Origin of the sequence: Vibrio sp. T20, from assembly GCF_007858795.1 — a bacterium.
GTDB classification, from domain to species: Bacteria; Pseudomonadota; Gammaproteobacteria; order Enterobacterales; family Vibrionaceae; genus Vibrio; species Vibrio satsumensis.
Genome location: NZ_VFEB01000087.1, coordinates 115344 through 230686 on the forward strand (window position 1 = coordinate 115344; position 115343 = coordinate 230686).

General features: G+C 44.2%; 91 protein-coding genes, 2 tRNA genes, 3 pseudogenes and 1 riboswitch (1 of these 97 only partly in view). Of the genes and pseudogenes, 38 read left to right on the forward strand and 58 right to left on the reverse strand.

Features of this window, described 5'->3' with window-relative positions; all coding sequences use genetic code 11:
- Positions 1–940, reverse strand: the 5' portion of a protein-coding gene (locus tag FTW16_RS08930) for a RidA family protein (RefSeq protein WP_146490757.1). It extends 308 nt beyond the left edge of the window; only the first 940 of its 1248 coding nucleotides appear in the window; its start codon is at positions 938–940; its stop codon lies off the left edge, out of view.
- 783 nt (positions 941–1723) lie between these two features.
- Here FTW16_RS08930 and FTW16_RS08935 point away from each other — a divergent pair.
- Positions 1724–2158, forward strand: coding sequence for a glycine zipper family protein (locus tag FTW16_RS08935; protein ID WP_060981192.1), 435 nt, complete (start codon positions 1724–1726; stop codon positions 2156–2158).
- Between the two features lie 12 nt (positions 2159–2170).
- Positions 2171–2695: a porin family protein gene (locus FTW16_RS08940; RefSeq protein ID WP_146490758.1), complete on the forward strand. Its 525-nt coding sequence runs from the start codon at positions 2171–2173 to the stop codon at positions 2693–2695.
- Positions 2696–2843: 148 nt separating this feature from the next.
- Here the strand turns inward: FTW16_RS08940 and FTW16_RS08945 are convergent, their stop codons facing one another.
- Complete coding sequence (locus FTW16_RS08945) at positions 2844–3728, reverse strand: AraC family transcriptional regulator (protein WP_146490759.1); 885 nt, start codon at positions 3726–3728, stop codon at positions 2844–2846.
- Positions 3729–3921: 193 nt separating this feature from the next.
- On the opposite strand from FTW16_RS08945, the gene FTW16_RS08950 reads away from it, so the two are divergent.
- The 6 genes from FTW16_RS08950 (at position 3922) to FTW16_RS08975 (ending at position 9897) form a co-directional block, all read left to right on the forward strand.
- Complete coding sequence (locus tag FTW16_RS08950) at positions 3922–5070, forward strand: iron-containing alcohol dehydrogenase (protein ID WP_146490760.1); 1149 nt, start codon at positions 3922–3924, stop codon at positions 5068–5070.
- Between the two features lie 235 nt (positions 5071–5305).
- Complete coding sequence (locus FTW16_RS08955; protein WP_146490761.1) at positions 5306–6052, forward strand: amino acid ABC transporter ATP-binding protein; 747 nt, start codon at positions 5306–5308, stop codon at positions 6050–6052.
- A complete protein-coding gene (locus FTW16_RS08960) occupies positions 6052–6849 on the forward strand; it encodes an amino acid ABC transporter permease (RefSeq protein WP_146490762.1) in 798 nt (265 codons plus the stop codon). The genes FTW16_RS08955 and FTW16_RS08960 overlap by 1 nt, the downstream gene beginning before the upstream one ends.
- 12 nt (positions 6850–6861) lie before the next feature.
- On the forward strand, positions 6862–7671 hold the full coding sequence (locus FTW16_RS08965; RefSeq protein WP_012600468.1) for a transporter substrate-binding domain-containing protein: 810 nt from the start codon (positions 6862–6864) through the stop codon (positions 7669–7671).
- A 150-nt stretch (positions 7672–7821) separates the two neighbouring features.
- Entirely contained in the window at positions 7822–8748 is a 927-nt protein-coding gene (locus tag FTW16_RS08970) for an amino acid ABC transporter permease (RefSeq protein WP_146490763.1), read from the forward strand.
- Between the two features lie 204 nt (positions 8749–8952).
- Positions 8953–9897 (forward strand): ADP-ribosylglycohydrolase family protein, encoded by a 945-nt coding sequence (locus FTW16_RS08975; protein ID WP_146490764.1) that lies wholly within the window; start codon positions 8953–8955, stop codon positions 9895–9897.
- Positions 9898–9960: 63 nt separating this feature from the next.
- On the opposite strand, the gene FTW16_RS08980 is transcribed toward FTW16_RS08975, so the two are convergent.
- Positions 9961–10845, reverse strand: a complete 885-nt coding sequence (locus tag FTW16_RS08980) for a LysR family transcriptional regulator (RefSeq protein WP_146490765.1) — start codon at positions 10843–10845, stop codon at positions 9961–9963.
- A 102-nt stretch (positions 10846–10947) separates the two neighbouring features.
- On the opposite strand from FTW16_RS08980, the gene FTW16_RS08985 reads away from it, so the two are divergent.
- Positions 10948–11556, forward strand: a complete 609-nt coding sequence (locus FTW16_RS08985; RefSeq protein ID WP_146490766.1) for a LysE family translocator — start codon at positions 10948–10950, stop codon at positions 11554–11556.
- Positions 11557–11609: 53 nt separating this feature from the next.
- Here FTW16_RS08985 and FTW16_RS08990 read toward each other — a convergent pair whose 3' ends face one another.
- Positions 11610–12167 (reverse strand): hypothetical protein, encoded by a 558-nt coding sequence (locus FTW16_RS08990; RefSeq protein WP_146490767.1) that lies wholly within the window; start codon positions 12165–12167, stop codon positions 11610–11612.
- A 299-nt stretch (positions 12168–12466) separates the two neighbouring features.
- Between FTW16_RS08990 and FTW16_RS08995 the strand changes: the two genes are divergently transcribed.
- Positions 12467–13396, forward strand: coding sequence for a VirK/YbjX family protein (locus tag FTW16_RS08995; protein ID WP_146490768.1), 930 nt, complete (start codon positions 12467–12469; stop codon positions 13394–13396).
- 20 nt (positions 13397–13416) lie between these two features.
- On the opposite strand, the pseudogene FTW16_RS09000 reads toward FTW16_RS08995, so the two are convergent.
- From FTW16_RS09000 to FTW16_RS09025, 6 genes and pseudogenes are all read right to left on the reverse strand, one after another.
- Positions 13417–13665: pseudogene (locus tag FTW16_RS09000) on the reverse strand (Tat pathway signal protein); the annotation flags it as partial.
- A gap of 84 nt (positions 13666–13749) precedes the next feature.
- A complete protein-coding gene (locus tag FTW16_RS09005; RefSeq protein ID WP_146490769.1) occupies positions 13750–14181 on the reverse strand; it encodes a GNAT family N-acetyltransferase in 432 nt (143 codons plus the stop codon).
- 93 nt (positions 14182–14274) lie between these two features.
- Positions 14275–14769: a GNAT family N-acetyltransferase gene (locus tag FTW16_RS09010; protein WP_146490770.1), complete on the reverse strand. Its 495-nt coding sequence runs from the start codon at positions 14767–14769 to the stop codon at positions 14275–14277.
- A gap of 47 nt (positions 14770–14816) precedes the next feature.
- Complete coding sequence (locus FTW16_RS09015) at positions 14817–15239, reverse strand: N-acetyltransferase (protein ID WP_146490771.1); 423 nt, start codon at positions 15237–15239, stop codon at positions 14817–14819.
- Between the two features lie 100 nt (positions 15240–15339).
- Positions 15340–15678 carry a zinc ribbon domain-containing protein YjdM gene (locus tag FTW16_RS09020; RefSeq protein ID WP_146490772.1) on the reverse strand — a complete coding sequence of 113 codons (339 nt, stop codon included), beginning with the start codon at positions 15676–15678 and terminating at the stop codon, positions 15340–15342.
- A gap of 169 nt (positions 15679–15847) precedes the next feature.
- Entirely contained in the window at positions 15848–17011 is a 1164-nt protein-coding gene (locus FTW16_RS09025; protein WP_004731486.1) for a threonine/serine exporter family protein, read from the reverse strand.
- A 523-nt stretch (positions 17012–17534) separates the two neighbouring features.
- Here FTW16_RS09025 and FTW16_RS09030 point away from each other — a divergent pair.
- From FTW16_RS09030 to FTW16_RS09040, 3 genes are all read left to right on the forward strand, one after another.
- A tRNA-Gly gene (locus FTW16_RS09030) sits at positions 17535–17609 on the forward strand.
- Positions 17610–17646: 37 nt separating this feature from the next.
- Positions 17647–17721, forward strand: a tRNA-Gly gene (locus FTW16_RS09035).
- A 244-nt stretch (positions 17722–17965) separates the two neighbouring features.
- Positions 17966–18223: a hypothetical protein gene (locus tag FTW16_RS09040; protein ID WP_146490773.1), complete on the forward strand. Its 258-nt coding sequence runs from the start codon at positions 17966–17968 to the stop codon at positions 18221–18223.
- Between the two features lie 161 nt (positions 18224–18384).
- Here the strand turns inward: FTW16_RS09040 and FTW16_RS09045 are convergent, their stop codons facing one another.
- From FTW16_RS09045 to FTW16_RS09070, 6 genes are all read right to left on the reverse strand, one after another.
- On the reverse strand, positions 18385–18870 hold the full coding sequence (locus tag FTW16_RS09045) for a hypothetical protein (RefSeq protein ID WP_146490774.1): 486 nt from the start codon (positions 18868–18870) through the stop codon (positions 18385–18387).
- 133 nt (positions 18871–19003) lie between these two features.
- Positions 19004–19558: a cupredoxin family protein gene (locus FTW16_RS09050; RefSeq protein ID WP_146490775.1), complete on the reverse strand. Its 555-nt coding sequence runs from the start codon at positions 19556–19558 to the stop codon at positions 19004–19006.
- Positions 19559–19664: 106 nt separating this feature from the next.
- Positions 19665–22808 (reverse strand): efflux RND transporter permease subunit, encoded by a 3144-nt coding sequence (locus tag FTW16_RS09055; protein ID WP_146490776.1) that lies wholly within the window; start codon positions 22806–22808, stop codon positions 19665–19667.
- Positions 22805–24544 (reverse strand): efflux RND transporter periplasmic adaptor subunit, encoded by a 1740-nt coding sequence (locus FTW16_RS09060; RefSeq protein ID WP_146490777.1) that lies wholly within the window; start codon positions 24542–24544, stop codon positions 22805–22807. Before FTW16_RS09060 ends, FTW16_RS09055 begins: the two co-directional genes overlap by 4 nt.
- An 11-nt stretch (positions 24545–24555) precedes the next feature.
- On the reverse strand, positions 24556–25998 hold the full coding sequence (locus tag FTW16_RS09065) for a TolC family protein (RefSeq protein ID WP_146490880.1): 1443 nt from the start codon (positions 25996–25998) through the stop codon (positions 24556–24558).
- A gap of 99 nt (positions 25999–26097) precedes the next feature.
- Positions 26098–26649: a hypothetical protein gene (locus FTW16_RS09070; protein WP_146490778.1), complete on the reverse strand. Its 552-nt coding sequence runs from the start codon at positions 26647–26649 to the stop codon at positions 26098–26100.
- Positions 26650–26883: 234 nt separating this feature from the next.
- Between FTW16_RS09070 and FTW16_RS09075 the strand changes: the two genes are divergently transcribed.
- Positions 26884–37173 (forward strand): VCBS domain-containing protein, encoded by a 10290-nt coding sequence (locus FTW16_RS09075; protein WP_146490779.1) that lies wholly within the window; start codon positions 26884–26886, stop codon positions 37171–37173.
- A 96-nt stretch (positions 37174–37269) separates the two neighbouring features.
- Here the strand turns inward: FTW16_RS09075 and FTW16_RS09080 are convergent, their stop codons facing one another.
- From FTW16_RS09080 to FTW16_RS09115, 8 genes are all read right to left on the reverse strand, one after another.
- Positions 37270–38583: an HlyD family type I secretion periplasmic adaptor subunit gene (locus tag FTW16_RS09080; RefSeq protein ID WP_146490780.1), complete on the reverse strand. Its 1314-nt coding sequence runs from the start codon at positions 38581–38583 to the stop codon at positions 37270–37272.
- Positions 38576–40762 (reverse strand): ABC transporter transmembrane domain-containing protein, encoded by a 2187-nt coding sequence (locus FTW16_RS09085; protein WP_146490781.1) that lies wholly within the window; start codon positions 40760–40762, stop codon positions 38576–38578. Before FTW16_RS09085 ends, FTW16_RS09080 begins: the two co-directional genes overlap by 8 nt.
- Positions 40759–42405 carry an ABC transporter transmembrane domain-containing protein gene (locus FTW16_RS09090; protein WP_146490782.1) on the reverse strand — a complete coding sequence of 549 codons (1647 nt, stop codon included), beginning with the start codon at positions 42403–42405 and terminating at the stop codon, positions 40759–40761. Before FTW16_RS09090 ends, FTW16_RS09085 begins: the two co-directional genes overlap by 4 nt.
- A 152-nt stretch (positions 42406–42557) precedes the next feature.
- Complete coding sequence (locus FTW16_RS09095; protein WP_146490783.1) at positions 42558–43193, reverse strand: CatB-related O-acetyltransferase; 636 nt, start codon at positions 43191–43193, stop codon at positions 42558–42560.
- 421 nt (positions 43194–43614) lie between these two features.
- Entirely contained in the window at positions 43615–44727 is a 1113-nt protein-coding gene (locus tag FTW16_RS09100; RefSeq protein WP_146490784.1) for an NADH:flavin oxidoreductase, read from the reverse strand.
- 239 nt (positions 44728–44966) lie between these two features.
- The gene (locus FTW16_RS09105) at positions 44967–45656 is read right to left on the reverse strand and encodes a hypothetical protein (RefSeq protein ID WP_146490785.1); all 690 of its coding nucleotides are present in this window, start codon (positions 45654–45656) and stop codon (positions 44967–44969) included.
- Entirely contained in the window at positions 45656–46825 is a 1170-nt protein-coding gene (locus tag FTW16_RS09110; protein ID WP_146490786.1) for an OmpP1/FadL family transporter, read from the reverse strand. The genes FTW16_RS09105 and FTW16_RS09110 overlap by 1 nt, the downstream gene beginning before the upstream one ends.
- A gap of 93 nt (positions 46826–46918) precedes the next feature.
- Entirely contained in the window at positions 46919–47731 is an 813-nt protein-coding gene (locus FTW16_RS09115; RefSeq protein WP_146490787.1) for a crotonase/enoyl-CoA hydratase family protein, read from the reverse strand.
- Between the two features lie 115 nt (positions 47732–47846).
- Between FTW16_RS09115 and FTW16_RS09120 the strand changes: the two are divergent.
- From FTW16_RS09120 to FTW16_RS09145, 5 genes and pseudogenes are all read left to right on the forward strand, one after another.
- A pseudogene (locus tag FTW16_RS09120) lies at positions 47847–48089 on the forward strand (ABC transporter ATP-binding protein); the annotation flags it as partial.
- A 144-nt stretch (positions 48090–48233) separates the two neighbouring features.
- Positions 48234–49319: a PQQ-dependent sugar dehydrogenase gene (locus tag FTW16_RS09125; protein WP_146490788.1), complete on the forward strand. Its 1086-nt coding sequence runs from the start codon at positions 48234–48236 to the stop codon at positions 49317–49319.
- 448 nt (positions 49320–49767) lie between these two features.
- Complete coding sequence (locus FTW16_RS09135; protein ID WP_004737278.1) at positions 49768–49977, forward strand: cold-shock protein; 210 nt, start codon at positions 49768–49770, stop codon at positions 49975–49977.
- A gap of 117 nt (positions 49978–50094) precedes the next feature.
- Positions 50095–50634 carry a YaeQ family protein gene (locus FTW16_RS09140; RefSeq protein ID WP_017631131.1) on the forward strand — a complete coding sequence of 180 codons (540 nt, stop codon included), beginning with the start codon at positions 50095–50097 and terminating at the stop codon, positions 50632–50634.
- Positions 50627–51280 (forward strand): hypothetical protein, encoded by a 654-nt coding sequence (locus FTW16_RS09145; RefSeq protein WP_261383427.1) that lies wholly within the window; start codon positions 50627–50629, stop codon positions 51278–51280. The genes FTW16_RS09140 and FTW16_RS09145 overlap by 8 nt, the downstream gene beginning before the upstream one ends.
- Positions 51281–51736: 456 nt before the next feature.
- On the opposite strand, the gene folE is transcribed toward FTW16_RS09145, so the two are convergent.
- Positions 51737–52390: a GTP cyclohydrolase I FolE gene (gene folE, locus FTW16_RS09150; RefSeq protein ID WP_017061725.1), complete on the reverse strand. Its 654-nt coding sequence runs from the start codon at positions 52388–52390 to the stop codon at positions 51737–51739.
- Positions 52391–52606: 216 nt separating this feature from the next.
- Here folE and moeA point away from each other — a divergent pair, with 216 nt between their 5' ends.
- The 7 genes from moeA (at position 52607) to FTW16_RS09185 (ending at position 61791) form a co-directional block, all read left to right on the forward strand.
- Positions 52607–53842: a molybdopterin molybdotransferase MoeA gene (moeA, locus tag FTW16_RS09155; RefSeq protein WP_146490789.1), complete on the forward strand. Its 1236-nt coding sequence runs from the start codon at positions 52607–52609 to the stop codon at positions 53840–53842.
- Between the two features lie 12 nt (positions 53843–53854).
- Positions 53855–54604 carry a molybdopterin-synthase adenylyltransferase MoeB gene (moeB, locus tag FTW16_RS09160; protein WP_146490882.1) on the forward strand — a complete coding sequence of 250 codons (750 nt, stop codon included), beginning with the start codon at positions 53855–53857 and terminating at the stop codon, positions 54602–54604.
- Positions 54605–54859: 255 nt separating this feature from the next.
- The gene (locus tag FTW16_RS09165; RefSeq protein ID WP_061016709.1) at positions 54860–56995 is read left to right on the forward strand and encodes an LruC domain-containing protein; all 2136 of its coding nucleotides are present in this window, start codon (positions 54860–54862) and stop codon (positions 56993–56995) included.
- A gap of 11 nt (positions 56996–57006) precedes the next feature.
- On the forward strand, positions 57007–57600 hold the full coding sequence (locus FTW16_RS09170; protein WP_060980403.1) for a hypothetical protein: 594 nt from the start codon (positions 57007–57009) through the stop codon (positions 57598–57600).
- A 231-nt stretch (positions 57601–57831) separates the two neighbouring features.
- Positions 57832–58146: a hypothetical protein gene (locus FTW16_RS09175; RefSeq protein ID WP_146490790.1), complete on the forward strand. Its 315-nt coding sequence runs from the start codon at positions 57832–57834 to the stop codon at positions 58144–58146.
- Between the two features lie 106 nt (positions 58147–58252).
- Positions 58253–59101, forward strand: a complete 849-nt coding sequence (locus FTW16_RS09180; protein WP_146490791.1) for a sulfurtransferase — start codon at positions 58253–58255, stop codon at positions 59099–59101.
- A 386-nt stretch (positions 59102–59487) separates the two neighbouring features.
- Positions 59488–61791 (forward strand): putative bifunctional diguanylate cyclase/phosphodiesterase, encoded by a 2304-nt coding sequence (locus tag FTW16_RS09185; protein ID WP_146490792.1) that lies wholly within the window; start codon positions 59488–59490, stop codon positions 61789–61791.
- Positions 61792–61885: 94 nt separating this feature from the next.
- Here FTW16_RS09185 and FTW16_RS09190 read toward each other — a convergent pair whose 3' ends face one another.
- Entirely contained in the window at positions 61886–62890 is a 1005-nt protein-coding gene (locus FTW16_RS09190; protein ID WP_132969104.1) for a sugar-binding transcriptional regulator, read from the reverse strand.
- A gap of 459 nt (positions 62891–63349) precedes the next feature.
- Between FTW16_RS09190 and tal the strand changes: the two genes are divergently transcribed.
- Complete coding sequence (gene tal / locus FTW16_RS09195; RefSeq protein WP_146490793.1) at positions 63350–64300, forward strand: transaldolase; 951 nt, start codon at positions 63350–63352, stop codon at positions 64298–64300.
- 86 nt (positions 64301–64386) lie between these two features.
- Positions 64387–66378 carry a transketolase gene (tkt, locus tag FTW16_RS09200; RefSeq protein ID WP_050644259.1) on the forward strand — a complete coding sequence of 664 codons (1992 nt, stop codon included), beginning with the start codon at positions 64387–64389 and terminating at the stop codon, positions 66376–66378.
- Positions 66379–66474: 96 nt separating this feature from the next.
- Here the strand turns inward: tkt and FTW16_RS09205 are convergent, their stop codons facing one another.
- The 3 genes and pseudogenes from FTW16_RS09205 to FTW16_RS09215 form a co-directional block, all read right to left on the reverse strand.
- A complete protein-coding gene (locus FTW16_RS09205; RefSeq protein WP_261383428.1) occupies positions 66475–67023 on the reverse strand; it encodes a hypothetical protein in 549 nt (182 codons plus the stop codon).
- A 279-nt stretch (positions 67024–67302) separates the two neighbouring features.
- Complete coding sequence (locus FTW16_RS09210) at positions 67303–68865, reverse strand: methyl-accepting chemotaxis protein (protein ID WP_146490795.1); 1563 nt, start codon at positions 68863–68865, stop codon at positions 67303–67305.
- 166 nt (positions 68866–69031) lie between these two features.
- Positions 69032–69436, reverse strand: a pseudogene (locus FTW16_RS09215) (Lrp/AsnC family transcriptional regulator); the annotation flags it as partial.
- Between the two features lie 409 nt (positions 69437–69845).
- Between FTW16_RS09215 and FTW16_RS09220 the strand changes: the two are divergent.
- Together FTW16_RS09220 and FTW16_RS09225 are read left to right on the forward strand one after the other, a co-directional pair.
- Positions 69846–70163 (forward strand): hypothetical protein, encoded by a 318-nt coding sequence (locus FTW16_RS09220; protein ID WP_146490796.1) that lies wholly within the window; start codon positions 69846–69848, stop codon positions 70161–70163.
- Positions 70164–70218: 55 nt separating this feature from the next.
- Positions 70219–72975 carry an immune inhibitor A domain-containing protein gene (locus tag FTW16_RS09225; RefSeq protein ID WP_146490797.1) on the forward strand — a complete coding sequence of 919 codons (2757 nt, stop codon included), beginning with the start codon at positions 70219–70221 and terminating at the stop codon, positions 72973–72975.
- Positions 72976–73213: 238 nt separating this feature from the next.
- Here FTW16_RS09225 and FTW16_RS09230 read toward each other — a convergent pair whose 3' ends face one another.
- Positions 73214–74389, reverse strand: coding sequence for an MFS transporter (locus tag FTW16_RS09230; RefSeq protein WP_146490798.1), 1176 nt, complete (start codon positions 74387–74389; stop codon positions 73214–73216).
- 282 nt (positions 74390–74671) lie between these two features.
- On the opposite strand from FTW16_RS09230, the gene FTW16_RS09235 reads away from it, so the two are divergent.
- Complete coding sequence (locus tag FTW16_RS09235) at positions 74672–75562, forward strand: LysR family transcriptional regulator (RefSeq protein ID WP_146490883.1); 891 nt, start codon at positions 74672–74674, stop codon at positions 75560–75562.
- Positions 75563–75656: 94 nt separating this feature from the next.
- Here FTW16_RS09235 and FTW16_RS09240 read toward each other — a convergent pair whose 3' ends face one another.
- The 6 genes from FTW16_RS09240 to FTW16_RS09265 form a co-directional block, all read right to left on the reverse strand.
- Positions 75657–80630, reverse strand: coding sequence for an ATP-binding protein (locus tag FTW16_RS09240; RefSeq protein WP_146490799.1), 4974 nt, complete (start codon positions 80628–80630; stop codon positions 75657–75659).
- Positions 80623–81648, reverse strand: coding sequence for an HD-GYP domain-containing protein (locus FTW16_RS09245; RefSeq protein WP_146490800.1), 1026 nt, complete (start codon positions 81646–81648; stop codon positions 80623–80625). Before FTW16_RS09245 ends, FTW16_RS09240 begins: the two co-directional genes overlap by 8 nt.
- A 267-nt stretch (positions 81649–81915) precedes the next feature.
- Entirely contained in the window at positions 81916–82680 is a 765-nt protein-coding gene (locus FTW16_RS09250; protein WP_102513311.1) for an ABC transporter ATP-binding protein, read from the reverse strand.
- Positions 82681–82692: 12 nt separating this feature from the next.
- Positions 82693–83643, reverse strand: coding sequence for an iron chelate uptake ABC transporter family permease subunit (locus FTW16_RS09255; RefSeq protein WP_146490801.1), 951 nt, complete (start codon positions 83641–83643; stop codon positions 82693–82695).
- Positions 83636–84589 (reverse strand): ABC transporter permease, encoded by a 954-nt coding sequence (locus FTW16_RS09260; RefSeq protein ID WP_146490802.1) that lies wholly within the window; start codon positions 84587–84589, stop codon positions 83636–83638. The genes FTW16_RS09255 and FTW16_RS09260 overlap by 8 nt, the downstream gene beginning before the upstream one ends.
- 99 nt (positions 84590–84688) lie before the next feature.
- Positions 84689–85621, reverse strand: coding sequence for a siderophore ABC transporter substrate-binding protein (locus tag FTW16_RS09265; protein ID WP_146490803.1), 933 nt, complete (start codon positions 85619–85621; stop codon positions 84689–84691).
- A gap of 965 nt (positions 85622–86586) precedes the next feature.
- Between FTW16_RS09265 and FTW16_RS09270 the strand changes: the two genes are divergently transcribed.
- Positions 86587–86796, forward strand: coding sequence for a hypothetical protein (locus FTW16_RS09270; protein WP_004731601.1), 210 nt, complete (start codon positions 86587–86589; stop codon positions 86794–86796).
- Positions 86797–87027: 231 nt separating this feature from the next.
- Here FTW16_RS09270 and FTW16_RS09275 read toward each other — a convergent pair whose 3' ends face one another.
- Positions 87028–87621, reverse strand: a complete 594-nt coding sequence (locus FTW16_RS09275; protein ID WP_146490804.1) for a hypothetical protein — start codon at positions 87619–87621, stop codon at positions 87028–87030.
- A gap of 266 nt (positions 87622–87887) precedes the next feature.
- Between FTW16_RS09275 and FTW16_RS24480 the strand changes: the two genes are divergently transcribed.
- Positions 87888–88049, forward strand: a complete 162-nt coding sequence (locus FTW16_RS24480; protein WP_186728045.1) for a hypothetical protein — start codon at positions 87888–87890, stop codon at positions 88047–88049.
- A gap of 259 nt (positions 88050–88308) precedes the next feature.
- A complete protein-coding gene (locus tag FTW16_RS09280) occupies positions 88309–88848 on the forward strand; it encodes a DUF3332 domain-containing protein (RefSeq protein ID WP_146490805.1) in 540 nt (179 codons plus the stop codon).
- A gap of 112 nt (positions 88849–88960) precedes the next feature.
- On the opposite strand, the gene FTW16_RS09285 is transcribed toward FTW16_RS09280, so the two are convergent.
- From FTW16_RS09285 to FTW16_RS09300, 4 genes are read right to left on the reverse strand one after another with little or no spacing between them, the layout of a single operon-like run.
- Positions 88961–89620: a potassium channel family protein gene (locus tag FTW16_RS09285; RefSeq protein ID WP_146490806.1), complete on the reverse strand. Its 660-nt coding sequence runs from the start codon at positions 89618–89620 to the stop codon at positions 88961–88963.
- Positions 89621–90721, reverse strand: a complete 1101-nt coding sequence (locus FTW16_RS09290) for an AI-2E family transporter (RefSeq protein ID WP_146490807.1) — start codon at positions 90719–90721, stop codon at positions 89621–89623.
- A 22-nt stretch (positions 90722–90743) separates the two neighbouring features.
- Positions 90744–91763, reverse strand: a complete 1020-nt coding sequence (locus FTW16_RS09295) for a DUF2955 domain-containing protein (protein WP_146490808.1) — start codon at positions 91761–91763, stop codon at positions 90744–90746.
- Positions 91753–92874, reverse strand: a complete 1122-nt coding sequence (locus FTW16_RS09300; protein ID WP_146490809.1) for an HlyD family secretion protein — start codon at positions 92872–92874, stop codon at positions 91753–91755. Before FTW16_RS09300 ends, FTW16_RS09295 begins: the two co-directional genes overlap by 11 nt.
- Positions 92875–93033: 159 nt before the next feature.
- Between FTW16_RS09300 and FTW16_RS09305 the strand changes: the two genes are divergently transcribed.
- A complete protein-coding gene (locus FTW16_RS09305) occupies positions 93034–94029 on the forward strand; it encodes a helix-turn-helix domain-containing protein (RefSeq protein ID WP_146490810.1) in 996 nt (331 codons plus the stop codon).
- A gap of 45 nt (positions 94030–94074) precedes the next feature.
- On the opposite strand, the gene FTW16_RS09310 is transcribed toward FTW16_RS09305, so the two are convergent.
- The 7 genes from FTW16_RS09310 to FTW16_RS09340 form a co-directional block, all read right to left on the reverse strand.
- The gene (locus FTW16_RS09310) at positions 94075–95094 is read right to left on the reverse strand and encodes a GGDEF domain-containing protein (RefSeq protein ID WP_146490811.1); all 1020 of its coding nucleotides are present in this window, start codon (positions 95092–95094) and stop codon (positions 94075–94077) included.
- Between the two features lie 118 nt (positions 95095–95212).
- Positions 95213–96217, reverse strand: a complete 1005-nt coding sequence (locus FTW16_RS09315) for a Solitary outer membrane autotransporter beta-barrel domain (protein ID WP_146490812.1) — start codon at positions 96215–96217, stop codon at positions 95213–95215.
- Between the two features lie 439 nt (positions 96218–96656).
- Positions 96657–97946: a carbohydrate porin gene (locus tag FTW16_RS09320; protein WP_261383429.1), complete on the reverse strand. Its 1290-nt coding sequence runs from the start codon at positions 97944–97946 to the stop codon at positions 96657–96659.
- A 122-nt stretch (positions 97947–98068) separates the two neighbouring features.
- Complete coding sequence (locus FTW16_RS09325; RefSeq protein ID WP_146490813.1) at positions 98069–98734, reverse strand: DUF3299 domain-containing protein; 666 nt, start codon at positions 98732–98734, stop codon at positions 98069–98071.
- Between the two features lie 86 nt (positions 98735–98820).
- Positions 98821–100197 (reverse strand): metal-dependent hydrolase family protein, encoded by a 1377-nt coding sequence (locus FTW16_RS09330; protein WP_146490814.1) that lies wholly within the window; start codon positions 100195–100197, stop codon positions 98821–98823.
- A 244-nt stretch (positions 100198–100441) separates the two neighbouring features.
- Positions 100442–101422 (reverse strand): helix-turn-helix transcriptional regulator, encoded by a 981-nt coding sequence (locus FTW16_RS09335; RefSeq protein ID WP_146490885.1) that lies wholly within the window; start codon positions 101420–101422, stop codon positions 100442–100444.
- 179 nt (positions 101423–101601) lie between these two features.
- Entirely contained in the window at positions 101602–102030 is a 429-nt protein-coding gene (locus FTW16_RS09340; RefSeq protein ID WP_060980437.1) for a PACE efflux transporter, read from the reverse strand.
- A 137-nt stretch (positions 102031–102167) separates the two neighbouring features.
- On the opposite strand from FTW16_RS09340, the gene FTW16_RS09345 reads away from it, so the two are divergent.
- Positions 102168–103070, forward strand: coding sequence for a LysR family transcriptional regulator (locus FTW16_RS09345; RefSeq protein WP_146490815.1), 903 nt, complete (start codon positions 102168–102170; stop codon positions 103068–103070).
- Between the two features lie 442 nt (positions 103071–103512).
- The gene (locus tag FTW16_RS09350; protein ID WP_146490886.1) at positions 103513–103857 is read left to right on the forward strand and encodes a thiamine-phosphate diphosphorylase; all 345 of its coding nucleotides are present in this window, start codon (positions 103513–103515) and stop codon (positions 103855–103857) included.
- Between the two features lie 122 nt (positions 103858–103979).
- On the opposite strand, the gene thiE is transcribed toward FTW16_RS09350, so the two are convergent.
- Positions 103980–104597, reverse strand: a complete 618-nt coding sequence (gene thiE / locus FTW16_RS09355; RefSeq protein WP_146490816.1) for a thiamine phosphate synthase — start codon at positions 104595–104597, stop codon at positions 103980–103982.
- Between the two features lie 262 nt (positions 104598–104859).
- Here thiE and FTW16_RS09360 point away from each other — a divergent pair, with 262 nt between their 5' ends.
- Entirely contained in the window at positions 104860–106803 is a 1944-nt protein-coding gene (locus tag FTW16_RS09360) for a methyl-accepting chemotaxis protein (protein WP_146490817.1), read from the forward strand.
- Between the two features lie 123 nt (positions 106804–106926).
- Here the strand turns inward: FTW16_RS09360 and thiM are convergent, their stop codons facing one another.
- The 9 genes from thiM to FTW16_RS09405 form a co-directional block, all read right to left on the reverse strand.
- Complete coding sequence (gene thiM / locus FTW16_RS09365; RefSeq protein WP_065678825.1) at positions 106927–107712, reverse strand: hydroxyethylthiazole kinase; 786 nt, start codon at positions 107710–107712, stop codon at positions 106927–106929.
- Positions 107713–107741: 29 nt separating this feature from the next.
- Positions 107742–108422: a thiaminase II gene (gene tenA, locus FTW16_RS09370; RefSeq protein WP_146490818.1), complete on the reverse strand. Its 681-nt coding sequence runs from the start codon at positions 108420–108422 to the stop codon at positions 107742–107744.
- Between the two features lie 8 nt (positions 108423–108430).
- Positions 108431–109387: an ABC transporter substrate-binding protein gene (locus FTW16_RS09375; protein ID WP_146490819.1), complete on the reverse strand. Its 957-nt coding sequence runs from the start codon at positions 109385–109387 to the stop codon at positions 108431–108433.
- A 120-nt stretch (positions 109388–109507) separates the two neighbouring features.
- On the reverse strand, positions 109508–110323 hold the full coding sequence (locus FTW16_RS09380; RefSeq protein ID WP_146490820.1) for an ABC transporter permease: 816 nt from the start codon (positions 110321–110323) through the stop codon (positions 109508–109510).
- Positions 110316–111095 carry an ABC transporter ATP-binding protein gene (locus FTW16_RS09385; protein WP_146490821.1) on the reverse strand — a complete coding sequence of 260 codons (780 nt, stop codon included), beginning with the start codon at positions 111093–111095 and terminating at the stop codon, positions 110316–110318. Before FTW16_RS09385 ends, FTW16_RS09380 begins: the two co-directional genes overlap by 8 nt.
- On the reverse strand, positions 111085–111969 hold the full coding sequence (thiD, locus tag FTW16_RS09390) for a bifunctional hydroxymethylpyrimidine kinase/phosphomethylpyrimidine kinase (protein ID WP_146490822.1): 885 nt from the start codon (positions 111967–111969) through the stop codon (positions 111085–111087). Before thiD ends, FTW16_RS09385 begins: the two co-directional genes overlap by 11 nt.
- A 98-nt stretch (positions 111970–112067) precedes the next feature.
- Positions 112068–112179, reverse strand: a riboswitch (TPP riboswitch).
- Positions 112180–112277: 98 nt separating this feature from the next.
- A complete protein-coding gene (locus FTW16_RS09395) occupies positions 112278–113195 on the reverse strand; it encodes a DMT family transporter (RefSeq protein WP_146490823.1) in 918 nt (305 codons plus the stop codon).
- Positions 113196–113284: 89 nt separating this feature from the next.
- Positions 113285–114013, reverse strand: coding sequence for a helix-turn-helix domain-containing protein (locus FTW16_RS09400; RefSeq protein WP_146490824.1), 729 nt, complete (start codon positions 114011–114013; stop codon positions 113285–113287).
- Between the two features lie 173 nt (positions 114014–114186).
- A complete protein-coding gene (locus FTW16_RS09405; protein ID WP_146490825.1) occupies positions 114187–115209 on the reverse strand; it encodes a DUF4382 domain-containing protein in 1023 nt (340 codons plus the stop codon).
- Positions 115210–115343: the final 134 nt, after the last annotated feature.

The window sequence follows — 115343 nt, forward strand, 5'->3', positions numbered from 1 at the left end:
CAGGTAGTTGACCTGAAATATGGTTATAGTGAGAGAAAGCAACGGTGTGCGAATAAGGCATGAATGGTGCAGCAACAGTATTATTAGCTTCAATAACCAGTAGGCGCGTATCTTCTGGTAATTGCGGCGGTGTACCGTCGCCATGTGAAACGGACGTATCGATTTGAATTAAAGCGCCCATTGGCAGTTCAGCGGCATTAACAACCGTTCGCGCTGGTACGTAACTTGGGAAGAACTTAGCACAAACTTCATTTACCTTGCCTGCATCTTCAACATTTTTAAGGTAAATAGTGGTTTTAACCACATCATTCATTACATGACCGATGCTTTCTAGAATAGCTTTAATGTTTGATAGGCATTGTGCTGTTTGCGCCTCGATACCACCATCAACCAACTCACCTGTGGTTACATCTATCGGTAACTGAGCTGAAAGATTGTTGTAGTGAGAGAAAGCCGCTGTCTGAGTTGATACAGTACTTTGAGGCGCATTATCCGTATTTCTTGATACCTTTACTAGCGCGCAAGGTGCTTGTGGTTTAGTGCCTTCTCCGTTTGAAATCAGAGCATCCATTTGAACTAAAGCGTCACTATGCGGTAGCGCAGTTACGCCCACGACTGTACGCGTAGGAAGAGTGTTGTGGAAGAAGCTTTTGTAGACTTCATCAATAGCATCGATATCAGAAATATTCTTAACGAAAACATTAATCTTCACGACATCATCCATAACATGGTCGATGCTTTCAACAATGGCTTTAATATTATTTAAGCATTGTGCTGCTTGGTCTTTAATATCGCCAATCACGACTTCACCTGTTTTAGGTTCAACAGGTAATTGAGCTGAAAAATTATTATAATGAGAAAAAGCGACCGTTTGTGTAGATACAGAGTTTATTGGTGCATTTTCAGTATTTCTTGAAATTTTAATGATATCGCTACTCATCGGAATTATCCTTTTAATAATAAATATATACGTATTTATATTTAACAATTGTATTGGGAAGAATGATTAAAGTAGCGCCATGTTAAGTGAATTGTTTTAGGGTAAACGTGATATCCATCAGAGTATTACCTGACTATAAATCAGTGATTTATAGAATAATTAGTCATCAAACGCCTAATTATCCGCAAATAAGATGGTGAACCGAGTAATAAGTCCCCTTTATCTTTTGATATATTCAACAATCATGAATACCCACTCAGATAAAGATATAGATAACTTTTAAAATTTAGAAAACATTTGATAGGTTGTTCACATTAAAGCCCTGAAAAATCACTTACTAGATGAATTGTGAAGAACACACTCTTAGATTTGTGCATAAACTATTAGCCCAGATAAGTAATTATTTTAGAGCCATTTAATTATATAAATACGTTAATAATATATTCCACAATCGAATACCAGAACACTAACATTGCCCACCATTAGATACATTTACTCACCTTACTTAACAAGGAGGTTGTGATCGTTCAAACTCTCTCTTTTTAAATTCAACCTCTCTCATAACCACTCACAACGGCCAATCCATAAATGAACCATGATATGCGTAAGACAAATAACTCTTATGTTTCAAGGTCATTATCCAACATGTGCCTGCCAAGATAGTATGCCCCCAACATGAAGACCACCTATAGCTTCATTAAGTCTAAATCTATTTGTCGACCTAGAAGAAATTTCAATATCAATGATTTAACTAATTAGTTTAATCAACTTGAGGATTAGAAAGTGAACAAAAGAACGAAACTGTTAGGGCTGAGCTTAGCTATAACCTCCCTCTCAGCCCTTGCTGGTGGTGGCTACATCACAGACCCAACAACTCACATTTCATTCAATTACGACAACGTGACCCTTGAGGTTGCTCAGAAAGAGCTCGCAACGTGTCAAGGTGTTGCTGAATCAACACTGACAGCCCCCACTGAAACCAAGAAAGGAAGCGGCGTAAAAGGCGCAGCTAAAGGGGCGGCCGCTGGCGCTGCTGTTGGCGCTATCTCTGGTGGCTCAGGCTCTGACGCTGCCAAGACTGGCGCGGCGATTGGTGTAGTCTCCGGTAGAGTTAGCGGCCGACGAGCAGGGGCTCAGGCTGAAGAAGATAACAAAGCCATGTATGCGACAGTGTTGAGAAACTGCATGATTGATAAGAAATACAACGCCCTGAACTAAGGAGATTCGGCAATGACAAAGTTCATTAAAAAAAGAATGTTAGCTGCTCTATTAGCAGGATTTTCTGCTCCCTCTATGGCTGATATTGCGTTCGGCTTGGGGTATCAGGAGGGAGATAAACTCTCATCTCAATACATCGACCTGATGCTTCGTGGTGACATATTGGAGATTGGCGGTGAATACCAGCACAGAAAGCGTGATGATAAGCTAGAAGACTACGACCAAGACGCGATCAGTGACGGCATGGCATTTTTAAAGGTAGGCGCTGGTTACAGCTTCCCGCTTAAACGTATCACAGTTCGCCCTTATTATAATTTCGGCATCGGTGGCGCTCAGGTCAGCGACGAGGTTGATGACGCGGCCAACCCTGACGCAACCTATTTCAACGCCCTCGGTGTATCTACTAAATGGAAATTTGCAGAGCTAAAAATGGAGTGGAGAAACTACCAAGTGGACAGCGGCGAGTCAGAGGGTGAGGAGCTACCTTATGACATTGATGAGGACACGTTTAACGTATCTATTGGTGTGGCTTTCTAGAGATTGATTCTTATGGGGCTAAACTAAACAAACTCTTTGTAGCGGTGAGGTCTTTGGCTTCAATGTTTACTATCAGGAAATGATATTAACTCGTATCGAAGTGCAGTGAAGCCTTCTACTTCCTCTCGTCAGCCTACAATATAAAGAACTAAACCGCTCTTGGGGTTGTGTTGAAATGACGCTTAAATTCGCGACTGAATTGGGATGGACTAGAATAGCCAACTCGGCGTGCGGCATCACTAATACGCAGGCCTTCTAACTGGATCAGCTCCTTGGCTTTGTTGAGCCTTACCTTCTTCAAATATTGAAGTGGTGACTCAAACGTCACGTTGCGGAAAGCATTATGAAAAGCAGACACACTCATGTTTGCTTCGTCAGCAAGCGATTGAACAGTAATGGTTTGGTCGTACTCTTCATGCACTTTAGATAGTGCTTTCGCGACACGTGCGTAATGGCCATCATGATGCGCCAAATCAAACAGCACTCGCCCTTCTGAACCGGTTAAGGCGCGGTAGACAATTTCGCTGACCATGGCATCACCCAATATGTTGGCTTCGATGTCGCAATGCAGCATTTTCACCAATCGAGTAAAACTTTCTAGCATTTGCTCTTCCATCGGTGTCGATTCTAAGCCGCTAGAATTCTGTTTGTGCTTATTGCAATAGCTCTCAAGAAAACCTTGGTCTTCTAACTTTTTTACCAAGCTGTGCAAACGTTGAGAGTCAATGTTGATAGATAAACCAAGTAATGGTTCGCCATTAACAGGCAAGGCTTCACACTCCAATGGCATTGGCACGCCTACCACAAGATAATCACCTGCAGCGTAAGTAACGGGTCTGTCGCCAATGTAGATGTTCTTTTTGCCCTGCCCGAGCATGATAATACCCGACTGATAAGTGAATGGCTGACGCTGGTTGCCGCCACTGCTTCTATACAACCACACACCGCCAATTTCAGTTTCTCTGATCCCTTCAAGATCATCCCAACCTTTGTGTTCTACATAAGACTGTAATAACTGCGCGAGTGTTTGCATAAGTGGCGACTTTCCATTCTAAGTGCTAAGAGTAAGTAAGTTAAAGCAAAGGAAGAATATCAATTTTGTAGAAATAGGCAATTAATTTGGAGGAACTGGCCTTCACCACCCTAGATTCCTGTACTAATATGCAAATATAGAAATTAAGCAACACATCAGAATAAAAAATCTAGCTTTACACAAGGAACCTACAATGCAATTTACTTATGTTAACCCTACTGTAATCCACTTCGGCCAAGGCCAAATCAATGCTATCAGCCAAGCAGTTGATACTTCTAAGAAAGTGCTAGTCATCTACGGTGGCGGTTCAATCAAAAGCAACGGTGTTTACGACCAAGTTGTCGAATCTCTTAAAGATCACGCTTGGATTGAGTTTTCTGGTGTTGAAGCTAACCCAACGAAAGAGACGCTAGATAAAGCAGTCGCTCTTGTTAAAGAAGAAGACGTAGAATTCATTATCGCTGTTGGTGGTGGTTCGGTAATCGACGGTTCTAAATACGTTGCTGCAGCGGCTAAATACGACGGCGACGGTTGGGATATCCTAGCGGGCAAACACCAAGTAACTGAAGCTACTCCTATTGGTGCAGTACTGACACTTCCTGCAACAGGTTCTGAATCTAACATGGGTGCTGTAATCACTCGTAAAGAGACTCAAGAGAAACTGGCGTTCATGAACCCTGCTGTACAACCTAAGTTCGCGGTTATGGATCCAGACGTAATGAAGTCTCTTCCTGAGCGTCAATTGATCAACGGTCTAGTTGATGCATGGGTTCACGTGTGTGAGCAATACATCACAATGCCAATAGACGCGATGGTTCAAGACGGTTACGCAGAAACACTACTTAAAAACCTACTTGTACTGGGTAAGCAATACGACGAGCGTGACAACGACGCATGGCGTGCAAACCTAATGTGGACAGCAAACCAAGCGCTTAACGGCCTGATTGGTACTGGCGTTCCTCAAGATTGGGCAACACATATGATTGGCCACGAGTTCACAGCACTATGGCACGTAGACCACGCACGTTCTCTTGCGATTGTTCAACCTTCGCTACTTCGTAATCAAATCGAAGCGAAGCGTGGCAAGCTAGAGCAAATGGGTCGTAACGTATTTGGCCTAGAAGCGGGTGCTGACTTGGCAGAGCGCACTATTGCTGCAATCGCAGCTTTCTATCACAGCTTAGACGTTCCAACGATGTTCGACGGTTACGAAACAAACAAAGCAACTGCGATCGACAATGTTGTCGCTCAACTTGAATCACATGGCTACCTGCAACTAGGCGAAAACCAAGCAATCACACCTGAGAAAACACGCGAGATTCTAGAGTCTGCGATTCAATAGCGATCAAAATTAGAGCAAGGAAAACAGGGGTCTAAAGAAAATCACCATAATCTAAAAATTTATTCCGTGAAACTGAACCAAATTCTTTGCCCTTGCGTATATCCTCAAGCAGCGTCCAAATCAGGCGCTGCTTTTTAATTTGCCCTACAAGATGCCATTAAATTCTCATAAGTCCTTAATTTTATGTGCATTCAGATTTCTATATTGGTAAGGTAAACCTGTCTCTTTACTAGGTATGAACAACGATTTGAACAATCTCAAGGAAATGGTTAAGTTTAAGTCACTTAACAAGTGGTATGGTGCTTTTCATGCCCTAAAGGATATCGATTTAAATATTGAACAGGGAGAGATAGTGGTGATTTGCGGGCCATCAGGTTCGGGGAAATCAACCTTGATCCGTTGTATCAATCAGCTAGAACCTTTCGAGAGTGGCGAGCTTTCTGTGCTAGAGCAAGTACTTCCGAGCAAGTTCAACACCCCAGGCCAAGTTGGGATGGTGTTTCAGCACTTTCATTTATTCCCCCATCTTACGGTGCTTGAGAACTTAACTCTGTCCCCGATTCGTACGCTTAAAAAAAGTAAACAAGAAGCCGAGAAGCTTGCAATGCACTATCTCGAGCGCGTGCACATCGCAGAACAAGCCAACAAATACCCAGTGCAACTCTCTGGCGGTCAGCAACAACGCGTGGCTATCGCCCGCTCTCTGTGTATGAAACCCGAGTTACTCTTGTTCGACGAACCAACTTCAGCGCTTGATCCGGAGATGATCAACGAAGTGCTCGATGTGATGGTTGAACTGGCGAGCGAAGGCATCACCATGGTGTGTGTGACCCATGAAATGGGCTTTGCGAAACAAGTGGCCGACCGCGTTATCTTCATGGATGAAGGACAAATTGTGGAATCCAATACGCCTCAAGCGCTTTTTGAAAACCCGCAACATGAACGTACTCAAGCGTTCCTAAATCAGATCCTAACTTATTGATGTTGATTCGAATTATTAAACCCGCCCTATCCGCTTTGGTACAAATTATTGTGCTCGTGGCTGCGGTTGTCTGGATCCTCGATTCTGGCGCACAAACCATGGGATACAGCTGGCAATGGGAGCGCGTGCCAGACTATATTGCTTTCTATGAAGATGGTGAATGGTGGCCTGCAGAATTAGTTGAAGGGCTACTGGTTACCATCAATATTTCTCTGATTTCTTTGGTCGCGACGCTGATCATTGGTTTAACCACAGCGCTATTGAGAAACTCCAACTCAGTGGTTGGACGCACCCTAGCCACCAGCTATGTTGAGTTGATTCGTAATACGCCGTTATTGGTCCAAATTTATTTGCTCTATTTTGTATTTGGTCCCGTATTAGGGCTGGATCGTTTTAGCACTGCCGTTTTAGCCTTAGCACTTTTCCAAGGTGCTTACACTGCCGAGATATTTCGTGCTGGTTTAAACGGTATTGCGAGAGGACAATTTGAAGCGGCACAATCTTTGGGCTTATCAAAAACCTATACTTACTGGGATGTGATTCTTCCTCAGGTGGTACAACGTACCTTGCCGCCTTTAACTAATGAAGTGATCTCTCTTATCAAAAACTCTTCGATTGTGAGTGTCATGGCTATCTTTGACCTAACAACCGAAGCCAGAAACATCGTTTCTGAAACCGCGATGCCATTCGAGATTTGGTTCTCTGTGGCGATCATTTATCTTGCTCTTACACTTTCACTTTCTGCCGTTGCTGCTTGGCTTGAGCATAAGCTCGGATCTAACTGGCGAACACAATAAGGATTTATCAGCATGAAGCTATTTAAAACCGCAATTACAGCCCTACTTGCGCTTGCCGTGAGTTTGCCTGCACTTGCTTCTGAAACGCCTAACCTAGACAAGATTAACGAGCGTGGATCTCTACGTGTCGGTATGTCGACTTTTGTTCCTTGGGCGATGCGTAACAAACAAGGCGATCTTGTCGGCTTTGAAATCGATGTGGCGAAACGTCTTGCTGAGGATTCAGGCTGGAAAGTCGAATTCGTACCGACGGCATGGGATGGCATTATTCCTTCTCTATTATCGAAGAAGTTTGATGTGATCATCGGCGGTATGTCTATCACTGAAGCTCGTGCTAAAAGCGTATTGTTCACTGAACCTTACTCGCACTCTGGCGTTCAACTGGCGGCTAACAAAGAGCTAGCGGAAGGTTTTACTCAGATCTCTGATTTTGATTCTCGCCGCGTAAAAATTGCAGCACGTCGTGGAGCATTCACGGTTCAAGTGGCTCGTGAAACCTTCCCTAAAGCGAAAGTTCTGCAGTTCGATGACGATGCTCAAGCATTCCAAGAAGTATTGAACGGCAACGCACACGCGGTTATCGCGTCTAGCCCGAAACCAGAACACGAAACGATCAAAAACGCAGACACGCTATTTATTCCATTTGAAGAGCGTCTATCCAAAGGTAACGAAGCATTTGCAGTTCGCCTAGGTGAAACTGACAAGGCAGAATTTTTCAACGAATGGATCAAAGCACGTACTGAAGACGGTTGGTTGAAAGAGCGTTACGAGTACTGGTTCTCTACTTTAGATTGGCAAGACCAGATTGCTCAAGGTCAGTAATCTGAAGTTGAGCTCACTTTTTAATATGAGCTAATCTGTCGAATCTAAATCAAGGCAGTGCACTGTTTGCACTGCCTTCTCATCGACAGCTTAAATTGCTTTAGATCCATGTAACACCCCAATAATAATTAATGTTTAAACAGGAATGACGTGAGTAGTACTAGCGCATTGACAACACCTAAGCCCAACGTTCATATGAAGCCTTGGTATCAACGCCTCAACCTTTTGGATGGCGTGTTACTCGCTGTTATTTGTGTGTTTGCAGGTTGGCTCTATTATCGTTCTTCTGTCGGTATTAACTATCAGTGGCGCTGGGAAGACGCGTTCACGTTAATCTTTATTCCACCTTCTCAAGGCAGTATTCCTTATTTCTTTCAAGGTTTGGTTGCAACATTGCGTTTGAGCTTATGGAGCATGGTATTAGCGCTCTCTTTCGGCACACTGTTAGGGGTAGCAAGACACTCTAAGATCACTTTCTTCAAAACACCGGCACTGATTTTCATCCAATTGGTTCGAAACATTCCTCCACTGGTGTTCGTGTTTATCTTTTATTTCTTTGTTTCTAACCAGCTGATCCCTCTGCTTGGCTTAGAAAGTCTTTTACGTGAACATAATGGTGAGATTAATCAACTTCAAGCCTTCTTATTTGGCCCTGCTAACCTTTGGGAAAACTTAGCGTCTGGTGTTATTTGTATTGGTTTGCTCTCTTCGGCTTATATTGCGGAAGTGATTCGAGCGGGTTTAGAAGGTATTCCTAAAGGCCAATGGGAAGCGGCCGATTCGCTTGGCTTATCTGCATTGTCTAAGTATCGATTTGTGGTTGGCCCACAGGTATTAACAGCAATTACGCCACCTTTGGCTGGTCAGGCAATTTCGCTGGTCAAAGACACCTCGATTGTGTCGCTGATTTCGATTCAAGAAATGACGTTTGTTGGTACTGAAATGGCGAACTCTTCCGGTTTGATCTTCGAGATCTGGTTGATTGTAGGCTTCGTATATTTTGCTTTGTGCTTTGCACTTTCACGTCTGTTCAAAGTGATTGAACAACGTTCTAGTGCCTACCTTAATCATCAATAATAGAACGAGTAACACCACCAACTGAATACATTGACTCACCAGATTATTCATCACCCTTATCAATTCCACCTGATTGGTTTAAGCCATTGATCAATCAGGATTAATCCCCTCCAATTTCTTCTTCGAAACACAGCAAAATACTTATCCAATCGCTATACTTAAAGTATCGAACTACGTTGATTCATCTCAAGGACATCGCTCAACATGGACAATCATAAAGAAAGGGCTTTTTACGCCGTCGTTGGCGCATTGGTTGGAGACGCCGCTTCCATGGGGCTGCACTGGTTGTATGACCAAGAGAGGATCTTACACGTAGCTGGTTTTGAACCAGAATTTCGTTCACCAAACCAGTTCGATTATCAAGACAAAGGCTACTTTGCCCACCAAGGAAAAACCGCTGGCGACCAATCGCAATACGGTGCTCAGTTATTGGCGATGGTCGATAGCCTAGTCGACAATCAACACTACGATGAAGCGAGTTACATCAAACACTTCCGCTTCTGGTTTGATTTTGGTGGCAGTTGGCGAGGCTACATTGATAAAGCAACGCGTATGAGCTTGTTGAACATCCATCAATTAGAACTAGAGAACGCCTCGATTACTGCGTGTGGCGCAGATAATACACAACTTCCCGCAGTCTCAAAGATCATTCCATTAGTGGCATGTACTTATACCTCTCACACCTTACCCGCGATGGTAGAGAGTGCGGTGCGAGTCACCAACAACAACGACAAAGCCGTGGAATGGGCACAAGCCATCACCTTATTGGTTCAAGCGGCAATTCAAGGCAACTCGCCACTGCAGTCGGTAGAAATGGTGCGACAAACTTGTAGCAAATTTATACATGATCAAATCGACGAAGCACTGGCTGATCCGGAGCTTTCGATTACAGATGCCGCGAAGAAGTACGGACTACATTGTGAATTGAGTGCTGCGTTCCCACTACTGATTCGCATCATCGCGGGTGCTCAGAGTTATAAACAAGGCATTCGCGACAATATCTTATGTGGCGGTGATAGCTGCGGTCGTGCGATTGTGATTGGAGCAGTCTTAGCGGCGTGTTTCTACGAAGAAGATGGCGCGATTCCAACAGAATGGCTGAACCAAATCGAACTCAATGGTGGCGTGCTGTCTTTGCCTATTGAGTGATTCCCACAATAATGAACTAGAGTCTGACATAAGACAAGCAAACCTCTAGGTCGGATGTCGTTCCTATAAAGTTGGAACACACTGCGATAACTCATTCTTCAGCCAAACAACAAACGGGCTTTCTGGCTCATCATGGTTGCTATCTTGTGTGAGCAGTATGTACTGATGACCTGAAGGCACAAAGCCAAACGGCGCGATCAAGTTACCTCTTTCAATATCGTCGGCTACAAGTGGATAAGACCCTAGAGCGGCTCCTAGCCCATCAACGGCCGCTTGAAAGCAAAAATAGAAGTGTGCAAAGGTCTGGTTTGAACGAGCTTGCGACACCATTCGGCTATCAAATTCACTACCTTTGGTGATGGATACCCAATGGTTCCAAGCGTTTGGTCGTGTGCTGCTGTGCAGTAATTTCACATCGGCTAACTTGTCTTTAACTTGTTGCCAATAGCCAGGCGAGAATACAGGGCCAACCCATTCTTCGACTAGCGGAATCTGTTTGTAGTACTCGGTTACGTTAAAGTCGTCTCGGCGAATTGCCATATCTAATCCAGTTTCACCTAACGTCACAGGCCCACCCGCCGTAGACAAGCGAACATCAATTCCGGATTCGTTATAGAAATCACCGAGTCGAGGCATTAACCAACGCATGGTCAATGTGGGTTCACATGAAACTTCCAACGCTTGATGATTCAGCTGATTAAGTTTATGGACTCCTGTCTCCAAGGCTTGGAACGCTTGCAATGTGTAACCTTTGAGTAATTCCCCTTCTTTGGTGAGACACACATTCCTGCCCTGTTTGTAGAACAAAACTTGGGATAAGTGATTTTCCAATACCTTGATCTGCTTACTCACCGCACCATGGGTAATATTGAGTTTATTCGCCGCTTCACTGTAACTGCTCGAATGCGCTGCTACATGGAAAATATGAAATGCTTTCAAATGTCTCATGTGTGATTTTTTCTCACAGATAGGTGGAATTCATTTCGATTATAGACAGCAATAAAAAACCATACAATGCTAGCTCATCAAATATAAAGAGTTGGAGTCATTATGGAGTGGTTAAGCCTAGCAGTATTGGGACTATTAATTGTTATAAGCCCAGGCGCGGATTTTGTTTTAGTTTTGAAAAACAGTATCAATCAAGGACGACAAGCAGGAATTTGGACTGCAATAGGTGTGAGTTTAGCGATTTGTGTTCACATCAGTTATTCAATGCTTGGGATCAGTTACTTAATCTCACAGAATGAGCAGCTGTTTGACATGATCAGATACGCAGGTGCAGCCTACCTTATTTATCTAGGACTAAAAGGTATCTTGAGTGCGGACAACAAGCTTGCACCTTTGGAAGGAACAAGGCGAAGCACCAGTGTTTGGCGCTATTTAGCACAAGGATTTTTGTGTAACGTGCTGAATCCAAAAACCATGTTGTTCTTCTTAAGCATTTTCAGCCAAGTCATCTCACCCGAAGCTGAGAACCAGCATGTCGCTCTCGGTTATGGGTTGTACATGATAGTTCTTCATGGATTGTGGTTTGGAATTGTCGCAATGTTGTTTACTTCAACGACTTTGCAAAAACACTTGTTGAAAGCCAAGAAAAGGCTCAATCAAGCGTGTGGAGTTGGATTGGTATCTTTTGGCTTAGCGCTAGCATTAAAATAACCCGATGAGTCAAACTATGGCAGCAATAAAAGCTGCCATAGTGATGAACTTAATTAGCCTTCAAAGCCTCCCACTTCCCATTTATTACTCACTTCGTTCGTTAGTAGATTCTGGAAATGCACAACATCTTGCGATTGCCAAATACCAACGTTTAATGCAAAAGACCGATCTTCATCTTGAGTCGCGTGAATAAAATTTGAAGACATCGTTATTGTGTTCGCCTTGATGGTATGTTCAGTTTCTAGGTCAAGACTGAGGTACGACCTACCATCGTTAGCAACAAGGCCACGACGCATATTGCATCGAAACTGAGTTAATACATAGTTGCCCGGTTTGATACCATCAAACAGTGCGTACTTCGTGTCTTCATACACAAATACACGTAAGGTTTGTGGTTCAGAATCAACTAATTTACCATCGACTTTTTCTTGTATATCAAACGAAAACGTTACGCATGGGTAAGTTGAATCGTACTTAGAGATGTTGGTCGCGATAGCTAATGCGCCGTTACCTTTTGGTTCTGACAAGGTGTCGGTAGCCGAAGTAGGGATACTTTTGCAGCCCGAAATACTTACAGCTGCAGCGAATGCAACAATCAGAAACTTATTCATATAAAGCCTTTATTCTTATCAATATAATTATCCGGCGACCCTATCATTAAAAAATCAAACCGAAAACGTGAATTCATAAAATATTGATATGGTTGGCATTATTTTATAGGAATACTAACAATTCTCTTATTTAACGTTCCCTCCAAGCAAGCTCTCCCTAATCGCGTTTAACTTTCGTGGTTGATAGAAACCAACTTATTCAAGTTTCACGATTTTTTCACTAACACCTACTTATCATTTTATGGAGCATCGTTTTTTATTTTCAACGATGCTTTTTTGTTTTCTAAGTTGAGGTAAACGTGCAAAATTTTCGTCAAATCGTTGAGCTTTCCAATGCTGTGCACCCAAACACCAAAGGTTTAACCCGAATCAAGAAAAATCTGCGCTTTACACTATGGGGCGTTATGAATCCTAAGGTCATTCGCAAAGTGCATCAGCTTAAAGAGAAAAGCAATCTCTCAAACCTTCTTGAGCAGAATCCTAAAATCTTTGAAAAGCCACTCAAACCATTCATCTGTATTGGCATCAAACCTAAAACACGTGCTTCGTTACTGCATTCTCACTTCGAACTCTTAGAACGAACATTTGGTCCAAATACAGTGCATCTGCACCTTTCTAACTTTGAGCTTTTGACCTTTGCTGACCGAAATGGAAATGAGTTCAGGATTGAGACTTTCTCGGGGGAATCTCGTGAAGGTTCCTTGGGGATCCGACTCGTCGAGGCCAATACCGGGCTGACTATTTACTCGGTCACCTTCAATATATCTGATAATAATGGGCGTCGCACCATGCACATAGGCTGCCTACAGGGTACAAACAAGCGAATCACCAGCAGCCAAGACAAAATCAAAGAACTGACGCGTTCGTTACACGGGCTAAGACCAAAGTCACTTATGGTTGAACTCGCAACTATGTTTGCTAATTACATGAAAGTTAATGAGATTTTAACCGTTTCGAATAAAGGTCATATCTATCAAGCGATGCGCTATATCGGTTCTAAACGTAGTGCTATAACATTTGATTACGACACGTTGTGGACTGAAAATGGCGCCTCTTTGGTCGATAAACATTGGTTTTCCTTGCCCATTAAGCCTCTTCGTAAAGACACTGACACATTGAAAAAGACCAAACGTCGCTTGTACACAAAACGCTATGATTGGCTCAAGCAAACTGAAGAACAGCTCATTTCAAGGTTAAACGACATTAAATCTGCTCCCAAGTTACATTAATTGTTGATAGAAGCGCCCTACTAGATGATATCCAGTGGCTTTACCATTTCACTATCAGGGAAGATGGTGTCTAGCTGCTTCGTTTTTATAGATAGGTGTTGACCAAGGACACCTTTAATTACACCTCGCATATCAGTCGTTGGTTTGAGATCTCGCCCTTGATACAGATCCTTTGGGCTTAATCCTGCATCCAGAGTTTTAAGTTGGTTGCTCAACCTTCCATTTACACCACCCTGATTGGCGTGAGTGGCCCACCCACCTAGTTCCATAGGGAGCTTTACAAGGTTTTACGTTAGATGGGTGTCAGGTGCCTATCAAGTTACGGAGATGGTGTGATCTTTTTGGGGGAATGTCTATTTGCGCCACATATAAACAAACTGTTCGTTCTGCGAGGTAATTTCAAAGCCAAATCTCAAGTACAACTCCCCAACTCGATTACCTTGTAGGTAACAAAGTTCGACGGGTTTATTGAGGCTGTCAGCCTTAGTTAAACAATCTTTCAATACTTGGCTACCAATGCCCTTGCCATGATACTCAGGCAGTAAGAAGAAGCGGCAAAAATAGAAGTGTCCGCCTTTGTCTTGCAACAACACACTACCAATCGCTTTACCTTGATATTCGATGATTTCAGGCCGTTCTTCTGCCCACTCTTCGGCGTGTATATCTCGTTGAGTTTGCTCATCCCAGCCAAATACGGCCTTGATTGCCTCAAACTCAGCGGCCTTCTTAAGCTCAAACAGAAATTCATAATCTGATAACTGAGCAGGTCTTGTTGAATACTTCAAAATACCTCCAACAATAATTGGTTATGGCCTCATTTTCGTTTAAACCGGGACATAGTAACCCCGATAAAACCCCAAAATGCCACGCTTAAATGTTCATTTTCGTTCTAGTTGGTAACGTAAGACTTCGTGTTTATCTTGCTCCGAGTAAAAGGTATTCAGGAATTGTCCACCGCACTTCTCAATCACCTTTTGCGAAGCTATATTGCCCCTCTCACACGTAATAATAGCGTTTTCGGACAATACGTGCTGTTGAACCCAAGACAACATATGACTTGCGATACCCCGCCCTCTCGCTTGTGGCAAAGTCTCGTAGCCGATATGTCCTATGACATCGTGAATGTACGGACTGGTACCATGACGAACTCTTATCACTCCAAGAATACGTCCAGACTCGAAACAAAAATAAGTAGAAGCAGGCGTCCACCCTTCTGGCAATCCCTCACCTTTTGAATAAGCAATTCGTCTTTCCAAATAGGCATCACTGCCATCAGAAATACCCGTGTAAATATCTAACCCATCTTCAGTACAGGCATTCACATAGTGATGAAAGGCAGTTGAATGTGAAAGAGCAGCTTTAACCATGTCCATATAATGTTGATTCCTAGTTACTTTTCTTCCGGGGTTAGCTATCAAGCTTAAACTAAGTGCATGGTGTATTCTTGGTGTCCGGTATGCTCATCAGATTGTTCGCTCACAATAGAAAAACCTTGGGACAAATAGAACTGAATCGTCGCCTGGTTTTCTTTATATACATTTAAAGACAAGTTCGGACATTCAAGCTTTGCGTGTTGGATTAGTTGCTTACCAATACCACTGCCTTGATGTTCTGTACTGACAAAGATCGCCGCTAGTATCTCTTCGTAAAGTGAATAGAAGCCACGAACCTCACCATTGACTTGGTACACATAGGTTTGTGATGCAGGAATATATAGGTCGCGCATATTACCAACCTGGGACTCCCAGAACTCAGGAGCCACAAAATCATGCGCCTTGATCGAGGCGGTTAACCAAATGTCTAAAACGGATTCAATATCGGCTGGGCGGTATTCTCTGATCATTTTAATTCTCTGAAATTATTGCGGTTTAATATGCTAATCAGTATGGCCGAGAAGCCACTTAAACTTATTGAAGGTTTACGACAATTATTTGAAATAATGGTTATTGCTTCTTAACGTACTTCGCCGTAACGAGCATTTCACCACCACCATCAAGCTTGCAATCTAACTGGTGGTCCTTACCTTCATTGATGCGACGAATCACTGCTTTAGTACCGATTTTCAATACGCTAGAACTGCCTTTCACTTTTAGATCTTTAATGAAAGTAACTTTATCGCCGGTATCTAACACTGCACCGTTAACGTCCTTAACGCGCGCGGCTTCTCTTTCTAGACGCTCTTCTTCTGGGTTCCATTCGTAGGCACACTCAGGGCAGATTAAGTGATTTTGGTCTTGATAGACATATTCAGATTGGCATTGCGGGCAAGGAGGTAAAGACATACGTTAATACTTCATTTAAATAGAATTTGTTCCATTTTAATGACTCTTGTTAGGCTTAGCGAGCATAAATCTAACAAGTTTCCTTGAGAGTTCATTATCTTAAGCACCCAAAACGAACAAACACAGCCGCTAAGCTGTGTTTGTTTAAAGGTTTGAGAAGCAGAACAGCTTAGCGTTCAACTTTTGGGGAGTAAATGGAGTAAGCGGTGATTTGCCCTGCCACGATTGCCGAGAACATGAATAACGCAGACAAACCAATACTTGGAATAGGCAAAATCGATTGTTCAAACACTGACTGGCTAGCACTCACTAATACTCGGCTACCCGGAACCAAGATGATGATCCCTTGCACGATATAAATAGAGCCCGTGAGCTCCATCTTCTTGGCAATCCAAGTACCGTATAAAGTGATAAGAACTGTGGTTACCCAAGTGCCTACAACCCAACCACTATCAAAACCTAGATAGAACGGTCCCCACATACCGAGAACCGCAACTGGTAAGCCAAGCAAGATGTCTTTAGGGCGTGCGTTGAACATCACACCGATAGATACAGAGATCAGCACCAAGCCAGATATATGCATCCACATCGGTACCGCATTGGTATAGTCGATGGAGACCGCTTGTCCCCATATCGCTTCACCAATATTGAGCCCCATGATTATCCCAACAAACAGCTTAATCAGGGTTAAGGCGCTCTGCCCTAGCAAGCTGGTACCAGAGACGAGATCATTAAACGCCAAACATTCTAGTGCGTTGGCTATGGATAATCCGGGGACGAACAAGACTATCGAGGCGATACACAATGCCCACACCGGAATCGGCAACCCTGTGCTTGCCAAAAATGCCACAAAGATACCCGTTAGCAGTGCCGAAATGAATTCAACCGCGATAGCGCGACGTGAATGAAGAACTTGCTGACATACCCAAACCATCAAACCCAATAACGCAGAAAAGCCAACCGCTTCCAACGTACTGCCCACCAGCATTAAATACGCAGGCGGTATACCCATATTAGCAAGAGCAGTCACAAATTTAGAATAACCGACAGGCTCAGGGACAGGTTCACTGCTTGGCTGATTAATACGAATGATCGTATTGGCCAACAAACTCAGGTTAATTGACGCAGGCTTTAGACGCTTAAGAATAACGGCGTTGTTATCGTCTGGAAATTGATAGTTAATCGCCGTTGGCGTTGCTTGGATCATCACGTCCACACCATGCTTTTTCGCATAGAATTGGGTGTATTTCTCTAGCTTGTAAGGAGCACAGCCACTGCGGTGAAGAGTGTCACCAATTTCAACAATTTTGTTAATTCGGAACTGAGAAGGCATGGGTATTTTAGGGGAGACAAAATGTGCGGCAAATGTACCAAACGATAGACGGAATGACGAGACTTTTGCGTGAATTATCAACTAAACTCGTTACTTTTTTCTGCAAAGGCTTAGAAGTGCCTATAAGTCTACTCATTTGGGATTAGTTTACTGAATGTTTTGACCGGCTGATAAGTTAAATTTATGCATTCAGATTGTTATTAGTGAACGCCAAAACACGAATAAAAAGCAGTTTATGTTAACACTTCAAATTCCTTAATTTGCACGGATTTTATTACAGGCTAGTGACGCCAATCAGGTTTATAAATCAACCCAAATTTGTCTCAAAAATAGCGGAGCATGTTCTGCTATTTCTCGCCCTCTGTTTAACGAGAGTTTAGTCACACTTTATTCACTCTGAAAATGCCGAACATGATGGAAAAACTAGCGGAGTGGTGGTTATGCGAGCACTTAGAATAAAAATGAAAGAAAAAGGTTTCGTTTTCAGTTAGATGTGGCATTATCAAACTCGTTAAGACGATGTGCGTGCATCGTATAATGGCTATTACCTCAGCCTTCCAAGCTGATGATGCGGGTTCGATTCCCGCTGCACGCTCCAGTCTCTTAATGCCTCAGTCTTACTCATAAGACAGTGTGCGTGCATCGTATAATGGCTATTACCTCAGCCTTCCAAGCTGATGATGCGGGTTCGATTCCCGCTGCACGCTCCAATTCTATTTAAGCTTTATACAGCCAAAGCTCTATCTACCCCTCTTCAAAATTATCTATTGCCCTAAAATTAAGCCCGTTAACTTCCTATATCGCTCCACATTTGACCCCTGCTGTCAGTCATCTTTGCACTACTAATGCTTATATTAGATTTCAAAATTGTTCTAATTTAATAACCTTGGTCAATATCCGAAAAAATAGTTATGTTAATGTGCGCCAATTATAAACAACCAAAAAACAATAAAAATGTTTAAAAGCAATCAGTTGATCATAAACATCGAAACAATTAACACTGCTCTAGCAAAAGTTGAGAATGCCAATAAAATTCAGCTAGATACATTGAAAGGTTATGTGAACAGCGAACCTGAACAGGCTGTACTGGCTTTTCGATCGCTAAATGAAGCTGAATCAATCGACGACAAACTGAAAAAGATCATGTCAGAGTTACCGCACCTGAGCGGCGAAGCACACCACCTGCTTGAAACTTCTATCTTGCTACAGTGATTCTAGCTATAGATAAGCCTCAGCCGATACAAGTTAGTTCATGTATTCCTGGACAGGTTGAGACTTATCTTTAACTGAACATAGCATTTAATCAATGACTTAGCGGTCACACAAAGCTGTACTGATTGGTTGAAATGAATAGGTGATGTAAGGCCCTCGGATTACTCCCAAAAGTTCCACCACTTTTTGCTGTTTTCTTCACGCTGCTGTTGGCCTTTTTCTGACCCTTTTCCTTCTTCTTTACGCTCTTGTTCCGCTTTCTTGTCTTTCTGCTTTTCTAATCCCGACTTTTCTTCGTCGTTATCCATATCATCTTCAAGCTTTTCTTTCTTATCTTTGAGCTTCTCTTTACTCTCTTCGAGAGCTTCTTTCTCGTCTTCCAAATCGTCGAGTTCTTTATCTAGTTTCTGCTTATCTTTTTTGTTCTTACTTTTTTTCGCTTTCTTCTTTTTCTCTTCGATCATTGAATCAAGCTGCTTCTCACGATCATCAATTTCGCCTTCAACTTTTTTAGCCTCAGCGAGCGTTTTTACTTCTTCTAAATCGGGCTTACCTTTACCAGCCCACTCAGGTTTAGCAGCAATGCTGTAATTAGACCAAGCTAATAAAGCACTTGATACAGCAACGACTAGTACTGTTTTGTTCATCCTTAAACTCCTACTTACTTGTTCTAACTAAAATTTTTCTATTTACTTATTAAACTTAATCGTCTAATACGAGAAAAACAAGAAAACGCACCAAACTAATCAATATAAGTCTGGTGCGCTTTATTAATCGATACTACAGCTCAATTTTTTTCAGCATTCCCGCTTCAGCGTGACCAGGAATATTACACGCGAACTCTACGTTATTATCACCATGGAAATGCCACAGCAATTGCTTCGCTTTACCCGGCTTAACTGTGACTGTACTGCCCGAGTCATGAGCGTGGTTACCCATATTTTTCATCATTTCTCGATGCTCTAACTGCTCTGAAGCAGAACCAATCGAGAATTCATGATCAATCTTGCCCGTGTTCATCACAACGAACTGCACCACGTCGTTCGGCTCAATATCAACCTTGTTCTTAAATGTGATTTTCATATCGTCACTTAGCAGAACATGAACCACTTTATCCGGCTTTGCGCCTGTCGCAGGCATACCGACTTCAGACATGCCTTCCATATTCATCATTGAATGGTCCATCTTTCCATCCTTCATCATGCTGTGATCCATTTTTGAATGATCCATCTCTCCACTCTTCATCATCGAGTGATCCATATTTGAGTGGTCCATTTCAGCAAAAGCCGTTGCAGTAGTTAACGTCAGTGCAATCGCAATAAGTGTCTTTTTCATGATCGTTCCTTAGATTAATTCAGTTATTTATTTGTTAGTTTCACATGTTCATATGGTGCGCCCTTACCCACTCTGTTTTGGTCAGTAAGGGCTAATAATCAATACGTTATTTGTTTGTCTCGTTTTGGCTATGCGTAATCTCACGCTGTTTCCAGAGCTTAAAGATTGCAGGCAACACCAGTAGGGTAAGCAATAGTGCAGAAGCCATACCGCCTATCATTGGTGCAGCAATTCGTTGCATCACTTCTGAGCCCGTACCCTCGCCATACATGATTGGAATTAGGCCGATAATCACCGTAAGTACTGTCATCATCACAGGGCGCACACGCAGTCCTGCGCCTTCTCTAATGGCATCGGTTAGATCAGCTTGTTGAAGCGTTTGTTGGTTTTGTTCTGCATCGAGCTTTTTGTAGTGCCACGCTTGGTTGAGATAAACCAACATGATCACGCCTATCTCGACCGCAACGCCTGCAAGTGCAATAAAGCCAACACCCACCGCAATCGAGAAATTGTAATTTAGGTAATGCATCAACCACAGTCCGCCCACCATAGCCAAAGGAAGTGTTGCCATGATCATCATCACTTCACCGACGCGGCGGAAGCTTAGGTAGAGCAACAACATGATGATGGCGATGGTGATTGGCACAACGACACTCAAACGCTCCTTCGCACGCTCCATGTATTCGTATTGACCAGACCATGCCAATGAATATCCAGCAGGCAAGACGATTTGATCTGTAACGACTTTTTGCGCCTCTGCCACGTAAGAGCCAAGATCGCGACCTTCGATGTCAACGAACACCCAACCATTGGGACGCGCGTTCTCCGTCTTAATCATTGGGGGCCCATCTTCATAACGAATATCCGCGACATCAGACAAAGCAATTCGCGCTCCATTTGGTGTCACTAACGGCAGGTTCTGCAACTTAACGACAGAATCACGATAGCTTTGTGGGTAACGGACATTGATTGGGTAACGCTCTAGCCCCTCAACGGTTTCACCCACATTCATACCACCAACCGCCGTCGAGATAACCTGTTGCACTTCTTTAATGCTCAAGCCATATCGCGCAGCCGAGCGACGTTTAATGTCTATCGTCACGTAACGACCGCCCGCAACACGCTCTGCGTAGACAGAAGCCGTTCCACTCACGCTGTTGAGGATGGGTTCAAGTTGCGAACCAATATCTTCAATCACGCTCAGCTCTGGGCCAGCGATTTTGATACCGATTGGGGTTTTGATACCGGTCGCTAACATGTCGATACGGGTTTTGATTGGCATAACCCACGCATTGGTTAAACCTGGGAACTGAATCAGATCATCAAACTCTTTACGCAGAGACTCTGTAGTGACACCGTCACGCCACTCATCTCGCGGTTTAAGCTGAATCACGGTTTCAATCATGGTTAACGGTGCAGGATCGGTTGCTGTCTCTGCTCGACCAATTTTGCCCCATGTAGTTTCGACTTCTGGAATGGTTTTAATTAGCTTGTTGGTCTGTTGCAACAACTCACGCGCTTTACCAATTGAGATGCCCGGATACGTGGTTGGCATGTACATCAAATCCCCTTCGTCCAAAGGAGGGATGAATTCGCTACCAAGCTTACTGGTTGGGTAATAAGCAGACGCCATTAAGCCAAGTGCGATAACAATCATCACCTTTGGATACTTTAGGCTGAGGTTCAAAAGCGGCTTGTACATCGCCACTAGGCTTCGGTTTACTGGGTTTTTGTGTTCAGGTAGCACGTTGCCGCGAATGAAGTAACCCATTAACACAGGAACAAGCGTGATAGCCAAACCCGCCGCTGCCGCCATCGCATACGTCTTGGTAAACGCAAGTGGCGAGAACATCTTGCCCTCTTGCCCTTCTAGCGCGAATACAGGTACAAAGCTCAAGGTAATGATAATCAGAGAGAAGAACAGCGGTGCGCCAACTTCTTCTGCTGCTTTGCCAATCACTTGCCAACGGTTTTTGTCAGTGAGCGGAGTCCGTTCAATGTGTTTATGAACGTTCTCAATCATCACAATGGCACCATCTACCATGGCGCCAATCGCAATCGCTATTCCGCCAAGAGACATTATGTTGGCGTTAATACCCTGCCAATGCATCACAATGAATGCACCTAAGATACCAACAGGCAGACTTAGTGCGATAACCAACGACGAGCGGATATGGAACAAGAACAGCGCACACACGATCGCAACCACGATGAACTCTTCAGCCAGCTTCTTCCATAGGTTTTCAACAGCTGAATCAATCAAAGTCGAACGGTCATAAGTCGCGACAATCTCGACACCATCAGGTAAGCCCACTTGCAGTTCAGCGAGTTTGGATTTCACCGAGTCGATCACTTCACTGGCATTTTCACCAAAGCGCATCACAATAACGCCGCCAACGGCTTCACCTTCACCATTCAGCTCAGAGATACCACGGCGCATTTGCGGGCCAAGATTAATGTCAGCAATATCACCCAATAACAGCGGGGTTCCCTTATCGGTCACTTTTAGCGGCAGAGATTGAATGTCTTCGATGCTTGTGAGGTAACCCGTAGTACGAACCATATGTTCGGCTTCCGCAATCTCAACAACAGACGCACCTGTTTCTTGATTACCATCTTGGATCGCCTTGTTGACTTGCTGAAGCGTTAGGTCGTAAGCACGTAACTTGGCAGGATCAATCTGTACTTGGTACTGCTTCACCATGCCGCCAACGGTCGCCACTTCAGACACGCCTTCTACGGTTTGCAATTCATACTTTAAGAACCAATCTTGCAAACTACGAAGTTCGGCCAAGTCATGCTGACCAGTTTTGTCTTGCAACACGTAGCTGTAAACCCAGCCCACACCGGTTGCATCCGGCCCTAGTGTTGGCTTGGCACTCGATGGCAAGTTAGGTGCAACTTGGCTTAAGTACTCCAACACTCGTGAACGCGCCCAGTACATATCGGTATCGTCATTGAAGATGATATATACATAGGAATCACCAAAGAACGAGTAGCCACGAACCGTTTCAGCTCCTGGCACAGCTAACATGGCGGTGGTCAATGGGTAAGTCACCTGATCCTCGACCACTTGTGGCGCTTGGCCCGGATAACTGGTTTTGATGATCACCTGAACATCTGACAAATCAGGAATAGCATCGACCGGTGTGTTTTTAACGCTGTATAAGCCCCCAAATACGATGGCTACAGTGGCAACCAGCACCAAAAAGCGGTTACTGATGGACCAACGAATAATTGCATTGATCATAATGTGCCCTCACCCTTGCTATTCGTCGGTTCTAGAGATTTGAGCGTGTAATCAGAACCCTGCTTCGCCACTAGAAACCGAATGGTTTGACCCTCGGCAAACTCCGATAAATCAAGGTCATCACTGGCTTGGAAATTCATTTCACCCGCTTTCCAATTCCACTCAGGGACAGGCTGATGTTTTACAGTGATCATGCCAAAATCTGCCATCAACATGGTGATGTCACCCGTTACCCAAACTTCGCCGGCGATCTTGTGTTTGTTGACCTTGTAATCAATAACCTCGTACTGCCCTGACTCTGTCTTTCTCATCTCAAAATTAATCGCCTTACCACGTTGCACGTCACTCATGTCTAAGCCTTCCGCAAAGGTGAAGTTCATCACCATGCCCGGCCAATCCCATTCAGGAACAGGCTGATGGTTAATCGTCACCATGCGACTGCCTTGCATAACTTCAGAAATTTCACCGTTTGCCCACACGGTTTCAGCCTCATCCTCAACACCATTGATGCGTGACAGATCAGCAGATTGGCTCGATTCAGAATCCAACATGAAGTGCGCAGAAGTGACAATGTTTTCGCCTTGCTCTAGCCCTTGAAGCACCTCTATTTTTTCGCCAGCTTCACGACCAACTTCAATACGAGCAGAGCGATATTTGCCGGAACCTTCTGACATCACCACTCGAGTCATACCACCGGAGTGAATCACCGAAGATCTTGGAATAGTAAGAACAGATTCATCACTGATGGGTTTCAGTGCAATATTGGCGAACATGTTTGGCTTAAGCTCGCCATTGGGATTGGAGAACTTTAAACGAACACGCAAGGTCCGAGTTTTTGGGTCAAGGATTGGGTAAACGTAATCAACATTACCCACCCACTCTTTGCCGGGAATGGCATCTAGCGTCATCACCGCATTGCTGCCTGATGAGATCCAGTGTGCTTGACGCTCAAAGACTTCAGCATCAACCCACACTTCATTTAGAGGTCCAGCACTGATTACCGCTTGAGCTGGCGAAAGGTAACCACCCTCTCGAATATTCAAACTGGCTATAACACCATCGGCTGGCGCTTTAATTTCAATGGTTTGCGTGGCTTTACCTTGTCGCGTAATAGCGCGGATTTGCTTCTTATCAACACCCAAGGTAATTAAGCGTTCAGTCGAGCCCTTGATCAAACCTTTACGACCCGTTTTATAAGCACTGATCAACTCTTCTTGTGCTTTAACAAGCTCTGGAGAATAGAGTGTGAAGAGTACGTCGCCTTTATTTACCTTCTCGCCCACTGCGTTGATGTAGAGTTTTTCCACCCAACCAGAAACACGCACGTTGGTTTGCCATAGTGCACTTTCATCGAATGCCACGTAGCCAACAGTTTCAATGCGCGGTGATAGCGCTTCTCTTGTTACTTGTGCGGTTTTCACGCCAAGGTTATTTTCTACCGACGGATCGATAAATACGGTTCCTGCCTTGTCTGCTCCCGCACTTGAGTCATCTGCATACACAGGGATAAGATCCATCCCCATTGGCGATTGACCTGGCTTATCACGCTGATAATTTGGGTCCATCGGAGCTACCCAGTACAGAGGCTCATCCTTGGCCTGTTTACTTACATCTGCGTCTGTACTCCTTGCCATTGCTGACATGTTATGTGCTGACCCAACGACAAAGTGATTCACACTAAAACCTAATGCTCCACCGACCAATAAAGCGATAGTCGCTACTTTTACTGTATTCATTGTCTATTCCCTTATTGATTGGCTGTATGTTTAGTTGCGCTTGAGTTGAGTTGTGGTTGGTTTACTTGGTATTCAAAACCACTGACTAACGCAGCTAACTTGCTGTTAACGATGTTGAGGTCGGTGATCAAACGTTGTTGCTCTAACTTAAGTGCCAGCTCATCGGTCGTTGCTAAAATGACATCGTTAAACTGAGCGGTATTGTTTTGATAGCCCCTCTCAACCGCGCTGATTCGTGCTGCGGTTTGAGGAAGCAAGGACGTTTGATAGCGATCTAATCGCTGGATCAGGTTTGATCTGTCCACCAGCAATGCGTTCACTTGCGCATTCATTTGGGAGAGTAAAGTGTCTTTTTGAGACTTAGCCGCACCAACTTGATACTGAGCAGCCGATAAGTTTTTATCTTGTCGATTCCCCGTAAACAACGGGATGTCGACAGTCAGATAGGCACTCACAAGATCAGAAGCAGGTTCACCCGCCATGTTATTGGCTTGACGGTGTGCATACATCACTTCCACCCCAAACTGCGGGGTATAAGCTTGTTCGGCTAACTCAACCTGAGTTTGATTAGAGGAAATACTGACATCGGAGATCTTAACCAAAGGATGGTCAGTCAATAGCTGGTAGTGCTTGGTTGAATCGATATTGGTCGCTAGTTTGCTTTCCAACAACGACCAATCGATTTGGTTAGTTGCATTCAGTACGCCCTGAGAATCCAGAACCTGAGAGCCTAGCCAATCAGAACCCAACCATTCAGAAAGCTGAGAGATTAAGCGACGCTGAACCTGCTGGTTTGCCTGAAGTTTCTCATCAAGCTTGCTCACTTGAAGCTGAGCATTAAGCAGATCTTGCGCTTCACTTTTACCAATTGAGTAATTGGTTTGTACATAGTTTTCAAGCTCAACCAACAAACGACGATTTTGACGAATCACCGACTCAGCCTTTTGCTGATAACCTAACTCAAGCCAAAGCTGCGTCATGCTATTCGCAACCGTCAATTCTCTTGCTTGTACCTGCAAAGCTAGAGCATCTGCCTGTTGGCCTGCCTTTTTCTGTTGAAGGTTAAGCGTATCGCCACGCTCAAACTGCTGCATCAACCCTACCGATATATTAGTCATCGGGTCTTCGTCGAATTGAAAGCTATCGACAGGCAAACCGCCAAATCCAACTTTTAATTTCGGGTCCATTAAGGTCGAGCTGGCAATGCCAGTTTCTCGCATCGCTTGAGACTGAGCAAAGTACTGTTTGCGATTTCCATCTTCGCTTAAAGCAATCTCAATCAGTGTATTGAGCTGCTGCGTCGAGCTTGCTTGGTCATGTGCTGAAATGTGTTGAGCATTTGAAGCTGACGCCGTGGTAGCCGCGAGCGTAGCACTTGAAAACAAGGCCATAGGCAAGGCAGCAGCAACCACTAAGCTCGTGTTCATGACAAACACAGAGGTTGTTGGTTTCATATTCACAATGAATGTCCATATCTAGCGCTAATTAGCGCATAAAAAAGAATGGCTTATCAGATTTACCTAACTGATAGAGCTGTATTTTTAGATATAGATTTATACGGAAGGTGGGCGTAGCAAAGACTGTGCACGAGTCACTTTTTGACCGATAGTTACAGAATGATGAGGTGCGAATGAGGAGGAAATTTGGTAGTTGGCTTGGAGCGCCTGAATTGTATGTGATGCTGTAGAACAAACAGAATAGCAACAGATACGAGCAGAATCCGAACCACCACAACAGTTGTTGCCCATCACATGTTCACCGTGAGCATCCATTGACTCTTGATGCGAGGCCATCTTTTCATGAGCAGACAGCTCAACATAAATGGTGTGTTCATCATGAACAGGCTGGTCGCCATTCGGCGTGCTTGCATGAACATGATCGTTCATATCTGAATCGCTAACGGTCACATGGCAACCAGCAGCAAATTGATAGACGGCATCAAGATCGCTCGGCGAATCGCTTTGCTGGCAGATAGATTTATTCGACATCATCTGCGTTGCCATGATATTTGCCATCATGGCCGATGAGCTTGAGGCATAGCTAGACATCAACATCGCAATGATGCTGAAAACAGTAATCCAAGTTGTTCGGAGTGTGTTTGTCATAGCTAACCTTTAAATTTATAAGGCAAGTATAAAGGTTCCCCTTAGGGTAAGGTCAATGCCATTGTGATTGAAATTTGCCTAACCATTGAAAAAGCATTCATCCTTTTTTTCATCAAAATGAGATAATTCTTCGACTTTATAATTTTTCCTTTAAAAATTATCTAATTAGCTAGCGAAACCTCTATCTGTGTATTTTACTTAAAATAGTGCAACCAAGATTCACGGATGAGAAAAATGGCTAACAAAAAAAACGTCGAAACGAAGAAAAAAAATACCGAACTTAAAGATAAGAATAGTCATGAGCTAAAGCAAAAGAAACCAACACAAAAAAAGAAACTCAGACTACATTCACATCTAAAAGTGAATATCCCACTTTTTCAGTCACTCATGATGATTTTGCCATCATTGGCTAAACAAGCTGCTGCCGAAAGTATAGACAATTCCAGCGACTCTGCAGATCAAGTAACCGTAAATAACGTGAGCGAAAAAGATGTCACAGATGACCATAGCAAGGCGGGCTCATCAGCGGTTGTTCATCAAGAAGCTCAGACGAGTGACAGCGACGTAAACTCAACCTTAAGTGCAAGTCACGCCTCCCATGGTTCGAGCGCTCACTTGGTTCCTTCTCATCATTTATCGACGCTTTCTCACCCACAAGTCCATTACATTCCTTCGGTATCGATGCCAACTATCTCCTCAGGAAGTAACAGTCAGCCGACTCATTCGAATGCGCCTACGACGCCCGCTTTACCCGTCACCTTCATGCCAGAAATCATAAAAGGTACGTATGGAGAGCTTCATGTTGATGTAAATGGTCAATACACATTCGTATTGAATCCAAATTCTCCTCAATACATCCTGTTAAATCAGCACCAACCAGGTACTGACCATTTTGCGTTACACCTATCTAATGGCTCGAGCATCATTGTCCAGATACCGGTAACAGGTAAGCAAGACACGCCAAGTATTTCTGGAGACTTAACAGGTGTCGTAACAGAAGATCACAATATTGATTCACAAGGCTTGTTACATGCGAACGGTAAAATTGATGTCATAGACCCTGACCAAAATGAAAGTTCGGTTACGCCAGAAGTTATCTCAGGTAAATATGGTTCATTAACCATCAACGCAGATGGGCATTGGCAGTATCAAGTTGATAACTCTCTTTCGAATGTTCAAGCGTTAACCGCAGCCACTTCATTGCACGAAAGCTTCACTATTCACACCAAAGATGGCACGCCTCAAACCATCGATATGACAATTGGTGGCAACAATGACAATGCGGTTATTACTGGGGTAGACGCGGGCTCGGTCATAGAAGATCTAACGACACAAGTTCAAGGCCAACTTTCGGTAACAGACCCAGACCTTGGAGAAGACCATTTTCAAGCTTCACAAGTTGCTGGCAATTTCGGTACATTAATTATCACGAAAGATGGAGCGTGGACCTACGATCTAGACAACTATAGCCCCTACGTGCAAAGGCTTGCCCAAGGCTCGACTGCAACAGACATTATCACGGTTCATTCCGCCGACGGAACCGCACATCAAGTCACTATTACTATTAATGGTACCAATGATTCAGCTGTGATCACTAATAGCACAGGAGGTTCACCAAATTCATTTTTCGTTGTTGGAAAAAGTCCCCACTTAGATCAAGTTATTGAAGATCATAAGCTCACGGTTTCAGGAAAATTAAGCATAAGTGACATCGACGCAAAAGAAGAGCATTTCTCCAATACCGATGTTGCAGGTACTTTAGGCACGCTCCACCTTAAAGACAATGGGGCATGGGCTTACGATCTGGATAACACGAATCCAGCCGTGCAAGCCTTGGGCAAAGGCGCTATTACCACCGATACGATTACCGTTCATTCGGCTGATGGTACACGCCATCAAGTGACGATCATAGTAAACGGCACCAACGACAAAGCCGTGATTGGTGGTACCAACTCCGGTGTAGTAACGGAAGAATCTCAACTGCAAACATCCGGCAGATTGACGATTAGTGACGTTGATACTGGGGAAGCGCACTTCTCCAATACCGATGCTGTCGGTGCTTTAGGTACGCTCCACCTCAAAGGCAATGGAGCTTGGACTTACGACCTCGATAACACCAATCCAAAAGTGCAAGCCTTGGGCAAAGGTGCGACGGCCACCGATACGATTACCATTCATTCAGCAGATGGTACGCCACATCAAGTTACCGTCACGGTTAACGGTACCAATGACCGCCCTACTATCTCAGGTACCTCTAGTGGCGCGGTCATCGAACAGGGCTTAAACACTGCTGGAACGCCAGATGCGACAGGCTCTCTAACAGCAGCCGATTTAGATAAATCTGACACCGTTACATGGGCAATCAATCAACCTCAAGGCCAATGGGGAACGCTATCGATTGATCAGCATGGTCATTGGCACTATCAGCTAGACAATTCGACCGGCGGTGCCGCGGATAAGCTCTCGGCTGGTGAACATCAGTCTGAATCATTCTGGATCACCGCCACCGATTCAGCTGGAGCAACAGTCCCTCATAAAATTGTTATCGATGTGCAAGGTAGTAACGACAAACCAATTGTCAGTGCGTGGACTCAGCTTCCTGCTGGAAAAGAAGATCAACCTGTAACCATAAAAGCTTCTGATTTGCTAACGCATGCAAGCGATGTGGATAGTAGCGATGTATTGCACGTGGCAAATCTGCAAGCCACACACGGTAGCCTGACTGATAATAAAGACGGTACTTATACCTTCACACCAGACAAAGATTTCAATGGTGAGATTCGACTCACCTATGATGTGGTTGACGGCCATGGTGGTAGCGTCAGCACTCAAGCTAAGTTTGATCTTACCGCAACTCCAGATAACGCGATTATTACCGACGCACAAACCAATGCTGACTTAAGGGGAGTGACCGAAGATCGTGGGTATATAGATACCCACTACCAATTGCATTACGACGGCAAATTAAACATCCAAGACCCTGATAAGGGAGAGGCACAGTTTGATCCGAATATAGGCCCACAAACCTATCAAGGTATTGGCTACGACACAAAATTAGGTGGCCACATACTGCTCATGCGCGACGGTCACTACACCTATACGCTCGACAACCGCAACATACAGAACTTAGCGCAAGGTGAAGTTAAACACGACTCAGCTGTCATACGCTCAGCAGATGGTACAACGCATACGATAGAGCTAACGGTTCATGGTACCAACGATGCCCCAACCATCAATGCACAATCTCACTCAGTAACTGAAGGTGGAAGCGTTCTAAACGGTCAAATGGTTGGCCAAGATATAGATACCGGTGCGACCTTGACTTACAGCGCACCGCAAATTGATGGTTTGGTGGTTAATCCGGACGGCAGTTATAGCTTCAATCCTGCTCACTCTAGCTACCAATCGTTAGCATCAGGTATCACGAAGACGTTGACTGTCCCCGTAACAGTCACAGACGAACATAATGCGAGCAGCACTCAAAACCTCTCAATTACGATTACAGGGGTTAATAACTCTGCCGTTATTAGCGGTGTCGACACGGGTGATGTTCACGAAGGACATACCTATACCGCGCCAGACGGTACAATGTCTGGCGGTTACGTCGATGATCGTTCGCCAGATCATATGCATGGAAACATCGGTAAAATATGGAACGATGAAATACACACTGATGGTCACCTGAACATTATTGATCCAGACTCCGGTGAAAGCCACGCTCAAACAGGCACCTACCAAGGTACACACGGACATGTGATACTTCAGAGTAACGGAGATTGGAGCTACTACGCTTCCATCGGCCAAGACGCAACAGGTAGAAAAATTGATCACCTCGGTCAAGGTGAATCAATAACGGATACTGTTACCGTCAAATCGGCTGATGGCACCACTCACGATATTCATATCACCATTCATGGCGACAATGACCGCCCTTACTGCTCTTCAGAGGTTCAGCTCAACAGCGGAAAAGAGGACCTCGCACAAACCATCACGACAACCGAGTTGCTAGCAAATACTGTTGATGTGGATACTAATGACATAGGCAAACTGACGATTGCGAACCTTCATGCCGATCATGGTTCTATTCAAGATAACACAGACGGTACCTACACCTTCACGCCAACTAAAGACTATAACGGCCCAGTTCATTTCACTTACGACGTGAAAGACGCACATGGAGGTACCACCCACACTGGCGCAAATACCACTCTCGTAGCGACCCCAGACAAAGCCATTATCTCTGAAGTGACCACCGGAAGTGTTATTGAGGATGGACCACATGCAACGTACAACAACGGCACCACGACTGAATTAGCTAACGGCCAACTTCAAGTCATCGACCCAGACAGCGGCGAAGATAAGTTCCAATACAGCCAATTTGGTGAGACTCGCATTCACGATCCATTTGGTGGCATGCTTCGGATTGATAGTGCGGGTAATTGGGGATATAGCGTCGACAACGCGGCTCTTCAACACCTAGCTCAAGGGCAAGTTGAAACGGTTACCTATCGAGTACACAGCTTCGATGGTACTGCCTACGACTTAAATATTGATGTCGTCGGAACCAACGACGCACCGACAGTCACCAAGGTGGTTCTCAGCAACGGCACGGAAGATATAAATTATCAAATGCAGGCGAGTCAGTTCGGATTCACCGACGCCGATACAGGCGATACGCTACACTCCATAGCAATCACAGATCTACCCCCTGCGACACAAGGTAAGTTCGTGCTTGATGGACACGATGTTACAACGGGAAAACAGATCCCTGCAGCTAACATCAGTAGACTTCAGTTCGTTCCTGCGCAAGATTTTAATGGCGATGTTCAGTTTAAATATACTGTTAACGATGGGCATACCGACTCTGCAGAGGCTACCAACACACTTCATATTGATGCGGTTGGAGATAAAGCCGTTATAGCAGGTGTTGATACTGGCGATGTTTATGAAAACAGAAACCCTGATATGTCACCAGACTTTGCCCAGCCAGGTATGGCGCATTTAACTAATAGTATGATTCATGTTGAGGGACAACTAACAATCATCGATCCAGATACCGGCGAGAATAGTTTTGATTCTAAAGGTATTGGTTATACCTATCATGGAAAATATGGCCATTTGATTCTTAATACAGATGGTAAATGGTTTTATGGTATTGCGACCGGCACTGCTGATGTAAATGGTGGATTAACAACAAATGTAGGATCGACGATTGATCAACTTGGTGCAAATGAGACTCTCACTGATACAATAACGATACAAAGTAAAGACGGTACTACTCATGATATTGTTATCACCATTCATGGCGACAACGACCGTCCATACTGCTCTTCAGAAGTGCAGCTCAACAGCGGTAAAGAAGACCTCGCGCAAACCATCACGGCCACCGAACTCTTAGCAAACACTATAGACGTGGATAGCAACGACCTAGGCAAACTCACCGTTGCGAATCTGTTAGTCGATCACGGCTCTGTAGTCGATAACAAAGACGGCACCTACACTTTTACTCCAACCAAAGACTATAACGGCCAAGTTCATTTTAGCTATGACGTCACAGATGCGCATGGTGGTGTTACGCATACCGGAGCGAGTACGACACTTGCGGCAGTCGATGACAAAACCATCATTTCTGGTGTTGATCATGGTGTTGCAACTGAAGATATCGCCACTCATATGTCTACGAATGCCAATATTATGGATGCTGTAGATTGGCAAGCGCTACAAGTTACTGATGTAGACAGCCCTAATACTCAAGTCACTGTCGAATTTGCAGGCAAACAATACACATGGAATATAGGCAGTAACCTAGATGTAACGACTCCTTATGGCAAATTCCAGTTCCACACTATCGCAAGTGGATCTCACAAAGGTGAACATTCTTGGAGTTATATTGGCGACAATAATAATGTTCACGTTCAAGAATTAAAGCATGGTGAATCATTAACCGAATCTATAAAGCTAATAGCAACCGACGGTACTGAGTTTCCTATTACGGTTAAGGTAAACGGCACAGAGGATGGGATCATAATCGATTCCAAGTCAGAACTTGGCCATGTCGTAGAAAATGCCCAAACAGGTGCTTCAGTTTCCGGCAGCGTAATAGCCCACGATGTCGACCTTCACGATACGGTGAGTTGGACACAAACACCAACAGCAGGCCTTAATGGCCAGTACGGTACGTTCCACCTAAGTGCAGATGGACAATGGCATTATGACGTTGACCAGAACAAAGCAACAAAACTAGGAGACGGCGACGAGTATTGGGAACACTTTACGGTTGAGGCAGTATCTACTGATGGTAGCCATGTATCGAAAAGCGTATCGGTTGTTGTGCATGGCAATAATGATGCACCAACAGTCAGTGGAGAAGTCACTTTACCTTCAGGCAAGGAAGATACTTCAATACATATTACGCAAGCTGAATTAATCGCCAATGCTACCAATGTTGATACTAACGATAGAGGTTGGTTACACGTTCAAAACTTAACTGCAGACCACGGTAGCTTAGTATCAAATTCAGATGGTAGTTTTACCTTTAACCCCGACCCTAATTACAACGGAACGGTCCACTTTACTTACGATGTTGCCGATAGACACGGTGGCATAGCTCATACAGGAGCAAACACGTATCTTGCTGCTGTTAATGATGTCGCAACATTTACTGGTGATTCAGGCAGCGTAGATGAAGACACAAGCCTTCACCACAATCTACATATTGCTGGTGCCACAACTATTCAAGACGCTCTTACTTGCAACGGGCATCTGATTGTTTCTGACGCGGATGGTCAAGGTGAAGCCGCATTGGATTTGAATGGTCAACATCACTTAACCCAAAGTGGTACCTATGGCCAGTTTGTGATTAATAGCAGTGGCATATGGGTCTATGCCGCAGATAATAACAATGTTGCTATTCAAGACTTAGATAATGGGCAAACACTGACTGACCATATTGAAGTGCTCTCAAAAGATGGAACCAAACATTCAATAACAGTAACCATAAATGGCACGACCGACGACCCAGTCCTTCACAGCCTTAGTGATTCTGGTGTTCAACATAGTGGTCCAATCGAAGGGAATCTACTTACTGGCTATGGGACGGATCAAGGGTTGAGTGGTGCAGCAACAGACACCGATTCCAACGCGCATTTAGTATTACAAGATATTCAAATAAAAGACCCCGTGTCAGGTTATGTCGCGGTAAGGCCGGGGCAACCACATACTATGACCGGAATCGGTACACTCGCGATCGAAGCGAATGGTCATTATACCTTCACCCCGGAAGCTGGCTTTACAGGTAAAGTGCCAAGTATGGTTTATCGTGTCGGCGATGATGGTGGTAACCCAATAGGAGATTCTTCTCAAAACTCTCTATCTATTGAAGTCACCCCCCCCCTACAGCATACGCCAACGGTCACAGGACAAACCGTTTCTACAAATGAAGACATCACCAGAACCATTACGACCAGTGAATTTGGTTACAGTGATCAGGATGGCGACGTATTGCAGTTCGTGACCATTACTAGCATACCGAGTCATGGATTATTACTTCTAAACGGTAACGCCGTAACCGCCAACCAGCAAATCAGCAAGGCTGACTTAGACGCAGGTCATTTAACTTTCACGCCGATCAATAATGAAAACGGCGCCAACTATGCGCAATTTAGCTTCACTGCGAATGATGGCCATCAAAATTCGGCAAGTGCAACGATGATAGTGGACGTAAATGCAGTGAATGACGCACCTATCGTTGGATCGAGTTTCATTAGTTCACTAGAAGACAAACCGCATGCGTTCACTACCGCCGACTTTAAATATTCAGATATTGATGGGGATGCTTTAAACCATATCACGATTACCAATGTCGCCCATGGTGTGTTAACGCTGAATGGCACCACGGTGAATGTTGGCGATGACGTCAGTGCATCCGACGTTTCATCACTCATCTTCACCCCAACTCACAACTACTTTAGTTCTGGTGTCAGCGGGTTGGGTGCGGTGCAATTTACCGCAAACGATGGTCATCTTGATTCAAAAGAAGGGGCAATACTCATTAATATAGCGAGTGTCGCTGACCCTGCAACATTCAGTGGAGACTCCACAGGAGTGGCAAAAGAAGACATAACACTTCAAGCTTCAGGTACGTTGACGGCGAGTGACCCTGATGGAACAGCAGGGTTTACCGCGGTACAGGGTGGAGCTGGAATAGCCGGAAGCAAAGGCTATGGGCACGCTCATATCGATGTAAATGGTCACTGGACTTACGACCTTGACAACAACCATCCTATAGTTCAGCAGCTTGGCGAAGGTCAGACAGACACTGAAACCATCACGGTTCAATCTGCAGATGGTACGCACCATGATATCGTGGTTACCATTACCGGCACCAACGACGCACCGATTCTCGGTGTTAACCAAACATCATCAACGACTGGCACATTGACAGAGACAGATGTTGACCTTAAAGATACTCATACATTCTCTGTTGTTGGCTCAACGGGTCAATTCGGTTCACTGTCCGTCGACCCAAACACTGGTGACTACGTCTACACACCAAATACATCTATCACAGGAATGAGTTATAACTCTGCCACCAACTCCTATCATGGTGTCGATGTATTCGAAGTAAAAGTCAGTGACGGCCATACTGAGGATTCGAAATTCATCACCTTTGATGCCTCGGGACATGTCACCATGTCACCAACGGGTGGTCTAGTCATATCAACCACAGTGCCTCAACAACCTACGGTTACAACGACACTACCAACCTTGCTAATGGTCACCAACGTAGCGTCAACGAACTCGGTGACATTGGATTTAGCATCGACGAGTGACTCGGGTTCATCAAACACCGACAACCTTACCAACGACACTACCCCAACGATTACCGGGCACACTGATATCCCATTCTCGAAAGTCACGATTTACGATGGTTCCACACCCGTTGGACACTCGGTATCTGATGCCTCTGGCCAATATAGTGTTGCAGTAAGCAGCTTATCGGAGGGCGATCATAATCTATCCGCCAAAGCATTGGCTCCTTCGTCAGTGCTACCGGCTACCTCTTCGCTTCTTTCCGTCCATATAGATACACAAGTGCACGTCGGTATTCAAACAAACCCGATTACCGCCGACAATGTGATTAACGCTCAAGAATCTAACAGTTCTATTGACATCACCGGATCCGTTTCTGGCGATTATAATGCAGGCGACATTGTGACTTTAAATGTAAATGGGACACAGCATACTGGCGTGGTCGATGCAAAAGGACACTATTCAATTGCCGTACCTGGCAGTGAACTCATTGCCGATGCTGACCAAAAAATAGAAGCATCAGTAGCGGTAACAGATACCGCAGGTAATAGCGCTCATGCCACTGCAGATGTTACTTATCAAGTCGATACACAGGTTAGCGTTCCTACGATTACTTTTGAAAACGCAGGTGCAGACAACTTATACAGCAAAGCTGAAATTGCCCGAGGCCATGCAAATACGATCACAGCAACCGTGACGCCTCCTGGTGATGCCAAAATCGGTGAGCATCTTGTCGTCAACGGGCAAGACCATGTATTGGATGCTCACAGTCTTCACCATGGAATACAAATTGAAGTTCATCCCGGTTCTAATGTACAAGCAACAATGACTGACGAACACGGTAATACCGCAGGTAGCCAAGGTTTTGCTGCAAGCGCTATACCTGAACCTATCATTGTCAGACCACCATCGGGAAGCCACCAAGTATCTGGCACGCTTGGGGTTCCACCACTATTACCATCGTTAACTCCGGTAGCAACAGCACAAAGCGGTTGGCGAATCCATTTACCTAACGGACAGTACGTCACTAGTCATCATGGCCAATACGGGACATTAACTATTGACCCTCAGACTGGTCATTTACATTATCAAGAGCAAGCTCAGGTTCACACCGGCCCGCATGGTAGCGCTTCGGGAGTCGGCCAGCATGAAGACAAGTTTGAAGTGGCATTGCAAGGCACAAATCAAGATGAAGTTGTCGCCCATGTGAATATCCAGATACTCAGTCATGGACCTGGACATAGTGGAAAGCTGACAGTTGGAACTGAAGTGGTTGATATGACAATAACCCCTATCGCCCATTCCTCCCACCCAGCTCCACCGCCACCTCCTCCGGTGTTGCATGACGAGCCTGACATGGCTTCGCAAACAGACTTTACCGTTACGCAAAGCGATGACAGTTATCTAGATTTTACCCAGCACGCTCACCAAGAACCTGACCAGAAAACCAGCCACCATGGTGCAGCAGCTTATCTGGATGCATTAGGCATTAAACCCGATGCGACATCGACAACGGTTCACGATCAACCTGCTGACATGGATATCGTACTCGCACAAGTCGACCAACAAGATGCAGCAACACATGACCAAGCGCACTTGGATATGTCAGATGCACTTGAACACCATGATTCAAACGTCAACCATAGCCAAGATGATGAGCATCACCATCACAACGACTTAGATGGGCTGCCGGACATCGATCCTAATAATTAATCAGCAACGAGACTAAATAAAGGGAGCACATTATGTGCTCCCTTTATATTCTTTGCTGTTTTTTATTCGTTTAGTCTCAGCAACTGTTTATAGCGATTACCTTTCTCCAAATGCAACGCTGATGTTGGTGTAGATCGGCTTCCAAAGGTATTGGAATACAGACTTCTCGCCCGTAGTAATGTCAACTTCGCCCGTCATACCCGGCAAAATAGAAAAGCTCTCAGGATTATCACGGAAGTACGGCGTTTCAACAGACACCACCACTTCATAATAGATTTCACCTCGCTCACTTTGACTGGTGGTCGGTGAAATACTTTCCACCTCACCTTTCAGCGCCCCAAAGCGACTGTAATCAAACGCATCAATCTTGATACGAGTCGGCTGCCCAACACTCACAAAACCAATATCTCTCGGTGATAAGCGAGCTTTAAAATCCGCTTTACCGCCGACAGGAACAATCTCAACCACTGTCCCGCCCGGTTGAATAACGCCGCCGTTCTGCGTACTTGGCAGGCTTTGTACCAATCCTTGTAGCGGCGATACCAACATAGTGTTGGTCAGTTTTGCTTGGCTTGAACGAACTCTGGCATTCAATGCAGATAAATCTGACACGGCTTTGGAACGATCAGCACTCACTTTCGCCTTTGCCTCAGCAAGAAGCTGTTCAATTTTTTGTTCAGTGCTGTCTGCTTGTTTGATTAGCACAGCTTTCTTACCACGAGCTTCTTCGATTTTTTGTTCGATACTGGCCAGTTTTTGTCGCATTTCAAGCACACGTAAACGTGAAATATTGCCCGCTTCATATCCCTTCTCCAGTATGTTCAACTCTTGCTTGGTCGCATTGAGTTCTTTCTCGTAGCTAGGTAAAGACTTTTCTACACTGTGAAGCTGCTCTGCAATTTGTTCGCTCTCTTTCTCAAGCACCACACGCTTTTGGAAGTAGAGGGCTTTTTGTGCGTTCAACTGCGCTTTTTGTTGGCTAACAATTTCTGGGTAATCGACCTCGAACTCAGCAAGGTTAGGCTCACGTTGTTCTAGCAGTGCATTCATACGCTCCACACTGGCTAGAAGCGTCACTTGTTGGGACTTCAATTCTTCAAGAGCAGTACGTTGAAAGGTGGCATCAAACTCAACAAGCGGCTGACCTTTTTCGACCAGCTGACCTTCTTTAACGAGAATTTGCTTTAACTTACCGCCAATCGCGCTTTGTAATACTTGCTTCTCGCCTTCTGGAATTACTGCGCCTTTGGCTTTGGCAATTTCATCAACTTGGGTGACTACAGACCAAGTGGCAAAAGCGATAACACATAAAGCAACTGACCACGTCGCCAATGCCAATGTACGAGCCGTATTTTGTGATTCAACAAGTTCACCGTAGCGCTTGCCCTTCTCGATAGGTTGTTTAGCCATTAGCGACTCCTTGCTTAGACTCTGATTGTTCTTGTTGGGCTGCATCTTGCTGAGCAGACGGCTCTTGTTCTTGGGAAGCTTGAGGCTCTGAAGGCTGTTCCTGCTCCGAAGACTGTTCCGGCTCTAATGGGCCAGCATAAACAACAGCCCCCTCATTTAACACCACGACTTTATCGGCAAGCTTGATTAAATCCGGATCGTGGGAGGTGTAGATCACTGTTGCTTTTCCTTTTTTCAACTGCACAAACTCACCAAATATACGTTTAGCATTTGGGTGTGCATCAGGCACAGGGTTATCCATTAAAAACATGGGGTAATCATAAACCAGCGCTTTTGCATCAATGAGGATCTGCGCAACACTGCCAGACAACATGTCAAAAAGGCTATCCGGTTGAATACTGCTGATGGCGGTATCTAGTCCGTCTGATAATGTCTCGAACCAACGCTTTCCACCCACTATTTCAATTGCAGAGATCATTTTCTGATCTTCGACTTTATGACCGTCGTTTAGCCACTCTCGAATACTCAATGTAAGCAAATCAGGATAAGCGGCTCGAATGAAACACCAGTGACGATAGAGTTGCGGGTCGTATTGAACGAGGTTAACGCCTTCAAGCTCGACCATGCCGTTTTGGATAGGCTGCAAGCCAGACAGCACTTCAATTAATGTTGATTTACCGCTCCCAGAAGGGCCGGTAATCGCGACAATTTCACCCGCTTCAATATCAAAACTCACACCATTCAAGGCCGGGCGACTCTGTTTGGGATAGCGCAGTGTCACTTGGTCTAATTTAAAATTAGGCGCTACCACAGGTAACGGGTGATGCTGGTAACTGAATTCACGTTCAGATGGCTGAGACAAAATACGATTCACCTGCAACCTGGATTGATTAAAGCTATTAAAACGCATCGCGCTGTTTGCCAACACCTGAGCAGGCCCCGTCACTTTGGAAATCAACATCATTGATGCAATCAAACCACCGGGCGTCATCACTTGTTCGAAAATAAGTCCAATACCTAAGCCCATGACAGCCAGTGTTGAACCTACTCCGATAAAGTAATAAATCGAGGTGTATCGACTTTGCAGAACCGATTGATTAAACGTCACCGTAGAGGCAAGCAGATTGGCCTTTTGGAAACGTTGAATCCAGTGCTCTGAAAAACCAGCACTACGAATAAAAGCAAGCTTGGACGACAACTCATTAGTCATATTTTGACGATTAGTGCCTGCTACCGTCGATTGCATTGAGCGCTTACTACTCGAACGTATCGAACGCTTAGCTAATAGGTAATACAGAACCAAAGAGACGATGGGAACCAGTACTAACCAACCGCCTAAAACTCCTATCGCTAGTACAAAAATTAGAATGAATGGTAGATCAAACAGCGCATTTCCTAATGGCCCCGATAACACACCTGAAATACGCTCCGACAACATCACTTGGTTTTGTTGACTAGAAGAGGCTGTTTGCTGATTTTGAGCATAGCTATTTCGAAGCAGACGTTGCACGAGGGATTGAGATATCTCACGACTTACCCGGTTTGAAACTGAAGCAAACACTCGGCTGCGCAATGTTCTTAACCAACCCATCATCACAAACAACAACGCCGCGCCAATGGCGATACCTTGCAGCTCATGCCCTGCATCACCGCCAATCACATGGTCATAAATCGACATAGTGATGAAAGGAACGGCAAGCGCAAATAAGTTAGTGATAAAACTGACTAGCAGCAATTTAGGAATAATGGGGCGAAACGCATGTAACCGTTCGCCAACCCAATCAGGAGAAGCCTTCTCTAGTGGTGGACCTTCGATAACAATGCAAAACTGTGGTATATCGGCAATGTCTTCATTGGCACCAAAAGCGATAAACTGTTTCGATTCTATATGACCAGAGACCAGCTCATGTTCACCAAGTACCAGTAAAACCAATTTATGCTCGCCAACTTCATCTAGGTTGGCAACCAAGCGATAGGGCAATGCAAGCCTGTCGAACAGGGCAAACATATCGTCTATTGATTCAATCCCATTCTCATCGACCCATTGACGTGCGAACAACTGGATATTCGCATTCACTTCCAACTGCTTAAGGACAGAAAGGCTTTCATTTTCTAAATGATTCATCACCTCTTGTCGACCATTCGGATCTGCACGGTTGCTCGCATCTAAACGATTCATACGATAGCCTCCTGGTTGTTCTCACTGTCGACCGCAATAGCTCGACTTTCCACTGTAATGATTCGATTAGCTAATTCGCGAAGTTTAGAATGGTAGCTCACAATCAGTATCGTCCGTCCTGCCGCCACTTCTTCTTCCAGAACCTTAGCAAGGTTTCCAAGGGCATCTAAATCAAGCGAGGAATCTGGCCTTTCTAACATGATAATGGGCTTATCACTTGCCAGTTGAGTCGCGATATTGAGCATTTTCACGTTGCCCATACTCAGCAGAGACGCACTCGTATGACCAATTTGTGTCTCTAGTCCATCTGGTAATCGAGTGATTTCCTTGGTTAAACCCAAACGCTTAGCATAGTCACTGGCGCTATGTGTTCTCTCAGGATCAAACCCGCACAAGTTGTCGAGAATAGTACCTGACACTAACTGCCCTTTAACGCCACAGTAGGCGGCAGTATTGGTTACGGATGCGATTGAAACGGCAGCTCCGTTAATGAAACACTCACCCGCGGCCAAATCATCAATCCCTGCTATCGAAGACAGTAAGTGACTATTGGTATGGCGATCTTCACTTTCTAACAACACCAGTTCGCCTTTATTTAACATCACATCCGCACTAGCGAGTTCACCATATCTTTCGACGGTGGCTTGCTTGATTTCTAAAGTTTCAAAGTCAGATAACGGGATCTCAGGTTGCTCAGAATCTGAAGATTCCGATAGTGACAAGTCACTCAATTTTTCTATTGCCTGATTGGCACTGTGTATTGAATTAAGTTTGATCCGAATCCCAACCATAGCGCTCAAAGGCGCAACCGCTCTACCCGATAAGATAGAGCATGCTGCTAATCCACCAGTGGTTAACTGACCATCTAACACCCACAAGCTACCCGTAATCACGAGTAACACTGACGTCGCTAATGCGGCAAGCTGAATACATTCTTGGGCGAAGGCGTTCTGTTCTTCTTCTCTCGCTTTAGACTGAGAACGAACGTTATTGAGGGATTTAAACTGATTAAAGATTCGAGACTCAACGGCCTGACGTTTGATTCCCTGAATGGTTTGGCTCAGCAAAATCAAGAACGCTTTTCGCTCCTGCTCATCTTGAGAAGCTTCCTCACTTAGACTTTTAACGCGAATAGAAGATAACCAAACGATTCCGAGAGTAATCAGCCAAACTGCCAAAGGTATTGCCACCAGCTCACCACCGATGTAAGCCACCAAGCCCAAGAAGATCAATGCAAAAGGCAAATCAATAAAGCCTGCAATCACACCGCCGGAATACCAATCTTTAACTTTGGATACTGAGCCGAGCCCTTCTTCTACACCGCCAACACCTAAATGACGAAGATGACCTGATGAAGCGTTAGTCACCCTTTCAACCAAGGTTTGATAAGTCGCTTTCTCGGTATTACTGGCCGCGGCAGACAAAAGCCAAGTGCGCACAAAACGTATGAGTGCTTCCATGGCTACAGCTAGAGTCGCCCCCGCTAGAAGCAGTGTGGCTGTACCATAGCTTTGGTTGGGGAGAATACGATCGTAGATCTGGAGAACCGTTAATGGAACGGCCAATGACAAGAGGTTAATAAGTAAAGAAGGCAGTAAGACTTTCCTTACTACCCCTTTATTTTTTACTGACGTTACAGGCATACACAATCCTTATCCATGCTTATGAAATAAGATTGGTACACCATATTGGGTATTGCAAGGTAACGACCTGATTTAACGTGTTTTTCAATATAAATATGACACAAGTCTTTCTACACAAATCCGTGACTATACCTGTAACTTAGAAACGCCCCTTACAAACCATTGTCGTAATCCGTTATCGCCTGCTTTAACTTTGAAAAGTTTGAGTTACATAAATACGGTTTCAGTGCTTCAAACTTCTCTTCTGGCCACTCGTATATCTTCATTGAAATCAGCTCATCAATAACGGACTCATCAAAGCGGTATTTGACGACTTTAGCTGGGGAACCACCGACAATGCTGTAGGGCGCGACATCTTTTGTCACAACACTATTCGCAGCAACCACAGCGCCTTCGCCAATCGTAACGCCGGGCATCACCATCGCTCGCATGCCTAACCACACCCCATCTTCAATGTGAGTATCACCTTTGCCAATGTAGGCGTCGTCGATGACATCCATAAATGGATACAGCGAAAACCAATCAACTCTGTGTGTATGGTTGCCACCCATTAAAATCACAACCTCTGCGCCAATACAGACATAATCACCAATATAGAGCTCGTCGATTTCCCATCGAGGCTCCCACTGGCGGCTGACTTCGTCGCCGTGTAAATAGCGAACTACCGATTGTTCAAAGCCATTATCCCAGCAATCGCTGTAATAACTGTGTTGACCTTTTACGTGAATATTGGGGTTAGTTACGACTTCATGCAGCAACTCGAATTTGGACCAATGCTTCTTTTGCATTTTTACCTCTGAATGTTCTATTTAGTTTTACTCGTTTTAATATCAAAATGTTCGACGACGCAAATTCAAGGTGCACAAACTAATGCCCTATAAACACAGGGTTCATTGGGGTGAATAGTGATTATCACGCTTAAATCATAGCAAAGTCGCTAAAACTAAAGAGACGTCAGTGGATTCGAGGTTGCTTAAGACGAGGAAGTAATTTCAAAGTTTGCTCAGTTTGTTATCGATAACTTGGTTGGATAATTTACAGGCGTAGTGTATCTGTTTAATCGCGCCAATTTGACAGGAAGATGTGATTAATAAGGTTTCAAATTTCGTTTCGTGGAATACGGAATAAACAAGAGCCTGCGCGATTACACAGGCTCAAACTTAGACTCGGCTATAAACTTCGGCTCTCGCTTGAAGCTGGGTTCAGCGACTACATGCGAGCAAGCTGTACTTTTCTGTCTTTATTCACCACGCAGAAGTTGCCGCGCTTAGTGCGACACTTAGAGCATCGTTCGCATTCAACAGGGCTTCTATCCCCTTCTTTCCAACGCTTAACTAAATGCGGTTCAGAAAGCAGCGGTCTTGAAAGCGCGAAGTATTCAATGCCTGTGTTGTTTGCAATCGCTTCGATAGCATCAAAATCTGTCAGGCCGCCAACCGTGATCACAGGGATGTTAACGTCTTGGCTGATCGCGTGACCATATTCGTGGAAGTAGCCTTCAGCTTGAATAGTAAAACCATCGTGCGACTCGCCAATCATAGTGTCTGCTTTGCCATGAATATTGCCTGACACGACAATGCCATCCACGCCCACTTGCTCAAGCTTTTTGCACACAATACGCGTTTCGTCGAAGGTCACACCACCTTCAAAAAACTCCGAAGCTGTAAGCTTAACCAAGATAGGGAAATCATCACCCACCAGCTTACGTGTCGCGGTATAGATCTCTAACAAAAATCTCATGCGGTTTTCTAAGCTACCGCCGTACTCATCTTCACGTTGGTTGTAGTAAGGGCTTAAGAACTGATTAATCAGGTAAGTGTGAGCGGCATGAATTTCAACGCCATCAAAGCCTGACTTTTGTGCTCTCAAAGACGCTTGAGCAAAGGCATCAACAATGTAGTCGATCTCATCTTTGGTCATCGCTTTGCCTAGTGTTTGAGTTCCTTTTTCAGGAACCTCACTTGGTGCGTAGATCACTCGTTCGCCAAGATCATGCGTGGTTTTGGTGCCACCATAAGCCAATTGCATCACGATTTTAGAGTCGTTATCGTGCACCAGTTGAGTCAGCTTTTGATACTCTTCAATGAATGAGTCGTTATACATACCCATCATGCCCGCATTCGGCTTTTCTTCTTCAACGATGTTCGCGTAACCCGTCACGATCAGGCCGACTTCACCTTGAGCCAACTCTTCATAGATAGCGTACAGTTTATCTGTCATATGGCCATCTTCGGTGGCCATATTTTCCCACGTTGCACTTCTCATGAAGCGGTTCTTTAGTGTCATCTTGCCAAGGCGGGTTTCTGTAAACAAAGTACTCAAATCTAATCCTCATTCAATCGTGTTACGCCATTGCCCCATCGAGTGTGAGGCTGATTGCGCGGATACTACAGAGAATAAGACAGGCAAAACTTAATCTAGATTAAGAGAGAGGCACTCTCATATAAGAAACAGGCAACTATTACCAACAAAGAAAGGATTAGAATAGATTCTAAGAGTAGGCTCACCCAACCGGTAAGCCTACTCTCAGTTCTAATTATTTAAGACAATACGCAGAAAAGCTATTTAAACTCGTAGGTATAAGATGCGCCAACACTGTTATTTTCACCGAAATCATCCTCAGCAAAGATAGTGAAGAAGTTGAATGATTGAGCATCACTCAACTTGTAGCTAGCGCCGACGCCGGCCCAATATCCTGAGTAATCATCAGACCCCGTTGAACCACCACCGAAGCCCATGATAGACCATTCATCAGTAATCGTTTTTAAACCAAACGCACCAATGTAACCACCGTGGGTTGCACTCGGCATCAGCACATAGTCGGAACCAACATTATCATCATCGAACACTGCCACTTCGCCGTCATTATAGCTGTAACCAGCCATAGGGAAGATTTGCCAACCGAACGGCTCAATATCGAAATAACTCAGTGGTATAAATGTACCAATACTGTAGTTGTTCTTGTAAGCATCGTTATCATACTCAGAGCGGCTAAAGTTGAAGTTCACGATACCCATCGGCAACAGCCATGAACCACCTACTCGCCACTCTTCACCATCTGCATTGACACGAGCATTGATCATTCGTGCTTCATCTAGCCCAATAGACCCTGAGAACTGCAGATCTTCGTTATAAGCAACGCCAGCTTTAGTTACGATTTTAGTCGGATCGTCAGGGTGCTTCTCTTCAGCAAAAGCACCCGTTGAGCCCAGTATGACGGCAGTAACAATTAATAGATTACGTAAGGTCATTAGAAGGTCGCGCTAACGCCAATAAAGTGAATACGACCATCGAAGCTACCATCAACCATAAATCGGTCCATATCAACTGAGCCCAAATCTGCGTACTCATAGAACACATCAATTAAGATGTCATCCCAGTAGGTAGATGCACCTACTGAGTAGCGATACTGTTCGCCTACAGGCAGATCAACATACTGCAATGTCGGATCATCTTGTGGAGAAGTTTCGTAAGAGAAGCCCGCTTTCAAACGCCAGTCTGAGTTAAGTTGGTAATCTGCGCCAACCGCGAATTTCCACACATCATCCCAGTCGCGCTCTAGGGTTTGATTAATTGGGACACCACCATTTTGGTTTGTACCTAGATCTAAAACAGTACTATCCCATTGGCTCCATCGGTGAAATTGCACGCTAGCTAAAAGATCAAGCTGAGAGTTAAACGCATAGCTCAAACTCGCATCAACAATTTCAGGTACATCAATACCAGTACTCAATGAACGCTGGCCACCAGTAAACACGTTCACATCATTATTGAATTCATGTTCCAATTTAGAGCGGTAACTTGCTCCCAACTTAAGCTTGTCTGTTGGTGTGTACATTATACCGAGGTTATAACCATACGCCCAATCAGTATCTTGCTTGGCTGTAAAAAGAGAAGATGACTGTTGTAATGCAGCCCAACTTAATTGCACGCCAGCACCAATGGACCACTGTTCATTTAACTGGTAGCTCAGTGACGGATTCACTTGCATCGCAGTAAGCGTAATATCTTGAAGTAAAAGATGACCTGCCCACTCATTACCGTAATCTAGGCTAGAACCGCCAACAGCGCCAAGTGCAATACCAAGGTGTAATTTGTCTGTGACTTGATGAGCATGGAACGCACCAAATGAAGGCATGACTGAATGAGCTTTACCATCTGGGTTACCATCGTTGTCTTGGTATTTCATCTCAAGATCAAACGCCATGGTATTAATGGTCGTTTTGCTTTCGCCCATGTGGGACATAGTAGCAGGGTTGGTCCACATCGCCGCAGCCGAACGAGTATAAACACCGTCACCAGCTCCAGTAGTACCAGCGTTGGCAACGACAGCTTCTTGCAAAAACAGGCCACTTGCAAATGCATTTAAGCTAGTAAAAATTGCAGTGGCAGCTAGAGAGTAAGTAAAAGTTTTGTTCATCAGATTGCTCATTTAGCCTTAGACATTAAATTGCTCTAAGGTTACCGCAAAGCCCCATAAACAAATGGAATATCCGTTATTCCTGTACAAACGCTATTTGAACGTTCTCGCGACGTATGAACGTTGCTTGTCTCGATGAGTTTCACGTTGAGCAGCAATGGCTCTATTCTTTCCAAACCCTACCTTTATCTGATACCAGGTCTCATAAAATACTGCCATGCCAGGGCTTGACCACCAAGTCTTGTTGTAGAGTTTCTTATTAGCAGCGACAACATCTGGCGACCGATTCGCGCACTCAAGCGCCAATGCATAGGCTTCAGCGTAAGGGTCTTCAGCAATCTTGGTCACCAATCCATAGTCTTTCGCTGTTACGCAGTCGATCACTTTAGCGGTCATCGCCATTTCTAAGGTGTGATCTTTACGCATTAATTCACGAAATGCGATGGCGCCTCCCATATCAGGAATCAGACCCCACTTAGCCTCTAGTATTGAGAAGTTAGCGTCCGGACTAGCGATCCTAAAATCACCACCACTGACCAATTGCAGGCCACCTCCCCAACAGCGACCATGAATCGCAAAAATGACAGGGCATGGAATATCTCGCCAACCAAGTGAAAAGCGTTGTGCAGCGTTAGGCAATATCGGGAGCCATTTAAACAAGAGCTTCATCGCCCCAGACTTACTGGTTAAAAGCGACTTAACATCAAGCCCTGAACAAAAATCAGATCCCTCGCCCTTCACTATTACGGCACGAATCTCGGTGTTCTTTTTCAGCTGGGTCACCATGTTATTCACGCCTTGGAACATTGCCATATCAATAGCATTGAGCTTATCGGGGCGATTCAACACAACCGTCGCAATTTGGTTTTCATCGATGGAACAAGTAATACGATCGAGGTTTGGCATGGTGGCTACCTTATCAGTGGTCAGACCTTTAGATTATACATTTTATTAACATATGCCAAACTTGCACATTAAGAAGCGAGACCTGTGTTGCTTAACATCTCCCAGTTACACGGAGAAACTCAACAAAAAAGAAGATGTTGGGGTGATCGTTATTTTGCACGATTTGAACCTAACGCTTCGTTACGCCACGCATATTGTCGCCCTGAAAAAAGGTCAGATTGCGTTTGAAGGTAGCGCGGATAAGTTACTTGATGAACAAACGCTATCGGCTTTGTATGAGTCCCCTATCCGACTGATCGATCATCCTGTTCCAGCTAAGACAGCTGCAAGCAAGAAGGTTGCCGTTGTTTGCGAGTAACCCGAAGAATCAAAGTTAAGTGAATGAGTTACTCATTCTTTGGATAACTCACCAGCATAACGAGTGAAAACAGAGTAAATGTTTCCTTAAACTTAAATCAGCACAAGCTACACTAATACCACCTCATGAAATCAAGGGACTGCCATGAACACTCATCATCGTATTCTTTCCTGTGCTTTGGCGCTGCTTGCCTCTGGTCCTATAACCTCAGCCTTTGCGTGGCAGGTAGAGAAGGTCACTGACGGACTCTTAATCCCTTGGGGTTTAGCTTATATCAACGACAAGTCCATGCTAGTAACAGAAAAATCCGGCGTCATTAAACACGTTGATTTAAAAACAGGCGGCCAAAACACACTATTCAGGCTACCAAATGTCTGGGCTAAAGGCCAAGGCGGATTATTAGATATAGCATTATCTCCTTTTGAAAATGGGAGGTTCTACGTCACTTATAGTAAAGACGTCGATGGTGAAGGCGTAACGACACTGGCTTCTGCTAATTACAGCAATAATGAAGTCACCAATTGGACAGACGTGTTTGTGTCAAAATCTAGAACAGACACAGGGCGTCACTTTGGTAGCCGTATCACCTTTGATGAGAGCCACCTTTACTTTTCAATTGGTGATCGCGGTGACCGAGATAACGGCCAAGACACCATGACTCACGCCGGCTCAATATTGCGATTAAATGCCGATGGAAGCACACCAAGCGATAACCCCTTCACAGATAACGACAAAATTCTCGACGAGATTTGGAGTTATGGTCACCGCAACCCACAAGGGCTTTTCTATGATTTCCCAACTCAAAAACTTTGGTCTATTGAACACGGGCCACGTGGTGGTGATGAAATCAACCTAATAAAAGCAGGCACTAACTATGGCTGGCCAGTCACATCGCACGGTAAAGAGTATTGGGGACCTATCAGCGTGGGGGAATCTGAAACCAAAGACGGCATTGCAGCACCTAAAAAAGTCTACGTTCCTTCAATCGCACCGGGGAGCTTGATCGTCTACCAAGGTGACAAATACCCTGAATTGCAAGGCAAGCTACTGGCTGGCGCGCTTAAACTTACTCACATCAATATTGTGACAGTCAATAAACAAGGTGAGGTAATCGCAGAAGAACGCATTTTAGAAGATTTAGACGAGAGGATAAGAGACATCGAAACTTCACCAAATGGTGACATCTTCTTCAGCACTGATAATGGCAACCTTTACCGCTTGAAAAAGTAGTCGAGACATCGTTCAAGTAAAGACATTTTCCTTACAACGAAATCTATAGATATAAGCCGTAAAAAGTGGGCTCAAGACCCAATTAGCGGCTTTTAATTTGCAAAAATGAATGCGCCAAAACAGTGCAATTACTCCAAATTCGTCATCAATTTCGACCACCTTTTTCACAAAAACGACAACAAATCACCATACAACTGTAACTACATGATATTTAAGGAATGCAAAGTTTGACTACCCCCAAGTTTCTGAAACCTTTCACTATGGATTCGATTGACTATCCCCTGATTTAATTTAGACTTCATCTCGGCTAGAAAGAAAGTTCTTTGTATATAAACATTTCGTTGGATTACTAGTAACCCCGTTGTGTTGTACGCAATAGCAATAAACTTTTCCACGCTATCAGTGCCACAATTGGCTCAAAATAAAAATTTAATTTTAGGATATCATCATGTCTAACACAGTTACTGGTACAGTAAAATGGTTCAACGAAACTAAAGGCTTCGGCTTCATTCAACAAGAAAACGGTCCAGACGTATTCGCACACTTCTCAGCTATCACAGGCGAAGGCTTCAAAACTCTTGCTGAAGGCCAAAAAGTTGAGTTCGTAGTATCTCAAGGTCAAAAAGGCCCACAAGCTGACAGCATCAAAGTACTTTAATTTAGTATTTTAAAGCTTTCTAAAAATAGCCAGCCTCTGCTGGCTATTTTTTTACCCGCTATTCAGAGATTTAAGGTAATATTCCCCTTCACTATTTCTACCTAAGACACCCTCTCAATGGCTCTTAAACCCACAATCTACAAGTTTCGTATCTCTTTAACCGATATGAATCGCGACTATTACGACTCTTTTAATCTAACGGTTGCACAACACCCTTCTGAAACGGAACAGCGAATGATGGCTCGAATCATGGCTTTCTGTATCAATGCATCACCTGAACTTGAGTTCACTAAAGGGTTGTCTAGCATTGAAGAACCCGATTTATGGCAGAAGTCGTTAGATGATCAAATCCTAGAGTGGGTTGATGTGGGCGAACCCGATCCAGAACGCGTTAAGAAGGCAACTCGCCTATCTAAATCAGTGCGTGTATTCAGCTTCAACACTAAATCGAACGTTTGGTGGGAACAGAACAAAGGTAAATTCGGTTACCTAAAAGCTCAAATCGTTCGTCTAGACAACGATGGTATTGAACAGCTAGCAGCAATGACGCAACGTACGATGGATCTTTCAGTGATGCTGACAGGCAACTCTGCTTTCGTTAACAGCGACACGCAATCTGCAGAAGTAACGTGGGAAGAGCTACAGAGTAATGACTGAGCGTCCAACCCCGAATAGTTCGCAGACAGAAGCTAGCCAGCTAGAAGAAGCCAAGCAGCAAGCCGACGCGCAGCAAGACATCAAAGCGAAACAACAAGCTAGAACCAAACTTCACCAGTGTTTAAAAGAAGCAGGTTTAGATTCAGTAAAAGCGCTCTCGACAGGCTACGAGAAAGAGCTGTCGTCATTTATTGATGACAACCACGCTTTGTTTAAACACGCCTGCGAAAACAAGCCGGACAACTCTGCACGTCAGACGTTGCTTGGCTTGCTAACCAAGGTACATATCGATGCAAGCTATCGCTTTGAAAGCAATAAAGAAGCGAATGAAGCGATGCAAAATGTATTCGATAACACAGTAGGCACTGAGCACAGCGACAAGTTTCAAAACTCTAACGCTCAACAGTTAAAATTAGTGACTCATTTGTGGTTGTTCATTCAAGGACGACTCGGTATGGATTACAGCCTAGCCAATGATCATGCAGCTGTAGCCGCTACACTGCTGTCTCGCTTATCACGAAGCACAGACGATGAGATCCGAGTCGAGTTCATGGCGAGCTTCTATGATGGCTTGAACATCTATCAAGCCGAGAACAAACCGTCAGGTATTGTTCATCACTTAAAGCGTTTGTTTAACCTTTCTTAAGCATTCCCACTAGCGATCGATTCTAGTTACGCTCTATATTTTTATAGAGCGTACTTATTCTACTTAGCCGCCAGAGATTCCCTATTACGTTCATTCCTTGCTTTAAGGAATGACGGACTCGTGTTACTTAGATTCAACGTTTCGGTTTGCCTAGACAGAAACAGAAACAAAAAAACCGCTTTAGGTGAAATACTATTGATCCAATTCCTCCTTCTCGCCGTCATCCTCGAGAAGGAGGAACGACTGAATCGAGGATCTCATACCAAGTCAGAAACTACACAGATAAACAGACTCCCTACTCGCTCATTCTTCACTCCAGGGAATAACAGCATTCGCAGCCATTACAGTTAACTTCATTACAGGCGTAAAAAAGCCCCGCAGAAAGCGAGGCTTAGAATATTTTTAACGAACACAATTTACAGAGGCTAAACCGCGTTCATCAAATAACGCAACGTATTAACGTAGGCCGTGTAAGAATTCGTGGCGCGTTGCTGGGTTTGATCTGAAGATACCACCCAATGCGGTTGTCGTCGTTTCGCTAGTTGCGTCCATAACACCGCGAGATTTCACGCAGTAGTGAACCGCGTCCATGGTTACAGCAACGTCATCGGTTTCCAGTAGCGTTTGCAATGCAACAAGGATCTGCTGAGTCATGCGCTCTTGAACTTGTGGGCGCTGAGCAAAGAATCGAACAATACGGTTGATCTTTGAAAGACCAATAATCTTTCCACGCGGGATATAAGCTACAGCAGTCTTACCATCGATGGTTACAAGGTGATGTTCACAAGTGCTGGTCACGGTAATATCTTTTACACGTACCATCTCACGAACGCCCATCTTGTTTTCAATTACGGTGATTTTAGGGAAATTGGCGTAATCCAGACCAGAGAAAATCTCATCCACGTACATTTTAGCAATACGTTGCGGTGTTTCTTCCAGGCTATCGTCCGTAAGATCAAGTTCAAGGAGAGTGAGAATCTCACGCATATGGTGTTCGATTCGTTCCTTTTTCTCTTCTCGGCTAACCTGATTAGGACTCATTGGTGTCTCTAATCCGCGGCTTGCTAGCGCATCTTTAACCAACTTCGCTGATTCGCTAAGACCTGACATTGAACTTCCTCTTTTATTACCCCTTCTGGATGGCAAACAAGGATACTCGGAATTTTGAATAAATACACCCATATTTTAAGGGAGGTCATTATTTACGGGGCTTAAACTGTGCTAAAGTGGCTGCAATTTCGTTGGTGAACCATCATGATTTGATAATTATTGAATCCCTATTGCCAACCACCAAATCAAAATAATAACGATCAAAGGATTTCAATTATGGGCTGTTGCGACGCTCCGGGCTTGATGCCAATTGAAGAAGCACTAAATAAGCTGCTATCACCAATTCAACCTATTCAAACGACCTTATCACTGCCATTGGCAGAAGCATTGGGTTACGTACTTGCTGAAGATATTCTATCCCCTATTTTTGTACCTCCTTTTGATAACTCAGCAATGGACGGCTATGCACTGCGCTTAGCAGACCTAGAGAACGGTAAAGTGCTGCCTTTAGCGGGTAAGTCCTTTGCAGGCCAACCTTTTGAAGGTGAATGGCCAGCAAACACATGTATTCGTATCATGACAGGCGCAAAGATCCCGGAAGGGTGCGATGCGGTCATCATGCAAGAAAATACGGCTGAAACTGACGCTGGCATTGAGATTCAACAAGACGACATCAAGCTGAACAATAACATTCGCCCTACTGGTGACGACATCAAACAAGGCGATATCGTTCTTAGCCGCGGCGAACGTTTAACACCTCGTGACATTCCAATGATTGCTTCGCTCGGTGTGAGCCATGTAACTGTGACACACAAGCCTAAAGTCGCTTTCTTCTCTACTGGCGATGAGCTCAAGCCATTAGGCCAGCCTCTTGAAGACGGTCAGATCTACGACAGCAACCGCTACGGCATTAAACCGCTGATTGAAGCGTTTGGTTGTGAAGCGATTGACCTAGGCATCATCCCTGATTGCCCTGCGACGCTTAAAGAAACGTTCAAGAAAGCTCAAGAGTTAGCAGATGTTGTTGTGACTTCTGGCGGCGTGAGTGTTGGTGAAGCGGATTACACCAAAGATATTTTGGAAGAGCTCGGCCAAATCGACTTTTGGAAGCTAGCAATCAAGCCAGGTAAACCGTTCGCATTTGGTGAATTGGATAACGCGTGGTTCTGTGGCTTACCGGGTAACCCAGTGTCGGCGATGATGACCATGTACGTTTTAGTTCAGCCTATGCTGGCTAAATTGGCTGGTCACACCGCATGGACAGCACCAGAGTCGATTCCTGCTATCACTAAGTCTGCATTCAAAAAAGGCCCAGGTCGTACTGATTACCAACGTGGCATCTACTCGATCGAAAACGGTCAGTTTGTAGTAGAAACAACAGGTAATCAAAGCTCCGGCGCTTTCCGCTCAATGAGCTTAGCAAACTGCTTTGTGGTCCTAGAGCGTGAACGTGGCCGCGTTGAAGTCGGTGAAACGGTTCAGATTCAACTGTTTAACTCGACGCTTTACTAACGAGGCTTGATGATGGAAATACTGTCTGACGCAGAGATGCTTCGCTACAACCGCCAAATCATTCTTAAACAGTTTGATTTTGAAGGCCAAGAAGCGCTGAAACGGAGCTCAATCTTAGTACTGGGTGCCGGCGGCTTAGGCTGTGCCTCTGCTCAATACCTTGCGACGGCGGGCATTGGTAAGCTGACATTGATCGACGATGATATTGTCGATCTTTCAAACTTGCAGCGCCAAGTGCTTCACACCGATGCTGATATTGGTAAGAAGAAGGTCGTTTCTGCCGCTGAATCGTTACAGGTCCTGAACCCTCACCTGACGATTGAAACTGTCGATCACAGGCTTGATGACCAAACACTTGGCAAGTTGATTGAAGCACACTCTCTTGTTCTTGATGCCAGTGACAACGTTGAAACACGCAATCAATTGAACCGCTTATGTTACGCGTCAAAAACGCCACTCGTATCAGGTGCAGCGATTCGTATGGAAGGTCAGATCAGCGTATTCACTTATCAAGATGAAAACGCACCTTGCTACCAGTGCTTGAGCGCTCTATTCGGCAACGCTGCTCTAAGCTGTGTTGAAGCCGGTGTGATGGCACCTGTTGTTGGCATGGTGGGCGCGGCACAGGCTTTGGAAGCGATTAAAGTTATCGCTCAATTTGGACAACCAAAGCAAGGCAAACTTTTGATTCTCGATGCCATGTCGCATAGCTGGCGTGAAATGAATTTAATGAAGATGCCTAATTGTTCGGTGTGTGGATAGGCTGAATCCTATCCCCTCTTATCGAAAATCTAAGCCTTGACTAGATGTCAGGGCTTTTTTAGGTCTCGACAATAGCTTCTCAAATCGCTTTATCAATTTGAAATACTCTATGAGTAATTAGTTTCATTTGAATTCTCATTTTGAGAATACAATGAGAACCTCAGTAATTCAAAATATAAACATTAAAAATCAACAACTTAAAAATGGCACGTAACTTGTAAAAGTATCTAGACCTTCCATGACAAGGATGTAGATATGAGAATTACAACGTTAAGTTTGCTATTAAGTGCGCCCCTAGTCGCCAACGCAGCCCCATTTGATACCTGCCCGAGTAAGGCTTACTTGTTTCAGTCCAAACCCGTTGAGGTTTGGGGTGTCAATCTAGTAACTGGTTCAACTACCCTTCTCGAAGACGACACGGGTATGAATGCCAATATCAATGGTGTCGGTTTCGACTTTCAAGACAGATATATATACGGCTACGACACCACTAATAAACGCCTAGTTCGCCTTGGTCAAGATTTCCAAGCAGAAGTAATCAATACCAGTGGCTTACCAACCGATCACACCTTTTATGTTGGTGATGTCTACAACCATGTGTACTACTTATATCGTACAGGAAAAGGGTTATTCACCGTTGACCTATCGCCTTTAGATGCCGATCCAAATGCGACTGTTACCGTTAACAAAATTGTAGGCAGCCCAGCAACCGTAAAATTGACTGATTTCGCCTTCCATCCAAGTGATGGCTCTTTATATGGTATCGATAATAACTCTGGTGGCTTATACAGCTTCAACCCTACAACTGGTGCCGAAACCTACATCGGCGACACCGGCGAGTTAGGTACGTTCGGTGCTGGCTATTTTGATGTCAATGGCTACTACTACGTATCTCGAAACCAAGACGGTAAAATTTACCGTATCAACCTGTCTCCAGACAACGCTGCCAATATCGCGGCAGGTATTGTTCCAGCCGTTGAATTTGTTTCGAATGGCCCAGCTTCTGGTCAAAACGATGGTGCTCGTTGTGCTAATGCACCTGTTGTTGATGAAGACTCAAACATCGACTTCGGTGATGCTCCAGACAGCTACCTAACGTTACTGGCGAGCAATGGTCCTCGACATGAGCTTGATGGCATCACTTGGTTGGGTACAACACCACCAGATGCTGACTTGGATGGTTACGTTACACCGCAATCTGATGAAAGTGTTGGCATTGATGATGAGTGGGCAAACGGTGGTATCGGTTTTGTTACTGCGCTTGAAGCCGGGCTTGATTCAAAAGTGGTGATTGAAGCTTCAACAACCGGTTACCTTTCGGCTTGGATCGACTGGAACCAAGACGGTAGCTTCGATGGTGCGAACGAACAAGTATTTACAGATTACCTGTTAGATGCCGGTGAAAATGAGTTATTCCTAAATGTCGACATTAACGCACTTACTGGTAGCACATGGGCTCGATTCAGATTCAGTCAACAAACCAACTTAAGCTACTTCGGCGGTTCAACCTCAGGTGAGGTAGTGGATATTCAAGTTGATGTATTGAATGATGGTGCCACTGCACGCTATTTCCCAAGTGCTTCTGGTTACGCCACCCTCGCATACGAAGATAATTGGCCTTACAAAGCCGATTACGACATGAATGACGCCGTTCTTTTCTATCGTATAACCGAGATTATTAAAGAAGGTAAGGTCGTTAAATCTACTATCGACGGACGCTTAGCTGCTGTCGGGGCATCGTACAGAAACGGGTTTGCAGTTCGACTTCCTAACCTAGACCCGAGCTTAGTTAGCAGCGGAAACTCTTACATGAAGCACAATGGAGTGTTCACTGATTTAGACTTAGAAGAAGGGCGTAGCGAGGCAATATTTGTTATTGCTAACGACCTTACAGAGAAAGTCAGTACCGGTTGTACCTTCTACCGTACGAGTAACGGATGTAAGAATGACGAACAGTTCTCCTTCCAAATAGGTATTACTTTAGCTGGCGACGGAGTGAGTACTGTCAGTTGGACTGACATGCCTTATGACCCATTCATCTTTGCAACACCTGGACATTATCACGGTGAAAACCTACCTCTACATCCAGGACGCAGCTGGGAGGTTCATTTACCAGACCAAGCGCCAACCGAGGCCTTTGATACCACAAACCTCTTTGAGGCAGGATTAGGCGTCGATGACAGCAACCCAGCAACAGGAAAATATTTTAAAACGACAGAGAATCATCCATGGGCACTGATAATAACTTCAGACGATGAATGGGAATGGCCTCTAGAGTATGTGGATATTGTGACTGCTTACCCAGAGTTCAAACAATACGCGGAATCGGGTGGTGATACGAACCAAACATGGTACCAGTCACCTGCAGACAACCAACGCTATGAACCTTAAGGAGAGACGTTATGACTATTTACACTAAACAATATCGAGACAATCATTGCGTTGATTCAAGTCGCAATCTCTCTAAGGAAGAAAGTATGTCTGTACAAAGCACTTGGAACATGAAGAAATCACTAGCTGTTATTTTAGCTGCAACGCCACTGGTATTAGTCGGTTGTGGGGGCGGTGGTGGAGGTGGCGGCAGTGCATCGACACCATCACCAGCAACTCCAGTAGTAACGACACCAACTCCTTCGCCAGCACCAGCGACAAGTGCTGTAGCTACGCCATCCTATACAATGAATGACTTGGTGGTACCTGACGGGTTTGACTACAGCTCTGTTGAGCAGTTTGATCTCGACATCGACATCAGCAGCATTTCGACAGACCGTTCTTTTGTGACTATTTATAGCCGTTTTAGCACAAGAGCCGATTCAACCTTGAAGCCGGACTACTCCAGTAAAGTCATTGCGGGCCCATTAGACAATGGAGTATTCGCATCAAACTTTACTGCACCAGTGAATCACGACTCACTCTTGATAGAGATTTGGTTTTACGATGGTCAACCGCCACTGCAACAAGTGGTCTCCAGCGGGGAGTCTCAGATAGTTTGGTAGTTAGTGGCTAATCATCTGGTAGCAAGTTGTTTAATAGCAAGTAGCTTGTCGCTAGCGAGCTCTAAGACGAAACAGATTCAGAATTGATTCTTTGTAAGTAGAAAGTGAGCAGAAATGCTCACTTTTTTATTTTCATCGAATAGCGGTTAGTTCAGCTTTCTTAGCCAGCAGCATTCACTTTACCGCCAATCTCACTTATATTTTCAATATAACCTTCAAAGACTTACTCTCATGAAACAGTTTAAAATAGGTCTATTTATATTGATATGCGGTGTGGGTGTGTTATTGGCCCTCACCTATTTCCCGCTAACATCTGAGACAGGGCAACGCATTCAAGCCAAGGTGATTTCGAACACGCTTACTCAATCCTTAGATGGGCACAGGCGTTACCTTACGGTTCAGACAAAAGATAATGACGTATTTCGGGTCTCTATTGCTCCTACCACAGACTGCCCTATTGATTCTGTGGTCGCACTTGATACATTAATCAATCAAATAACCGGACAAAGCAGTTATCAGTTCATCCACTGTCGAGCCGCACAGTAGCTATCGATATAACAACGGTATTCGTAAAAGCAACTGTATTCGCAAAAGCAACAGTAATCGCTCTAACACTGTATTTGCTAAAACAACAAGAATGGATATAACAATAATGAATCAGCCACTCATCTCACCAGAACAACTTCAACAACGTTTGCTAGCAGAAGACAATATCATCCTCCTCGACGCCAGTATCGAGTTTCAAATTCCAAGCGAGTCAGAAAAGATCAAAGGACAAATGATTCCTGGTGCGATTCGTTTTGATTACGACAAAGATTTTTGTAACAAGCACACTCTACTTCCTCACATGTTCCCGACCGAAAAACATTTCAACACACGTGCACAAGAAATTGGCATCAATCAAGACAGTACGATTGTGGTTTACGATAACTCCGGAACCTTCGCTTCACCCCGTGCGTGGTGGATGTTTATGGCAATGGGACACAACAACGTACACATTTTAGACGGTGGCTTGCCAGCATGGATAGACGCAGGCTATGCAACAGAGACTGACTATCGAACCGAAGTGCAAACAGGCAATTTCGAAGGCAATATTCAAGAAAACTATTTTGTTAGTGCTCAGCAGATCGAAAGTTACTCAACTGACAAGAGCGCAAGCATTGTAGACGCTCGTTCTCAAGCTCGTTTTGACTCAGAAGTTCCGGAGCCACGCGAAGGCCTGCGCAGTGGTCACATCCCAAACTCAGTTTGCTTACCGTTCGCTCAAGTATTAAATGATGGCAAATTAAGAACTCAAGATGAATTAGTTGAGATATTTTCAACCTTAGATCTCCTCCCTTCTCAACCAATGTTCTTTAGCTGTGGTTCAGGTGTGACAGCTTGCATCATTTTATTAGCCGCTAGACTGGCTGGTTATTCAGGTGAAATGGGCGTTTACGATGGTTCATGGACGGAATGGGGTGCTAACGACAAACTGCCTATCGCCGTGACTAAAAAGTAATTCAACTTCGCTTACTGCCACTGTTAGAATATACTGCGCATGCATAAAGAGCTTACTGATAATGATGACCTCACATCTCATGAAGTAAGCCTTTGTGCCGCAGTTAACACTATGTGCGCTTGAGGCCAAGACTCGATTAACGCTGTTTGATTGGTAATCCACATCAACTTGCTAACCATAATTTGTGATTAATCATAAACTAATCGTTATCAAAATTATGAATACTAATATTTCACTCAAGAATCTCTGCTCATAGTCGTTACACTATTTAATCATTAATACTTTCATTGTGGATATTTGTATCCTTCGTTGCATGAATCACGCTGACGACCCAATAGTTTGTCACTTGCTCTCTGTTAATAGTAGTAACCAACAAAAGGCATCTCATGGCTCTATTTAAGAAAAATATCTGGTCGCTGTACGCTCTGATCGTGCTGCTTACCGTGATACTTTTCGCCGTGTTGGGCGTAACCAAATGGCAAGCAAACAGAGCAGACTTCATTGAGCAACAACTTATCCAGGTCGAGCTCTTTTCCAGTTCGGTAAGCTCTCTGTTAACCAGTCAAGAAGCATTGCTTGAAGTGGTTGGGCACCAATTGGCTCAACAGTCTGACTTTACCCGTACAGCTTCCATTCAGATTCGACCAATATTAGATAAGCTACTTGATACTCACCCAGCAATTGCTGCATTTGGATTACTTAATCCTCAAGGCGACTATCTTGCAATCAGTTCGAACCTGCAACTGTCTGATCAATATAACTTGCTGAATTACCCGCATACTAGAGACTCATTTCTTGAAGCTATGTCTAGTGAAAAAATGGTCTTGGGGCGAACTTATTTCCAAGAATCACTTAACAGCTTAGTGATCCCTTTAAGAAAGTCGATTTCAATCGATGGCAAGAACATCGACGCAGTTATGACTGCGGGGTTGCGTTTAGACAGTACGATCGTATTTGAAAGCAATGCACACGCAGGTAGCTACAACACGTTAACCCTGCTCAGAACAGACAACTATCGTCAGTTCTTTTCTAGCGATATCGAATCACTTGAGGCCTATTTGAACCCTGTTCCTAACGACCTGATGAAACGCATTAGCAAAAGCTTTTCAGAACAAGTGAACATCAGCGTCAAAGAGGCAAAAACGGGCAAAGGCACCTACTCTTTCAGTATTGATGACGACACATATCACTCACTCGTTAGCGCGAAATACATTCCAGACTACAAGCTTTGGGTTGTCGGCCGCACAGACCTATCGCACGTCGATGGCCTATTCATCAAAGAGTTCGGAATTCTTTTTGTTGCTTTTGTTTTTCTTCAGTTTGGTTTCTACTTTTTAGTAAAGTCGATTGCCAAAAACGAGCAACGTACTCGAAGCCAACTCATTTACCAAGCGAATCATGACCCATTAACCTCCCTACCCAATCGTTTATACATGCGCAAAAACATTGGTCAATGGATTGAAGATGAGTCTAAGCAATTCTCTCTATTGTTTATCGATATCGATAACTTTAAATGCGTCAATGATACCCACGGGCACGACTTTGGTGACAAAGTACTTAAACAGATCGCCTTGCGTTTGATGAGATTCCGCTCTCGAGTCAGCCTGCTGGTACGCGAATCCAGTGATGAGTTTTTATTCTTAACACCTTTATCGAATGAAGCTGAAATTAAACGGCTCGCCAAGCGAATTATTGAAGTGCTTTCCCAACCTTATGAAGTCGAAAGCGCTCAGTTTTTGTTGGGTTGCAGCATTGGCGTCGCGCGGTTCCCTGAACACGGACAAGATTTAGATAGCCTGTTACGCTCTGCCGACATTTCCATGTACAAAGCGAAGCAACAGCAAAACTCGTACAGTATTTTCACTACGCAAATGCAAGATGCCCACCTCTACAGAATGAAAGTAGAACAAAGGCTACGTATCGCTATCGAGAAACAAACACTGTTCATGGTTTTCCAACCACTGGTTCGTGCAAATGAGAGTATTCACGGTGTAGAAGCACTCGTTCGCTGGATTGATGACGAATTGGGTTTTGTTCCGCCGGATGTCTTTATACCGATAGCAGAGAACACAGGCTTAATGCAAAAACTGGGTACTTTTATTATTGAGTCCAGCATTATGCAGATCACCCACTTGCACCGAACAACCGAACAAAAGATCGGGCTGTCGATCAATATATCTGTTCGTCAGTTTTCCCATAAGTCGTTCTCTGACCACTTATTCGCTACGCTTGAAAAGTATCAGTTCTCTCCAAGCTGTTTAACGCTAGAGATAACGGAGAGTTTGTTCATTGAAGATGTAGCTATAGTGAAACCACTGTTTGAAGCACTCAAAGAAAACGATATTAAGATCTCTCTGGATGACTTCGGTACCGGCTATTCATCGTTGAGCATGTTGAAAGCACTCCCTATCGACGAACTTAAGATTGATAAGAGTTTCATTGAGAACATAACTATAGACCAGCAGTCACTGACTATGGTGCAAAACATTATCGCAATCGGTAAAAACTTCGGCATGGTGGTATTGGCAGAAGGCGTCGAGTCTAGCGAGCACTTTGCAATATTGAAGGCTTGTGGCTGTGATTTGATGCAAGGCTACTACTTCTCACGCCCTATCCCATACGAAGAGCTGTGCGAGTATCTAGCACCAACTCAGGTTGAGACAATAGAGCTACCAGAACCAACGGCATAGCTGTCAGTTGATCTCACCAAGCTCACGAATAACACGATGAATCAAAAAGGGAGCCTAAACGGGCTCCCTTTCGCTTATCAATAACACTTGTACCTTAACGATTTTCGTCTAACTCAGCGTGCTTCATTTGCTCATCCAAGTTAAGAACAGTCAAAGCATTACTTACGCTGGTTGCAATCACATCAACCACGCCAGTTCTTAACGCACCTAATAATGCGAGGGGTTTACTGTTCTCGGCAGCTATCGCAATCACCTCTGCGATTGGGCGAAACTCTTCTAACCCCAAACCGATCACTCGATCACTCATAACGGTGTTTGCCGCTTTACCGTGAACGTCAAAAAAGTCATAGCCAGCAAAGTCACCAACAACGCCCTGTAATAAACGAGATTGAACCACTTCGCCTGCGGTAAACCAACCTAGGTCAACCATGTAACTGTTTTCGCTCATGTCACCGATACCGACTAATGCAACGTCGGCCTTTCGGGCTAGATCGAGTGTTTGCTTAACGGTGCTGTTTTCCATGAATGCCGTTTTTTGTGCTTTGTTTTCTGCATAAGCGGGCGCGTATAAGGTTTCAGAAGACCCACCGTACTTTTTGGCTAGCTGCCTACATATGTGGTCGGCATTAAACATACCGCCTCTTGGGTGAATACCGCCGATGCCACACACGAACTTACAATCACGAGGGGTAATTACACCAGTATGGTGAGCAACAGACGATACGTTTCGGCCTTGGCCTACTGTCACCACCATGCCATTTTTCAAGGTACTGGTTAAATAGTTAGACACTAAGCCTGCAACTTGGAGGCGCTGCTTCTCTTCATTCGGTTGATCTAGTGCCACAAGTGCGCGTTTCACACCAAAGCGCTCAATTAAGCGTTGTTCTATCTTGGCACTGAATACTGGGTGGTATTTCACGGTGATCTCAACAATGCCCTCATCTCGGGCTTGCTTGAGCATTCGACCAACCTTTGCACGAGAGATAGAGTACTTTTTAGAGATCTCTTCTTGTGTCGCGCCATCCTGATAATAAGCAACCGCCACTTCAGTGAGGAGATCAGTGTTTTCTTCGGAAACATCTTGGATATTCTTACTCATATACCACGCAACCTATATTTAACAATTATTTTACCTGCTTTGAGAACAAATGTTCGATGCATCAGCAAGTGATACACAAGTTTACACTGCGAACATATGTAACGACAAGGAACATTTGTTCACGGTGATAGCCTTGGTTTTATTGTTGATTAATTCACCTTCCCATGCCCGTTAAACGTTTGCCTGCATACCCCATGATTACTAGAGCGAAATATATTTGACTGAAGTCACCATACAGGACTATTTACCGTTGACTTTGGTGCTAGATCGGATAAATATGGCTACATCATTTACTCATCGAGCGATCAAATGTTCTGTGCAAATGTTCGTTCGGAGAAAAATTTAAATTAATGTAAGTTTGGCTCACTGGTACAACCATTGAGAACTTCATTAGTTAGCTTGCAAATGCCCGCACCTCTCCCATTAAAGGGGTGTTATGCGATACATAGGATGATCAAAATGAGCAATAAATTAGAGCAACTTCGTAAACTAACAACTGTTGTAGCTGACACTGGCGATATTGAAGCTATCAGCAAGTACACTCCTGAAGATGCAACAACTAACCCATCTCTAATTCTTAAAGCCGCTCAAATTGCTGAGTACGCTCCTCTAATCGATGCTTCTATCGAATACGCTAAAGCGCAAAGCGATGACAAAGCACAGCAAGTTCAAGACACTTGTGACATGCTTAACGTAAACATCGGTAAAGAAATCCTTAAAGTAGTTCCAGGCCGTATCTCGACTGAAGTTGATGCTCGTCTTTCTTACGACATGGAAGGCAGCGTTGCTAAAGCTCGTCAGCTTATCAAAATGTACAACGACGCTGGCATCACGAACGACCGCATCCTTATCAAACTGGCTTCAACTTGGGAAGGTATCCGCGCTGCTGAAATCCTAGAGAAAGAAGGCATCAACTGTAACCTAACACTTCTATTCTCTTTCGCTCAAGCTCGTGCTTGTGCTGAAGCTGGAGTATTCCTAATCTCTCCTTTCGTAGGTCGCATCATGGACTGGTACAAGGCGAAAGAAGGTCGTGATTTCGAAGCTTCAGAAGATCCAGGTGTAATCTCTGTTTCAGATATCTACAACTACTACAAAGACCACGGTTACAAAACTGTTGTTATGGGCGCAAGCTTCCGTAACATCGGCGAGATCCTTGAACTTGCTGGTTGTGACCGTCTAACTATCGCACCTCAACTTCTAGCAGACCTAGAAGCAGCAGAAGGTGAAGTAGTAGAGAAGCTAATCGACTCTAACGGTACTAAAGAGCGTCCAGCAGCGATGACTCACGCTGAGTTCCTATGGGATCACAACCAAGACGCAATGGCTGTTGAGAAACTAGCTGAAGGCATCCGCAACTTCGCAGTTGACCAAGGCAAACTAGAAGAAATGATTGCGGCTAAGCTGTAATCACTCTTACCAAATTCAAATAGGGGAACGTTCAGTTCCCCTACTTTTATCAATTTGTTTATCTTAATTTTTATTCGGAAGTTTCTATGAACCGCAAACATCTAGCTAACGCTATTCGTGCTCTAAGCATGGACGGCGTACAACAAGCAAACTCTGGTCACCCTGGCGCACCTATGGGTATGGCGGACATCGCTGAAGTACTTTGGCGCTCTCACCTAAACCACAACCCAGCAAACCCAGAGTGGGCTGACCGCGACCGTTTTATCCTGTCTAACGGCCACGGCTCTATGCTGATTTACTCTCTGCTTCACCTAGCAGGTTACGAGCTTTCAATTGAAGATCTTAAGAACTTCCGTCAACTTCACTCTAAGACTCCGGGTCACCCAGAGTACGGTTATGCACCAGGCATCGAGACGACTACTGGTCCTCTAGGTCAAGGCATCACTAACGCTGTTGGTATGGCGATGGCAGAGAAAGCGCTTGCGGCACAATTCAACAAAGAAGGCCACGACATCGTAGACCACTACACTTATGCATTCATGGGTGACGGCTGTCTGATGGAAGGTATCTCTCACGAAGCATGCTCTCTAGCAGGTACGCTTGGTCTTGGTAAGCTGGTTGCTTTCTGGGATGACAACGGTATCTCCATCGATGGTGAAGTTGAAGGTTGGTTCTCTGACGATACACCTAAGCGTTTCGAAGCTTACGGCTGGCACGTAATCCCAGCAGTAGATGGTCACGACTCTGACGCTATCAACGCAGCAATTGAAGCGGCTAAAGCAGATCCTCGCCCTACTCTAATCTGTACTAAAACAGTAATTGGCTTTGGTTCTCCAAACAAAGCAGGTACGCACGACTGTCACGGTGCACCACTAGGCGCTGAAGAAATTGCAGCAACACGTAAAGAATTAGGTTGGGAGCACGGTCCTTTTGAAATTCCGTCGGAAGTTTACTCAGAATGGGATGCGAAAGAAGCAGGCGCAGCTAAGGAAGCAGCGTGGAACGAGAAACTTGCAGCTTATGAAGCAGCATACCCTGAGCTGGCAGCTGAATTCAAACGCCGCGTAAACGGTGATCTTCCTGCAGAATGGGAAGAGAAAGCATCGGCAATCATCGCTGATCTTCAAGCTAACCCAGCAAACATCGCATCACGTAAAGCATCTCAAAATGCACTAGAAGCGTTCGGTGCTATGCTACCTGAATTCATGGGCGGCTCTGCTGACCTTGCGCCTTCTAACCTAACCATGTGGTCTGGTTCTAAGTCTCTTGAAGCAAACGACTTCTCAGGTAACTACATCCACTACGGTGTACGTGAATTCGGTATGACAGCTATCATGAACGGTATCGCCCTGCACGGTGGTTTCGTACCATACGGCGCAACGTTCCTAATGTTCATGGAATACGCTCGTAACGCTATGCGTATGGCAGCTCTGATGAAAACTCAGAACATCCAAGTTTACACGCATGACTCTATCGGTCTTGGCGAAGATGGTCCTACTCACCAACCGGTTGAGCAGATCGCTTCTCTACGTCTAACTCCAAACATGAGCACATGGCGCCCATGTGACCAAGTTGAATCTGCAGTGGCTTGGAAACTGGCAATCGAGCGTAAAGATGGTCCTTCTGCACTTATCTTCTCTCGTCAAAACCTTGCACAACAAGATCGTGACGCTGAGCAAGTTGCTAACATCGCTAAGGGTGGTTACATCCTGAAAGATTGTGAAGGCAAGCCAGAGCTTATCCTTATCGCAACAGGTTCTGAAGTTGAACTAGCGGTTAACGCTGCTGCTGAATTAACAGCTGAAGGTAAGAAAGTACGCGTAGTTTCTATGCCTGCAACCGACGCGTTTGATAAGCAAGACGCTGAATACCGTGAGTCTGTACTTCCATCTGACGTTACTGCTCGTATCGCAGTAGAAGCTGGCATCGCTGACTTCTGGTACAAGTACGTTGGTTTCGGTGGCAAGATCATCGGTATGACAACGTTCGGCGAATCTGCACCAGCAGGTGAGCTATTCAAGATGTTTGGTTTCACTACTGAAAACGTAGTAAACACAGCGAAAGAGCTTCTAGCTTAATCTTGAAGACACTGTCTCGCCTTTAAATAGGTTGAAGCATACTAAAAGCCCCGCATGAAAATGCGGGGCTTTTTTGTATCTTTGCGCTTTTAGCCGTTAAAACGTAAACCGCGCACCCACTCGAATCGTATTCTGCTTTAGGTTTTTGCTATAAGTATGGTCATATCCAGCGTCGACAGCGAGCCAAGAAAGAATATCAACCGAACTCACAATCCCGAAGTTATTTAGACCATGTTGATGGGTATCTGAATAGCGATAAAAAGGTTGCAGTGACCAACGATCATTGAGTGATACGACCGCCCCCGCCTCACCAATAAAACCCTCATCGTAATTTTTAATGGTCTCTCGATCACACGGATCCCAAATGGTGTCATTACGGCACGAAGAGCGTCTTTCCGGTCTTACCCAATTCACACCACCAGAGGCATACAATTCAACTTGTTGGCTGACAGAATGGTACAGACCCAAGTGAATAGATAGGTCAGACAATGTCGTTGAAGAGCGTGTCGTCGCGGACGAATCAAAACCTAAGAAGAAAGCATCGTTTAATGCATAGTTTCCACCGAAATAGCCACCATAAAGTTGCTTACTTCCTGAGTTATTGTAGGCACCATCAAAGTAATCTTGAAAGCCATCGTCACTCACCCTCGTATTCTGATACCCCGTATAAAGGTAATTCGATCCTTTTGAGGCTATACAATGAGCACTAATAAAACTTAAGCAAATGGTGGTGACAATAAGGGGGCGCATGCTGATGCTCTGTCTTTTAATTGGAATATGGGAAGTGTAACTTAATCACAATTGAACGATGTTTTATTTTTGTTTCAAAGCTTTTCTAACCGCCACTTTTCACCTATGAAAAAGCCCTGCATATTATACAAGGCTTTCTGTTAAGTCTGATTCAGATTATCTGTGGTAGCGATTCTATTTTTCTTCGAAGCGCTTCGCCAGTTGGTAGAACTCATTCACTTGCTCTTTTAGCTCTGTTGAATGATCTTTAACAGAATGTGTGGCAACCAAGTTTTGTTCTGCGGTCGATGCGATAGATTGCATGTGAAGGTTAACTTCACTCGAAAGAGTACGTTGCTTGTGAGCTGAGTTTTCAACAGACTGCATCAATTCGTTCATGGATTGCATTAGGTTTTCGACTTCAGACAAGCGCTCTGCACTCACCTTCGCAACATCACCACATGCGTCCGTTTGCTCACGGTTCGCCAGAATATCTTTTTGCCAGCCTTCAATTGTTGCCAGCATGGTATCAATACTCTCTTTGATCTGAACCGTAGCCTTTGAGGTTCGACCCGACAACGCGCGCACTTCGTCTGCAACGACAGCAAAGCCTCGTCCTTGCTCGCCCGCTCTAGCCGCTTCAATCGCAGCGTTCAGTGCCAACAAGTTGGTTTGCTCGGCGATTCCACCAATCTCTTCCATTATCTTACTCACGCTCTGTGCTTGGTCGCTCAGTTGGTAAGTCGTTTGAGTCGCCTTTTCAGCCTGAGAAGCTAGGCTCTCTAAGTTTTGATGAGTTTGATTAATGCTTTCTTTAGCGCCAGCGCAGGTTCGCAAAGTCACATCAACAATCTGGTGTGCTTCTTCTGTGCGAGAAGAGACCTCATTGGCGGTTACTTCAACCTCTTCAGTCGCCTCTCGTACTTGAAGAATGTCTTTTGTTTGCTGATCTAAGGCTTCTGATACTTCATATGACGTGGCATTTAAATTATCTGCCAAATCTTGTAATGGCTTAGCTGAATCTGTCATACGACCCAGTACAGTACGAATACGTGCAGACAACAGTTTTAAGTGAAAATCGGCAACAGAGAACTGACTATTACCTGAATAGACAAGGCGACTAACACTATCGAATTTCGATTGCAGCTTTTTTAACTGCAGTGGAGTATCAATGAGCTCTTGTCGGAAAAGCAGTGCTAATGCTGAAACTGGAAGCAAGCTCAGAAGCCATTGCGACACTTGCCCTACTTCGACTAGGTTTGAAACCAGAGGTGCGGCCAAAGAGCCTAACAAAACTGCGTAACGAACACTGTCACTGATCTGTAATGACCATTGGCGGCCAGATTTCTCAGCTTTCAATAAGCCTTGGTAGGCCTTATCTGCAATCTGCACCCACTCATTCTTCGGTTTAACACGAACAGACTGATAACCACTCACCTTGCCGCCCTCGTAGATTGGGGTAACGTAAGCATCGACCCAATAAAACCCACCGGATTTGGTTTTGTTTTTTACGATGCCACGCCACGCTTTACCTTGTTTTAGGTTGACCCACATATCTGCAAAAGCGGCTTTCGGCATATCGTTATGTCTTACGATATTGTGGTGTTGCCCTAGCAATTCTTGTTGGCTGTATTCCGCTATGCGACAAAAAGCATCATTACTGTACGTAATCACGCCTTTTAAGTCAGTGGTAGAGACAAGTTGTTCGTTTTCGCTTAGAAGCGTTTCACGAGATTGAGAAGATGAGCTGACAGTCATTATATTAACTTAGGTTAATTATTATTTTAGGCGAGGAATATATACAATTATTAAAGTTATGACAAAATGTGAACGTCACATTTTGTGTAAATGCCTGCTATTTATACAAACAATAGCTAAGTACCTCACAAAGCTAATAACTTCACATATCTTCTCAAGCTAACAGTCACGACTCATCTAAGTTTACTGCAGTGGTAAACTTCACGGTTCTCATTGAGACAGATGTATGGAATTTACGAATATTCAGATCTTTGCGCAGTACTCGCTCCACAAAGTCTTCGTAGGCTTGAATGTCTCTGACCGTCACAATCAACATGAAGTCAAAGCTGCCTGATATCTGATAGCACTGCGTGACCTCTTCTGCCTTTGAAATAGAATGGCGAAAGATTTGGTAAATATCCCCTCGGTCACGCTCCATTTCCACGGATACAACCAAAGTCATCTTACTGCCAGTCAGTTCTGGGGTGATGATAGATACATCACCAACTATCACGCCCTCTTCTCTCAGCCGTTTCACTCGCTTTAAGCAAGCAGGCGGTGACAACCCGACCAACTCTGCTATTGTTAAATTTCACGCCCTTGAAACACTGAAAACCATTCTCAGCACCCTAATTATTGATATTTCGAGTGAAAATAATTTGAGACTGGATATTTACTAAACACTCAATTATTACATGAATTTTTTTAACACCGACAATAAAACATTCATTTGATTAATTATAACCCCACGCCTTACATAAAGCGCTCTGAAGTATAATAACCATTTACCCAATACTGATATTAAATATTAATACTATCAGCTATTAATGCACCCAACCTTACTAAATAACTAACAATAATATAAATAACAATCCTTATTTGATATTAACTCTTAATGTTGAAACCGGAACGGATAATTATTTGTAATGATTATTAGTTTGATTAGTTAATTTTATAAATATATTTTGTTGCATAATCAAAACTGATGGCTTGATATAAAAATGTCACATAAAACAATGGCTTTAATGGTTTTATCTTTTTCCTCACTGTCACAGGCTTCCACCTTTGAGAATGATGAACTGTTACTCAAGTCATTGATTGAAAGAGGCGTAATCTGTCCTGGCTTAACCTATGAAGACAATCAAAAAGCTTTGCGTATCTATCTCAACGCTAAAAAAGTAAAGAGCACTCAGTTTGATTCAAAAAATATAAAAGAGACAACCAATACAAAAGAAATAGAAAATACGAAAGATACAGCAAACACACGTCAGTTAAATAAGACACCACAAGAGTGTATTAGGCCAGACTCGGACAGCTGATTCGAATAAGGCAGTTGATACTGATATCGACATGGAAATATAAAAAGGAAATATAATGAAAATGATGAGAAAAACATTGTTGGCTTCAGCAATGCTTACTCTATTTAGCGTCAGTAGTTATGCAAAAACACCTATTGATTTAGGCGTTGTTAATGAAGACAAACTTATCGAAATGCTAGTTAGACAAGGCTTAGTCGATCAAGATGCAACCGATGCTGCAAAACACGATGCTCTTGACCGTTACTTGAAAAATAAGATCAATTCCGGTTTTAAAGGCGATGCTCAATTCGGTAAAAAAGCACTAGAACAACGAGCGAAAATACTCAAAGCCATCGAAAAAGGGTCTGGCGTTAAAAAAGCGAGTGTCTTCGCTTTGGAAGTCGGCACCAAGCGTACAGATAAAGTACTCGCTCTATTGGTCGATTTCCCTGATTTAAACTGGGATGACAACAAGCTGACCGAAGAGCACACCCAAATGCTCTACGAGAGCTACAACCCAGAACATTATCAAGAGTTGCTGTTTTCAAACTCTGGCTACACAGGGCCAAACGGCGAAAACCTAATCTCGATGCGTCAGTATTACCAAAGCGAATCGGGTGACAGTTACAGCGTTGCAGGTCAAGCGGCTGGTTGGTATCGCGCCTCTAAGCCTGCGTCATTCTATGGTGGTAATTCCCCGACGACCGACAACGATCTCAACGCACAAGAACTGGTTCGCGAAGCGCTGAATCAATTGGCTCAAGATCCTAGTATCAACCTAGCCGATTACGATATCGAAGATCGTTACGATTACGACGGTGACGGAAACTTCCGTGAACCGGATGGTGTGATTGATCACCTAATGGTGTTCCACGCATCTGTTGGCGAAGAAGCCGGTGGTGGCGTATTAGGCCCAGATGCTATCTGGTCTCACCGATTCAACCTTGGTCGCACACATGTACTTGAAGGCACCTCTAGCTCTCTTCCTGACCGCTTTGGTGGCCAATACGCAGCATTTGATTACACCATTCAACCGATTGACGCGGCAGCGGGTGTCTGTGCTCACGAGTATGGCCATGATTTAGGTCTGCCAGACGAATACGACACACAATACACAGGCAAGGGTGAACCAGTATCTTACTGGTCAATCATGTCCTCAGGCAGCTGGGCTGGTCAAATCGGTGGCACACAACCAACAGCATTCAGCTCTTGGGCAAAACACTTCTTACAAAAATCGATTGGCGGTCGTTGGATTAACGATGATCAAATCTCGATTGATGACCTAGAAGACAACCCACAGGTTTATACGCTGTTCCAAACCACGGATAACAGCCGTCCGAACATGATTAAAGTGGATCTTCCTGAAAAACAGATCGAAGGTTTAAAACCGTTTGCTGGTGAGTATTCGTTCCACTCTCAAAAAGGCGATGACCTGAAAAACAGCATGACACGTAAGTTGGTGATTCCAGCCGGTGATTCTGCACTGCTTTCGTTCAAAACTTGGTATGAGATTGAGAAAGATTACGACTTTGCGCGCGTGCTAATCAACGGGCAAGCAATAGCTGGCAACATCACCTCAATAGATGACCCATACAATACTGGCCTCGTTCCTGCTATTGGCGGTGAGTCTGGCGGTTGGATTGATGCTGAGTTTGACGTTTCACAATGGACAGGCCAAGAAGTAGAGCTTTCGTTTGAGTACATCACAGATGGTGGCTTGGCGATGGAAGGTTTCTATCTGGATAACCTTACTGTGGTTGTCGATGGTGAAGTGACTGAGATAGACGATGGTGAAAACAACTCCACCTTCGCCCTTAATGGCTACAAACTGAGTAATGGATTCCATCAAGCTCAGCACTACTACCTACTGCAATGGCGCAGCCACATGGACGTTGATGAAGGCCTAGCTAACATCAAACGCATGGGTCAATTGATGTCATTCGATCCGGGTCTGATCATTTGGTATGTAGACGAATCTCTTACCGATAACTGGGTTGGCAAGCACCCAGGTGAAGGTTGGTTAGGTGTTGTAGACGCAGACCAAAACGCCATGGTATGGGAAAACTCAGGCGAAATTGCTCAAACACGCTACCAAGTTCGAGATGCTGCGTTCTCACTCAAAGATCATACCCCAATGCGTCTTGTGAACAGCGACAATGATGTACTTGAAGATACCAGTTTGCTTGGTAACGCTAGCTTCTCTGACGACCAAGACTACACGTCTCCTCAAGCGCCTGATTCAGGACGTATCCTGACGCAGTTTGGCTTAGCCGTTGATATTTTGAATCAGAGTAACGACAACGAATACGGTGTGGTGCGCTTATCTAAAGTAAGCCAACACAACGTCGCCCCTACTGCGAACTTCGAGCTCAATGTTACTGGCCTGAACGTTTCTTCACGTAACTTCAGTTCTGATCAAGATGGTGAGATCATCAGTTATCTATGGGACTTTGGTAACGGCACAACAAGCAACGAAGTGGCACCTACTTGGTCTTACGAGCAAGCCGGTGAATACACGGTTAGCTTGACCGTTGTTGACGACAAAGGTGCCACTGGTTCATTCAGTTCTGTAGTGAGTGTTGCATCTCCAAACGCCCTACCGGAAGCAAGCGCGAAGTACATCCACTTGGGACGCTGGGTAACCATGTGGTCAACAAGTTCAGACAGTGATGGTCGTATTGTTGATACCGAGTGGACGCTTCCAAATGGAAAAGTAAAACGAGGTCGCACATTCACTTCTATCTTCCCTTCATACGGAAAACACGAGGTGACCTTGAAGATAATCGATGACCAAGGCGGGATTACGACGAAGACCATTATGGTCGACCTGTAAGTTGCTCCAACCTCAAGTCATTGAAACAAGTACGTCGCCAATAACGTGCGTACTGATAAACCAAGCTTAAGTACTGTTGTCATAGGATATAAGCCAAGACAGCAGTTTTAAGAAAACGTTATTATTTAAGCCGTAAGCAAAAGCCCTACCGACATGGTAGGGCTTTTTATTTGTCTGTATTCCAAGGAATCGTAATTTGCTCGCAGCAATAGATTTACTGATTCACACTCGATACTCGTTATACAGGCTGCTTTTGAATACGTGATTTACGTGCGCTGAACGCGAACAGTAAGATAACCGCTAACACGAATGGTAATACGTAGATATTTAGGTTCTGCCACCCTGCGGTCGATTCTAGCCAACCAGAAAGCAATGCCGTAACGGTGACACAACCAAACACAACGAATTCATTAAATGCTTGCGCCTTAGCTTTATTTTGAGGCTGGTAAGACTGGCTAAACAACCCTGTTGCAGCGATGAACATAAAGTTCCAACCTACTCCAAGTACCACCAACGCCGCCCTAAAGTGCCAAATTGATACGCCATGGATATTGATGGCAATGCTCACCACAAATAACACACCACCCGCAAGGATCATCATTCTTGAGCCGAACTTCTCGATGAGGGAACCCGTAAAGAAAGCAGGTACAAACATACCCAACACGTGCCACTCAATGACACCAGCAGCCTTAGTAAAATCGAATCCGCAACCAATCATCGCCAATGGCGTTGCAGTCATCAAAATGTTCATTACGGCGTAAGCAACCATGGCCGCAAACACAGCACCAATAAAGTTCGGCGCTTTAACGATCACACTTAAAGGATCGGCTTTGGGAGCCTGACGATTAAAAGAGACCTTAGGAAACTGAATTGTTTGTAACAAGGCTAAAGCTAAGATGTTCAAGCCGATCAGCGAAGCAAAAGCACCGATGTACAAGCCATCTTCTGACCATTGTTGAGACATGATCGCTAAGTTAGGCCCGAGTACCGCCGCCAATACTCCACCAGCCATTGATATTGAAATCGCACGGTGTCGCGCGTTTTCGTCGCACACTTCAATTGCAGCGAAGCGATAAAGCGTACCAAAACCTATACCTATCCCGAGCAAAAATGTGGCGAAGCAAAACAGATAGAAATGTTGCTGAGATAACGCGTAAGTAGCAAGGCTTGCTCCGGTAATACCCACAACATTACCGATACTAAATCCTCGCTTTCTCCCTAACTTGCCTGAAATTAAAGATGCAGGAATGGTGGCTGCCATTAAGCCCAAAAACTGTAAGGCAACAGGCAGAGTAATCATGCTGACACTGGGTGCAATCTGCTTGCCTATCAAGCCAATCACCGAGATCAGTAATATATTCCCTGTCATCAATAAGGCCTGACACAGTGAGAGCAGCCAAACATTTCTATTCATCTTCGTTCCTAAATATGAGCACAGTGGGTCACTAGACCAAAAATCCAACAGAGTCGCAACACTTTGTTACGTGTGATGAATTCAAGTAAATGGCCATTCTCTTGATAACTCGAACAATATTCCACCAAAGATACCGTGTTCTTCTCGGCTTGACGTTCTGAACGTTGAAATTATCATGACTTAAGATAATAATAATTTTTTGTTATTCATAAGCTTTGTTGTTCATGAGCTTTGCTACTTAGAAGCTCTTTGATTTATGAGCTACGGAATTTAAAGGTGAGTATGATTAATCCACTTTGGCTCAATACATTTAAGACTCTGGTTGAAGTTGGACATTTCACCCAAACCGCAGAAAAGTTGTACATGACACAACCAGGAGTGAGCCAGCACATCAAGAAGCTTGAACAAGCTTGCAATTGTGACCTGCTATCTCGGGAAAATAAAAGCTTCGAGCTGACCGAACAGGGTCGGATTATGTATCGCTATGCGCTCAAGCTAGAAAAAGACCAAGAAGATTTATTCGAATCTCTGAGTTTTGATAATCCTTATGCTGGACAATGTCACCTGTCTTGCTCTGGTTCACTCTCTTTACGTCTGTACCCCAAGCTTCTTGAACTTCAGCAGCAACACCAAGATCTGAGCATTAACTTAGAAGCGGCTCCAAACAAAAAGATATTGAATGACCTGATCCAAGGCACCACCGATATCGGCATTGTTAGGCACTCCCCAAACGACAGTTACTATCAGAGCCAAGTCATTGGTAAAGAAGCACTCTGCCTCATCGTTCACAGCAGTCTGGCTCACTTAGAGATAACACCACAAGTACTGCACGACATTGGCCTTATTGCGCATCCAGATTCTGCTCACTACCTGTCTTTGTATTTCGATCTGTGTGGAGACAAGGATCTCGCGAACATCAACGTTAATGAAATACCAAGATCTGGCTACATCAATCAGCTTCACCAGATCTTGCTGCCAGTATCGAAAGGGCTTGGGTTTACGGTTTTACCTGCGGGCGCTGTAGAGCATTTTCCAGAACGCGATAAGTTGTATGTTGTCCCGCCAAAAGTGGAAGTTGAAGAAACACTGTATTTGGTTCAGAAGCGGAACCGAAAACTACCACACAGATACAACACAGTGATCGAGCTAATCAAACAAAACGTCAGTAATTAGTTCGGTACAAATAGACTTAAAGCCTTTAGCTAGTTGGTTATTTCGCTGTAAGAGCTAAAGGCTTTAATGTTGAAGTGATATTTATAAAAGACCGCTACTCAGAAGCGCCAAGCCCCTCTTTAGCTCCTTCAAAGTCGTAATTATCTAACGCACTTCGAACATCTTTAAGAACAACAGAGTGCGGGTACTGTGCCTGTAACTCAGTCACATATTGAGTTGCATCGTTATCATAAGCCTCGAGCAGTGATAACAATTTAGTGCGCTGCTCTTGCGTGATAAGAGGTGAATCTAATGCTTCATCACTACTTAGCTCGGTTTCCTGAGTACATGCCGCATCAGCGTCTTCAGCGCAAGGCATATCAAAGCTGCTCTTGAGCTCTTTAATCAGCTCAACTAGCTCAAGTTCACCTTGTTTAAGATCCTGCTCATTACACGCCTTATTATGAGCCTTGTGTTCTAAATCACTGAGTCGTTCAGCTAATCGTAATCCACCAATCGAAGCAGCCATACTTTTTAAAGTATGAAGATTACGCTCTAACGTTTCCCAATCGCCTTGTACTAAGTTATCTGAAGCTTCCGACATCGTATCTGGCGCGCCTTGGCAGAACCTATTAAGCATCTTGGCTTGCAGTCTCACATCATGATAAGTCAGTTGCTCAAATCTCGACTGAGAGAAAATAGGTGGCTCAATTGAGGCATCAGAGCTTAATACCGCACTCTCATTAGAATCAACAGTCTGTTTCGTATGTGAAGACGAGTCAGATGGCGCTCGACCTTCTACTAGCACCTCAGGAACAATGTACCTCGTAATCAAAGACATCGCTTTATCAATAACAATTGGCTTATCCAAGAAGTCGGTTACACCCGCTTTCCTCGCTCGTTGTTTCGCATCGGCAAACACATTGGCCGACATTGCAACAATCGGTACATCTGTATCAAACTCGCGAATCAAACGGGTTGCTTCAAAGCCATCCATAATCGGCATTTGAAGATCCATAAAGATTATCTCGTAGTCGTTATTTTGAGCTAATTCCAGCGCTTCCTTTCCGTTTTCAGCAAGATCCGCATTCAATTTAGAACGACTGAAAAATGCTAAGGCTAGATCTTGGTTCAGCTCATTGTCTTCAACCAATAGTACTCTTTGCCCTTTGAACTCAACCTGATAATCCAACTGCAGCTCTTGGGCTTTAAAGTCGGCTAACTCATCCGCGCTTACTCGTGGCAATGTCAGCACAAATGAGAACTCACTGCCCTGCCCGTAAACACTCTCCACAGTAATTTGACTGCCCATCGCGTGCACTAATTTCTGGCTAATGTTAAGCCCAAGCCCCGTACCACCAAACCGACGGGTCGTTGTGCTATCCGCTTGGCTAAAGGCTTCAAACAGCTTATGCAGATTCTCATCCGAGATGCCTATCCCGGTATCCATCACACTCACCTTCATGGTTAGGCTGTTATCGTTAGACTCGACAAGGTCCACCGTTAATACCACGCTGCCTTTTTCGGTAAACTTAATCGCGTTACCAACAAGGTTAAGAATGACTTGGAACAACCTCAATGGGTCACCTCGCAACGACGAGTCTAACTCCGGATCTATAACCATCGACAAATTGAGTTGCTTCTCAGCCGCTTTCGACTCCATCAGCTCAATCACATCATTAAAGGTCGTCACGGGGTCAAACGGGATGTTATCAATAACAAGTTGCCCTGCTTCTATCTTAGAGAAATCAAGGATGTCATTGATTATGCTGAGTAACGAATGACCTGAACGATGCACTTTTTCGATATAATTTCGAGCGACAGGATTAGATATTTCGCCAATAGCCAGATAAGACAAGCCAATAATGGCATTCATTGGTGTTCTTATCTCATGGCTCATATTGGCTAGGAACTCAGATTTAGCTTGGCTCGCCAAATCGGCTCTCTTTTTCTCTTCTTCCAATTGTTCGTTAAGGTGCTTCATCTCAGAGATATCGAATGCCCAGAATAGCGTGGCTACTTCACCATCCAACTCAAACAAATAGTAACTGACTAACGCAACAAAGCGAGTACCATCAGACTTCCTAAGTACCAACTCTCTGTTTTCAACCTTACCATTGAGGCTAAGCTCATTATGTATTGCGTCACGGACATCTAAAGAGTCGTGAATAGAAACGACATCGATAGAGGACAGTTCTCGATCTTCAACCCCAAATAAGCGCTTCGCAGTGTCGTTTGCATAACGAGCCTTCTCCTCAAGTACAACAGCAGCGGCAATTGGAGAGCTATTCAACATATTGTAAAGTTGCTCCTGAGCTTTCTTAAGCGCCTCTGTTGCATCATTGGCGATGCTGATCTGCTTAGCGAGCTTTCGATTCCAAAAAACAATAAGTAACACAATGATCAAAGAAAAAGCCGAGATGGTGTAAACCAACTCGTAATCAACTCTTTCTATTGCCTTTGGTGCCGCCCACTTTGCGGAGATTTTCTGATGGTCTTCAGCAGAAATACCCTCAATCGCTTTATTTACAATAGTAAAAAGCAAAGGTTGAGACTTGGTGACATGTAAAGTTGGTGAGAGGAAAAAATCGAGTCGACCGATAATTCCAATCTCTCGGTGACCAAATGAGTCAATGAGATAGTTGAGGACATCGACCGTATCGATCATGCCATCTAAGGTTTTATTATCTAATCTGTTGAGCCCGTCTTCCGTAGAATCTACCTTTACCCATTCAACTTTCGGGTACTTATCTAAAATCGCGTTAGTATTTGCCGCATTCTTCAAGATGCCGATTTTCCAACCATCAGCTTCTTCAAGTACCAAGCTACTAACGTCTCTTCTCGATGCAATGGCCAAACGACTTGAAAACAAGCTTTTAGCTGCTTTGACGTTATCCCCTAACGAGCGATTTTCTTGAGCAGCAGAGACCAGATCCACCTCATGATGATCAACCAAGCTTCGAGTCTCAGACCAACTTTCAACGTTTACATGGTTAATACTTAACCCTGTTTTTTGCTCAATAAGCGTTAAATAATCGTCAATCATCCCGATATACTCTCCGGTATTTGATACCGCCTCATAAGGGAGAGAGTTTGGATCGATACCTATCCTCACATCTGGGTTATCTTTGATCCATTGTCTTTCTTTTGGGCTTAAATTTAAAATCTCGCCAATTAAATTGTTTGCTTGATACACATCTGCGATATAGCGTTTGGCCGATTCACCAAACGAATCAAACTGCTCGACCGCAGGAAAATAAACGTGGTTTCGTTCTAGTGATTTAGTATCAAAATAGAAAGTCATCGAACCAGAGTTGGTACTCCCTCCCTTGGTTCTATAATTCGCCACCTTGGTGACTGATGAAAAGTGAGAGGTATTTTTCTTCTCTCCATATTCATCAACTAGGTTGCCTATGTACCAAGATTTGATCGGGCGACTATTGTTATCCGCTTGTGCGGTGATCACCTGAAAAGAACTGTCCGTGTCGAAAATTTCAAACACTTCCATCAACTCTTCAAAGCGGTCATTGACGATAAAATACGCAGATATTTGCGCGATAATATTCGCTTTTTTAAGGACTTGGCTTAAATCACTCTGCACCTGCATCTCGATAATTTGGTTTAAGCCGTCATCCGCCTGCTTAAGCCTTTTAATCGCGGCATTGAAACTATCTCTGATTTCTTCACTCTTAAAGTCAACATAGATCGGATACTCAATCTTATAATCGTCATGTAACGTTAGCTCTGCCATTTCGATAAAACGAGTATTGGTGATAAACCATTCCAGTACTCTGCGTTCAACCATTAACAGGTCAACATTTTGAGCCCTAAGCTGTGAGAATGCCGATTCAAGATCTTCGTAGTCTTCGACACGATCAATGTCTAACTTGCCCTTCAATACTTCAACAGAGTTTTTAATTGGGGAGGTCTCGTCAAACAGTAGCGCCCCCAATGACAACTCTTTTTGGGATTGGAGGTTAAGTTTGCGTCGAGCGAGTGAAACAGGAACAAACTCAACATTAAGAACGTTATCACTTAAAAAGTGCACATTAGGATCATCAAACTGAACACCAGAAACAAAGGCTATAGAATTATTGTTATCGATGGCCTTTCTAGCGGCGCTAGGAGGAAGAGTGACAACGTCACCTAGCTTATATCCCATATCATTAAGTGCACGCTGAAGAATGTCGTGTTCTAGCCCGACTGCGGTGCTGTCTGGGTACATATACGGAGGGTTACCAAAGCCGAATACGCCCTTTAATGGCACTCGATAAGGAGAACTGTCTAACCACTTTGATAGAATCTGGTTCTTATTGTCCACATCGAAGGTTTCAATCTGCTTGTTTATTAGCGTCAGCAGCTCTGTTTCATCGGTTCGGACCACCATTGATGCTTCTAACCTTTTCCAGTGCTCCAGAACATAATTGACCGCTAAATCATGAACACCAATTTTTTTTGCCAGATCCATGGTGGTGATTGGCTCACCTACAATGCCTTCAACATCGCCTTCCCCTAAAGCTCGTACCGCATCAATAACATTTTCAAAGTCGACTCTCTCAACAGAGCTCAACCTCACTCCTGCGCGCTCCAAATCAATGTTTTCATTAACCATGGCAATACGACGCTTATGATTTTGATCTAAGTTAGTATCAATCTTATTGTCAATAGGAACAATCACAGCAACCTGATAAGGAATATACGGTTCACTCGCAAGAAACCGTCCACCTTCACTAGGGTCAAATTGCTGAAATGGGAAGATATCTCCTCGCCCATCTAACAAGGCTTCTTTCGCCTCAACACGAGATCCCACGCTGATAAATCGAGCATGAACACCAAACCTATTCTCAAGGTCTAATGCCCAATCTTTTATGATCCCAGACACTTGTCCGTCATCATCAATAAAGGAATATGGGTAATGGTCGGTAAGGGTAATAAAAGTTACGGTTGGCTTATCTGCTAACCACTGGTTTAGTTGGGCGTCCGTCGCTTCATCAGCATGAGCACTACGAATAAGCAGTTGCCACACAAATAGCACGAGCACAAGAGAAACAACAAAACGATATAGCGACGACATTAAGCGCTCACTCATCTTTAAACTTCTCTTTGATACTTAATATTTGAGGTAGGTTTTCAAACAGTAAATCGACAATTCTAGGGTCAAAGTGTTTGCCTTTTTGCTCTTCAAACAAAGCGAGCGCTTCATCGACACTCCACGCTTTTTTATAAGGACGCTCTGCCGTCAGTGCATCAAATACATCAGCCACCGCAGCAATTCTTCCTACTAAAGGAATTTCTTCACCCGCGATCTGGTTTGGATAACCACTGCCATCCCATTTTTCATGATGATACTGCGCGACTTGAATAGCCATTCGCATCAACTTGGAATCGCTCTGTCTTCCAAGGATCTCAACACCATACTCGACATGCTTCTGCATGATGGTCCATTCGTCGACGTCCAATTTACCAGGCTTGAGTAACACACTATCTGGAATACCAATCTTGCCAATATCATGCATTGGAGCCGCGTCACGCAGGGTTTCAGCGTCTTCGTCTGTCATGCCTAACGCCTTGGCTAATATTTCGCAATAATGGCTCATACGCATTACATGCATGCCGGTTTCATTATCTTTAAATTCAGCCGCCCTACCCAATATGTTAAGGGTCTCTAGCTTACCCAGATTGATCTCTTGAGTTTTCTCTTTCACCTGACTAAACAACGCACGTTGCTGGTCATAAAGAGCAATATGGGTTTTTACACGTTGTAGTGCAATTTCAGGTGTAATTGGCTTCGTTAAATAATCAACAGCACCTAAGGACAAGCCTTTCACTTCAGCTTCAGGGCCAATCTTCGCGGTAACGAATATGATCGGTATATGTGCCGTATTTGGCTGAGCTTTCAGCTGACGACATACCTCGTAACCATCAATGTCAGGCATCATGATATCTAGGAGGATGAGATCTGGCTGAGGAACCATCTTAGCTATTTTGATACCGATGGTGCCATTAATCGCGACCTTTACTTGATAAGTATCTTTGAGTATTGCAGTTAACACGTCCAAGTTGCTCGGGGTGTCATCCACGACTAACACTATAGGCTTACGACTCATTGATACCTCATATAAAAATCAAACAGTTATAATCATAGTGTAGATGGCTTTTCGTACCTCTCAACATGAAAAAGACAAATGTTTGTTAAAAATGAAGGGTAGATCTTCGAGTGACATCAAACTAACGGTGAGTTGATATGCATGTCAGAAACTCGTCGTACAAACTTTATACAATTCATCGAGTAACTCACCTTAGTGTTCATTTTGGTCGCTAGATGGATGTCCATATCGGCATTCGAAACTAGAACAATCTATCGACTCAGCAACCTAACGACCAGAATAATACATACAGATTCGAACACCATCGAACTCACGAATCTCAAATGGGATTTCGTAGATCGATTCCATCACTGATTTTTCAACAACCTCCGAAACCTTACCCGACTTAACCACTTGGCCTTTTTTCATCGCAACAATGTTATCTGAATAGCAAGAAGCGAAGTTGATGTCGTGAATCACGATCACTACCGCTTTATTAAACTCATGCGCTAAACGACGCAGCGTCTGCATGATCTCCACAGAGTGTTTAATATCTAGGTTGTTTAGTGGCTCGTCTAAGAACACATAGTCGGTATCTTGTGCCACAACCATCGCGATAAACGCCATTTGACGCTGACCGCCACTGAGCTCATCTAAGTATTTGTTTTGAATATCGGTAATACCAAGGTGCTCTAACGCCGTATCAACGACTTTATGATCTTCGTCTTTCAAGCGACCTTGGGAATGCGGAAAACGACCAAAACAAACCAACTCACGAATCGTAAAGCGCATATTGATGTTGTTTGATTGTCTTAAGACGGCAAGGTGCTTCGCTAGTTCTTTGGTATCCCATTCAGCCAGTAACTTATCGCCAATAACGACCTCGCCCGCATCACTTTCGGTTAAGCGACTCGCCATAGAAAGCAGCGTACTTTTACCCGCACCATTTGGGCCAATGATAGAAGTCACTTCCCCTTTCGGGAACATGGCACTGGCATCATCCACTACAAGTGTCTTGCCATACTTCTTACTCAAACCTGTTAATTTAATCACTACTTACTACCTTTACTGAATTCTGGTGCGTAACAACAAGAACATAAAATACAAACCGCCGACCAAGTTAATGATCACACTCACAGTGGTTTCAAATGACATCACTTTTTCAATAAACCATTGGCCAGAAACCAATAGAACGATCGCTAACAAGCTACTTGCGATGATAAGCACACGATGCTGATAAGATCTGAATATCTGACGCGCTAAGCTAACGGTGATCAAACCAAAGAACAGCACAGGGCCCACCAGAGCCGTAGATACCGCGACCATCACTGACACAATCACTAAGGTAATCTGAGTCAGTCGCTTGGTGTTTACGCCCAAGCTTGTCGCGTTATCAACACCAAGCCAAAGTACATCCAGCTTAGGAGCCAACAGCCACAGGCCAAGCAAGCTCAAACCCAATGGAATTAGGCTTAGGTAAACCAGTTCTCCTTTCACGTTATTAAAGCTTGCGAACATCACATTCTGCAGCACCGCAAATTCGTTCGGATCAATCAACATCGCAAGGAAGTTTGAAAGGCTAGAGAATACGCTGCCACACACAATACCAATCAGCAGCAGTGTAAATACGTTGTTTCGCTTGCTCTTAAAGTAAAAATGGAACAGAGCAAATGAAAACAAGATCATTACAGAGACAGACAATGAGAAGTTCGCGATTGAATCAATCACCCAAAAGCTGGTACCACCCAAGACAAACAAAAGTGACGTTTGAACCAACATGTACAAACTGTCAAAGCCCAGGATTGAAGGCGTTAAAATTCGATTATTAGTTATAGTTTGAAACACCAATGACGATGCTGAAATAGCCACCGCAGCCAACACGATCGACAGCAGTTTGGGTAGTCTTAGAGACAAGAAGAACTCATAGTTATCCCACGTAAGTCCCTGGCCCACAAATACTGCCGCCATACACAAAGACGCGATGGCCAGAATCGCAATTTTTACTGAATCACGCATTCGACTTGTCTCTCATGATTAGGTAGATAAAAATCAAGCCACCGAAGATGCTGATTACCATCGAGATTGGAATCTCATAAGGGAAGATGACGATTCGAGCTAACAGGTCACAAGCCAACACCAAGATAACGCCCCAATAGGCTGTCCAAGGTAGGATCTTCTTCATGTTGTCGCCCATCATCAGGGATACAATGTTTGGCACGATAAGGCCAAGGAAAGGGATGACACCAACAATCATCACTACAGAAGAAGCACAGATAGCCACCAACGCAACACCAATGAAAACGATCTTCTGGTAATTCAGGCCGATGTTTTTTGCAAAGCTCTCGCCAATGCTCGCCGCACTGAACTGACTCGCGAAGTAGTAAGCCAATATACAAGCAGGCACTGCGAGGTAAAGAATTTCATAGCTGCCTTGCAACACACTCGCAAAGTTCGCCATTGTCCATGCCGACATGGTTTGTACTAAGTCGTACTTATAAGCAATAAAGGTTGTTAGAGACGAAACAACGTTGCCATACATGATGCCAATCAAAGGCACCAACACCGCATTCTTGAACTTCAGGTGTTGTAGAAAACGGACCAATAGCATGGTTCCGAAAACCGCAAACGCGAAAATGAAACCTAAGTAGCTCCATTGCGCTGCATTACCTAGCACTAGAATACCGACTATGTACCCAAGCATGGCGCAGTCAATGGTGCCCATAGTCGAAGGCGCGGCAAACTTATTCTGCACGATCTGTTGCATGATCAAGCCAGCGACACTCAAGCCCGCACCGGCAAGCACAATCGCGAACAATCGAGGGATTCGACTAACAACATAAATAGAGTTGGCGTGTTGGTTGCCATTGAAGAAGTCGCTAAAACTGATCTCAGCGACTCCAATCATCAATGACATAACGCATAACACAACAAGAAATACAGCAGCGGCAATGGGTTTCAACATAGAAATAATACTAAAGGTAGGGCTCTTTGAGTCCGTATGAAAAGTGAAAAAGGGCTTATAAGAACGCTCTTATAAGCCCGAAAATCTGATGATTAGTAACTATTGAATCGTACGCTCGATATCACCTAACATTCGGTGAATCGCTGTCACGCCACCACCAGCCAAATACCAAGCACTTGAATCAAGGTAAACGATGTTGCCTTGCTGCGCCGCAGGTGTCGCCGCAACTAATGGGTTATCAAACAGCTGTTGTGCGCGACCTTCTGATTTGCCAATCGCTTTTTCGCGGTCAAGAACGTAAAGCACTTCAGGTTTTGCGTCAGCAATGTATTCGAACGAGATTAGGTTGCCGTGAGTCCCTTTAATTGGAGCCACTGTTGCACTCTTTGACTCCACGAAACCAAAGTCATCAAAGATGATTGAGAAACGGCTGCCTTTGTTAAACATCGCGATGTTGTTACCGTTGTTCATTAGCATCATTGCTGAAGTTTCGTCAGACGCTACTTTGTCATTTACAGCAGTGATTGAACCTTGAGTCTCTTTAATGATCGCTTCTACTTCAGCTTGCTTACCAAAGATGTCACCTAGCGCGCGCCAGTTTTGCTGAGCATCAGCCCAGTATTTATCACCTTCAATAGAGAACATGACCGTTGGAGCGATTTGTGCCAGCTTGTCGTAAACCTTAAGCATGCGGTTTTCCGCGATAATGATGTCAGGCTTCAACATGTAGATAGCTTCAAAATCAGGTTCACTCAATGATCCTGTATTTGCTGTCGTTTCTTTGTACGAAGCTAGGTAATCAGGCAGCAAGCTATGAGGCGCACCAACTGGCTGTACACCAATTTGATCAAGCACATCCAAGCTACCAAAGCCAAGTACTACAACGCGCTGTGGTACTTCAGTAAACTGCGCCGTGCCCTTTACGTGTTCAATGGTCACGGTTTTCGCTTGAGCGGTCATCAGGAATGATGATGCAAGAACGATGGCAAGTCCGCTTAACAACTGGCGAACTGAATTGATTGTTTTCTTCATGTTTCTTCCTTTGCCATTGATACTAACCACCACTCATGACAATGAAAGTCACATTACTCATAGGTGAGCATGAGGCGTACACAACGGCTAAATAACGATAATTTAAAGTCTGTCATTACTTTGATAACAAACCCGTAACGCAAGTGAGAACTATTATCAATTATATTTGCGTTAAACTGGAGACACAACAACTTTATTATTCAGAAATGTAAAAGTGAGTATTCATATTATGCGTAGGAGAGATATTAGGAATCAGAAATAGCAAAAGGACGTGCAGAGGAAAATGATCATCAATCTGAAGAATAAACTGATGGGGAAAAGTGCCCCCCCCCTGTAATTACAAAGCTAAATCACAGAATTACGACGTTCAATCTCCTAATCACAACGCTAAACCTCAGAGTTACGAATTGCAATTTACAATGTAAAAATTATATATAACAGAGACTTAACAACCAATAAATTAGCTGAGTAAATAAAACCACTAATGACAAAGAACACGAAGCGGTGCAAAGCCAAACATCGGTCAGGTATCATGGTGAATTACCTGTCCTTCGCTCATTTAACTCTCAATAAGCGACGGAAAATCACTCAAAAATATTTTTGAATTTAATTTAAAATAGGGTTGTAATTTTAAATACTAGGCGTATAGTTCGCCACCTGGCTCTAATCTATAGAGCTGTTAATGCTAAAGTAAGTCCAAGTTCCTCAAAGACAGTTCTCGATTTCCTCGTTACACCATCTCTGCGTCAGCTTTCACCTAGATAGTCATTCAATAGCTTTTAAATTCGATCCTCACTACCGATCTATCGTCATTCACTCTTTTGTTAGCGAAGTCAAAATAGATCGATCACTTAAATATAAATGTAATAAACACAAGGCACAGTTATGTCACGCAGAACAACACGACAAACCCATTGGTACCAACTATCACGCGACAAATCAGTCAATAAACTAAAAGGTAATAAATGCTCAAGATTAAAATAGACTTACACAAAGAAGAAATTTCATGGGTCACAGAGATTCGACAGCTCAATAGCGATATACTCCACCGCCACATATTGCCCAAGCTACAACATCACAGTTATCTCATCGACTTTGAATTTAATGAACGAGAAAGCATCGGAACTATTGTTTCAGGCAACGGAAACACCCTAGGACATTTCACACTCCTATAGCATTTCCCATAGGCTACAAAAAGAAACACCGTTTAGTCCCAAAGATGTAAAAGATGTCACCCTCAATTCGCTCTAGCAGAACAAAATAGAGTAGAAGTAAAACAGAACAGAAACCTAGCCCTTTTTGCATTTCACACGCGGCTAACGCTAGCTAGGTTATCGTACTTCTATTGAAACCAACTTATATCAAACTCTGAATCACCAATGAGTCATTATCAGTGCACTCATGGACTAATAAGTTAACGGCATCGACCTTAACTTCTGATCAAGAGTATATAAGTGTTCTGCAGCTTGCATGTGTTGAGGGTAATCACTGAATTTCTCACGATTCTCCTCATTCATCTTACATGTCTCATCCACCAGCATTAATTTCCAATACAGCTTTGTTGTATGCAGCATCGCCAGTAAAGGTTTGAATACCTCTTTTTCATAAGCTTGAATCAATTCTTCAATCAACTCATCACGTTCGTCTTCACTTGCGATTGAACCATTGGTTGCCGACAACACTTTTTGATACTTCAGATTTTGTTGCAGCTTATCCATGACCGTTTGGTTTTCTTCCGCTAACTCAACAAGCTTCGACTTAATAATGTTCACCCAATTCTCTTGGCTAAGAACCCCATCATCGATACTCGCAAAATCTTCGCGTATTTGACGTTCGACGTCTTTTTGAGCTTTCTTCAAAACCGCACGCACCTTTTGGAAAGGCAGCTGATATTCCTTACTTAGCTCGATAATCAGTTTATGAAAACCACCATTTGGAAGGTGTAAGTTTTCCTTAAACGTCGCCATTGCAGCTTCTTGCTGATCGGTAAGGTGAGTCATTCTGTTTCCTATTCTTTTATCACTTATGGTGCTGAACCCACGATCATACCATTATTAGTCACAGTTTTTAGGTAACTTGATGAGTTAAACCTAGGTACGTACTTAATTTCTCTCTACCCTTTATCTTTTGGCTGGTTTTCACACTATTTGGCACTAAATGGTAAGTTTCTATCGATGAATATTCGTACATTAGTTGCACAGGGTACATCGCCAGACAGGAGTCATTACTTACATATGAAAGACAACCGCGAGAAATGAGAAAACACATGACCTATTCAGAATATAAAGAATCCGATTTGCATAAGTGCGTGACCATTGGTGCAGAAGCAATGCTATCAATTACCAAATTTGCCTTTAAAGCCACTACCCTTTTATTTCGATTTTTCCGCTGGCTTGTCGTATCGGCTTATACCTACGTGATGAAGTAATTCTGTATTGGAGTCGTTGTTTTCATTACGACTTATCTAAATACTCAAAAGCGCGCCCTATTAGGTCGCGCTTTTTTTATGCTCCGATTTTTGTAGCCAGCTTTTCTATGTCCGTTTTTCTAGATCTAGCTTGTGATGCCTAAAGTACATAACCAATTTTCTATCGCCAGTGGCGTTAAATGGTAAAACTCTGAATCGAATAAAAACCATACTACACCTGTTCCAACAAAACAGACTTCTAACTTATACAGGTACTAAAATGAAAAAGATTGCACTTAAAATTGTAGGACTAACGGTTTTGGCTTCTGCGCTAACTGGTTGTATCGGCAGCAACGCCGTAACAGGGAAAGTGATGAAATTTAACATTGAAGTTGTCGATAACCGCTATGCTCGTGCAGGTGTAAACTTCTTATTAGCACCTGTGTACGGTATTACAACCGCAGCCGACTATGTCGTATTCAACTCACTTGAATTTTGGACAGGTAAAAACCCAATCAGTGGCTCGCCACACGTATTTGATACAAAAACAGATACACACTTCGAAGTGAACGACGACCTAGACCCAAGCCTGAAAGAAGCCCCTATCGGCCCAATTTCTAACAATCGCACCATTGAAACGGGTGAGATGATTAAGATCGACGAAAACACGATTCAAATGGACATCGTCTATACGTCTGGTGAAACAGCGACTCTAACGGGTATCAAAGACGGTCAAAACGTTACCTATTACATGGACGGTCAGCTTGTATCGCAAACGACTATCGCTGAATTAGAGAAGATTCAAGGCACTGAAGCTTAAGGTTCATCGCCCACACAAAGTTCAAACTTAAACAGACTTTGAAGCTCATAAAACAGAACAAGCCCGGCGATTGCCGGGCTTCTTCGTATGTGCTCGATTATGTGTATACGCTCTATTGGGATTGAGACTGTGCAAGTCGAATGCTCACCAAACTCGCCACCATGATAGCTAAGTAAAAGCTGCCGATAATGGATTCCATAAACACAAAGAACTGAGCAATAGGCAAAGCCGGTGAAATATCTCCATAGCCAACGGTGGTCAGAGTGATAAAACTAAAGTACATCGCATTGAACAAATTCGTTAACCAGACTTGCTCTTCCAAACCGTAAAATGCACTAGGAAAGATTTCCAAAATCAACAAATAGATAATCGACCAAGCAAACCCCAACAATAAGTAAATACAGATCGATCCGATAATGTGATTGGGGGTTACCGTTTTTGCTTTCATCACCTGTTTTAACGCCGAGTAAATGTGTGAGAACAAGAACACAGCCAACGCCAATAACGTCACTATCGACAGGTTATAACCTTCCAAAAACGAAAATACACCTGATACGGACGCTGTTATCAACAACAGACCATACCAAGATCGATACAAGGCTCGCTCTCTATGGATACCAGCAATTGAGCACGCTAAAGTAATTATGATGAGAAATAGTATTGTTTTCTGACCTTGTGGGTAAAATTGCTGCATCACCGCACAACCAAAAAACAGCACTAACAATGCATAAAACAAGAAGTAGAAGTTGTCGTCTTTCGAGACTGGCTTCATCTATTTTTCCTCTGTCTCTTCTTGGTCTTTTTCAGTTTCTGCTTGGTTTTTATCTTCAAGTCCTAGCCACGCCATCATCAACTCATAGGTCAAACTCAATATCACAGCACCCACGAACAAACCGACGATTCCTGACATCGCCATTCCGCCCAACGCACCTAATAAGATAACCAACATTGGAATGTGAGAGCCACGGCTCAACAGTACTGGCTTCAAGATAGCATCACTACCACTGACTAAAATACACCACACTAAGAACAAGCTCGCCGCCAACGTCGATTCAACGCTGAACATGTAGATAATCGCAGGTAATAGAGCAAGAATCGGTGGAAGTTGGATGATTGCGATAAGCAGCACAGCCAGCGCCCAAAATGCAGCAGCAGGCACACCCGCAATCACCAAACCGATTGCCGACATCATGGATTGAATCACAGCCACACCAATCACACCTTGCACAACGCTGCGCACAGTCGATTTAGAGAGCTGTACCAATTCTTCACCTTTACCACCCGTTAAACGCGCCACTAAATGAGTCACACCTGTTTGGCATTTATCAGCATTACTCATGAATGCACCGGCAATGATGGTCGAGATGATAAATTGAATGAAACCGCCTCCCAATGAGCCCAGAACCGACGCTGCTTTGGTTGCGAATATCTTCAGCTCTTCCGCATACTTGATGAACACGCTTTCTATGTTGGATGAAGCGTGAACTAAAACCGCATAAACTTTTTCACCAATCAACGGAATCTCTTGCAAAGACTCTTTCGGTTTAGGCAAGGACAATGTGCCATCTTGAAGCCCCGTCATCAGGTCAGAAGCACTGGTATAGATACCGGAAGAAAGCGCGGCCAAAGGAATAAACAGAAGAATAACACCAATAAAACTCAGCAATGCACTGGCTTTACCTTTCGATATCCCCGTTTTATTTGAAATCGCCACAGCAACTGGGTACAGCGCAGTCGCAATGATCGCCCCCCACACCACCAAAAGAATGAATGGGCGCAAAATCGAAAAACACCAATACACGAGCATGGCAATCGCTGCAATTTTTATGGCAGCGTCTATCGCCTGTTTTGAAAAATCATCGGTTAACTTCATGAGACGTCCTTGTTAGACAGAATTAAGGCTGATTTTGTAGGAACTTCCAATTCCGAGTTTCTAGGAATAGAGAAGCTAAAATCATATATATGCCAATTAATACTAATTGGAATATGCGTATAAGAGTGTTGCTATCGATGTCGCCTGAGCTCATCAATGTGCTACCAACCAGTACGAGCAACGTACTAAATGCAGTGGCGAAAATCGGCGCTTTTTCGGGAACCGTGTAGATCTTTTTGGCAATCACAATAGCAACCAAGCCTATGAATAAAGAGTAGAAGATAATATTGGGAACAATCGAAAGGATTGAAAAAGCCGCTATCGCGAGTAAACCCCCAATACCATTACTGATCACCAGAAATGCACTCAACTTAACCGACTTTTCCGAAGTAATCATTAGTGACAATAATGCAATAAACATCATGGTTAGCAATGCTTCAGATATCTGAAATATAAAGAAAAAACACACAACAGGATAAGAGATAATCATGGCGCGGAAAGCTGCATACCAACGCTCTCTTCTGTTGAATGGCGCCGACGCAAAGCCGGAGAATTCAGTTTTCGGTTCAGGGAAAAAGATATGAACCAGCGCAAAAATAGTCACCGAAACCACACCAGAGGTGGCCAAGCCAGATGCTAATAATACCGAGATTCCAGGGTTATCAATCGCCATAAATGGCAACATCAGTACAGCAATTAATAATATGGTTGCGAACAGATTCCACTTAGGGTCAACAAATAAGTAGTAACCCCAAAGCATCACTAGCCCCACCAAAATCAATAATGGAACTGGATAATGGGTAATTCCTCGCGACAACAATAACCCTAACCCCATGGTCACTACTACCGCCAAAAGCAGTTCATAGACCGTCTCCTTATGAAGGCTTGGTTTATCAATTAGAAACTTAGCGGTGAACACTGGCGCTACAAATGCGAGCGGCCAGTTAATCCACGCAGCCAAAAACACAGCTAACGTAACCCCAACGGTATACCGCAGGATCCGTTGTTGTGTTTGTTGGTCAGGGATCGATTTATCGGACATAAGACAACACGCTAATCAAACGAATCCACACTTTGCCTATTGCGTTGAATACAAAGTTATCACCACTATAAACAATCACATCCGCCTGCCCACCCACTCGGAGCATACCTTGCATCTCATCTCGTTCAAACTCTATGGTGATAGGAAGCATCTGTGTTTGACGTAACCACCCCGTTTGTTGGCTAGCTTGAGCAAGTTTACCTGCTTGATCATTTTGCCCCCAATCAACCCCCCAATCGATGCTGCTCACTCGACCTTTCACAATTTGTCCTGGAGCAAAATCCAATGCCACTTCGACTTCATCACCGACCGTTACGTTGCCAAGGCTATTTTCACGATAATAAGCTTCAATCCAAATATCTTCAGTTGAGACAAAAGTCATGATCGGTTGACCTGCTGAAGCGTAAAAACCTTCAGATAAGCTAAAGTTAGAAACTCCACCTTGTGTCGGTGCGGTAATTACGGTGCGCTCTAAGTTCAATTGAGCTTGTTCAAGAGCCAGCAACGCCGCTTTCACTTGGCTATTTTCTTCACCTTCTTTACCCATTTGTTTCTTTGCACGATCAAGGTCAGCTTCCGCATTCACAACTGCTGCTCGAGACGTCGCTAATGCTGCTCGCGCTTTATCTGCGTCTGATTTAGAAACGACACCTTTGTCGGCCATCTCTAAAACACGCTTTGCTTGTAGTTTAGTATTTTGTCTTTCAACGATCGCTGAAGTAAGTTTCGCTTGAGCTGAAGCAATGCTAGCGGTTTGAGCTCCCACATTTTGGCCTGCAATCTCTAGATTTTGCTCCGCTTGTTGTACGGCAATTCGGTAATCAGACTCATCCAAAATGGCTAACTTATCGCCTTGATTAACCAATTGGTTCGGCTGAACTAAGATATCTAGCACTTTACCCGACACCTCAGGCTTTATAGGAACGATATAGCCCTTTACACGAGCATTGTCAGTAATAGGGATGATGCGATCTGAGATAACACTGAAGATCAACATAAACGCCACAAATAACAGTAGGTAATTTGTTATCTTTCTTACTTTGTCTTTTCCATTTGTTTGTTCGACAACTTCTTCATTGGATTCTTGCTTGCTCCCTTCAACTTCTGACATGGGACTCCCTTCTAGATAACTAACATCAATAAAATTAATACTTTAAAAATAAACCTAGCAATGGAAAACTCAAGTTAATAAGGTTAGATTTAGTAAATAAAACGTTGCAAATGATATGCTCGTCTAATAATGCGACAATATATACAGGATTGTATTCTCATGACCTCTAGTCACTACCAAGTACCGGTAATACAAACAAGTTATGCCAAGATCTTAGTCCAAATCTTCACTGACTATGGATTAGACCTACACAAGCTACTTGAAGACTCGGGCTTACCACCCGATCTGATTGAATCAGAAAGTGACTTTGTACCCTCAGAATCAATCAAGCGACTGATTTATTTGACCTCATCACAACTAGGCGTATCTCGATTTACGGACATACTTGGCCTTGCCTTTAGGCGAAGAATCATCCCATACGTCTTGCATCAATTTACCGAATTTGAAACCATTGGAGATTCGCTAAAGCATATCAGCACGATTTTCTCTTATGATTCTCCCGGCAGTAGAGTCGACTTCATTCAAGAACACGGACAGAGTTGGTTTTGTCGAACTGCCCCCGCAGATAATTCACCCATGTCCCAATGGGGAGAGGTATTTGCTATCACCTACATTATTGAGCTAATAACGATTCTCTCTCAGTCACCTTGGCAGCCAAGCAAAGTACGTTTACAAGGACATGACACTGATATCGTCAAAACACTGCTTCCAAGTCACTGTCAGCTTTTTGTTGACCATAATTCAACCGCTGTGATGATCCCTGATGAGATCCTACAACTACCCATTCGCCTTACTGCCAAAGACTTAAGCAATAAGCCCGCGATCATCGAGTGGCACACCAGCTTTACCGACAGCGTTTACGAATTACTCAAGCCCTATATGAAAGAGCAGGACCTCTCGCTTGAAGAAGCTGCAGAGCTTCTTAATTTTTCCGTGAGAACGTTTCAACGAAAACTCAAAAATGAAAACACCACCTATCGAAAAATCAAAGAGAACCTGATGTTTTCCGTTGCGTGTGAATTGATGGAAGAAGGCCATACTCTGACTTATATTTCGAGCCAATTGGGTTACACCAATATCTCTCACTTTTCTAGAGCATTTAAGCGAGTTTCCGGCCTTACGCCTAAGATTTATCAACGCTCAATTTCCGCGTAAAACAGTTCTAACCGATTAACCAAGTGCAATTGGCTTCAGATAATCCTAACTGGAACTACACACTCTATTTCGGCCGTTACCTTTTGCACGGTAAAGCGCCCTATCCGCGCTGCGATACGTCGCTTCGGCATACGCTTGTATTTCAGACACACCACTACTTACCGTTAGGTTTAGTGTTGTGTCTTTAGCAATCACTTCTTTTAACCGATACATAGCTTCAATCGCTTCTGACAGGCTGGTTTCTGGCATCAAAATCGCAAATTCTTCCCCCCCAACTCGTGCCACGATATCGGTATCTCTGATGTTTTTCTTCAACAGTTCGGCCACCTCTTTAAGAGCTGTATCACCTTGATCATGACCATGGTTATCATTATGATCCAAATCGATCAGTGCTAAACAGGAGTGTGTATGACCGTAGCGATCAGCTAGGTTTGAGTAGTGACTTAACTCTTTATCAAAGCGGCGGCGATTCCAGCAACCTGTGAGTGAGTCCGTTTCAACCAGTATTCTTAATTGGCGTTCGAGCACCTTACGTCGACTAATATCGGTAAAAGTTACAACGTATTTTTCGTTGTTCGGCAATATTTCGGTTAGCTTTTCGACAACTGCATTAACCGTAAAGTGTTCACCAAGTCGGCTGACACCACTCAACTCACCTTTCCATCTGTGATTTTGCTTAAGCGAGGTCGCAATGGTCGATATCAAACCACTGTTGTTCATAAAACAGAGGTCAGAAATAGGACGAGCTTCGACTTGGTCAAACGCATAACCAGAGACTCTAGAAAACTGCTGATTGACCTGAATGACCCTCAGTTGGCTATCAAGAATAATAAAGCCGGCAACACCATCAATAATCGCCTCAGACAAGCTATTCTTGCTTTGAGTCATTTCATATCGATAAAGACGCGCAGTAATGAAAGTACTGAGCAAAAAGAGCATACATACCGAAAAAGACATGGCTGTGGTAGAAGCGATACTCAGCAACCACAAAATAAATACCATGTTTAGGACAAGTGCCGATACCACGTATAACGGTATTTTTCGGTCAAAGCTTAACTTGTTCATAGAGTGCTCGAGCTATGGGTGAGCGACTATGATGACCAAGTTTACGAGCGAATATTTACCATTTCACGACACATACAAATTAAAATTAGATGAGTACTTTTAAGATTAAATATTTATGTTAATTGTTGAGTAAGAACAGCAAGCTACCACCGCTCAGCGAACTGCCGTAATTAAAATTAACCCCAACACCAAAGTTATCAAAGAAGTAAGAGTCATAAGGGACATCAAACACCAATCCAGCGCCGAACTCATAATAATAGTGCGTATCCAAAGGATCAGTTAAATCCCCGGCCACGTCGATTCTTCTAAGATTATAGTGAATCTGAGGGTTCTTTAACGACCAAGCATCCAGTGCCACATTCTGTCGGAATTCAATTTCATTGATAAAGCGTAATCCTTCTGGATTACCAATGTCGCCATCATTGGCTTCGCCCCAGCCTGTTCCATAGAAATAACGTGCTCTTGATGAGATATTCCAACTTCCCCACTCTTGTTTCTGTAGGTATTGGAGTTTCACCGACGGCTCGCCAATCAGCGCCCATGCAGACGTGTTCAGCGCATATCCATCTAACTGAGATTGAAATGCCTGAGAGTAGCTGTTGTTATATTCGTATTTATTGCGGTAGTAGAGTAAATGAGTGCCCAAACCATACGCGATAGACCAATGTTGATTTAAATGGCTTTGAGCGCCGAAAAAGCCATACAGGCCCAATACTGAGTCTTCATTGGGGTTAATTCGGCGGTCTGATGTGACGTCTGACGAAATCTCAATATCTTGCTCAGAGAGCGCATAAGACCCTCGCACCGACCAAATCAAATCTAGGTCAGGATCATCGGTTTTAATCACGGAAGAATAAGGGATAGAGCCGACACTGACTTGGCTTCGAGTGTCGATAGTTTTATCGGAGCCAAAACCACTGTCGTTCAAGTTAATAAACGAGTTGGGGTCGAAATCCACAAAACCAATAGAGACGGCATCGCTGTCTGTAAGCGCAATTGAAACGGCGAATATCTTTTCCAAGCGATGTTGAATCGCCTCATTAGATGCATAGGCCGAGGAAGAAATCAGGCCCGTTAAGAGTAAAGCAATAGAAGGGGGATATAACGATTGGGGTGAAAGCATTAAGTTGACTCCATTCAAACTTATGCTTCAAGTGTAATTGGTAATTTCACTATTTCAATCAGAGAGTTAACGGTGTGGTTGATACTGATCTCAGTTCCAACTGTAAGAGCGTTGCCAAATCTATGGCTCCCCAAAGTTCTTCTACATCTTGGATTCTAAAATGAATAATCATATGCGCCTCTGTCTAAATTGGAGTCTTATCTTGGATCATTCTTAAAACCCTTACTTACCATAATGCGCCAAACCGACTTTAAGACCTGTCGAGTTACGTGGTTCTCGTCGGGTTAAGATTTGTGATGTTAGAAGCCATAAATATCTTGTTCGGTGACACCCTGAAAACCAAGAAAGCATAGCCTTTATGTCTAAAAACCAAAGACAAAAAAGTGAGCCTGATTAGGCTCACTTTTCTATATCCAAATCTGATTATAAACAAGGAGAATTAGATAAAGATTCTTGCACGAACACCGAACACCCACGCGCTGCTTTCATTGGATAACGCTGGATCTTTAATGTATTGAATATCAGGTGTCACTTGGATGAAATCGTTGAGTTGCATGTTGTAGTAGAGTTCTGCGGTAAACTGTTCACCGTCATTACCATACACACCAGTCGAAATGCCTTTTAGAGCGTACTCATTTATTTCCGACCAGTTAACCGCAAAACCAAGGTTGTTCTTTTCGCTTCCTAGGCCAAAATAGCCAACACCGACACTCAATGAGCGTTCATACAGAGCAACATCTCCATCAGAAAAACCACCTCTCACAAACGGCATTACTTGAGGTGTGACAAATTGACTCCATGAGAAGTTAATACCTTTACCAGATTCACCTCCGCCTGTCGCATCAGACAAGCTATGACGAGTACCACCATCAAAGTGCCACGCTGTAATGTGGAAATTATCAGTGAATATTTGGTCTTGCGATGCTGTCCAACCGAGTTCTAGCGTGGTGAAAAAATCACTCTCATCAAATAATGTACTGAGGCCATCAAAGATATCGTCTGATTTTCCGTTGGCGTCGGCGATACCCGCAATCACATAGTAATTGTCAGTCAGCATATGCCCAGCAGAAAGGGCTAATACACCATCATCAGGTAACCCCATCGCTCCAGCTCCAGTCGAAAATGCAAGGTTGCTAAAGCCAGACCATGGGCTCGCTAGTGCGTATGTGTCCACATAGTCGGTAACATCCTGCCACCCAGCGATAACTGAGGTTTTACCTCCATTAAACTTTTGTTTCCAATGCAAATTGGTGACGCGGAAGCCTTGGTCGCTAAAGGCAGAGCCAATCATACCTACATAACCTAACCCTTCTTTGGTACCGTTATTGAACAATCGGTCAGTATCATCAATGAAGGCTAAATTTTTGGGTGCTGAATCAGAATAGGCATGGCGATGTTCGACTTTCCATACTATTCCGCCTGTATTACCCGTCTCTTTGCCTACCAAATTCCAAGAGCCATAAAACCTCGCAACACCGGAAGAGGCATCAACATCGTTCCCCATAGACCCATTGCTAGAGGCTAAACCCAAAGCGTTATAATCTGCTCCAAATGTAATGCCATCATCGGCCAACGACTCCCTCCAAGATTTCTTTTGTGCTTTCTGTTCTGCAATTGTATTTTCAACAGAGTCAGGGCCTTCAAAGTTGGCGCCATAAACAACGCCGCTCATTAGGCTAGCCGCCATCACAATTGCCATACTTACTTTAGATAATCTTGAATTCATCATGTCACCAGTGCTTTTTAAGTCAGTTTTATTTTAGTTATTACTCACATTGAAAATTGTCATTTGATGACACTGAGTGATTTAGATACTTCCAACAAGAGATCGGATTCAACTAGATGCATTAGCTAAGGTTGATACTGTTCTATACCGTCCGCTTTCATAGCATAGACCGACTGCACGTTGGCTGCGCCGTCAGAGTAATTCACATTTTCTTTCGATTGGTGTCCTGTTAACTGCCCTTCAACCCAAACCGGCGTCATTAAGCTCACCAATTCAATGCCTTGCGGGTAATCTATCAGCACCAGTTGATTCGCAGGAGGTGGTGGAGTGTGGATACAGGCTCCAGCAGAAGGTACTAAGAAAAACTTGGTCACCTTAGTTCCATCCATTTCAATCGGCGTGATGTAACCAGGGATACGATGTTTACTGCCTACCACCTCAGTATTGAGTTTCGAACCCAACGCTTCGCGTTGCTTCATAATCTGTTCACGAGCTACAAATAACGCCTCAACATCGACGTTTTGTTTTCTCAACCTCTCTGTCACTTCAACTATTTCTTGCGTTGCTTCGTCACTTGCGACAAATCCATCTTCAGTTTGCGCGTCTTTAAAACGAGCAATGGTCGCCATGTCGAACAACTGATTTCGGTCGAGCTTTTGAAATGGGTCTTCTATCAGCTCCATGCTTGGGACTAACTCGTCCCAGTATGTAACTTTCACTTCGTTAGCTAGTGATGAAAACGACAAACAACACAATACAAACAGCGAACAAATTGGCTTCAAAATAACCATGAAATTTTACCTCACAATAACATCGTTAAGCGAAATTAGGTAGAGGAGGAAATCCCCTACCTAACTATTAAACATCAAATCAAAGATTACATTTCGTTGCGGTATACAACGCCATCTTTCATTACCAATTTAATCGTATCGATAGTCTTGTATTCAGGGTCAGCGTCAAACCACTCGGTGGTCGCACCTAATACCGTCATGTCTTCCAGTGGATTACCCTCTACCAGTAGAATATCTGCAACGGCATCCTTTTCGATGACACCTAACTTACCTTGGGTTGTGCCTCTAGGGCCTGACATCGCTAACATTTCACCAGCTGTAGATGTCATTTGTTTCAGCACTTCGAAGTTGCTACCAAACGCTTCTGTTCTCCAGTAAATTTCGTAACGACGAGCTCGCTCAGCATCCGAATCTGCACCCACATAGTCTGATGCAAAAACAACCTTCACGTTATTTTCAAGTAGGCGTTTACCGTAGTCACCATACTGCTCTTGAAGCTGAGCAACCATCGGCAGTTTTTCTGCAGGCATAAGTGGATTCTTTGCTAGATCTGGTGATAGTCCCCACATCTGTGGAACAACGTATCCGCCCTCTTTTGCAATTCTCTTCATCGTGTCGTCATTAATAAAGAACCCGTGCTCGAAGGTTTTTACGCCACAATCAAGCAGACGATTTACCGAGCGATCATTGAATGTATGCGCAGCAACATAAGTGTTCCAATCTTTTGCTGCTTCAACGATGGCACAAGTTTCATCTACCGAGTATTGAGTTGTATCAATCGGGTCAAATCGAGATGAACCACCACCACCGGCCATGATCTTTATCTGAGTCGCACCATTGCGTAAGTTCAGCCTTGTCGCTTTGAGTACTTCAGGCACGCCATCGGCTACAGCGCCAATACCCATTCTTTCGAAGTTAGAAATATCCCCTACCGAATTAGGCGTGAAACCGGGATCACTTCTATCTCGGAAATCACCGTGACCTGATGTTTGAGAGATAAATGCGCCAGAAGGATAAATTCGAGGGCCAAAAACATTGCCACTCTCAATTTCGCGAGCCAAACCGAAGGCAGGTCCGCCCATATCACGAACGGTTGTAAAACCATCATCTAAGTAGCGCTTAGCCACTTGCGTTGCATGAATAGAGATGTCAGTGAGATCTTTATTGGTTTCGATGTCACCAAAATTATAGTTAATCATAACGTGAGCATGGCCATCGATTAAGCCGGGCATTAACGTCTTGCCCTCGCCATCAATCACTTTAGCTTCACGGGCTTCAATTGGGTTTGCCGAAATTTGTTTGATTAGATTGTCTTCAACCAGTACGTGATGATCTTCGTAAAGTTTGTTTTCTGTACCATTGAAAATATCAACATTGGTAAATAACGTTGATGCCGCATTTGCAGATAGAGCAAATGAACACGAAAGAGCAACAACAGAGAGCTTTAAGCCTGCATTTTTCATTTATACACCTTGATTCCGTTAATTAGTGGCATTCATTTCCCATAACGATTCCGTAACTACTAATGAGTGTTATGAGGTTGAACTTAATGCGCCCAAGCGTACAAACAATTATTACGCATTTGCGAAACATAATTTCAACATTCAATAACTTAGTACATATAATGCCAATATTCAAGGCCGGCAAATTGCCATTTGGTGACAATAAATAAAGATGTATCTGGGCTCCGGTTTCTACATAAGGAATTTAACAGTGCCCCTTTCTGTACTGTCTTGGCGTCATGTTCATCTGCCTCTTAAAAGCTCGAGTGAAGTGAGATGAATCGGAATATCCCATCTTCGCGCCTACTTGAGTAATCGATAGATCGGGCCGCTTGAGCAATTCTAAAACCTGATCTAGAACCATCTCTTCAATCAAGGTTTTGTAGACCACTCCTTCACTTTCCAGCCGACGCTGGATCGTTCTGACATGAATATTTAGAATCTCAGAAGCCAAGCTAATCGGGAGCTTTCCCATGGTGAGATAAGGCTTTATCACCAACTTGAAGGCATTGAGAAATGTACTAGGTAAAGGGGCTGTTGGCTCAAGTGCCTCGGCAACCTTTGACAAGACAATTGGCTCAAGCATGATATCTTCTGGAATTTCGAAAGCCGTAACAGGCCTGTGCGTGTAAAACTGAGCATTCCCCATTTGTGGCAAAGATTGAAAGCAATCAAGGTCATCGCTCTGAATACCCACTTCAGAAGGCTTCCAGCGCCCTTGTGTTAATACTGAAAGTAACTCGTTGATAAAAATCACAGAGAACAGCTCTGCAAATTTAAACCAAGGTGCATTAGTAAACGGCTTCTCGCGAACCAGCCACCACTTGCCTCCGGATTGCTTGGTATAGACATTCGCACCGTTGGATATGAGCTTCAACTGCTCGCCAAACTGGTCTAGCGCACTTTTCAGCGAGTCTTGCTGACTCAGTTTAGCGACGAACCTTGGCACATAGGTTTGCTTGCAAAAACTCCACATAAACAGCGAGAATTCTTCTCTCGACGCCGACTCCCCCATAATCTTGACCACATTTTTAACGGTTGTCTCAGGGAGATAATCGTAATGCTCATTGTTGATAAGAATATCATTAGGAATTTTAGCGCAGCGTAGCAAAGTGTAGATTTCACCGTCGATATGTTTGAACAGTTCTGCAAACAGCTCAACTTCTTTCTTATCTACAACCGTCATTTGAAGGGTATTGGACATCCTTTCCTCTTAATCTGTTCTTTCACGAACTCAAACTATCACCTTATTTAAGATAGCAGAATAAATGACGAGTGACCTAGGTTTACTAACCGACCATCTCCGTCAAAATAACGAATAAACAATCGGTTAGTAGCTAAACTAGCGTTTACTAACTTGGCAGATTACTGAACTGCTAGATCCGAACTGCGTACCCAGAATGCACGCACATGATCGTAAATCAGATTAAACACAAACGCGTAAATGGTAATAAAAATGGTCACGCCGATGTCCATTAAAAATGCCTGCCAAATCCCCACATCAAGTAAGTAAGCCATCACTGGGATCGTCGCCACCAGCAAGCCTGCCTCAAATAACACCACGTGAAAAACACGTAACTTGAGCGAACGCTTGGATTTATCACCCGTGAAATACCGATCAAAAACACGGTTAAAACAGTAGTTCCAGATCATCGCGATAGTCGCAACAACTATCATGGTTCCTGATAAGGCATTCATATCGTGATCGGTAAATATCGCTAAGCCGATTATTGAAAGCGTTACGGCTAAAACTTCGAATAACACTGAGTGAAACACTCTTTCTAACGTACTCATACATTCCTCTAAATAATCTAGTATGTGTTGGATTAGCTAGGATTATGTCATCGGAAATAATAAGAGAAAGTTAACAGCCATCACGATTAGTGATAGCCTGAGTGGAATATCCAATTTTGTATTGAGCGGGAGATAACATGTATAGTTTTGAACAATTAAAAGTATTCGTCACTGTATGTGAAAGTGGCTCTTTCTCTGCCGCGGCACGCAAGCTGAAACGTGCTCAGTCTGGAGTCAGCCAGTCGATCGCCAACCTAGAAATCGCCATCGATCAAGAGCTGTTTAATCGAGAGAAAAACATCCCCGTTTTAACCAACACAGGCAAAGCATTATTGCCTGTGGCTAAGTCGATTCTTGACCAGCAAAAGTATTTCGATCAAAAAGTAGAGTCGCTAACACAAGAAGATGAGCATGAACTGATCATTGCGGTTGATGAGAGCATCATTGATAAGAACTTCATAAAGATAATCAGCTCACTAACTGATCAATTTCCAATTACTCACTTCGATATCATTACCGCTTCTACCTTCGATGTTGAGGACATGGTGAGGCGTGGAAAAGCGCAGATTGGCATCATCTATGCGGATGGTGAACTTAAGGTAGATATGGACTTTTTCTTACTTGGCCAAGCACGCTTTCTCACTGTCAGTTCTGCCACGCACGAACTAAGCCAAATGCCCGTTGTGCAAGATTCCGATTTAAAACGTTACCGCCAATGCGTGCATCGCAGTTCAAAGCAACGCGAACTGTGGTTCACCTACGGAATTAGCTCCATGCTTTGGTATGCCAACAATCACAAAACCATTATTGATCTCGTTGAACAAAATATTGGGTGGGCAAATGTACCTGAAATGATGGTGATGGAAAGCATTCAAAAAGGTGCTCTTGTGGCGTTACCTGTCTCGCACGAGCATGGTGGTTGGATTACTCCTGTGGGTTGTTTGGTGTCTCGTAGCCACATCAATGGCCCAGTTCTCACTAGCCTTATTGAAAAGCTTAAGGGACACTCACTGCAATACAATCAATGGCAAGCCAACTAGCCTCCTGTATTTTTGAAAGCACCTCTGTTTTTGAAAACATCTCTATTTTCAAAACATCGTCAATTCAGAGATTCAATATCGGCGTGCAACTCACCAGCGCTACCTCATTTCTACTTATCTTGCCGATAAATATCTTTGTCGTGTGGATAAAACACCCTAGTTGATGTCCCAAAGTGACCTAACTACACTGCGATCCCAACGGGTTTGTCTTTTAAAACGAATTTAGACAGACCCAAATCGCTCTTTAACACCACTGACCCAACTTCAAATCCCCCAGATAAACGTTCTGCCTTGCAGTCGCTTATGCCGGTTTCAAATAGATCACTTTTTGAATATTAATTCGCACCCAGTTTATGAGCGCTCTTCGAGTGCTTTTCTATATCTAAATGAACCTTTTGGAAAATTTGTCGTGAACGTTTTAAGAAATATTTGCCCTGAGAAAATGGGTAAAGAGCGTAACAAACGAGAGTATGATTTACGCGTACTTAATTGTGTCAGTGAAAGCGAATATGAATCGCGTATGGCGGTTTGGAATAGCCTAGCGTTAACTGTTACTCCGTCTGCTTCGGAAACAAAGGGCTTCATCGATGAGTCTTTCAACAAGCTTCAGCAAGACCTGAAAGAAGCTAGCCGTGAGTTGTCGATTAACTACACGGACTTCATCGCAATGGCACATGAAGAGATCAACTACATTAAGGTGTTTGTTGCTGATAAAACCGCACAATACGGTTGGTACGCTGCGATCGTTCTTATGATCATCGGCACCGTTGCTCTGTGCATTCAGTAAACCAAACCCTATGTTAGATAGAGCACCTTAAATGCTCAATCGATAAGCACATCTAGCACAGCTCTGTGTTTTCACTAGAAAACAGATGACTAACCTCATTTGTTTTCTAGTCTATAACCCCTTCACTCTTCCATTAAAAATAGCAAATCCCGTGTCGCTTGTTTTGGGCTTTCAGCGTGACATATCGCTGATACCAAGGCCAATCCATGAATGCCTGTCTTAACCAACTGCGGAATGTTCGACTCGTTAATTCCACCGATACCCACAATCGGCAACTTCGTTGTTTCCAAAGCCATTTGAATGCCTTCATAACCCCAATGTTTCTTTAGATTCGTCTTGGTCGGCGTGGCAAAAAGCGCACTGAGTCCAATGTAATCAATAGGCAGACTATCGGCTTGTTGAAGCTGTTGCTCAGTTTCGATCGACAGACCAAGAATCTTGTCTGGGCCAATCAACTGACGGGCTAACTCAGCAGGCATATCTGATTGACCTAAATGCAAGCCGTCAGCATCCACAGCCAACGCAACGTCCACTCGGTCATTAATAATCAACGGCACATTAGAACCTGCCAAAATCGACTTAACAGCTTGTGCTCGTTCAATGAAAGCTCTCACATCCCCATGTTTCTCTCTCACTTGGACCATAGTGACACCACCAGCGACCGCTTGTTCAACCACGAACTTAAGCGTTTCTAAATCTTGTTGGTCATCCGTTACTAAGTAGAGCTTATAAGGGTTCATTTCGTACCTTCGGAGTCGATGTCTAAAATTGGCGTTGCACCATTTTACCGACAAATCGCATCATGTGCATGGGAGTTAATACTAAATTAGCTCACTTACACATGTGTCATCAAATACGCAACTCGTTGAAAGCATGTCGAAAAACCTGAACTTTTTAACGAAAGCGTTACTTATTACACAAAGTGTTCACTTCGAGCATGCCCAGAATGCTGTTTTATGAAATACTCCGCTGTGAAGGAATCAGGTAAATATAGGGATAGTTATGCGCCACCTTTCTATAGCGCTCAAGATCAAGCTGGGTTATGCCATCTGCTTGCTCTTTTTCGTCATTTCAGGCTTTGTGAGTTACAAAGGTATCCAAACCTTGTCGAGCGGCTTCAGCCAATACAGTGAACTCAGCCATAAAGCGACACTCTCAGGCAACATTCAAGTGCACTTTCTTCAGATGCGTTTAGCCTCTGAACGTTACTTAGAGTCATTGGATGAACAGTACGAAACGAATTATCAATCAAGTAAACTTGCGATTGATGATCTGCTCAAAAACTTAATCCAATCCACCACCAAAACCGATAGCCTAGCTAGCTTGCAGCTCGTGCAAGACAGCGTGGCGGCCTTTGATGTGGCTTATGGATCAATGAAACAAAGTGAGATCCTCATTGACCAACTGGTAAACGTTGAGATGGTCAAACGCGAAACCAACGCACTGAAAGCTGCTCAGAGCTTGTTGTATGAGTCTTACAATAACAACGATCCAAACGCGAGCTTATACGCGGGCATGTTGATGGAGAACTTCCTCGCCGCCAAGATCACAGTGCTGAGCTACTCAAACAACAACGACCTTAAAACCTATGAAGCGGGTAAAGACATTTTTGAATATGCTCTACCAGGTATCGAAGGCGATATTGAATCTCTCAAATCATCACCTTATCAAAGTGAGCTGATTGAAGACTTCTCGAACCAACGTAAAGCGTATGCAAAAGGCTTTGAGCAAGTTCATCAACAGATGGTTGAGAACACGCAAAGAACCGCTACCCTCGCCTCTATTGGTGACAGCTTAGCGATTGCGGTCGCGGATGCTCAAAGTATTCTCGAGCAGCAGAAGCAAGCGCTCACGCCAGTGCTACAAGCCAGTGAGAAGCGATCGATTCAAATCATCATCTTGCTAACGGGTGTCGCTTTGGTTATCGGTATGACGAGTGCCGTGTTGGTCACTCGCTCTATCACCAAGGGTATTGCACAAGTTAAGCAGATCACCAATGAGCTTTCTCAAGGTAACCTGAATGTTGAAGTAAACATTGAGAGCAAGAACGAGATTGGCGAGCTACTAACGAACATGGAGATCACCATTGAATCTCTGCGCGATATTGTTGGTCAAGTGAACCGCTCTAGCGTGCGTATTGGCGAGATGTCCAAATCACTCAATCAAGTGACCAATAACAGCTCGACTAACGCAACACAGTTGAACAGTGAAATGATGAACATCTCATCCGCGGTTGACCAACTGGCTTCAAGCACATCAGAAATTGCTGCAAGTGCTAACCACGCCTCTCAAGTTGCCAACCAAGCAACCGAGAATGTGGCGATGGGACTCAAAGAAGTAGACAAAACACTGCATGAGATTGGCAGCGCCGATGAAAGCATGCAGGTCAGCAGCCAGAAAGTGACTGACCTACACAAAGAGTCGATGAACATTGGTGCCATTCTTGAAGTAATTAAAGGCGTATCAGAACAGACTAATCTATTGGCGTTGAATGCGGCTATTGAAGCAGCGCGTGCAGGTGAGCAAGGTCGAGGATTTGCTGTCGTAGCGGATGAAGTAAGAACCTTAGCTAAGCGTACTCAAGATTCGGCAAGCCAGATTGATGAGCTCATCACCTCGCTACAACGTGGTGCTAAAGATGCATTGGAGTCTATCAAAGAGAGCCACAGCACGGTTTCCGATGCTTCAACTCAGGCACAACAAGCTTCTCAGAACTTGCATGTGATCAACCAACATATCCAAGATTTGAATCAAGCCAACAGCCAAATCGCAATATCCGTCGATGAGCAAGATTGCTTAACAAAATCACTAGGTGAAAACGCGCAAGGGGCCAATACCATCTCGCAAAGTAACCAAGAGTCTGTGAGCAGCATTTCAGGTGCAGCGAGCGACTTAACTGAGGTTGCTCATCACCTAGAGAGCCAAGTGAATCGATTTAGAACTTAGCTAAACCAGACTTAACACAACTGGCGTAGTTCCGAATCAGAATAGAAAGCCCTCTGCACATAAGTGTCGGGGGCTTTCTTTAAGTTAAGAGCTATAAGTTAAGCTCTTGTCGCTAGATTGAGCTTACTGAATCTTCAAACGTTGAATCAGAGTCTCTTCGTCTAACTGGTATAACTCATCAAGCAAATTCATTTGCAAGCTACCCGGGCCGCGTGAGTTTTCAGCTGCGATTTCACCAACCACGCCTAATACTGCCGCAGCAGCCAAACCACTTTCATCACCAACAGCTGCAAATGCTCCCGTCAATGCGGTTAAGGTACAACCCATGCCTGTCACATACGGCATCATTGGGTGTCCATTATTTAAGGTCACCACGCTGTCTTTAGTGACAACGTAATCTGTCTCACCAGAAATCACCACATTTGCACCGTATTCAGCCACTAAACACTGCGCTGCGCCTAATGCTGCATCACTGCTATCTAGCGCATCAACGCCTTTGCTCTGCGCTTGCTCGCCCGCTAACGCGATTATCTCTGACGCGTTACCACGAATGATCAACTTGTCAGCTAAGCGTGCAATTTCACGAGAAGTCTCGGTACGCAGCGTACTAGCACCGCAACCCACAGGGTCAAGAACCACAACCTTGTTGTTCGCATTCGCTTGTTCAACAGCAAAACACATTCGTGGTGTCCAAACGCTGTCGAGCGTGCCGATGTTGATCACCAAAGCGCCAGAGAAAGACATCATCTCTGCCAGTTCTTGCTGTGAGTGCGCCATGATAGGCGAGGCGCCAATCGCCAATAACGCATTGGCCGTGTTGTTCATCACTACATAGTTGGTGATGTTCACAACCAACGGTTTTTGTTCTCGTACTGCACGCAGCGATTGGATAATTTGTTCGGTTAGCATGGGGGAATCCTTATTCGTGAAAGTCGCTTTTAAGCCGCTGTCGAGTCAGTAAGTGCATTCAGACCTTGCTGCCAGAAAGCCACTTCCATACGTGTTGCCGTTTTGAAGATATGAACGATGTTCTGACCGCGTTCGCTGTTAATATCAATTTCAGCCAGTAGCTGATTGAAATACTCAGCACCCGTTGCCACGCCAGATTGGAACTCTTCTCCGCCGTAAAGCTGCAGCCAGCTCGCGTATGGGTTGCCTTCCAAAACAGTATCGCTGCTTTCTAATAGCGCTTTACCAATCACGGCATAACCAATTGAACACGGAGCCAATGCCGCATAAAGATCGACAAGATCACCTGTCATACCCGCATCTAGAACGTAGCGTGTGTAAGCCACAGTGCCGAAATCTTCAGGTTCATTTTCCAAGTCAGATTCCGTTAAACCCCACTGACCACAGTAAGTCACGTGGTGTGAAATTTCAGAATCTAACAGCGCATGAACACTTGGCAATGCACGACGCATGTCAGCCAAGGTTTTGGCTTTGTAAATCGCTAACGCGTATGCACGGGCATACTGTTTTAAGAACAGAAAATCTTGCTTCAAATAATGCAGAAAACACGGCTGAGCGAGAGTGCCATTTGCCAGCGTTTTAACAAAATCATGCTCGGTGTAGTCTTGCCAATCTTGCTGACAGGCTTGGATTAAGTCTTGGTATTTCATGAGATTCCTTAGTCAAAAGTCGGTACGTAATCAACGGCTTTTGGTAGTGATTTGATAATGCCTTTGTCGAACATGAACTGCGCGTAATCATCGTAACGCTTCATATCGACTGCAGAAGGGCGAAGTGCAAAACGAGTCAGTGTGTCGTTCCATGCGCGTTGGTTAAGTTCGTTATTCAACGTATCTGGTGAATACGCCACAAACTCACTCCATGAAGCTTGTGGGTGGTTCACAATGTAAGTGGTTGCTTGCTCAAGTGCTTTGTTGAATGCTTTGATGGCTTCGTCATCATGTTTCTTTGCGTTCGCCACAAAGATCAACTCGTCGTAAGCTGGCACACCGTGCTCTTCAGGGAAGAACGCTTTTGCTTTAAAGCCTTCAAGGGCTAGCTGGTTAGTTTCGAAGTTACGTAAGCCACCCCAGATTGCGTCTACCTTGCCTGATGCCAGTGAAGACGACAGTGCCCAACCGACATTGATGGTTTGCACGTCGGTAAACTCAACGTTTTCCTGAGCCAGCATGGTGCCGATCGTTGCTTCTTCGTTACCCGCGATCGCGATACCAATCTTCTTGCCTTTCAGATCCGCTAACGAATCGTTCTTGCCATTATCCAGTACCATTAGTGTGTTCAGTGGTGTCGCGATAAGGGTTGATGCACGAACTAGAGGCAACCCCGCCGCCACATCCATGGTTAAACTTGGTTGGTAAGTGACTGCGAGGTCGACCTTACCGGCTGCAACCAATTTTGCAGGTGTGCTTGGGTCAGCAGGCTCTTGGATTTCAACCTCAAGGCCTTGGTCAGCAAAGTAACCACGCTCTTGAGCAATCACAATTGGGCCGTGGTTCGGATTCACAAACCAATCCAACATCAGTGTCAGTTTCTTTTGTTCAGAATCCGCCAATGCATGACCTGAAACTAGCGAAGCAAGCAGTGCCACTGCACCTACCAATTTGGTATTTTTCATAGTTAACCTTTCCTTTTGAATATTATTATTGTGTTTATCGAACTAATTTCTAACTAGGTGTTGTTTAGATAAATAGCCTTGAGCGAAGCTTTATTAAACAAAGAGTTATTGATCGAACCATCACTGGTTTTCCCAAGGGATAGCTTTTTTGAGTAACTTATCTGTGATGAAGTAGAGCGAGATAGACAGCACCGCCAAGATGAATAAGGCCGCAAACATCTCATCGATAATCATGCGTGCGTTGGCTTGCAGCATTAGGTAACCCAGCCCTTCACTCGAACCCACCCACTCGCCGACGACTGCGCCAATTGGAGCAATCACCACAGCCACACGAATGCCAGATGCCAGTGTTGGCAGCGCAGCAGGTAGCTGGATATAACGCAGTAGTTGCCATTTCGATGCGCCCATCGTCTTAGCGAGGTCAAGATAACCCGTCGGTGTATTACGTAAGCCGTCATAACAACAAGTGGTCACAGGGAAGAAGATTATGATCGCCGCCATGACGACCTTTGACGCGATGCCATAACCCAGCCACAGCATCAATACTGGCGCGATCGCAAACACAGGAATCGCTTGGCTAGCAATTAAAATAGGCAACAACCAGCGTTTCAGCGGTTCGAACATCAACATCTGCAGGGCGAAAAACAGCCCCATGGATAAACCTAGCAATAGACCAAGTAAGATCTCTTGCGCGGTCACCCAAGTGTGTTTGAGTAATACGTCATAGCGTTCAGTAAGCTTGAGGAAGACTTCAGCAGGCGCTGGCAGAATGAAGCTTGGCATCTCGAAGATAACCACCACCATTTGCCACAAACCAAGAATCACAGCACTGCTGAGAAGCAAACGCATAACAGGATTCATCTGACTTGGACGTGTAGTAGTAGTCTGCGCGTTGGCTGAACGAGCCACAGCTTCGCTTCGCGTTAGATCACTCATAATCTCGCTCCAACTGATCTAAGATCGCTTGTTGTAACTCAGCACATTCACCATCTAACACTCTTGGTGTGAGGGTGTTAGGCACAGACAATGACTGGGCACTCGCAGGCGTGCCTTGTAACACATACAAGTTATCCGCCAAACGCACCGCTTCTTGTGGATCATGAGTGATCAACACAACGGTTTTATCTCTTAACAGTCCACACGCTAAGCTTTGTAGCTTATGCCTTGTTACTGCATCCAGCGCAGAGAAAGGCTCATCCATCAGCACGACTGGCTTGTCTTGCATTAAGGTTCGAGCCAAAGCAACACGTTGGCGCATACCGCCAGACAACTGATCCGGCATGGTATCTGCGTAATCAACCAAACCAACCGATGCTAGCAATTCCAATGCTTGGTGAGTTTGAGCTTGTTTATCGGATGCTTGGCTTTGATGCTTGTCTGCGGAATTTTGAAAGCGATGGCTCAGACACACGTTGTCGATTACCGACAACCATGGCAGTAATAAATCTTGCTGCGCCATGTAAGCGATGCGATCGGTTAGAGGCCGTTCATCAGACGTTGCCAATGTGCCCTGCCATTCAACTTTGTCATCGAGTAAACCTGCTAGGTATCGCAATACCGTGGTTTTCCCGCAACCACTTCGACCCAGCAATACCGTCCACTTACCCGAGTTTATGCTCAGCGATAGCCCTGATAAGGTGGCATGTTCACTATCGCGATAACGCAAGGTGGCATTGCTGAGTTGAACACCAACCGTATTAACGGACATTACCGTGCCCAGCGAAAAAGTGATTTACCGGGCCATGACCTTGACCGACTTTCAATTCGTCAGCATGGGCAATCGCGCGTGAAATGTATTGTTTACCTAGGTCGACAGCCTCTGGGAGCGTGTTGCCTTGAGCCAAGAAAGAAGCGATAGCAGAAGAGAGCGTACAACCCGTGCCATGAGTGTTTTTGGTAGGAAAACGCTTCGCGCTAATCAGAGCAGATGTGGTTGGTAGAATCAGTAAGTCGTTACTGTTTTCATCTTTCTCCAAGTGACCGCCTTTTAGCAGCACTGCTTTAGCACCTAAAGCGCGCAGGTCTTCAATCATATCCTGCATTTCCGCTTCGCTTTCAGGCACAGCTTTACCGGTAAGTGCTGCGCCTTCTGGCAAGTTAGGCGTAATGATGTCTGCGAGCGGAATCAGCTCTTGTTTTAACGTAGTAATAGCCGAGTTTTCTAGAAGAAGGTCGCCACTTGTCGCGACCATTACAGGGTCAATCACTAAGTGTTTTGGTTGGTATTGTTTGATCTTGTCAGCAACGACTCTGATGATTTGCGAGTCCGCCAACATACCGACTTTTACCGCCACGATATTCAGATCGGTGAACACCGCATCTAACTGGCTGGCAACATGCTCAAGTGGGATTGGAAAAATGGCGGAAACGCCTTGAGTGTTCTGGGAAGTAATAGCGGTAATTACCGAACAAGCGAAACTACCCGTTGCAGACATGGCTTTAATATCCGCTTGAATACCTGCGCCGCCGCCACTATCAGAACCCGCAATGGTCAAAACAATCGGAGTATTGATTGAAGAAGATTGGTTTTCTGGTGTTTGAGTGCTGCTAAGTGATACTTGAGAATTGGAATGCTGTGTCATGGTCGCTCCTACTGTCTAAAAGACGTAAGAGAACCGAACTTTGGCCGCAAAGAGAGTGTGGAGGTGAAACCAATGAGAGATCATTGTTGAACCACGTAGGCAAAGTAATCATAGTTCCCTACGCCAGTGTTAACTGAATCAGGTTCAACGGGTCTCGAATAACGATCTCAGCAAATACCAATTAAGGTAGATGCCCCCCGACTATTGATAACGATAGTAACAGCACTCTCGCAACTGAGATACTCATTTTATTCAATTATAAGAATCACGCATGAATTTAATTCAATTAATCTCGCTTTAACAAATACTTATAACGGCTTTTTAGTCGGTTGAGATTGGATGAATAAACACATCACTATCAATAACATACCTAGCCATCCAACCAATGGAATCAGCTCACCCACAATACACACGGCCAATACGGCGGCAACAACTGGCTCAAGCAAGGTAATCAAGTTTGCGCTACTTGCTGTGACATGGCGTAGCCCAAAACTGAACGCGATATAACCCAAACATTGAGGAAGTAACACCAAGTAACTCACCACTAAAATGTTGGTATTCGACGCGAACAGGTTATCCCCTGTGAACCACAGCGTTGGCAGTAATAACACCGCTCCTAATCCAAATATGCTGCCCATCGCCGCTTGCGACTTAATGCCTTCGTCTATCAAAGCTTTTGTCGCCCACGAATAAATGGCGTAACACAACCCAGCAACCAAACCTAACCCAATGCCCAAAAGCTTTAGGTCATCTCCAGAATCGCTCGTCGATGATGATTCTGAAAACACCAGTAACCCAATGCCAACCACGCCAATGGCAAAACTCGTTAACCAGCGCTTGTTGATATTATTCTTTTTGCTAATAAGACACTCTAAAAGTGCAGAAAAGAACGGCGCAGTAGCAATCGACACCACCGTACCCATTGCGACACCCGATAACTTCATTGAAGAGTAAAAAGCCAGAGGATAGATCGCCAAAGCCAGCGCACTCGCCGCTAACAGCTTTTTGTTGAGCAAAAGCTTATCAAGTGAAGATAAGATCTTTCGATACGCCAAGGCCGCCTGTATTAAGCCGCCGACGCCCATTGAAAAAGCACCAATCGCTAATGGGCTGAGATCAGGCGCAAAGCTTGCGGCTGTACCTGTCGTGCCCCATAAAACAGATGCAAACACGATAGCTAAAGTGCCTGTTTGGAATTCGTTAACGCGATTGATGGCAAGATTCATTGCTATTACCTAGTCTATTTTCATTTCTGAAATAGATAATAGTGAACATACTTTGGTTTTAGTTTGCAGAAAGGACGCTATTGTTGTTTCTAAAGACTGTCTTTCATTGAGCCTAGAAACGCCCTTGGAGACATGCCAAAGTGCTGAGAGAAGCGGCGACTGAAAGCAGAAACATCACTATATCCCACATTTTCAGCGATCAATTGAACAGGTAAATCTGTGTGGGTTAACAAGGCTTGAGCTTTCTCCATACGATATCGAGTGATGTATTTAAGCGCACTGATACCCAGGCATTCTTTGAAGCGTTTTTTGAATTGAGTGGGGCTCAAACATGCCGTTTCTGCAAGCTGAGAAATAGAGAGAGGTTGGGCGTAATTATCCGCGATGAGCCTTTGTACCGCGCGAATACGAGGGTCGATACTTTTACTCACTTCTTGTTGCTCTAACAACAGTGAAAACACATCCAAGATGGATGACTCAATGCCACTGTCGACTTGATATTCCAACTGCTTTTCAACAAACAGCAAGAAACTCATTAAAGGTGGCGTGATAGTAAACACCGAGAGCTCATGCTCTAACAAGTGCTGCGGTAACTCCACCATATCCGCGACAATAAACCGCGCTGCTTCATCCGCCTTAAACGCATGCGCTGTGGTGACAGGAATCACCACACATTCACCGACAGAAACCTTGCCAACATACCCCACCATTTCAATGCTAATACTCCCCTGAATGGGCAGCACCAGTTGATGGTAACCATCATGGGCATGAGTATTAAATTGCTTGGTGTAAGATCGAATGCTTAAGCTAGATTTCATGAGCAACGCCGGAGTACATTTCGCTAGGTTAAAGTAATAGAGACAACGTTACATTATCACTTCCCTAGAGTCACACTCAATGCTCAACAAATTCATGCTAGCTAGGTAACATGATCAAAAACGGCCTCTAAATAAGAGGCCGTTTTGATTAAAAATCGTCATTCACATCAAGGTTAGAATGACACTTGGCTGTCTTGACCAACCGTTACTTGCACGCCGTTTTGAACATCATAGATTTCAAAACCATCAGCAACCGGATCAGCATTATCTTCACCACTGTCATGTTGCGCAGTACAGGTATAACCTAATGAGTAAGTACCTGGATCAATGAAGCCCAGAGAGAACTCATAGTTAGTCTGTGCTTCATTCATTGCCACTGACGCTGAAGTAATCGGTTTCACTTCATCACTGCCGCCAATCGGAGCCATGTTAGCTTGTTCAACATTACCTTCATACAAGTACACCGACTGAACAAATGTATTATCACCACCGTTACAAGTGTCATAAGTAGAAAGAGCTACAGTGCCTTCAATATTTCCTGTCTCAACCGTATTGATAAGGCTTACAGACGTTCTTTGAATGGTGTAATCAGGGAAGGTCGAACTGTTTTTTAGGCCGCGTCGAAGATCGAACTCGACAACAAAGTCGTTACTCTGTTGGTTCACGTTAAATGAATCCTTAAAGTAAAGTACGCCAGCGTTATCTTCTTTACCCACTTGCGGGCACGCGCCTTCACCTTTCACCGTTAACTCACGATTCGTATCATCATTTTCTACCACGTAAGATGGATCTGTTGGGTGATCGCCATCATTCGCAAACACACACAACTTATAGCTGCCTACCGGAATGACCTCATTTTCAATCAAAGGAAGCGCCTCGCTGCCTTGGTAATCCAATAAATTCACACTTAACGGAATAGGATCCGCACCATCTGGCAATGGATCGCCATTTTCATCAACGTAGTCGCCGTTTTCGTCCGTTTTATACACATCATATATCAGTGGCGAACCTCCCCCTTGAGGAAGTAAAGCGACCTTGCTGAATGTCACGGTGACGTCTTTAACATCATCAATGGGCGCATCACTCACGCTCAAAGTAATGGGTGTCGTGCTGCTTGATGAACCTGAATCACCGCCGCAACCCACAAGCCCAGCCAGCACAAGGCTCGCTAAAGCGGTTTCCTTTAAATACTTCATAACTCATTTCCTATAAATCACTGCTCAATAAAGGGCTTAGTTTGTTGCCCTCTTATTCTTTTCCTTAATGTGACTCATAGACAAACCGCGCTTATGGCCCAAATCGGTTAGCCCTATTATTTAGGGCTTTCTTC

What these genes read in the sequence shown, in the direction of transcription:
- FTW16_RS09310 (WP_146490811.1), bottom strand. Translation starts at nt 95,094, where the DNA reads ATGAACAAGTTAAGCTTTGACCGAAAAATACCGTTATACGTGGTATCG.
- moeB (WP_146490882.1), top strand. Translation starts at nt 53,855, where the DNA reads ATGGAAATACTGTCTGACGCAGAGATGCTTCGCTACAACCGCCAAATC.
- FTW16_RS08985 (WP_146490766.1), top strand. Translation starts at nt 10,948, where the DNA reads ATGGAGTGGTTAAGCCTAGCAGTATTGGGACTATTAATTGTTATAAGC.
- FTW16_RS08975 (WP_146490764.1), top strand. Translation starts at nt 8,953, where the DNA reads ATGGACAATCATAAAGAAAGGGCTTTTTACGCCGTCGTTGGCGCATTG.
- FTW16_RS09190 (WP_132969104.1), bottom strand. Translation starts at nt 62,890, where the DNA reads ATGAGTAAGAATATCCAAGATGTTTCCGAAGAAAACACTGATCTCCTC.
- FTW16_RS09220 (WP_146490796.1), top strand. Translation starts at nt 69,846, where the DNA reads ATGTCACATAAAACAATGGCTTTAATGGTTTTATCTTTTTCCTCACTG.
- FTW16_RS09295 (WP_146490808.1), bottom strand. Translation starts at nt 91,763, where the DNA reads ATGTCCGATAAATCGATCCCTGACCAACAAACACAACAACGGATCCTG.
- FTW16_RS09085 (WP_146490781.1), bottom strand. Translation starts at nt 40,762, where the DNA reads ATGAATCGTTTAGATGCGAGCAACCGTGCAGATCCGAATGGTCGACAA.
- FTW16_RS09245 (WP_146490800.1), bottom strand. Translation starts at nt 81,648, where the DNA reads ATGAGTCGTAAGCCTATAGTGTTAGTCGTGGATGACACCCCGAGCAAC.
- FTW16_RS09340 (WP_060980437.1), bottom strand. Translation starts at nt 102,030, where the DNA reads ATGAGTACGTTAGAAAGAGTGTTTCACTCAGTGTTATTCGAAGTTTTA.
- FTW16_RS09380 (WP_146490820.1), bottom strand. Translation starts at nt 110,323, where the DNA reads ATGAGTGATCTAACGCGAAGCGAAGCTGTGGCTCGTTCAGCCAACGCG.
- FTW16_RS09140 (WP_017631131.1), top strand. Translation starts at nt 50,095, where the DNA reads ATGGCTCTTAAACCCACAATCTACAAGTTTCGTATCTCTTTAACCGAT.
- FTW16_RS09145 (WP_261383427.1), top strand. Translation starts at nt 50,627, where the DNA reads ATGACTGAGCGTCCAACCCCGAATAGTTCGCAGACAGAAGCTAGCCAG.
- FTW16_RS09335 (WP_146490885.1), bottom strand. Translation starts at nt 101,422, where the DNA reads ATGACGGTTGTAGATAAGAAAGAAGTTGAGCTGTTTGCAGAACTGTTC.
- FTW16_RS09045 (WP_146490774.1), bottom strand. Translation starts at nt 18,870, where the DNA reads ATGAACAAAACAGTACTAGTCGTTGCTGTATCAAGTGCTTTATTAGCT.
- FTW16_RS09175 (WP_146490790.1), top strand. Translation starts at nt 57,832, where the DNA reads ATGAAACAGTTTAAAATAGGTCTATTTATATTGATATGCGGTGTGGGT.
- FTW16_RS09225 (WP_146490797.1), top strand. Translation starts at nt 70,219, where the DNA reads ATGAAAATGATGAGAAAAACATTGTTGGCTTCAGCAATGCTTACTCTA.
- FTW16_RS09345 (WP_146490815.1), top strand. Translation starts at nt 102,168, where the DNA reads ATGTATAGTTTTGAACAATTAAAAGTATTCGTCACTGTATGTGAAAGT.
- FTW16_RS08960 (WP_146490762.1), top strand. Translation starts at nt 6,052, where the DNA reads ATGTTGATTCGAATTATTAAACCCGCCCTATCCGCTTTGGTACAAATT.
- FTW16_RS08965 (WP_012600468.1), top strand. Translation starts at nt 6,862, where the DNA reads ATGAAGCTATTTAAAACCGCAATTACAGCCCTACTTGCGCTTGCCGTG.
- FTW16_RS09240 (WP_146490799.1), bottom strand. Translation starts at nt 80,630, where the DNA reads ATGAGTGAGCGCTTAATGTCGTCGCTATATCGTTTTGTTGTTTCTCTT.
- FTW16_RS09070 (WP_146490778.1), bottom strand. Translation starts at nt 26,649, where the DNA reads ATGACAAACACACTCCGAACAACTTGGATTACTGTTTTCAGCATCATT.
- FTW16_RS08940 (WP_146490758.1), top strand. Translation starts at nt 2,171, where the DNA reads ATGACAAAGTTCATTAAAAAAAGAATGTTAGCTGCTCTATTAGCAGGA.
- thiM (WP_065678825.1), bottom strand. Translation starts at nt 107,712, where the DNA reads ATGCTAACCGAACAAATTATCCAATCGCTGCGTGCAGTACGAGAACAA.
- FTW16_RS24480 (WP_186728045.1), top strand. Translation starts at nt 87,888, where the DNA reads ATGACCTATTCAGAATATAAAGAATCCGATTTGCATAAGTGCGTGACC.
- FTW16_RS09050 (WP_146490775.1), bottom strand. Translation starts at nt 19,558, where the DNA reads ATGAAAAAGACACTTATTGCGATTGCACTGACGTTAACTACTGCAACG.
- FTW16_RS09135 (WP_004737278.1), top strand. Translation starts at nt 49,768, where the DNA reads ATGTCTAACACAGTTACTGGTACAGTAAAATGGTTCAACGAAACTAAA.
- FTW16_RS09275 (WP_146490804.1), bottom strand. Translation starts at nt 87,621, where the DNA reads ATGACTCACCTTACCGATCAGCAAGAAGCTGCAATGGCGACGTTTAAG.
- FTW16_RS09325 (WP_146490813.1), bottom strand. Translation starts at nt 98,734, where the DNA reads ATGGTTATTTTGAAGCCAATTTGTTCGCTGTTTGTATTGTGTTGTTTG.
- FTW16_RS09400 (WP_146490824.1), bottom strand. Translation starts at nt 114,013, where the DNA reads ATGAAATCTAGCTTAAGCATTCGATCTTACACCAAGCAATTTAATACT.
- FTW16_RS09315 (WP_146490812.1), bottom strand. Translation starts at nt 96,217, where the DNA reads ATGCTTTCACCCCAATCGTTATATCCCCCTTCTATTGCTTTACTCTTA.
- FTW16_RS09095 (WP_146490783.1), bottom strand. Translation starts at nt 43,193, where the DNA reads ATGCAAAAGAAGCATTGGTCCAAATTCGAGTTGCTGCATGAAGTCGTA.
- moeA (WP_146490789.1), top strand. Translation starts at nt 52,607, where the DNA reads ATGGGCTGTTGCGACGCTCCGGGCTTGATGCCAATTGAAGAAGCACTA.
- FTW16_RS09360 (WP_146490817.1), top strand. Translation starts at nt 104,860, where the DNA reads ATGCGCCACCTTTCTATAGCGCTCAAGATCAAGCTGGGTTATGCCATC.
- FTW16_RS09020 (WP_146490772.1), bottom strand. Translation starts at nt 15,678, where the DNA reads ATGTCTTTACCTCCTTGCCCGCAATGCCAATCTGAATATGTCTATCAA.
- FTW16_RS09265 (WP_146490803.1), bottom strand. Translation starts at nt 85,621, where the DNA reads ATGAAGAAAACAATCAATTCAGTTCGCCAGTTGTTAAGCGGACTTGCC.
- FTW16_RS09230 (WP_146490798.1), bottom strand. Translation starts at nt 74,389, where the DNA reads ATGAATAGAAATGTTTGGCTGCTCTCACTGTGTCAGGCCTTATTGATG.
- FTW16_RS09330 (WP_146490814.1), bottom strand. Translation starts at nt 100,197, where the DNA reads ATGAAAAATGCAGGCTTAAAGCTCTCTGTTGTTGCTCTTTCGTGTTCA.
- FTW16_RS09185 (WP_146490792.1), top strand. Translation starts at nt 59,488, where the DNA reads ATGGCTCTATTTAAGAAAAATATCTGGTCGCTGTACGCTCTGATCGTG.
- FTW16_RS09270 (WP_004731601.1), top strand. Translation starts at nt 86,587, where the DNA reads ATGCTCAAGATTAAAATAGACTTACACAAAGAAGAAATTTCATGGGTC.
- thiD (WP_146490822.1), bottom strand. Translation starts at nt 111,969, where the DNA reads ATGACACAGCATTCCAATTCTCAAGTATCACTTAGCAGCACTCAAACA.
- FTW16_RS09065 (WP_146490880.1), bottom strand. Translation starts at nt 25,998, where the DNA reads ATGAAACCAACAACCTCTGTGTTTGTCATGAACACGAGCTTAGTGGTT.
- FTW16_RS09260 (WP_146490802.1), bottom strand. Translation starts at nt 84,589, where the DNA reads ATGTTGAAACCCATTGCCGCTGCTGTATTTCTTGTTGTGTTATGCGTT.
- FTW16_RS09300 (WP_146490809.1), bottom strand. Translation starts at nt 92,874, where the DNA reads ATGTCAGAAGTTGAAGGGAGCAAGCAAGAATCCAATGAAGAAGTTGTC.
- tenA (WP_146490818.1), bottom strand. Translation starts at nt 108,422, where the DNA reads ATGAAATACCAAGACTTAATCCAAGCCTGTCAGCAAGATTGGCAAGAC.
- FTW16_RS09075 (WP_146490779.1), top strand. Translation starts at nt 26,884, where the DNA reads ATGGCTAACAAAAAAAACGTCGAAACGAAGAAAAAAAATACCGAACTT.
- FTW16_RS09280 (WP_146490805.1), top strand. Translation starts at nt 88,309, where the DNA reads ATGAAAAAGATTGCACTTAAAATTGTAGGACTAACGGTTTTGGCTTCT.
- thiE (WP_146490816.1), bottom strand. Translation starts at nt 104,597, where the DNA reads ATGAACCCTTATAAGCTCTACTTAGTAACGGATGACCAACAAGATTTA.
- folE (WP_017061725.1), bottom strand. Translation starts at nt 52,390, where the DNA reads ATGTCAGGTCTTAGCGAATCAGCGAAGTTGGTTAAAGATGCGCTAGCA.
- FTW16_RS09350 (WP_146490886.1), top strand. Translation starts at nt 103,513, where the DNA reads ATGGGTAAAGAGCGTAACAAACGAGAGTATGATTTACGCGTACTTAAT.
- FTW16_RS09115 (WP_146490787.1), bottom strand. Translation starts at nt 47,731, where the DNA reads ATGCCAAACCTCGATCGTATTACTTGTTCCATCGATGAAAACCAAATT.
- FTW16_RS09110 (WP_146490786.1), bottom strand. Translation starts at nt 46,825, where the DNA reads ATGAACAAAACTTTTACTTACTCTCTAGCTGCCACTGCAATTTTTACT.
- FTW16_RS09375 (WP_146490819.1), bottom strand. Translation starts at nt 109,387, where the DNA reads ATGAAAAATACCAAATTGGTAGGTGCAGTGGCACTGCTTGCTTCGCTA.
- FTW16_RS09235 (WP_146490883.1), top strand. Translation starts at nt 74,672, where the DNA reads ATGATTAATCCACTTTGGCTCAATACATTTAAGACTCTGGTTGAAGTT.
- FTW16_RS09290 (WP_146490807.1), bottom strand. Translation starts at nt 90,721, where the DNA reads ATGAAGTTAACCGATGATTTTTCAAAACAGGCGATAGACGCTGCCATA.
- FTW16_RS09385 (WP_146490821.1), bottom strand. Translation starts at nt 111,095, where the DNA reads ATGTCCGTTAATACGGTTGGTGTTCAACTCAGCAATGCCACCTTGCGT.
- tkt (WP_050644259.1), top strand. Translation starts at nt 64,387, where the DNA reads ATGAACCGCAAACATCTAGCTAACGCTATTCGTGCTCTAAGCATGGAC.
- FTW16_RS09165 (WP_061016709.1), top strand. Translation starts at nt 54,860, where the DNA reads ATGAGAATTACAACGTTAAGTTTGCTATTAAGTGCGCCCCTAGTCGCC.
- FTW16_RS09180 (WP_146490791.1), top strand. Translation starts at nt 58,253, where the DNA reads ATGAATCAGCCACTCATCTCACCAGAACAACTTCAACAACGTTTGCTA.
- FTW16_RS09170 (WP_060980403.1), top strand. Translation starts at nt 57,007, where the DNA reads ATGACTATTTACACTAAACAATATCGAGACAATCATTGCGTTGATTCA.
- FTW16_RS08955 (WP_146490761.1), top strand. Translation starts at nt 5,306, where the DNA reads ATGAACAACGATTTGAACAATCTCAAGGAAATGGTTAAGTTTAAGTCA.
- FTW16_RS09015 (WP_146490771.1), bottom strand. Translation starts at nt 15,239, where the DNA reads ATGATCAGAGAATACCGCCCAGCCGATATTGAATCCGTTTTAGACATT.
- FTW16_RS08950 (WP_146490760.1), top strand. Translation starts at nt 3,922, where the DNA reads ATGCAATTTACTTATGTTAACCCTACTGTAATCCACTTCGGCCAAGGC.
- FTW16_RS09090 (WP_146490782.1), bottom strand. Translation starts at nt 42,405, where the DNA reads ATGCCTGTAACGTCAGTAAAAAATAAAGGGGTAGTAAGGAAAGTCTTA.
- FTW16_RS09010 (WP_146490770.1), bottom strand. Translation starts at nt 14,769, where the DNA reads ATGGACATGGTTAAAGCTGCTCTTTCACATTCAACTGCCTTTCATCAC.
- FTW16_RS09060 (WP_146490777.1), bottom strand. Translation starts at nt 24,544, where the DNA reads ATGAATACAGTAAAAGTAGCGACTATCGCTTTATTGGTCGGTGGAGCA.
- FTW16_RS09025 (WP_004731486.1), bottom strand. Translation starts at nt 17,011, where the DNA reads ATGCCTTCTCAGTTCCGAATTAACAAAATTGTTGAAATTGGTGACACT.
- FTW16_RS09395 (WP_146490823.1), bottom strand. Translation starts at nt 113,195, where the DNA reads ATGAATCTTGCCATCAATCGCGTTAACGAATTCCAAACAGGCACTTTA.
- FTW16_RS09305 (WP_146490810.1), top strand. Translation starts at nt 93,034, where the DNA reads ATGACCTCTAGTCACTACCAAGTACCGGTAATACAAACAAGTTATGCC.
- FTW16_RS09125 (WP_146490788.1), top strand. Translation starts at nt 48,234, where the DNA reads ATGAACACTCATCATCGTATTCTTTCCTGTGCTTTGGCGCTGCTTGCC.
- FTW16_RS08980 (WP_146490765.1), bottom strand. Translation starts at nt 10,845, where the DNA reads ATGAGACATTTGAAAGCATTTCATATTTTCCATGTAGCAGCGCATTCG.
- FTW16_RS09080 (WP_146490780.1), bottom strand. Translation starts at nt 38,583, where the DNA reads ATGGCTAAACAACCTATCGAGAAGGGCAAGCGCTACGGTGAACTTGTT.
- FTW16_RS09040 (WP_146490773.1), top strand. Translation starts at nt 17,966, where the DNA reads ATGTTTAAAAGCAATCAGTTGATCATAAACATCGAAACAATTAACACT.
- FTW16_RS09055 (WP_146490776.1), bottom strand. Translation starts at nt 22,808, where the DNA reads ATGATCAATGCAATTATTCGTTGGTCCATCAGTAACCGCTTTTTGGTG.
- FTW16_RS09210 (WP_146490795.1), bottom strand. Translation starts at nt 68,865, where the DNA reads ATGACTGTCAGCTCATCTTCTCAATCTCGTGAAACGCTTCTAAGCGAA.
- FTW16_RS09405 (WP_146490825.1), bottom strand. Translation starts at nt 115,209, where the DNA reads ATGAAGTATTTAAAGGAAACCGCTTTAGCGAGCCTTGTGCTGGCTGGG.
- FTW16_RS08945 (WP_146490759.1), bottom strand. Translation starts at nt 3,728, where the DNA reads ATGCAAACACTCGCGCAGTTATTACAGTCTTATGTAGAACACAAAGGT.
- FTW16_RS09285 (WP_146490806.1), bottom strand. Translation starts at nt 89,620, where the DNA reads ATGAAGCCAGTCTCGAAAGACGACAACTTCTACTTCTTGTTTTATGCA.
- FTW16_RS08990 (WP_146490767.1), bottom strand. Translation starts at nt 12,167, where the DNA reads ATGAATAAGTTTCTGATTGTTGCATTCGCTGCAGCTGTAAGTATTTCG.
- FTW16_RS09320 (WP_261383429.1), bottom strand. Translation starts at nt 97,946, where the DNA reads ATGATGAATTCAAGATTATCTAAAGTAAGTATGGCAATTGTGATGGCG.
- FTW16_RS09105 (WP_146490785.1), bottom strand. Translation starts at nt 45,656, where the DNA reads ATGACCTTACGTAATCTATTAATTGTTACTGCCGTCATACTGGGCTCA.
- tal (WP_146490793.1), top strand. Translation starts at nt 63,350, where the DNA reads ATGAGCAATAAATTAGAGCAACTTCGTAAACTAACAACTGTTGTAGCT.
- FTW16_RS09255 (WP_146490801.1), bottom strand. Translation starts at nt 83,643, where the DNA reads ATGCGTGATTCAGTAAAAATTGCGATTCTGGCCATCGCGTCTTTGTGT.